The sequence below is a fragment of the Chryseobacterium sp. GW823-FHT05E08 genome (genome assembly GCF_058795655.1).
The window spans coordinates 634,386-749,728 of sequence record NZ_JBXAHY010000002.1 but is presented as its reverse complement, the minus strand read 5'-3'; the positions used below and the strand labels follow the sequence as shown (position 1 = coordinate 749,728).

General features: G+C 34.5%; 104 protein-coding genes (2 of these 104 cut by a window edge). 67 read left to right on the top strand and 37 right to left on the bottom strand.

The window, feature by feature from the left end; genetic code table 11:
- The 4 genes in view from asnB to AC1Q7L_RS09375 are tightly spaced (at most 10 nt apart) and all read left to right on the top strand, a layout consistent with a single transcriptional unit that may run on beyond the window.
- Positions 1–746 carry the 3' end of an asparagine synthase (glutamine-hydrolyzing) gene (gene asnB / locus AC1Q7L_RS09390; protein WP_492305199.1) on the top strand. The gene continues 1,051 nt to the left of window position 1, outside the view, so the window shows 746 of its 1,797 coding nt (coding positions 1,052–1,797); the start codon falls outside the window, past its left edge; the stop codon is at positions 744–746.
- On the top strand, positions 746–1,678 hold the full coding sequence (locus AC1Q7L_RS09385; protein ID WP_492305198.1) for a glycosyltransferase family 2 protein: 933 nt from the start codon (positions 746–748) through the stop codon (positions 1,676–1,678). The genes asnB and AC1Q7L_RS09385 overlap by 1 nt, the downstream gene beginning before the upstream one ends.
- Before the next feature lie 3 nt (positions 1,679–1,681).
- A complete protein-coding gene (locus AC1Q7L_RS09380; RefSeq protein ID WP_492305197.1) occupies positions 1,682–2,680 on the top strand; it encodes an acyltransferase family protein in 999 nt (332 codons plus the stop codon).
- Positions 2,681–2,690: 10 nt separating this feature from the next.
- The gene (locus AC1Q7L_RS09375) at positions 2,691–3,629 is read left to right on the top strand and encodes a glycosyltransferase family 2 protein (RefSeq protein ID WP_492305196.1); all 939 of its coding nucleotides are present in this window, start codon (positions 2,691–2,693) and stop codon (positions 3,627–3,629) included.
- Here AC1Q7L_RS09375 and AC1Q7L_RS09370 read toward each other — a convergent pair.
- The 9 genes from AC1Q7L_RS09370 to AC1Q7L_RS09330 all read right to left on the bottom strand — a co-directional run bounded on the left by AC1Q7L_RS09370 (position 3,626) and on the right by AC1Q7L_RS09330 (position 12,357).
- The gene (locus tag AC1Q7L_RS09370) at positions 3,626–4,555 is read right to left on the bottom strand and encodes a hypothetical protein (RefSeq protein ID WP_492305195.1); all 930 of its coding nucleotides are present in this window, start codon (positions 4,553–4,555) and stop codon (positions 3,626–3,628) included. The two genes, AC1Q7L_RS09375 and AC1Q7L_RS09370, sit on opposite strands and share 4 nt — an antisense overlap.
- A gap of 1 nt (position 4,556) precedes the next feature.
- Positions 4,557–5,975 carry an MBOAT family O-acyltransferase gene (locus AC1Q7L_RS09365; RefSeq protein WP_492305194.1) on the bottom strand — a complete coding sequence of 473 codons (1,419 nt, stop codon included), beginning with the start codon at positions 5,973–5,975 and terminating at the stop codon, positions 4,557–4,559.
- 25 nt (positions 5,976–6,000) lie between these two features.
- On the bottom strand, positions 6,001–6,714 hold the full coding sequence (locus AC1Q7L_RS09360) for an SDR family NAD(P)-dependent oxidoreductase (RefSeq protein ID WP_492305193.1): 714 nt from the start codon (positions 6,712–6,714) through the stop codon (positions 6,001–6,003).
- Entirely contained in the window at positions 6,711–7,109 is a 399-nt protein-coding gene (locus AC1Q7L_RS09355; protein WP_492305192.1) for a MaoC/PaaZ C-terminal domain-containing protein, read from the bottom strand. The genes AC1Q7L_RS09360 and AC1Q7L_RS09355 overlap by 4 nt, the downstream gene beginning before the upstream one ends.
- The gene (locus AC1Q7L_RS09350) at positions 7,109–7,345 is read right to left on the bottom strand and encodes an acyl carrier protein (protein ID WP_492305191.1); all 237 of its coding nucleotides are present in this window, start codon (positions 7,343–7,345) and stop codon (positions 7,109–7,111) included. Before AC1Q7L_RS09350 ends, AC1Q7L_RS09355 begins: the two co-directional genes overlap by 1 nt.
- A 5-nt stretch (positions 7,346–7,350) precedes the next feature.
- Entirely contained in the window at positions 7,351–9,072 is a 1,722-nt protein-coding gene (locus tag AC1Q7L_RS09345) for an HAD-IIIC family phosphatase (RefSeq protein WP_492329381.1), read from the bottom strand.
- Between the two features lie 87 nt (positions 9,073–9,159).
- Complete coding sequence (locus AC1Q7L_RS09340) at positions 9,160–10,125, bottom strand: hypothetical protein (RefSeq protein ID WP_492305189.1); 966 nt, start codon at positions 10,123–10,125, stop codon at positions 9,160–9,162.
- Between the two features lies 1 nt (position 10,126).
- Positions 10,127–11,560: an MBOAT family O-acyltransferase gene (locus AC1Q7L_RS09335; protein ID WP_492305188.1), complete on the bottom strand. Its 1,434-nt coding sequence runs from the start codon at positions 11,558–11,560 to the stop codon at positions 10,127–10,129.
- 26 nt (positions 11,561–11,586) lie between these two features.
- Positions 11,587–12,357 carry a class I SAM-dependent methyltransferase gene (locus AC1Q7L_RS09330; RefSeq protein ID WP_492305187.1) on the bottom strand — a complete coding sequence of 257 codons (771 nt, stop codon included), beginning with the start codon at positions 12,355–12,357 and terminating at the stop codon, positions 11,587–11,589.
- Between the two features lie 98 nt (positions 12,358–12,455).
- Here AC1Q7L_RS09330 and AC1Q7L_RS09325 point away from each other — a divergent pair, with 98 nt between their 5' ends.
- The 10 genes from AC1Q7L_RS09325 (at position 12,456) to AC1Q7L_RS09280 (ending at position 25,553) form a co-directional block, all read left to right on the top strand.
- Positions 12,456–13,295, top strand: coding sequence for a glycosyltransferase family 2 protein (locus AC1Q7L_RS09325; RefSeq protein ID WP_492305186.1), 840 nt, complete (start codon positions 12,456–12,458; stop codon positions 13,293–13,295).
- Positions 13,296–13,301: 6 nt separating this feature from the next.
- Entirely contained in the window at positions 13,302–14,453 is a 1,152-nt protein-coding gene (locus tag AC1Q7L_RS09320; RefSeq protein ID WP_492305185.1) for a glycosyltransferase, read from the top strand.
- Entirely contained in the window at positions 14,450–15,013 is a 564-nt protein-coding gene (locus AC1Q7L_RS09315; RefSeq protein ID WP_492305184.1) for a DapH/DapD/GlmU-related protein, read from the top strand. The genes AC1Q7L_RS09320 and AC1Q7L_RS09315 overlap by 4 nt, the downstream gene beginning before the upstream one ends.
- Complete coding sequence (locus AC1Q7L_RS09310) at positions 15,014–16,165, top strand: glycosyltransferase (RefSeq protein WP_492305183.1); 1,152 nt, start codon at positions 15,014–15,016, stop codon at positions 16,163–16,165.
- A gap of 10 nt (positions 16,166–16,175) precedes the next feature.
- The gene (locus AC1Q7L_RS09305) at positions 16,176–16,730 is read left to right on the top strand and encodes a serine O-acetyltransferase (protein ID WP_410691439.1); all 555 of its coding nucleotides are present in this window, start codon (positions 16,176–16,178) and stop codon (positions 16,728–16,730) included.
- A gap of 454 nt (positions 16,731–17,184) precedes the next feature.
- Positions 17,185–21,783, top strand: a complete 4,599-nt coding sequence (locus AC1Q7L_RS09300) for a T9SS type A sorting domain-containing protein (RefSeq protein ID WP_492305182.1) — start codon at positions 17,185–17,187, stop codon at positions 21,781–21,783.
- 353 nt (positions 21,784–22,136) lie between these two features.
- Positions 22,137–22,805, top strand: a complete 669-nt coding sequence (locus AC1Q7L_RS09295) for a carbonic anhydrase (protein WP_410691441.1) — start codon at positions 22,137–22,139, stop codon at positions 22,803–22,805.
- 19 nt (positions 22,806–22,824) lie between these two features.
- Positions 22,825–23,124, top strand: a complete 300-nt coding sequence (locus tag AC1Q7L_RS09290; protein ID WP_410691442.1) for a hypothetical protein — start codon at positions 22,825–22,827, stop codon at positions 23,122–23,124.
- Positions 23,125–23,265: 141 nt separating this feature from the next.
- Positions 23,266–24,858, top strand: a complete 1,593-nt coding sequence (locus AC1Q7L_RS09285) for a SulP family inorganic anion transporter (protein WP_492305181.1) — start codon at positions 23,266–23,268, stop codon at positions 24,856–24,858.
- 59 nt (positions 24,859–24,917) lie between these two features.
- Positions 24,918–25,553, top strand: coding sequence for a carbonic anhydrase (locus tag AC1Q7L_RS09280; protein ID WP_492305180.1), 636 nt, complete (start codon positions 24,918–24,920; stop codon positions 25,551–25,553).
- Positions 25,554–25,811: 258 nt separating this feature from the next.
- Here AC1Q7L_RS09280 and pth read toward each other — a convergent pair whose 3' ends face one another.
- The 7 genes from pth to mfd form a co-directional block, all read right to left on the bottom strand.
- Entirely contained in the window at positions 25,812–26,375 is a 564-nt protein-coding gene (gene pth, locus AC1Q7L_RS09275; RefSeq protein WP_492305179.1) for an aminoacyl-tRNA hydrolase, read from the bottom strand.
- Positions 26,376–26,465: 90 nt separating this feature from the next.
- Entirely contained in the window at positions 26,466–27,395 is a 930-nt protein-coding gene (locus AC1Q7L_RS09270) for a hypothetical protein (RefSeq protein ID WP_492305178.1), read from the bottom strand.
- A 102-nt stretch (positions 27,396–27,497) separates the two neighbouring features.
- Positions 27,498–28,379 carry a hypothetical protein gene (locus AC1Q7L_RS09265; protein WP_492305177.1) on the bottom strand — a complete coding sequence of 294 codons (882 nt, stop codon included), beginning with the start codon at positions 28,377–28,379 and terminating at the stop codon, positions 27,498–27,500.
- 149 nt (positions 28,380–28,528) lie between these two features.
- The gene (locus AC1Q7L_RS09260; RefSeq protein WP_492305176.1) at positions 28,529–29,287 is read right to left on the bottom strand and encodes a hypothetical protein; all 759 of its coding nucleotides are present in this window, start codon (positions 29,285–29,287) and stop codon (positions 28,529–28,531) included.
- Between the two features lie 3 nt (positions 29,288–29,290).
- Positions 29,291–30,109 carry a hypothetical protein gene (locus AC1Q7L_RS09255; protein WP_492305175.1) on the bottom strand — a complete coding sequence of 273 codons (819 nt, stop codon included), beginning with the start codon at positions 30,107–30,109 and terminating at the stop codon, positions 29,291–29,293.
- A 3-nt stretch (positions 30,110–30,112) separates the two neighbouring features.
- Positions 30,113–30,937, bottom strand: coding sequence for a hypothetical protein (locus AC1Q7L_RS09250; RefSeq protein ID WP_410691450.1), 825 nt, complete (start codon positions 30,935–30,937; stop codon positions 30,113–30,115).
- Between the two features lie 587 nt (positions 30,938–31,524).
- Complete coding sequence (mfd, locus tag AC1Q7L_RS09245; RefSeq protein WP_492305174.1) at positions 31,525–34,896, bottom strand: transcription-repair coupling factor; 3,372 nt, start codon at positions 34,894–34,896, stop codon at positions 31,525–31,527.
- A gap of 254 nt (positions 34,897–35,150) precedes the next feature.
- Here mfd and AC1Q7L_RS09240 point away from each other — a divergent pair, with 254 nt between their 5' ends.
- From AC1Q7L_RS09240 to AC1Q7L_RS09145, 20 genes are all read left to right on the top strand, one after another.
- Positions 35,151–35,546 carry a hypothetical protein gene (locus AC1Q7L_RS09240; RefSeq protein ID WP_410691452.1) on the top strand — a complete coding sequence of 132 codons (396 nt, stop codon included), beginning with the start codon at positions 35,151–35,153 and terminating at the stop codon, positions 35,544–35,546.
- A gap of 334 nt (positions 35,547–35,880) precedes the next feature.
- The gene (locus AC1Q7L_RS09235) at positions 35,881–36,273 is read left to right on the top strand and encodes a hypothetical protein (protein WP_410691453.1); all 393 of its coding nucleotides are present in this window, start codon (positions 35,881–35,883) and stop codon (positions 36,271–36,273) included.
- 195 nt (positions 36,274–36,468) lie between these two features.
- Positions 36,469–36,759 (top strand): hypothetical protein, encoded by a 291-nt coding sequence (locus AC1Q7L_RS09230; RefSeq protein ID WP_492305173.1) that lies wholly within the window; start codon positions 36,469–36,471, stop codon positions 36,757–36,759.
- A gap of 127 nt (positions 36,760–36,886) precedes the next feature.
- Complete coding sequence (locus AC1Q7L_RS09225; RefSeq protein ID WP_492305172.1) at positions 36,887–38,386, top strand: GH3 auxin-responsive promoter family protein; 1,500 nt, start codon at positions 36,887–36,889, stop codon at positions 38,384–38,386.
- A 69-nt stretch (positions 38,387–38,455) separates the two neighbouring features.
- Positions 38,456–38,818 carry a hypothetical protein gene (locus tag AC1Q7L_RS09220; protein WP_072407159.1) on the top strand — a complete coding sequence of 121 codons (363 nt, stop codon included), beginning with the start codon at positions 38,456–38,458 and terminating at the stop codon, positions 38,816–38,818.
- A gap of 93 nt (positions 38,819–38,911) precedes the next feature.
- On the top strand, positions 38,912–40,147 hold the full coding sequence (locus AC1Q7L_RS09215) for an MFS transporter (RefSeq protein WP_492305171.1): 1,236 nt from the start codon (positions 38,912–38,914) through the stop codon (positions 40,145–40,147).
- Between the two features lie 90 nt (positions 40,148–40,237).
- Positions 40,238–42,340, top strand: coding sequence for an FIDD domain-containing protein (locus AC1Q7L_RS09210; protein WP_492305170.1), 2,103 nt, complete (start codon positions 40,238–40,240; stop codon positions 42,338–42,340).
- Positions 42,341–42,456: 116 nt separating this feature from the next.
- Positions 42,457–44,517, top strand: a complete 2,061-nt coding sequence (locus tag AC1Q7L_RS09205; RefSeq protein ID WP_492305169.1) for an FIDD domain-containing protein — start codon at positions 42,457–42,459, stop codon at positions 44,515–44,517.
- A gap of 155 nt (positions 44,518–44,672) precedes the next feature.
- The gene (gene dnaB, locus AC1Q7L_RS09200) at positions 44,673–46,253 is read left to right on the top strand and encodes a replicative DNA helicase (RefSeq protein WP_410691460.1); all 1,581 of its coding nucleotides are present in this window, start codon (positions 44,673–44,675) and stop codon (positions 46,251–46,253) included.
- 200 nt (positions 46,254–46,453) lie between these two features.
- Positions 46,454–46,930, top strand: a complete 477-nt coding sequence (gene rnhA / locus AC1Q7L_RS09195) for a ribonuclease HI (RefSeq protein ID WP_492305168.1) — start codon at positions 46,454–46,456, stop codon at positions 46,928–46,930.
- A 167-nt stretch (positions 46,931–47,097) separates the two neighbouring features.
- Positions 47,098–49,356: an FIDD domain-containing protein gene (locus AC1Q7L_RS09190; RefSeq protein ID WP_492305167.1), complete on the top strand. Its 2,259-nt coding sequence runs from the start codon at positions 47,098–47,100 to the stop codon at positions 49,354–49,356.
- Between the two features lie 244 nt (positions 49,357–49,600).
- Positions 49,601–51,865 (top strand): FIDD domain-containing protein, encoded by a 2,265-nt coding sequence (locus AC1Q7L_RS09185; protein ID WP_492305166.1) that lies wholly within the window; start codon positions 49,601–49,603, stop codon positions 51,863–51,865.
- Between the two features lie 219 nt (positions 51,866–52,084).
- Positions 52,085–54,085, top strand: coding sequence for an FIDD domain-containing protein (locus AC1Q7L_RS09180; protein WP_492305165.1), 2,001 nt, complete (start codon positions 52,085–52,087; stop codon positions 54,083–54,085).
- Between the two features lie 129 nt (positions 54,086–54,214).
- A complete protein-coding gene (locus AC1Q7L_RS09175) occupies positions 54,215–54,841 on the top strand; it encodes an NAD(P)H-dependent oxidoreductase (protein WP_410691465.1) in 627 nt (208 codons plus the stop codon).
- 31 nt (positions 54,842–54,872) lie between these two features.
- The gene (nadB, locus tag AC1Q7L_RS09170) at positions 54,873–56,444 is read left to right on the top strand and encodes an L-aspartate oxidase (RefSeq protein ID WP_492305164.1); all 1,572 of its coding nucleotides are present in this window, start codon (positions 54,873–54,875) and stop codon (positions 56,442–56,444) included.
- 12 nt (positions 56,445–56,456) lie between these two features.
- Positions 56,457–57,317: a carboxylating nicotinate-nucleotide diphosphorylase gene (gene nadC, locus AC1Q7L_RS09165; protein WP_410691467.1), complete on the top strand. Its 861-nt coding sequence runs from the start codon at positions 56,457–56,459 to the stop codon at positions 57,315–57,317.
- 209 nt (positions 57,318–57,526) lie between these two features.
- Complete coding sequence (locus AC1Q7L_RS09160) at positions 57,527–60,121, top strand: TonB-dependent receptor (RefSeq protein WP_492305163.1); 2,595 nt, start codon at positions 57,527–57,529, stop codon at positions 60,119–60,121.
- Positions 60,122–60,216: 95 nt separating this feature from the next.
- The gene (locus tag AC1Q7L_RS09155; protein ID WP_492305162.1) at positions 60,217–60,648 is read left to right on the top strand and encodes a hypothetical protein; all 432 of its coding nucleotides are present in this window, start codon (positions 60,217–60,219) and stop codon (positions 60,646–60,648) included.
- Between the two features lie 32 nt (positions 60,649–60,680).
- On the top strand, positions 60,681–61,673 hold the full coding sequence (locus tag AC1Q7L_RS09150; protein WP_410691469.1) for an aspartate-semialdehyde dehydrogenase: 993 nt from the start codon (positions 60,681–60,683) through the stop codon (positions 61,671–61,673).
- 54 nt (positions 61,674–61,727) lie between these two features.
- Positions 61,728–62,726: a cation diffusion facilitator family transporter gene (locus tag AC1Q7L_RS09145; protein ID WP_492305161.1), complete on the top strand. Its 999-nt coding sequence runs from the start codon at positions 61,728–61,730 to the stop codon at positions 62,724–62,726.
- Between the two features lie 135 nt (positions 62,727–62,861).
- Here the strand turns inward: AC1Q7L_RS09145 and AC1Q7L_RS09140 are convergent, their stop codons facing one another.
- Together AC1Q7L_RS09140 and xrtF are read right to left on the bottom strand one after the other, a co-directional pair.
- Positions 62,862–63,299: an exosortase F system-associated membrane protein gene (locus AC1Q7L_RS09140; RefSeq protein ID WP_492305160.1), complete on the bottom strand. Its 438-nt coding sequence runs from the start codon at positions 63,297–63,299 to the stop codon at positions 62,862–62,864.
- Entirely contained in the window at positions 63,286–63,816 is a 531-nt protein-coding gene (gene xrtF / locus AC1Q7L_RS09135) for an exosortase family protein XrtF (protein ID WP_492305159.1), read from the bottom strand. The genes AC1Q7L_RS09140 and xrtF overlap by 14 nt, the downstream gene beginning before the upstream one ends.
- Positions 63,817–63,866: 50 nt before the next feature.
- Between xrtF and AC1Q7L_RS09130 the strand changes: the two genes are divergently transcribed.
- From AC1Q7L_RS09130 to AC1Q7L_RS09105, 6 genes are all read left to right on the top strand, one after another.
- Positions 63,867–64,886: an aminoglycoside phosphotransferase family protein gene (locus tag AC1Q7L_RS09130; protein WP_492305158.1), complete on the top strand. Its 1,020-nt coding sequence runs from the start codon at positions 63,867–63,869 to the stop codon at positions 64,884–64,886.
- 213 nt (positions 64,887–65,099) lie between these two features.
- A complete protein-coding gene (locus AC1Q7L_RS09125; RefSeq protein WP_492305157.1) occupies positions 65,100–65,510 on the top strand; it encodes a RapZ C-terminal domain-containing protein in 411 nt (136 codons plus the stop codon).
- 97 nt (positions 65,511–65,607) lie between these two features.
- Positions 65,608–66,321, top strand: coding sequence for a nucleotidyltransferase family protein (locus AC1Q7L_RS09120; protein ID WP_410691476.1), 714 nt, complete (start codon positions 65,608–65,610; stop codon positions 66,319–66,321).
- Between the two features lie 8 nt (positions 66,322–66,329).
- A complete protein-coding gene (locus AC1Q7L_RS09115) occupies positions 66,330–67,082 on the top strand; it encodes an LOG family protein (protein WP_157886111.1) in 753 nt (250 codons plus the stop codon).
- 58 nt (positions 67,083–67,140) lie between these two features.
- Complete coding sequence (locus tag AC1Q7L_RS09110) at positions 67,141–67,611, top strand: DUF6702 family protein (RefSeq protein ID WP_492305156.1); 471 nt, start codon at positions 67,141–67,143, stop codon at positions 67,609–67,611.
- Positions 67,612–67,679: 68 nt separating this feature from the next.
- Positions 67,680–68,084, top strand: coding sequence for a DUF6896 domain-containing protein (locus tag AC1Q7L_RS09105; RefSeq protein WP_410691478.1), 405 nt, complete (start codon positions 67,680–67,682; stop codon positions 68,082–68,084).
- A gap of 52 nt (positions 68,085–68,136) precedes the next feature.
- Here the strand turns inward: AC1Q7L_RS09105 and AC1Q7L_RS09100 are convergent, their stop codons facing one another.
- Positions 68,137–69,447, bottom strand: coding sequence for a M949_1556 family lipoprotein (locus AC1Q7L_RS09100; protein WP_492305155.1), 1,311 nt, complete (start codon positions 69,445–69,447; stop codon positions 68,137–68,139).
- Between the two features lie 35 nt (positions 69,448–69,482).
- On the bottom strand, positions 69,483–72,350 hold the full coding sequence (locus AC1Q7L_RS09095) for a carboxypeptidase regulatory-like domain-containing protein (RefSeq protein WP_492305154.1): 2,868 nt from the start codon (positions 72,348–72,350) through the stop codon (positions 69,483–69,485).
- A gap of 239 nt (positions 72,351–72,589) precedes the next feature.
- Between AC1Q7L_RS09095 and AC1Q7L_RS09090 the strand changes: the two genes are divergently transcribed.
- Entirely contained in the window at positions 72,590–73,780 is a 1,191-nt protein-coding gene (locus AC1Q7L_RS09090) for an endonuclease/exonuclease/phosphatase family protein (RefSeq protein ID WP_492305153.1), read from the top strand.
- A 189-nt stretch (positions 73,781–73,969) separates the two neighbouring features.
- Here the strand turns inward: AC1Q7L_RS09090 and AC1Q7L_RS09085 are convergent, their stop codons facing one another.
- Together AC1Q7L_RS09085 and rho are read right to left on the bottom strand one after the other, a co-directional pair.
- Positions 73,970–74,566: a superoxide dismutase gene (locus AC1Q7L_RS09085; RefSeq protein WP_492305152.1), complete on the bottom strand. Its 597-nt coding sequence runs from the start codon at positions 74,564–74,566 to the stop codon at positions 73,970–73,972.
- Positions 74,567–74,767: 201 nt separating this feature from the next.
- Positions 74,768–76,687: a transcription termination factor Rho gene (gene rho, locus AC1Q7L_RS09080; RefSeq protein WP_492305151.1), complete on the bottom strand. Its 1,920-nt coding sequence runs from the start codon at positions 76,685–76,687 to the stop codon at positions 74,768–74,770.
- Between the two features lie 144 nt (positions 76,688–76,831).
- On the opposite strand from rho, the gene AC1Q7L_RS09075 reads away from it, so the two are divergent.
- The 4 genes from AC1Q7L_RS09075 (at position 76,832) to AC1Q7L_RS09060 (ending at position 80,834) form a co-directional block, all read left to right on the top strand.
- Positions 76,832–77,221 (top strand): DUF4293 family protein, encoded by a 390-nt coding sequence (locus AC1Q7L_RS09075; protein ID WP_492305150.1) that lies wholly within the window; start codon positions 76,832–76,834, stop codon positions 77,219–77,221.
- 233 nt (positions 77,222–77,454) lie between these two features.
- Complete coding sequence (locus AC1Q7L_RS09070; protein ID WP_492305149.1) at positions 77,455–78,375, top strand: M28 family peptidase; 921 nt, start codon at positions 77,455–77,457, stop codon at positions 78,373–78,375.
- A 178-nt stretch (positions 78,376–78,553) separates the two neighbouring features.
- On the top strand, positions 78,554–80,392 hold the full coding sequence (locus tag AC1Q7L_RS09065; RefSeq protein WP_492305148.1) for an ABC transporter ATP-binding protein: 1,839 nt from the start codon (positions 78,554–78,556) through the stop codon (positions 80,390–80,392).
- A gap of 91 nt (positions 80,393–80,483) precedes the next feature.
- Positions 80,484–80,834 carry a DUF1801 domain-containing protein gene (locus AC1Q7L_RS09060; RefSeq protein WP_492305147.1) on the top strand — a complete coding sequence of 117 codons (351 nt, stop codon included), beginning with the start codon at positions 80,484–80,486 and terminating at the stop codon, positions 80,832–80,834.
- A gap of 234 nt (positions 80,835–81,068) precedes the next feature.
- Here AC1Q7L_RS09060 and AC1Q7L_RS09055 read toward each other — a convergent pair whose 3' ends face one another.
- The 5 genes from AC1Q7L_RS09055 to rsfS all read right to left on the bottom strand — a co-directional run bounded on the left by AC1Q7L_RS09055 (position 81,069) and on the right by rsfS (position 85,739).
- The gene (locus AC1Q7L_RS09055) at positions 81,069–81,722 is read right to left on the bottom strand and encodes a phosphatidylserine decarboxylase family protein (RefSeq protein ID WP_492305146.1); all 654 of its coding nucleotides are present in this window, start codon (positions 81,720–81,722) and stop codon (positions 81,069–81,071) included.
- Between the two features lie 4 nt (positions 81,723–81,726).
- The gene (locus AC1Q7L_RS09050; protein ID WP_492305145.1) at positions 81,727–82,599 is read right to left on the bottom strand and encodes a phosphatidate cytidylyltransferase; all 873 of its coding nucleotides are present in this window, start codon (positions 82,597–82,599) and stop codon (positions 81,727–81,729) included.
- A 23-nt stretch (positions 82,600–82,622) separates the two neighbouring features.
- Positions 82,623–83,204 carry an LUD domain-containing protein gene (locus AC1Q7L_RS09045; RefSeq protein ID WP_410691491.1) on the bottom strand — a complete coding sequence of 194 codons (582 nt, stop codon included), beginning with the start codon at positions 83,202–83,204 and terminating at the stop codon, positions 82,623–82,625.
- 134 nt (positions 83,205–83,338) lie between these two features.
- Positions 83,339–85,354: an ATP-dependent zinc metalloprotease FtsH gene (gene ftsH, locus AC1Q7L_RS09040; protein WP_492305144.1), complete on the bottom strand. Its 2,016-nt coding sequence runs from the start codon at positions 85,352–85,354 to the stop codon at positions 83,339–83,341.
- 16 nt (positions 85,355–85,370) lie between these two features.
- Complete coding sequence (gene rsfS, locus AC1Q7L_RS09035; RefSeq protein WP_066753570.1) at positions 85,371–85,739, bottom strand: ribosome silencing factor; 369 nt, start codon at positions 85,737–85,739, stop codon at positions 85,371–85,373.
- A gap of 84 nt (positions 85,740–85,823) precedes the next feature.
- Between rsfS and AC1Q7L_RS09030 the strand changes: the two genes are divergently transcribed.
- Entirely contained in the window at positions 85,824–86,540 is a 717-nt protein-coding gene (locus AC1Q7L_RS09030) for a biotin--[acetyl-CoA-carboxylase] ligase (RefSeq protein ID WP_492305143.1), read from the top strand.
- Here the strand turns inward: AC1Q7L_RS09030 and AC1Q7L_RS09025 are convergent.
- From AC1Q7L_RS09025 to AC1Q7L_RS09010, 4 genes are all read right to left on the bottom strand, one after another.
- The gene (locus tag AC1Q7L_RS09025) at positions 86,534–87,646 is read right to left on the bottom strand and encodes an LptF/LptG family permease (RefSeq protein WP_492305142.1); all 1,113 of its coding nucleotides are present in this window, start codon (positions 87,644–87,646) and stop codon (positions 86,534–86,536) included. The genes AC1Q7L_RS09030 and AC1Q7L_RS09025 overlap by 7 nt on opposite strands.
- A gap of 96 nt (positions 87,647–87,742) precedes the next feature.
- On the bottom strand, positions 87,743–88,873 hold the full coding sequence (gene tgt, locus AC1Q7L_RS09020; protein ID WP_492305141.1) for a tRNA guanosine(34) transglycosylase Tgt: 1,131 nt from the start codon (positions 88,871–88,873) through the stop codon (positions 87,743–87,745).
- A 66-nt stretch (positions 88,874–88,939) separates the two neighbouring features.
- Positions 88,940–89,308: a DUF4296 domain-containing protein gene (locus AC1Q7L_RS09015; RefSeq protein ID WP_492305140.1), complete on the bottom strand. Its 369-nt coding sequence runs from the start codon at positions 89,306–89,308 to the stop codon at positions 88,940–88,942.
- Complete coding sequence (locus AC1Q7L_RS09010; protein ID WP_066753575.1) at positions 89,305–90,021, bottom strand: polyprenol monophosphomannose synthase; 717 nt, start codon at positions 90,019–90,021, stop codon at positions 89,305–89,307. The genes AC1Q7L_RS09015 and AC1Q7L_RS09010 overlap by 4 nt, the downstream gene beginning before the upstream one ends.
- Here AC1Q7L_RS09010 and AC1Q7L_RS09005 point away from each other — a divergent pair.
- The 5 genes from AC1Q7L_RS09005 to AC1Q7L_RS08985 all read left to right on the top strand — a co-directional run bounded on the left by AC1Q7L_RS09005 (position 90,002) and on the right by AC1Q7L_RS08985 (position 94,406).
- Positions 90,002–90,766, top strand: coding sequence for a DUF4271 domain-containing protein (locus AC1Q7L_RS09005; protein WP_492305139.1), 765 nt, complete (start codon positions 90,002–90,004; stop codon positions 90,764–90,766). The genes AC1Q7L_RS09010 and AC1Q7L_RS09005 overlap by 20 nt on opposite strands.
- 12 nt (positions 90,767–90,778) lie before the next feature.
- The gene (locus tag AC1Q7L_RS09000; RefSeq protein ID WP_066759579.1) at positions 90,779–91,519 is read left to right on the top strand and encodes a uroporphyrinogen-III synthase; all 741 of its coding nucleotides are present in this window, start codon (positions 90,779–90,781) and stop codon (positions 91,517–91,519) included.
- An 89-nt stretch (positions 91,520–91,608) separates the two neighbouring features.
- Positions 91,609–93,654 (top strand): S9 family peptidase, encoded by a 2,046-nt coding sequence (locus AC1Q7L_RS08995; protein ID WP_492305138.1) that lies wholly within the window; start codon positions 91,609–91,611, stop codon positions 93,652–93,654.
- Between the two features lie 10 nt (positions 93,655–93,664).
- Positions 93,665–94,024 carry a four helix bundle protein gene (locus AC1Q7L_RS08990; protein WP_492305137.1) on the top strand — a complete coding sequence of 120 codons (360 nt, stop codon included), beginning with the start codon at positions 93,665–93,667 and terminating at the stop codon, positions 94,022–94,024.
- Positions 94,025–94,064: 40 nt separating this feature from the next.
- Entirely contained in the window at positions 94,065–94,406 is a 342-nt protein-coding gene (locus AC1Q7L_RS08985) for a hypothetical protein (protein ID WP_072407073.1), read from the top strand.
- Between the two features lie 64 nt (positions 94,407–94,470).
- Here the strand turns inward: AC1Q7L_RS08985 and AC1Q7L_RS08980 are convergent, their stop codons facing one another.
- On the bottom strand, positions 94,471–94,956 hold the full coding sequence (locus AC1Q7L_RS08980; RefSeq protein WP_492305136.1) for an SRPBCC family protein: 486 nt from the start codon (positions 94,954–94,956) through the stop codon (positions 94,471–94,473).
- Between the two features lie 200 nt (positions 94,957–95,156).
- Between AC1Q7L_RS08980 and AC1Q7L_RS08975 the strand changes: the two genes are divergently transcribed.
- The 11 genes from AC1Q7L_RS08975 to fabF all read left to right on the top strand — a co-directional run bounded on the left by AC1Q7L_RS08975 (position 95,157) and on the right by fabF (position 106,626).
- On the top strand, positions 95,157–96,704 hold the full coding sequence (locus AC1Q7L_RS08975; protein WP_492305135.1) for a sensor histidine kinase: 1,548 nt from the start codon (positions 95,157–95,159) through the stop codon (positions 96,702–96,704).
- A 92-nt stretch (positions 96,705–96,796) separates the two neighbouring features.
- Positions 96,797–97,483, top strand: coding sequence for a response regulator transcription factor (locus AC1Q7L_RS08970; protein WP_066753598.1), 687 nt, complete (start codon positions 96,797–96,799; stop codon positions 97,481–97,483).
- A gap of 80 nt (positions 97,484–97,563) precedes the next feature.
- Positions 97,564–98,172 carry a hypothetical protein gene (locus tag AC1Q7L_RS08965; RefSeq protein WP_492305134.1) on the top strand — a complete coding sequence of 203 codons (609 nt, stop codon included), beginning with the start codon at positions 97,564–97,566 and terminating at the stop codon, positions 98,170–98,172.
- A 19-nt stretch (positions 98,173–98,191) separates the two neighbouring features.
- Complete coding sequence (locus AC1Q7L_RS08960) at positions 98,192–98,560, top strand: hypothetical protein (protein WP_492305133.1); 369 nt, start codon at positions 98,192–98,194, stop codon at positions 98,558–98,560.
- Between the two features lie 66 nt (positions 98,561–98,626).
- On the top strand, positions 98,627–101,323 hold the full coding sequence (locus AC1Q7L_RS08955) for a TonB-dependent receptor domain-containing protein (protein ID WP_492305132.1): 2,697 nt from the start codon (positions 98,627–98,629) through the stop codon (positions 101,321–101,323).
- Positions 101,324–101,456: 133 nt separating this feature from the next.
- On the top strand, positions 101,457–102,329 hold the full coding sequence (locus AC1Q7L_RS08950; protein WP_492305131.1) for a helix-turn-helix domain-containing protein: 873 nt from the start codon (positions 101,457–101,459) through the stop codon (positions 102,327–102,329).
- Positions 102,330–102,413: 84 nt separating this feature from the next.
- Positions 102,414–102,830, top strand: a complete 417-nt coding sequence (locus AC1Q7L_RS08945; RefSeq protein WP_492305130.1) for an OsmC family protein — start codon at positions 102,414–102,416, stop codon at positions 102,828–102,830.
- Positions 102,831–103,059: 229 nt separating this feature from the next.
- Positions 103,060–103,665 (top strand): TetR/AcrR family transcriptional regulator, encoded by a 606-nt coding sequence (locus AC1Q7L_RS08940; protein WP_492305129.1) that lies wholly within the window; start codon positions 103,060–103,062, stop codon positions 103,663–103,665.
- Between the two features lie 10 nt (positions 103,666–103,675).
- Positions 103,676–104,944 (top strand): acetyl-CoA C-acetyltransferase, encoded by a 1,269-nt coding sequence (locus AC1Q7L_RS08935; RefSeq protein WP_492305128.1) that lies wholly within the window; start codon positions 103,676–103,678, stop codon positions 104,942–104,944.
- 10 nt (positions 104,945–104,954) lie between these two features.
- On the top strand, positions 104,955–105,380 hold the full coding sequence (locus AC1Q7L_RS08930) for a PaaI family thioesterase (RefSeq protein ID WP_492305127.1): 426 nt from the start codon (positions 104,955–104,957) through the stop codon (positions 105,378–105,380).
- 1 nt (position 105,381) lies between these two features.
- Positions 105,382–106,626 carry a beta-ketoacyl-ACP synthase II gene (gene fabF / locus AC1Q7L_RS08925; RefSeq protein WP_066753626.1) on the top strand — a complete coding sequence of 415 codons (1,245 nt, stop codon included), beginning with the start codon at positions 105,382–105,384 and terminating at the stop codon, positions 106,624–106,626.
- 175 nt (positions 106,627–106,801) lie between these two features.
- Here the strand turns inward: fabF and AC1Q7L_RS08920 are convergent, their stop codons facing one another.
- The 3 genes from AC1Q7L_RS08920 to msrB all read right to left on the bottom strand — a co-directional run bounded on the left by AC1Q7L_RS08920 (position 106,802) and on the right by msrB (position 108,513).
- A complete protein-coding gene (locus tag AC1Q7L_RS08920) occupies positions 106,802–107,182 on the bottom strand; it encodes a cupin domain-containing protein (RefSeq protein ID WP_492305126.1) in 381 nt (126 codons plus the stop codon).
- Position 107,183: 1 nt separating this feature from the next.
- The gene (locus tag AC1Q7L_RS08915; protein ID WP_492305125.1) at positions 107,184–107,939 is read right to left on the bottom strand and encodes a murein L,D-transpeptidase catalytic domain family protein; all 756 of its coding nucleotides are present in this window, start codon (positions 107,937–107,939) and stop codon (positions 107,184–107,186) included.
- Between the two features lie 127 nt (positions 107,940–108,066).
- On the bottom strand, positions 108,067–108,513 hold the full coding sequence (gene msrB, locus AC1Q7L_RS08910) for a peptide-methionine (R)-S-oxide reductase MsrB (protein ID WP_492305124.1): 447 nt from the start codon (positions 108,511–108,513) through the stop codon (positions 108,067–108,069).
- 277 nt (positions 108,514–108,790) lie between these two features.
- Between msrB and AC1Q7L_RS08905 the strand changes: the two genes are divergently transcribed.
- Both AC1Q7L_RS08905 and AC1Q7L_RS08900 read left to right on the top strand, forming a co-directional pair.
- Positions 108,791–110,035 carry a DUF445 domain-containing protein gene (locus AC1Q7L_RS08905; protein ID WP_492305123.1) on the top strand — a complete coding sequence of 415 codons (1,245 nt, stop codon included), beginning with the start codon at positions 108,791–108,793 and terminating at the stop codon, positions 110,033–110,035.
- 27 nt (positions 110,036–110,062) lie between these two features.
- On the top strand, positions 110,063–110,947 hold the full coding sequence (locus tag AC1Q7L_RS08900) for a hypothetical protein (RefSeq protein ID WP_492305122.1): 885 nt from the start codon (positions 110,063–110,065) through the stop codon (positions 110,945–110,947).
- A 30-nt stretch (positions 110,948–110,977) separates the two neighbouring features.
- Here the strand turns inward: AC1Q7L_RS08900 and AC1Q7L_RS08895 are convergent, their stop codons facing one another.
- On the bottom strand, positions 110,978–112,015 hold the full coding sequence (locus AC1Q7L_RS08895; protein ID WP_492305121.1) for a quinone-dependent dihydroorotate dehydrogenase: 1,038 nt from the start codon (positions 112,013–112,015) through the stop codon (positions 110,978–110,980).
- Positions 112,016–112,417: 402 nt separating this feature from the next.
- The gene (locus AC1Q7L_RS08890; protein WP_492305120.1) at positions 112,418–113,113 is read right to left on the bottom strand and encodes a pseudouridine synthase; all 696 of its coding nucleotides are present in this window, start codon (positions 113,111–113,113) and stop codon (positions 112,418–112,420) included.
- 223 nt (positions 113,114–113,336) lie between these two features.
- On the opposite strand from AC1Q7L_RS08890, the gene AC1Q7L_RS08885 reads away from it, so the two are divergent.
- From AC1Q7L_RS08885 to AC1Q7L_RS08875, 3 genes are all read left to right on the top strand, one after another.
- Entirely contained in the window at positions 113,337–113,537 is a 201-nt protein-coding gene (locus tag AC1Q7L_RS08885) for a hypothetical protein (protein ID WP_492305119.1), read from the top strand.
- Between the two features lie 50 nt (positions 113,538–113,587).
- Positions 113,588–115,129, top strand: coding sequence for a glycine--tRNA ligase (locus AC1Q7L_RS08880; RefSeq protein WP_492305118.1), 1,542 nt, complete (start codon positions 113,588–113,590; stop codon positions 115,127–115,129).
- 111 nt (positions 115,130–115,240) lie between these two features.
- Positions 115,241–115,343, top strand: the beginning of a protein-coding gene (locus tag AC1Q7L_RS08875; RefSeq protein ID WP_410691516.1) for a lipocalin/fatty acid-binding family protein. The gene runs 716 nt beyond the window's last position; the window shows 103 of its 819 coding nt (coding positions 1–103); its start codon is at positions 115,241–115,243; its stop codon lies beyond the right edge, outside the window.

Genomic DNA, 115,343 nt, shown 5'->3' with positions numbered 1-115,343 from the left:
TTACCGTAGTTCTTTCAGGTGATGTTGGTGATGAATTATTTGGAGGATATAATTTCTACAGAACTGAAAATCAACTGAGAAATCATTTCAGTTATACTAATATTGCCGCTAAATTTGGTTTAAAGCTATATCAGAATTTAAAGCAGATCTCTTTTATTTCACAAAAAAACCTTGAACATCCGAATATTCTGGATTTCCATCAAAATTCGGTGAGAAATTCATTCAATAAAGAAGAAAGAAAATTACTTGGAATATCTGAAAGCTTTCACCAACCTTACAGTTTTACTCCAAATCCTGATTCATTAAATGACATCATGAGAGTAGATTTAGAAAAATATGTTCCCGGAAATATGATGGTGAAATCTGATAGAATGGCAATGGCCAATTCGTTGGAAGTAAGAACGCCGTTTTTAGATATTGATTTTGCTGAATTCTGTATTCAGCTTCCTGAACAATTAAAATTAAATAACGAAAACGATAAGATCATTCTTCGTGAAGCAATGGGTTCTTATTGGACAGAAACTATCAGAAATCGGAATAAGCAAGGCTTCGGAATGAGTGTGGAAAATTGGTTTGAAGAAGATAATCTTATCAGTCTTTCAAACGATCTTCTTAAAGATTCTAACCAAAAAGTATTCAATTATATTGATTTTAAGGCTACTCAAAAGTTTCTGGATAAAGGTCAAAAACATTGGAATTTACTGCAATTAGCTCTTTGGGCGCATAATAATCAATCTTTCTTATAATGGAAATTTCTGTTATCATACCTGTTTACAATGCTTCAGAGTTTCTTGAAAAAGCGGTAGACTCTGCTTTGCAACACGACGAAGTAAAGGAAATCGTTTTAATTGAAGATAAATCGACTGATAATTCATTAGAAATTTGTGAAAGATTGGCTTTCGGAAATTCAAAAATTAAATTATATCAACATCCTGATAAAGAAAATCATGGAGCCGGAGCAACAAGAAATTTAGGCTTGGAAAAAGCGCAATCTGAATTTATTGCCTTTCTGGATTCCGATGATTATTATCTTCCCAATAGATTTGATGCCGAAAAAGAAATCTTCAAAGATCCTAAAATTGAAGGTGTTTTCGGAGCTATCGGAGTAGAATATTTGTCTGAAAAAGGTAAAGAAGAGTTTCAGAGTAAGTTTAAAAATATATCATTAACGACAGTCAATTTTCCAGCAGAAGGTAAAGAGGTTTTTAAAGGATTATTAGGCTTAACGGATAAAGTTTTTGGCACATTTTTCCATTTAAATGCTCTTACGATAAGAAAATCTACCATTATAAAAAATAATCTTCGTTTTAACGAAAATCTTCGTGTACATCAGGATTCAGATTTTATTATCAAATTGGCTTATCATTCTTATCTAAAATCAGGAATCATAGACAAAGCCGTTGCTGTAAGGGGAATTCATGATAATAACAGGATCACAAAAATTGTGAGGTATTCAAAAGAGTATAATCAGCGTCAGTTTTTACTTTGGAATTCATTATACGAATGGTCAAAATCTGCAGAATTAGATGCAGACGCCAACCAACATCTTTATTTACAAAAAAAAGCTTTTGAACTTTCTGAAAAGAAAGGGATTTCTAAGATTGTAAGCTTGATGATCACAATGATTGGACATCCAAATATACTTAAGATAAAATACAGATTTACCTATACACATTAATTGATGAAACTCAATAATTTACAGATATTAAGAGGAATTTCAGCTTTACTTGTCTGTTGTTTCCATTTTCGAGAATATATAAACTTTGAGAGTATTCATCTTGGTGATATTTTATTTAGAAAAGGGAGTATTGGAGTTCCTATTTTCTTTGTTATAAGTGGTTTTATAATGGCATTTACAACTCAGAAAATGAATTTTAGCAAAGGTATCTCAAAAGAAATCTCTGTATTTTATAAAAGAAGATTAATAAGAATTGTACCGTTATACTATTTGTTGACTTTTGCATGGATAATCATTGGCGGAAGTTTCTTTTTATACTTTCAGGGAGAGCTTTTTTCGAGATTCATACATTCCATTTTATTTCTTCCGCAAAAAGATAGTTTTCCTGTCCTTTACTTAGGCTGGTCGTTGAACTATGAGATGTTTTTCTATCTTATATTTGGTATTTCTCTGTTCTTTAAAAAGAATAGATATTACTTTATTATAGCCTTTTTTATCACCAGCTATATTACAGGTCTTATATTTAAATTTGAAAGCGCTTATTTGCAGATGGTTACCAGTTATTTAAATTTATTTTTTATAACGGGTATTTTATTTGCTCTTTTGCTTTATAAAGTTTCAATTCCAAAAAAATGGGCAATAGTAATTTCTATTGTGGGTATACTATCTTTTATTTTACATCTATTTAATATTATTACTATAACAAACAACTTATTACTATTATTGATTATTTCTCTATTTGTATTATCTTTTTTACTATTTGATTTTACATTTCATATAAAAGGAAACAGATTTTTGATCTTTTTAGGAGATATATCCTATTCCTTGTATCTTTCCCATCCTTTTGTAGAAATACTTTTTAGAAAATTCAAAGTAGATGGTTATCTTAATTTACCATATTTTATATTTAAAATTAGTATTGTAATTGCTGTAGCAGCGTTTTTCTATTATTTTATAGAACGAAAAATAACCGAATATTTAAAAATAAAGTTAAAAGCATAATTTGATAAAAATGAAAATATCAGTAATTACTCCAGTTTATAATGCCGAAAAATATATCACACAGGCTGTAGAATCAGCTCTTCAATTTGATGAGGTACACGAGGTCATTTTAATTGAAGATAAATCTCCCGACAATGCCTTGCAGATTTGTAAAGAATTGACTGAGAAATATGATAGAGTAAAGCTTTACCAGCATCCTGACAAAGGAAATCATGGAGCCGGAGCAACAAGAAATCTAGGTTTAGAAAAAGCGACAGGCGATATTATAGCATTTTTGGATGCAGATGATTATTTTCTTCCCAACAGATTTGATGCCGAAAAAGAACTTTTCAAAAATCCTGATGTAGAAGGAGTTTATGGTGCAATTGGAGTTCATTATTATTCCGAAAAAGCAAAAGAACAATATTATAATCTTTTTGAAAATCGATTAACTACAGTCTATAAAAAGCATCATCCGAAAGATGTATTTCCCGGGCAGATTCATATGAGAGGAGCTTTCGGGCTTTTTAGTTTGGACGCTCTTACCATCCGAAGAGAATCGTTAAATAAGATGAGTCCGTTTTTTAAAACGCATTTAAGGCTTCATCAGGACACGGAATTTTTATTTAGACTGTCTTTCTATCTTGATCTATATCCTGGCATTTTAGATAAAGCTGTGGCTGTAAGAGGCGTGCATGAAGACAACAGGATTACTAAAGTAGATTCAGGAAAGATAAATCCTGCAACGACTAGGGTTTTACTTTGGAGAGAGGTTAATAAATGGTCTGAAAGTGAGGAAACCATTCCTCAGGAGATCAAAACTCATATTAGAAGAATGCACCGTAGTTTTGAGATTGCCATTGCCCCAACCTTCAAAAAATGGGGAATGATTGTAAAATATCTAATAACAGATTATCCGAGTATCCGTTCAGGATTATTTAATATCAATTTTAGAAAAGATTTATTTTAATTTTTTATTATCGGTGTATTAAGAAGAATAGAATCCGCGATCTGGGCAGTAAAAACCTTGCCGGATTCTTTATACATATGATTTCCGTCTGTATAAATGTACTCGTTGTATTTTGATGAAAAATCAAAGAATTTCACATTATTCTTTTTAGCAATATCATCTATTTTTTTACTGAAATCCGATGAATAAGAGTTTTCTATATCCATAATTCTTTTAGAACCGGGAATTCTGACAACATAAACCGAGCCTTTATTTTTAAGATATTTAATAATATCTTCAAATGCTCCTAGTCTATATTGAGATATTTTTTGAGTTGCTGCAAAATCGCCATATTCTTTTACTTTTTTAACTTCTCTTTTTCCTATTGAATCAGGATGCACATTTACAGTTACTTCCATCCATCCATTTTTATGTAAAAAAGTATTTGATTTTGCGATCGCTTCTCTCTCTTTATAAATATTAAACCAGCTTCTGGAATAGTGTTTCAAAAGATATTCATAGTTGGGAGTCATATCATAAAAATGCATATCCGCCAATGCCGAATTATTCTCAGAATACTCTTTTTCACTTTTAATGTTTTTATTTAAAGATAAACTCCAGGGATCTACAGTTAGAATAAAGATTCCGTTTTTTGTATCAGGATCAATTTTCTTTTTAATAGCTTCAAAATATACTTTTCCATAAGGAGAATCTGCAATATTGAAGGCAAAATTATTGAATTTTGTATCCTTAAATTTCTGGTCAAGAATATCCGGAATAACAGCCTGTACGCCACGGGAATCTCCCAAAATCATATTGGATGGTTTTGGCCCTGTAAAATGCATATAATTATCATCGGTATTACCATCTGCATATGTTCCTAAATACAATAAGACAGCAATAATCCCAATAATATAAAATGATATTTTGAATAAAAACTTTCTCATATTAGAACTGTTCATAGATGAAACTACCATTACCAAAAACGCCAAAATACATGATCATGAAAATAAGGAAAACATATATCCCTCTTCTTATCAAAGGATTATATCTGCTGATTTCCAAACCATGTTCCTGATCTTTATTTAACCAATCTATTAAAATCAAAATTCCTATTAAAGCTAAAATTTTAATCTTAATAAATTGTGGGATTGAAAACAAAGACAGACTGAATATTCTCCCGTACATTCCAAAAGCCTCTGTAAGGTTAGGTGCCACAAAAAGTACGAAGGCGAAGCAAACCATTACCATTGTCAATAAAATATTTCCCAATTCCTTAATGGTCGGAATACTTTTAGAAAACTTTTTCTTCTTATTAAGTTTATTGGTAAGAATTAAAGGAATATAATAAAGACCGTGAAGCAGTCCAAATAAAACAAACGTAAATCTTGGACCGTGCCACGCTCCTATCAAAATAAAATTTAAAATAATTGCTATGATTAATCCTTTTTTGTCATAGTCTCTCAACTGTATTACCAAAGGTGTAAATACATATTCGGTGAGCCAGGAAGTCAATGAAATATGCCATCTTCTCCAAAATTCTGCAATGTTCTGAGCAAAAAGAGGAAAGGCGAAATTTTTGGTTACTTTAAATCCTAACAACCTTGCAAAACCAACCGCCATATCAGAATATCCTGAAAAATCTGCATAGATCTCGAAAAGGAAAAGAAATACTCCAAACGCAACTGTAGCTCCGGAAAGATGCTCATAGTTCTGAAATATATTCTGAGTAATCGGTGTGATACTGTTGGCCACAACCAATTTTTTAAATGCTCCTAAAAGTATTTGTCTGGCAGCATCAGAACCATTTTCAACAGTAAAGGCTCTTTCTTTTTTTAACTGAGGAAGTAATAATCCGCCTTTATCGATTGGTCCCGATGTCATACTTGGAAAGAATGCAATGTAATTGAAAAACACCAACGCATCCGTCTCAGCTTTTAATTTATTATTCTTAATATCAAGCAAATAGCTTATCATCCTGAATGTATAAAAGCTAATTCCGAGAGGCATTATTATTGATAAAGTAAGCGTATTCTTAATTCCGAACAGATCGGCAAAAGAATCAATAAAGAAATTGAAATATTTAAAATAAAATAAGGTTCCAATAGAAAAAATCAACCCTAAATTTACCCACAGCTTTTTCTTTTTAATATTATTGCTTTCAGAGATTTTCAACCCTAAAAAATAGGCAATCGAAGAACTGCCAATCAGCAATGTCAGAAATTTCCAGTCCCAAAAAGCATAGAAAACATAACTTGCCAAAAGCAACAAAATATTCTGGAATTTCAGATTTTTTTGGAACACAAGCCAATAAAGTCCGAAAACTGCTGCAAAGAAAAATATAAAAGCAAAAGAAGTAAACTGCATTAATCTTTATTTAGAATTTAATTGATTAATAATGTGAAGCATCCAGAAATATATGATTTCCGTTAAAATGCTTTCCTCCGTTGATGCAAAGGTCAATCACTCCTGAAATATCACTTCCTTCCAGTTTATCTTTCAGCGGATATCCGGAAAGTATCGTTTCCTTCACTCTTTCATCCATATTTTTATGAAAATCTGTTGGAATAAAAGATGGAGAAATAGAATTACAGGTAATTCCGAATTTCACATTTTCTATTGCCCAACTTTTATTCATTTGTAGCAAATAAGCTTTGTTAGAATTATAAACAGAAGTTCCCATCGCCGGTGAATTCATTGATGAGGAAAGGATATTAATAATTCTTCCCAACTTTTTTTTACGAAAAATATTAATGCATTTTTGAGTAACCTGCAAGGTAGGCATCACATTGTTCTTGAAATCATTAAGAATTTTCTCGGCTTCTGTTTTATGGAAATACGTATCGATAAAAGTTCCGTTGTAATAATTATTGATTAGAATATCCGGACTAAAAGCTTCAATCTCATCAAAAAAAGAATCCATCTGGTTGTTAGACGTAAAATCTATCTGAAAAGCTTTCGCATTGGCAAAATTCTTTTCAATTTCTTTTGCAGCATCTGCAGAATGACAGTAGGTAAATAATACTTCATAGCCTTTCTCCAGAAGAAAAAGGTTGATTTCTTTACCAATTCCGGATGAACCACCGGTTAAAACTACTTTATTCACGTCAATTCTTTTATTTGTATTTTTCCTGAAGCCACCGTTTTAAGATCCGTATTTACAAATTTAAACTTGAAAGTATTTACCAGCACCGCTTCCGACTGCTCGGAAACTACAGCTTCAAAATTTAAAATATCATTAAGATAAACCGGATTTTTAAAATTAATCGACTGAGAAAGGATCATCACATCTTCCGTTGGCAACAATTCGCCAATGAAATATGAGAGAAATCCGTTCAGAATATTCCCATGCATTACTTTTGATTTGAAGCCTTTGTTTTGGGCAAATTCATCATTGATGTGCAGAGAATTTTGGTCATCAAAAGTATTGATGAAACCATTATAAACGGAATCATCAACCTTAAACTGATGCTGAAATATTGTATCGAGCTGAAGTATCATTATTTTGCGATAATACAGTCGATCATTTCTCCAACGTTATTCCAGCTTTGGATTTCAGAAGAAGTAAAACGTACTTTAAAAGCCTTTTCCACAGCCACAATTAGTTGAATGTGAGAAAGAGAATCCCACTCTTCAATATCATCAGCCGTTGTTTCAAAACTTAAAACAATATCATCATTATCCAATTCTTCATGGAAAATAGTTGTAAGTTTTGCTAAAATTTCGTCTTTATTCATCTTTTTTAATTTTTATTAATAATGTATACTTGTTTAGATTGGTAATCATCAACATTCAGAACCCATTTCTCTTCCTGCTCTTCAAATCCTAATCTTTCGTAATGGTCTTTTACCATTTGGTTTTTAGCTGTTGGAAGATACTCTCCTACAACGTATTTAAATCCGTTCTTTTTTGCTGTTTCAACAATGGTGTTTAATGTAAACTCCTCCATTCCTCTCTTTAAAACTCTGCAGCTCATCAGCCAAGATTCAATGAAAAGAGTTTCCTGATCTTTCTTTTCCAAGACTATCACACAGATCAATCCGTTGTCACCGTATTTATCTATCAAAGTAAAAGAAATGGTGTGATGCTCATCGGAATTCATAAGATCTTCAACTTCCTGCTCCGTATATCTCACCGTTCTTAAATTGAACTGATTAGAACGCTGCGTTAATTGAGAAACCCTAGGTTTAGAAAAATTATTAAAAGCCTGAACATCAGAAACCATATTCATACTTTTAAGAAAATCCTCAACATTCGTAAAGCTGTCCAGTGCAATCGCTCTCTGTGCTTCAACCTGATATTGCTTGGTTCTATCTGCATCATTTTCGGAAAAACTTGCTGTTTCGAAAAGATTTAAACTGTATAAATACTCTAGATATTCTGCTGGATCTTCCGGTAATTCCGGAACGCAGACATCAGGAAGATTTTCTCTTACAATATTTCTCTCAAAAGGATTATCATCCAAGAAAACCATAGAATCAAACCCGATATTTAATATATTCTGAATTTTTCTGATATTATCTGCTTTATTATCCCAATTGGCTACAAAAACGGCAATATCATCCATTTTAAGAACCATATCGGGATGCTTTTCAAAAGGTTCTTTAGCCTTATCCTCGTCATTTTTACTGCAAACGGCTATAATAATTCCTCTTTTCTGTAAAGCTTTAACCCATTGCTGAAGCTCTGTAAATGCTTTTCCGATTCCTAAACTTCCGATCTGAATTTTTTCAAGACCGTCATCACCGATAATTCCGCCCCAGGTTGTATTATCAAGGTCAAGAATCAAGCATTTTTTGAATTTCCCTTCTACAGAAGATATAATACTCGCCATATGATGCGCTACAATAGGTAAAACATCTAAAGACAGCACCATTTCTGTATTCACGTAAATATTTGGAGAAAACATAAAATTTCGTCCCCATTTACTTTGAATAGAAAGCAAATCTGCAATAAAAAGATTGCTCTTTTTAACTGATAATTCTGATAATAAATAATTAAGTTTATTTTGTTGAAAAACAAAAGACGACTCTACTTTATTGGCAAAATTCCCGAAAACCTGATTATCAATTCCTGCAAAATTGCAATATATAAACTTGCTTTTTGTTCGGTTTTGAATGGTTTCGTATAGTTCTTCTATATAATTGATCTTACTCTGAGCAAAACTAAGTTGAGAATCATAGGACTTATAATATTGGCTCAGTAATTTATGTGAAGATTCAAAGATAATCGTATAATCTGCATTGAATTCATAATATTCTGAAGTAGGATCTAAGATCTGGCGCGAAATCTGACCAAAATCGGCCTCGAAAATATCCAAATCAAAACCTTCATCAATGGCAGTTCCCTTCAAAGCTATATTTAAAAACTGAGTTGCCGTATCTCCGAGCAATGCCACTTTTATTTTTTTCAGCCCTTCCGGTTTTTTACTTACATTTTTCTTTAATTGTGTAAACGTTTTCATCATAGGTTTCATTTGGAATTTGCAAAATACAATTAATATAATTTATTTACAAATCTCTGTTTATGCTTTAATTAAATGTAATATTTACTATTTTTTATCTAAAACTTTTTCCAAAAGCGGAGCTGTTTTTTCAGATAAAATTCTTGATCCTTTACTGTTAAGATGCCCAGTATCCCATCTGTTTTCATACTGATAAAACTCAGGATAGGCATCAGGATCTACAAGACTTACTACAGGAACTGCTAACACATTTTGATATACTTCAAGTTTTTTTGCATCAGGCTCTGCCGGTCCGGGAACCAACATAATTAACTGTATATTTTTCTTCTTACACCTTTCTGCAAGTTCATTTATTTTATTGACCAAAGCTTTATTTGGTTGATACTTATTATGATCCGCATGATAACGTTCAAGTCTGTCTTTAATAATCCCTTTAAGCTTATTTTCTTCCGTTCTCGGCACAACACTAAATTCTAAAGGAGAAAAGCCTTGATTTTTACTCACAAAATTGTTATCTGCTTTCTGAATATCTCTCTCATCAAAATATTTATTAAAATGAAAAACATTTAAAACAAAAGACGTTAACGATAATCCTATCTGCTTATAATCTTTATTCTCTCTATGATAATTCAATACAAAAGCCGTGTTTTCATAATTAAAAGCTCCGAAACTTCGCTCTGTTTTAATATTGGCTTTAGTTACTTTTATTTTATCCTGTAATTCAACGATGATATATTTAGGTTTGAAATTTTTATTACTTAAAATAAAATCCAAAGTTTGAAAATTTTCCAGATCAAATCCGGCATTGGCTCCTAAATTATAAGATTTTACTCCTTTTATATTCTGGTCGATAATTTTACAGTCTATCTGATCATTTATTTTAGAACTTCCGATGAAATACATATTGTATTCAGGATGTTTTTCGAGAAACTCCAGCTTTGCATTCAAAAACGCATATGAATAATTCGAATTCGGGCTCAGAGCAAGTTTTATCAAGCCGATAATAAACATTACGACTATAAATAAAACTAATCTTGAAAGAAATTTTTTCATTTTAAAACTGAAAATAAATAAATTCATTACTGCCGAAATTGGCGAAATTCAATATCAAGAATGCTACAATAATATAAATAACACTCTGTACCCAAGGCTTCCGATCCTGAATTTTTAGTCCGTAATCATGTGTTCTGTTCCACCACTCTATCACGAGCATAAATACTATAAGTCCGGACAAGACAAGCCTAAACTGTGTCGGGAAAACAAACAGGCTTTCACTGAATATCCCTTTAATATATCCAATGGCATCAGAAACGCTTGCTGAACGGAAGAAGATCCACGCAAAACAGGTAAGCGTAAACGTCATTAAAATACTGAAAACCTCCCTGAAAGATGGAATAATTTTCCCCATTGCCACGACTTCCAGATTGTGTCTGTTTTTTTCAGCTATTAATAAAGGAAGGAAAAATAAAGCATTCAACCCACCCCAAATAATAAACGTCCAATTGGCTCCATGCCAGAAACCACTGACCAGAAAAATAATAAATGTATTCCTGATCTTCATCCACAATCCGCCTTTACTTCCGCCTAAAGGAATATAAAGATAGTCCCTGAACCACGAAGAAAGCGAAATATGCCATCTTCTCCAGAACTCTGCAATATCTCTTGAGAAATAGGGAAATGAGAAGTTTTTAAGTAATTCCAACCCAAATAGTCTTGAAGTTCCTAAGGCAATATCAGAATATCCGGAAAAATCTCCGTAAATCTGGAAAGCGAAAAGTACAGCTCCTAAAACTAAGTTGCTTGCACTTTCTGTATGATAATGATTAAATATTTCGTTAACAATTGGCGCACAGTTATCTGCAATCACCATTTTCTTAAAAAATCCCCACAGAATTTGGGCCATTCCATCTTTTGCTTTCTCATAATCAAAAGACCTTTTCCTCTGAATTTGAGGAAGAAGGTGTGTTGCCCTTTCAATAGGTCCGGCCACCAATAACGGAAAATAACTTACAAATACGGCGTAATCTACATAATTTCGTTCTGCTGGAATTCGTTTTTTGTAAACATCTATCACATAAGACAAACCGTGGAAGGTATAAAAAGAAATACCAACCGGTAAGATAACTTTCAGCACCCACATGTTTACGCCAAATCCAAATGAACTTAGCAATTCAGCAAAATTTTCTATAAAGAAATTATAGTATTTAAAGAAGCCCAGAAAACCTAGATTAATAGCAATGCTTAATGTCAACCAGAAAGTTGCCATCTTTTTTGTTTTGCTGTTTTCGATTTGAATTCCAGAAAAATAATCCAGTCCGATAGAAAATATCAGAAGAAACAGAAATCGCCAATCCCAGCAGCCGTAAAAATAAAAACTGGCCGCCAGCAAAAGCATATTCTGGTATTTATAATTTTTATTGAATACACGCCAGTATAAAATAAAAACTATAGGTAGAAAAATTAAAAAGGCAATAGAGTTAAAAAGCATAGAATATTTTTAACGTAAAATGAAAATTACTTAATAAAAACTCCTACATATTTTCCTTCGAATTCTACAACTTTGGTATCTATGTTATTTTTTTCGCAGAAATCCTGATAAGCAGAATTGTCACCAATATCATCACTTAAAAATACACCTCCTTTTCTAAGACGCTTATACATTTCGTCATAAGCCCACATTCTCCCGTTATAACTTTTATCTGAGTCATAATGAAGAACATCAAAAGAAGCAGTTTCCGCAAAGATCTTCGGTAAAGATTCTTTATCTGCAAAACGGAATAATTTCCAGTTCTTTTTAAGGTTTTCGGGAACAACGTATCCAACGTATTGGTCACCATCCTGCGCCAGATAAGGCATGTCAGAACTGTATAAAGTTCCGTTTCTTTTTTCAAGTGATAACAAAGCTGCCAATGAAGACCAGCCATAAGCAACTCCTGTTTCGATAACATGTTGCGCTTTTGTAAATTCACATGCAAAATAGATTAATTCAAGCGCGCCTGCACCGCCCATTTTAATAGGACAATCTTTTTCTCTTTGCTCAGAATTTCTTAAAACCTCCTGAAAATCTGTTTTAAAAGAACTCATCTCGAACCCGAAAAGCTGGGAAATAACTTCCTGTTGAGAGATTGATTTAGACGCAGCCCATGAATTGGTTTTATCTTTACCTTTAAAGGCATTGCCCCTGTTTACGGTATTTTTAACGATTTTCCTTCCTAGTTCCGGATAAAGATCCGGTCTTTTAAGATAAGCTACAAATGTTTTGAGAACTCTTAGTATTTCACTCACTGTGTTAAAGTTTAGGCAACAAAAATAAAGATTTTTCTGTAATTTTTAATTTTTATCTTTGTGAAAAATTTATTAATTATAAAACACGTACCTCTCGAATGAAGTTTTCTGTATTAATTGCCAATTACAATAATGGAAAGTTCTTCAAGAAATGTTATGACTCAGTTATCGCACAAACGTATGATAATTGGGAAGTTGTTATTCTTGATGATGCTTCTACAGACGATTCTTTAGAAATTATAAAAAAAATAATCGGAGATGATGATCGTTTTAAAATACATCAGAATGAGCAAAACAGCGGCGTTGGTATCACAAAAAGCAAGCTAATTGAACTGGCCAACGGCGATATCTGTGGATTTGTAGATCCTGATGATGCTGTTACTCCAAATGCACTACTTTCTAGCATCGATATTTTCAAAAAAGATAAAGAGGTAGTTCTCACCTATTCAAAATATATGAAATGTGACGAGAACCTTGAAATGATAGAAGTTCCTACATTAGCAAAGCAAGTTCCGAACAATGATCCGTATTTTTTTAATTGCCCTGTGCGAATCGTACATTTTGTAAATTTCAGAAAGAATATTTATAATCAGACCGAGAAAATGAATACCGTAATGAAAATTGCCGAAGATCAGGATCTCTATTTAAAAATGTATGAAAAAGGGAAAGTTCAGTTTATTGATGAAGCGAATTATTTTTACAGAACACATTCCGGAGGAATTTCTCAGAACGATAACAGACCTGCATCCCGCGAATATTTTGCTAAGGTAATTTTCAATGCAATGAAACGCAGAAATCTGAAAACGATAAACGGTAAGCCAATTCCAAAAGAATATACAAGTCCTACCGAAATTTATAGTTTATTAGAATACCAGAATTCTATTACCTATAGAATAAAAGGAAAACTAAAAGTATTTTTACAACAAATCTTTGGTTAAATGATGATGAATAAAAAAATAAAAGTCCTTTTCAGGCACCGTTCCATGGAAATGGGAGGGGTAGAAAAGGTAATTCTGAGCATGCTTAACAATCTTGACAAAAACAAGTTTGACATGACGATATGCTTAAACATAAATCAGGGTGAATTAAGAAATGAGTTCCCAAAACATATCCGAAAAACCTTTATTACAGAAGGAAAAGAAGATTTTTCTAAAAATTCTGTGATTCAAAAGATTCAACTGGCAAAAAGAAAATTAAGACTAAAACAGGCTGAAAAGAATCCAAAAATAGCAGATGCTATTTTAAAAGAACAATATGATGTAGAAATTGCACCTACTTACGCTGCGTTTTCATCTGTTTTAAATTCAAGCAATAAAAATTCAAAGAAAATAGGTTGGTTTCATTCTGATGTTACCGTTCCGAAAATGGAACCTTTGTTACCGGATATTTTAAAGCAAATTCCCCAATTTGATTATTTTATTTTTGGTTCTCAGCAGACACGAGATATTTTTGTAGAAACTTATCCTGACATACCATTACCTGAAAACAAGGTTATTCTGAATGCGATTCCTATTGATGAACTAAAGCAAAAGGCTGAAGCATTCAAACCGGAATTACCCAATGTTCCTGTTTTTATATCTGTCGGCAGATTGCATACAAGGAAAGGGTTTCATAAATTAATGAACGCTCATTCAAAACTATTAAAAGACGGATTCAATCATCATATCATCGTAATAGGTGATGGTGAAGAAATGGACAACCTAAAAAAACAAGCTGAAGATCTGGGAGTAACCAATAGTTTTCAGTTATTAGGCTCTATGATGAATCCTTATCCATATGTAAAAAAAGCAGACTTCTTTATTCTACCCTCAGAATCGGAAGGCTGGCCATTAATCATTGCTGATTCTCTGATTCTTCAAAAACCCATCATTTCAACGAATGTAGGTGGAATTCCCGAAATGATAGATCATAAAAAAACAGGATACCTCATCAATTATGAAGAGGATGAAATGTATGATGCAATGAAAAAGTTTTTAACTGAACCTCAACTTGTTTCCAACATTAAAAATAATCTTGAAACTATTGAAGAGCAGTTTGATAATCAGAAAATATTTGATGCCGTAGAAAATATAATCTTAAAACTGACACAAAAATGATGTTATTGTACAGAATCATATTGAAATTCCGTTCCCTGTATGAAGATATGATTAAAAATATTGTTATAAAAGTAGCAATTAATAAGGGATTAAAAGTAGGTGATAATTTATACGTCCAAGGTATTCCTAATTTCGGTTCAGAGCCTTTTCTTATTGAAATGGGAGACAATGTAACCATCGCTGAAGGTGTATCTTTCATCAATCATGGTGGAGACGGACGCGTTACAAAAAGAATTGAAAAATATAAAGACGGAAGAACATTTGGTAGAATAAAAATCGGTAATAATACCTTTATTGGAAAAGGAGCCGTTCTTTTGCCCGGAGTTTCCATCGGCAGCAACTGTATCGTTGGTTCTCTCAGCGTTGTAAGCAGTTCTGTTCCAGACAACAGCATTTACGCTGGTGCACCTGCTAAATTTATTTGTACGATCGAGCAATATGGCGACAAGTTACTGGCAAACACTACAGTATACCCTCTAGAGCTAGAAGCAGACCGTCCAAAACTGGAAGAATACCTCATCAAAAACCTCCCTCACACCTACAAACCCGTAAGAAAATAAATGTTGAAAAAAAAGAAAATCCTCATTCGTATAGGCTCTCTCCGTCATGGCGGTGCAGAAAAAGTCTTGGTTACTTTTTTAAAAAATATTTCTCCGGATAAGTATGAAGTAGATTTATTAATTAATTTATATTCAGGAATTTACATTAAAGAAGTTCCATCTTGGGTTAATGTTTTTTACTTGCTGAAAGGAGAAATGATCACAACCAACAGGCCTCAGGATATACCCGTAAAAGCATATCGGGTTCTTTACCAAAAGATGTTTTTGTGGTTTCCTTCTCTGCTTTATAAATTTGTTTTAAAAAATAAACAGTATGATGTTGAGTTGGCTGCTATTCACGGGATGTACAGGGAAATCTTATCTAGTCCGCAGAAAGATTCAAAAAAAATAATTTGGGTTCAGAATGATATTTTCAATTTAAAAGAATATACTTCCGATGTTATAAGACAGTTCTTTAAATTTGACAAAATATTAGTCATTTCCAACAAACTGGAGGAAGAAATGCACAAATTGGCTCAAAATGAAACCGAAAAACAATCCGTAATAAAAATATTTAACCCAATCGATAAGGAAGATACGCTGAAAAAGGCAAATACTGCTATCGATGACTACCCTTTTGACAATAATATCCCTACTTTTGTAAGCGTCGGAACTGTTTACCCTCAAAAAGGCTACGACAGACTCTTGCAGGTTCATAAAAGATTGCTTGATGAAGGTTTTAACCATCAGCTTGTGATTATTGGCGATGGATATGATTTAAATAATATTCAAGCCTTACTTGAGCAATTAGGATTGCAGAAAACGGCGAAAATGTTAGGCTTTAAAAGCAATCCATATCCTTATTTGAAAAAGGCAGATTTTTATATCATGTCTTCCCGTCATGAAGGCTTTCCTACCATCATTGCAGAGGCACTTATTCTTAATAAACCAATTTCTGCAACAGATATTTCGGGAATTAAAGACTTATTGCAAGACGGAAAATTAGGAACAATTACTCCAAATTCTGAAGATGGAATTTATGACGGAATGAAAAAATTCCTTACCGATAAAGACCTTGCCGAAGAATACAAAAAACAAATAAATGATACAGATCTACCTTTCGTTTTGGAAAAATCTGTACAAAAACTTCAAGAAATAATTGATGAAGTATAAATATTAAACTATGCCGAATTATTCCATCATACAAAAAGATTTTTACCGCGAAAGTGGAAAATGGCTTTCAACTTTTGAGATTTTAACGAAATGCATCAACCCCAATCTGCACTTTATTTATATCTTAAGAAAAGCCCAAAAACATAAAGAAAATGCTGTCATGGGAATTTTCTGGAGAATAGTTTTAAGACATTATCAAATAAAATACGGTTATCAGATCTACCCTGAAACCGAAATTGGGGAAGGATTTTACATCGGACATTGGGGAAGTCTGGTGATTAATCCTAAAGCTAAAATCGGAAAGAACTGCAACATCGCACAAGGCGTAACCATCGGACAGCAAAACCGTGGAAGATTCGTAGGTTTCCCTACCATTGAAGATGAAGTCTGGATCGGCACAAACGCTGTAATTGTAGGCGGAGTAACGGTAGGAAGGAATGTTTTGATCGCTCCAAATGCGTATGTTAATTTTGATGTTCCTGCAGATTCCGTAGTTGTTGGAAACCCTGGGAAAATTTACTCAACTAGAAAGTCTACAGTAGGTTACATCAATAATAAAGTATAAATAATTCTATAGATTTATAAATCTATGTTACTTTTTCAATAAAAATTTACTTCTCTATTGCGAGGAGTTATTTTTTTGTTCATTTTTGTGAATATTAATTTTAATGTAAATCATTTGATTCGCATTTTAAATTACATACAATAAAAAAACACACGCAAAAAAAACTAAATAATCATTTTTATGGAAAAAAAATTACGTTCAGACTTGAGGCAATTTTCAATATTGCACAACTCTTCATTTTCTCTGAAATTTTAATTTCATCAGAAAACACTTTTAAAACTTTAGCTTATATCAACGAAAAAAGTAATTCTTTATTATAATTAAAGAAGTTCATCCATTAGCTCAACTTGGGAATGGAAAAATCTTGCGCAAATTATATTAAGAGCTTATTCTAAAGTTGCTTAAACGATCTGTTTTAAATATTTCGAAAAAAACACTTTTAAATTTTATACGTATGAAAAAAAAATCGACACTAAAGATTTTTGCTGCAGTACTTTGTATTGCATCTTCTCATGCTTATTCGAGGACGGCATCCGTCCCCAAGCCAAATGAGAAACCCATTGGCTCCAGATTTAAAACAGCTACTCCACCGAGTACTTTTGATCTGGATCCTCTGATCGTCATTTCACAAAATGTGAATGAAAAAGGACTGGTTGTAATGAGCGGAATGCTCAACAAACCATTCACAACCAGCAACATCCTACTCTCCATTAAGTATCAGAATGCTCAGGGAGAATGGATTACAGGCTGGTGTAAAACATTATACTCCTACAATCAGTATAATGAAACCCTGAAAGCTACTTTTGAATTACCCGCATCCGTAAACCCGACTTACAATTTAAAAGTTGAGTTAAGTTCCGATTCGGCGAGCAACTTTTCGTCTGTAGCCTGGAATAAAGCTGTAACGCATTACAAAGCCGCAGATTATGCCGCCGTAAATTGCGATCTGGATGAAAATGAGTACACCATGCTTTTAACACCTAAAAAAGATGGTACTCTGATCACAGATGCCAACGGAAAAGTGACAGGTTTAAAAGACAGGGTAACCTCTGCTTATTCTTGGAATAAACTCAGCAACGTCTTAATGAATAATAAAAAAGACGATGTAGTTTTCGCTCCGACCAATCCATCCGATGTTATAACGGAAGCAAGTGGTGCAAAAGCTGTAAAATTGGTAAATACAGGAGCAATTACTAATACGTTAGGAACAACTCCGGAATTTATTTATAATGAAGCTGCGGGACATCCGATTCCTTATCTGTACAGCTATGATGATCCTGTATACATGTTTGCAGGTAAATTTTCGGCTAATGGATTTTACATGAAATTCAGTCAGTGGCCGGGAGATGCTGACGGACCGGGATATCATAATTTTAAAAATCCGGCTTATTTAGAGAGCAGATATTTTAATTTGTATAATAGAATTTATAAAAATTTATCTGATTTTATTCCGGATCAGGAGCCTGTAGTTATTGTTTCAAGTATTGCAACAGGTTTAAGAGCTTATAAAAGTGACGGTACATTTATTGACCTAACACCAAACAGCACAAGTAATTACGGAGCTCCTTACTTTGGATACACAAACAACGTTGCAAGACGAGGTCCAGGTTCTGAAAACCTGTCAATATCTGACACTTCAGAATTAACATTGTATGGTGTAGGTGCATTGAGAAATGATGTTTCAACTTCTTATCAAACCAAAAGATCATTACAGGATATTGAAAGAGAAATTTCAAAATTCATCAAGTACACCGGAGTTTTCGGAAATACAGTTTCATATAATAACGATGCTTCCGAATGTTCTAAAGAGTGTTTTGCCATCAATGCGGGAGCACTTCCGGATAACAATGCACTAGATTGGGCAAAAGCACCAAACAGTTATATTTTCGAGCCTAATCAGGACAGTGACGGATTATATATTCCTGTGAAAAAAGCTTACAAAATGTGGAATTCCGATTCTCGCATGGGAGGAAGCCCTATTCCTACAGGTACCATAACTGCCGATGTTTATTGGGAAGATATTCAAGGTTTAATAAAATCCGGAACCAACTATAGCTTAGAAATTGTAGGTTCAGGAGAAGATGCTAAAATCAAAGTTCCTATCAACAAAACCAAAGAAGGAAATGCTGTTATTGCTTATAAAGTAAACGGGGAAGTTTTCTGGTCTTGGCACGTTTGGGTAACTGATAATCCTCGAAACGGATCAACTTACAAAAGTTTTGACGGCGTTAAAAGACAAAAAAGCGACGGAACCATAGAACCAATTCCAAGTTCAGATTGGGGATGGATGGACAGAAACTTAGGAGCCTTAAGCAACACGATTACCGGAACCGAATTTAATAAAAACGGAGGTCTACTGTATCAATGGGGAAGAAAAGACCCTATTCCACCATTAGTTTATAAAGGAAATGATTTCTATGAAGCTTCTGGATCTGTCGGAAGAGTGAGACATAAACAGTCTAGAAATATGGCTAATGGGGCGACAAAAATTGATAATTTAATCAAAACAGTATTATTGTCGAATGCAACTGTATCAAACAATATTCGTTTGTCTGTTAAAAATCCTTTAAGCTTAATTTATGTAAACAAGGATGATAATTCTGGTCAGGCACTGTACAATAACAATGCTAATTTACAGGTAAACTGGTTCGGAAACTCATCATCACTTACTACAGATAAATTATCAGAATTAAATTTATGGTCTGATAATTCAAGAGGAATACTTAATTCTGTAAGCAATTACAATGATGACAACAACGCAAATCCTTACAGAGACAAATCATCATTTGACCCGTGTCCGAATGGATGGAGAATCCCTTCAATGCTTGTTGCAAACTTAGGAAACTCCAGTTATATTGATGATTTGAGAGTAGATTTCAGTCCATTTGGAATCAAAAATAACATCAGCAAAAATGTTTTTGAAACCAACAAATATCACATCATTAAACCTAATGACAGCAACACTCCAATTTACATGAAAGGCTTTAAAATCTACAATAATGTTGGGGTAGATCTAAGCAATGTCGGAGGAAACAATATGGGAATCTTCCCGGGAACAGGAGTTCTTGTAAGAGGATATCATGAAGGCCAATATACAGATCAGCATGAAACGTATTTATGGACTGCAACAATGGCAAAATGGTTTGATGTAACTCCTTCCGTTTCGGCTAGAAGTTTCCGTATGATTCCGGACAGAGATCAACCGGACACTCCGGATTCTTCTTTACCGGCAATCACAGGAAGATATCAATATTATCCTGCAGGAGGTGGCGCAACATCGGGAGCGAATGGATGTAGATGTATCAAAGATCCTTTATATGTTGTAAATCAATATGATTTCCCTACAGAGTTCTTTAATGATGATGTTGAATATGCAGAAGGATTAAACAATCCAAACTCGTATTCTATCGTTAAAAATACAGTTGAATCTATTATTCAGATCCCAATCAGCAAAGCGTTCTCTGCACAGAGTAAATTGTTGAATAATCCGGACATTTTAAATGCTACAAATTTCAATAATCTGAAAGCTAATGTATTGTGGTCTACCAATACAGGTTTGATTAGTAATATTTCACTTTCAAATACGGCTCCAGGTTCATTATCAGCGATTTCAAATACAAATATTACTGTTAAGATCGCTCCGAACCAGTCTGGTAACGCTGTAGTTACTTTACATAACGGAAGTATCACGAATCCAGTTTATTGGAGCTGGCATATTTGGGTAACAAATACCCCGATTACATCTGTGGTTTATACAACAGAATTGCCTAATCAAGCGGCTGTTAATTACATCAATTACATTAAACCGGGTGAAGTAATAAAAACTGAAATAATGGATAGAGATTTGGGAGCAAATCAAGCCATTGCTGAAGCTAATAAAACTACTTCAACTGCAGGATTACATTTCCAATGGGGAAGAAAAGATCCGCTGCCGGTTTTTGTGAACGCAAATAGAAATTCGGCTCCTGTTTATCTAGGAACAGCGCAGGCGAATGGTACGGTGACTTACACTACCCTAGCTTCTGCAACGTATTATTCAGATGCATATCTTAAAAAATATCCTGATTATTCGGTTCAGTCTAATGTATTGGCTACGGATAAAACTTCAGATAAGATCAGCAAAGTTTTATCATATTCTGTGAAAAATCCGATGACTTTCATGGTTCCAACAATGACTACCAAAGCAACAGATCTTAATCATACGAATGGAGCTGACTGGCTAGCAAACGAGCCAAATTTAGCGCCGGAAAGATGGGGAAGAGGAGGGAAAAAATCACCTTTTGACCCTTGTCCGGAAGGATGGAGAATCCCAGACTTAACAGGTGTGGCCAATACAAGTGTAGGTTCATCTCCTTTTTATAAGCCAACAACGGGAATCAGTATTCCTAACAATTATGGAGGAACAAGAATCAACAGAACGCCATATAGCTCTGCTGCAATTGGTTACTTATTCGCGAACCCTGCATATAATATCGGAAGTTTTGTAAATTCTGGAGTTAGAGGTGGCAGAAATACAATCGAGGCCTCTCCTGCTGCGCCGGATTTCAATTTGATTGATTACACGTATGGTGGTTTTTGGTTAGGAGGTCTTAACTCAAATTACACAGGAAGAGCTTTAAGAGTAGAGATCCAGAATAATGGAGATTATCTTACCGCATTTAGCAGTAATTCTGATCCTTATTTTGCTCAAAGCTGTCGTTGTGTTAAGGTAAAATATGACGAAAACGGTAATGAGTTAGGTCCAATTCCAAGATTACAGGTAACAAATGCTACATCTGGAGAAGCTAAAACAGTTTTAGCAAAATCTATCATCGAGGAAAAAGTAGCTCAAAACAAACTTGAGTTCTTCCCGAATCCTGTGAAGAGCATTCTGTACATCAAAGGAAATGATAAAGCTAAAGATTACTATTATCAGATCTATAACATGTCCGGACAGCTTGTAAAATCAGGTAAGTTTGAGAATGAACAGACCGATCTTTCTTCTCTTACACAAGGAGCTTATCTCGTAAGAATCAATAACTCCGAAACTATTGTGAAAATTATTAAGGAATAATCATTGATATTCTGATTTTTTCAACCGCCTCAGTCTTGAGGCGGTTTTTTTTGTGAGAATTAAGAATATATTCATTTTGAAATTTCTTTTTAATCCTAATTGTTTGTATTTTTATATCTAAATTTCACCCGATTTAAATTATCAAAAACATAATATTTTAACATAAAAATCTGTGAAACCTACTCTTTCCGAAGTTTTCGTATGATTTTAAGCATATTTTAATATTAAACTTTGTTAAAACTAATTGCGATTAAAACAAAAATTATATTTTTGCATGATTATTGATTTAATCTATTGAATTTGAAAATAATTTAAACGAAATAAATAATTAAACCTTTTTTAAATTTTAATTTATGTCACAATCGTACGAAGTTATTTTCGAAAACAATAGAAAATGGGTAGAATCAAAAGTTGCCAATGATCCAACGTTCTTCGAAGAATTAGCCAAAACTCAGAATCCGGATTTCCTTTATATTGGATGTTCAGACAGCAGAGTAACGGCAGAAGAATTAATGGGAACGCAGCCGGGCGAAGTTTTCGTAACAAGAAACATTGCCAATGTGGTGAATACTTTAGACATGAGCTCAACAGCAGTAATTCAATACGCTGTAGAACATTTGAAAGTAAAACACATTATCGTTTGCGGACATTACAACTGTGGCGGTGTAAAAGCTGCGATGACTCCTCAGGATCTGGGATTATTGAATCCTTGGCTGCGAAATATTCGTGATGTTTACAGATTACACCAAGCCGAGCTTGATTCTATTGCAGATGAGGGTAAACGTTATGACCGACTGGTAGAACTTAATGTTCAGGAGCAGTGCATCAACGTGATTAAAATGGCCTGTGTGCAGGAAAGATACATCTTAGAAGAGTTTCCTGTGGTTCACGGCTGGGTTTTCGACCTTAGAACAGGTAAAATTATTGATTTGGAGATCGACTTTGAAAAAATCTTAAAGGACATCCAAAAAATCTACAACCTTACAAGTTCTGATTGGGTAATGAGTAAAAAGACCAAATAGTCTTTCTAAAAAAAGTAGAATGAAATTCTGGAGTATTATTGTTTTAACGTTTTTCCTGAACTTTACAGCGCTGCCAAGCATTGCTGCTGTTTTCGGTTGGGAATTACAGAGAACCAATATTATCATCAATGAAGAAGAACCGCATTCTCACCCCACCTCTTTTACTGTTTACGAAAAAACACTTCCAAAGACTTTAAATGTATTTGATTACGTAAAGTTTTTTGAGCCTGATCTTTCAGGAAGATCTTTTGTACTGGTAGATGACGATTTTCATCTGTCACCATTACTTACCATATTTTCTCCACCTCCGGAAGCTTAATTTTTAAGTTTAGCTAGTTTTTTTAATAGTATTCATATCAATTTTTGGTATCGAATCGACACGTGCTTTAAAAATTAAATTTCCAATCTTTATAACTGATCATTTCACAGCCGATCAGCTATATCACAGCATTTTCATATCATGAAAAACACATCATTAATAGGAGGAATTAAGGAGAATTTCCCTTCAGGACTCGTTGTATTTTTAGTTGCACTTCCGTTATGTTTAGGAATTGCATTAGCATCAGGAGCTCCACCCTTATCCGGCATCATCGCAGGAGTTGTAGGTGGTTTAGTAGTAGGAACGATGAGTAACTCGAATATTTCGGTTTCCGGTCCTGCTGCAGGTCTTACAGCCATTGTATTAACGGCAATTACCGATCTGGGTGCATTTGAACTTTTCCTTTGCGCAGGGATGATTGCAGGACTTATTCAGTTGGTTTTAGGATTCGTAAGAGCAGGAAGTATTTCAAATTACTTTCCGAATAATGTTATCGAAGGTATGCTTGCCGCAATCGGGATCATCATTATTTTAAAACAGATTCCGCATGCATTGGGATTTGATAAAGATTATGAAGGCCACGAATCAATCTTTGATAACGGACTCAACTTCGGTTACTTTACAGAACTTTTCGGAGCTATTCATCCGGGAGCTATTGTTGTAACATTAGTTTCTATCGGAATTCTTTTGGCTTGGGATAAAATTCCAACATTAAAAAGAATGAAAATGCTTCCCGGAGCTTTGGTTGCCGTAGTTGCAGGTATTTTATTGAACGAATTTTTCAAAATGACAGGAAGTTCACTGGCGATTGCGCCTCAACATTTGGTTGTGTTGCCTATTCCTCAGTCTCTTGATGATTTTAAAAATTTGATCATTACACCTGACCTCAACGGATTTACCAATCCAAAAGTATGGATCGTAGGTGCAACGATTGCTATTGTAGCTTCTATTGAAACCTTACTTTGTATCGAAGCATCCGACAGATTAGATCAACAAAGAAGAATTACAGACACCAACCTTGAATTAAAAGCTCAGGGAATTGGAAATCTGATAAGTTCATTCATTGGCGGACTTCCGATGACTTCGGTTGTGGTAAGAAGTTCTGCGAATGCAAATGCTGGTGCAACATCAAAACTTTCGGCGATCATTCATGGAGTTCTTTTATTAATTTGTGTACTTACAATTCCGATGATTTTAAATTTAATTCCATTGGCTACGTTGGCTGCTGTGTTGCTTTTAGTTGGTTATAAATTAGCAAAACCGGCGACATTTAAGCATTTCTGGCATTTAGGAAAGTTCCAGTTTATTCCTTTTGTTGCGACTGTTGTGGCTGTTGTTGCGACAGATTTATTAAAAGGTGTTGGAATTGGTTTAGCCATCTCAGTTTTCTATATTTTACAGGGAAATATGAAGAGAGCTTACTATTTGAGCAGAGAAAAACTGAACGATGCAGACGGAATTAACATCAAATTGGCTGAGGAAGTTTCATTTTTAAATAAAGCAGCTATTAAAAAGACTTTAAGAAATATTAAACCTAATTCTACCGTGATCATCGATGCCCGAGGAACTTCATACATTGCGACGGATGTATTGGAAATGATTCAGGATTTCGCGAATATCAGGGCGAAAGAAGAAGATATTAATGTAGAACTTTTAGGCTTTAAAACTTCTTACAAAGATTATGAGACCGATGAAGATTCTCATATCATAATTACACACAGAAGAGCAATGTAAGCTCATTTATAAACAAATATTTTTTTAACTTTAAAATAAAATTCAAATAAACATATCATATGAAAGCACATACATCCGAAACTCAGTCAACCATTACTCCTGAAAAAGCGTTAAATTTTCTAAAAGAAGGAAACCAAAGATTTGTAAACAATCTGAAGGCAAACAGAGATCTTTTGGAGCAGGTAAATGCTACCCGTGAAGGACAATGGCCTTTTGCAGTTGTTTTAAGCTGTATCGACAGCCGTACTTCTGCGGAACTTATCTTCGATCAAGGACTGGGAGATGTTTTCAGTATTAGAATTGCAGGTAATTTTGTGAATCAGGATATTTTAGGTTCAATGGAATTTGGCTGTAATGTAGCAGGATCTAAGCTTGTTGTGGTTTTAGGACACACGAAATGTGGCGCTTTGAAAGGCGGTCTGGATGCAGCACAAATTGAAGGATTGGGAATGGATAACTTGAATCATTTAATTAATCATTTCGATCCTATCATCAATGAAATTATCGAAGAAGGTGAAGAACGTTCATCAAAAAACAGCGCCCTTTTAGAAAGACTGAATCAGCAAAACGTAAAAAGTGCGATTGAAGATATCAGTAAGCAAAGTTCAACCCTTACAAGACTTGAAAAAGAAGGTAAAATCAAAATAGTTGGAGCCAACTATGATGTTGAAACCGGAGTTGTAACTTGGTTGTAGGACATTTAAGTCACAATTATATAGTTAGTTAATTTTTAGATTATATTTTGAAAAAGACCATCGATGTTTTTCGGTGGTCTTTTATTATTTTGAGTGAATATCTTAATTTTATTCCTGCAGATTGCACAGATTTACACAGATGATTGTGCTTATTGGGAATTTAATTTATGTTTTGGCTAAAGCCGATTTTGATACATGATATTTTAAACGGGCTAAAGCCCGTTCCTATTGATGAAACCTACGTTCTTAACAAAAAAATTATTTCCCGTTGAAAGCAGACATCGTATTATTAATTCCTGCAAAAACAAATGACAGGCAAGCTTTAGAGAATTTTTCTATTCTTTCGGGAAGCTTTTCGGCTTCTTCTTCATTCCATGTTCCGAGAACGTAGTCTACCTGTCTCCCTTCTGAAAACTCAGCAGAGATCCCAAAACGAAGTCTCGCGTAATTTTGCGTCTGTAGGACTTCATTAATATTTTTAAGTCCGTTATGACCTGCGTCTGAGCCTTTCATCTTCATTCTCAACGTTCCAAAAGGCAACACAAGATCATCGGTAACGATCATTACATTTTCTAAAGGAATATTTTCTTTCTGCATCCAGAATTTCACGGCATTTCCGGAAAGGTTCATATACGTATCAGGCTTTAGAACCAATACTTTTCTGCCTTTATATTTGCCTTCTGCCATCCATCCGAAGTTTGTAGTGTTAAATGAAGCTTCCAGTGTTTCAGCTATTTTTTCAGCTACTTTAAATCCTATATTGTGACGTGTATTTTCATATTCAGGGCCTTTATTTCCAAGACCGACGATTAAATATTTCATTGAGAAATTTTTTGCAAAATTAAGAGATAAAAAATAAAAAACTCAATCCGGTGAAGAATTGAGTTTAAATATTATTAAAAAAATTATTTCTTATAAAGGTTTATAAATAAAATTGATCCCAAATCCTTTCTTAACATAAGTCTGCGGATCGTAGTTGTAGTCTGTAGAGAATACCGTTGGAGCCGGAATTGGCAACGAAAGATCTGTTACCGAAATTCTTTTAGGACTGTTCGGAGAAAGCATTAAACTTCTGATATCCTTATAATCTGTTGATATAAGAGCAGACACTTTATATGCAAAAGGCAATAATGTATAAGCGCTTATCTGAGTATCATAGTTTGAATATGCATAACCCAATTTTTGGGCTGGCGTTCCATATGCTGTTCCAACCATTGGTCCATAATATTTTACAGCTTTAGAGATATTATCTCCTACATATTCGTACCCAACTTTTGTATATTTCGTGTAAGCAAAAGGAGTTCCTGAAACATCATCACCATTTCTCATAATGATAGAATCAAGCTTAGCTGTAGATCCGTTATATTTTAAATTAAAAATACTTTTCGTTTTTTTGAAAAGAGCTTTTACTCCTAAAGTCGCCGGAGGAATCGGTACTGCTCTTCTGTAAATAGAACGATTTTCTGAAATAGATTCTAATCTTCCCGTGTTACCATATGTAAACAACTGAGAAAAAGAGATACTGTCTTTCTCAAGCTTTCCGTTTCCATCCATATCAAGGAAACCACGGAAATTGATCGTGCTTACCTTATCACCACTGAACATTACATCTGTAATAGATGCGCTATCTGTAATTACTTTTGATAAAAGTAATCCGTTATAATGATATTCTGCAATCGTATCGGCATCTGTAATTTCTCGGTACAATGCTCTCGGGCCTATTAAGCCGCTATTATTATTTATATCTACTAATGGATCTCCATTTTCATCCAATAAGTCTTTACAAGAATGTATTGCAGAAAAACCTGCCAATAGTAAAACAAAATAGAAAAGTCGTTTCATTCCTTAAGGGGGATTATTTATTTTCCCAAAAATATAATTTTTTTTTGAATAAAAAGCATATATCTCCTTACATTATAATAAAACTAATAATTTAGACTGTTCTTATAACGCTTTATAAACATAACTGGCTGAGCCAGTCTGATCTGAAATAGGATAATTCTGAGTATCATACTGATACGTTAAATTAACAGAGATCGCTGGTGCTGGTGCCGGATATGCAAAATTCAGGTTCCCAACGTTGTTTGCAGATAAATTATAGAAATTAGCAGGATGTATTAAACTATACATCAAGAAAAATGTTTTAGGAAGTGTTGTATAAGGATTAATCTTCGAATCATAGTTCGTAAAATTAAACGTAGTTGCCAATGAAGAACCCGCCTGTGGATTTCCGCTACTGTCCATTACTCCCATCACAGAAACTACTTTTGTGATGTTATCACCAGAATACGTTAATGTATTTTCCGTAAAATGAGTATAAGTTGGAGTTACCGTTCCTATTTTCTTCTTCTCCATGATCTTTGTGATCTTTCCTGCTGAATCATAAGTGTAGAAATAATCACTATTTCCAATAATTGTAGATCCTGTTAACATATTAGATGTAGTTCCGGAAATTCTTCCATTTACGTCATAGGTAATATTAAATTCATAACCTGAACTATTACTTGCAGTACCTACAAACTTCACTTTAGAAATTTTTGTTCCTGTATAAGTTGGTGTACCTGTAAAGAAAGAATTTGGAGCACTTGAATCTGTAAATATACCTTTTTCAAGAACTCCGGCTGTTGTAATAAATTCCTGCTGAGTATTACCTCCGCTGATGATTTTACTTAAAATTCTTGGTCCGATAATCGTTGGCGTTCCACCGTTATTATTTGTGTTGGTTGTTTTGTTTTGATTGATGGGATCATCTGTTGTGTTGTCACAAGACACCAGAAATCCGAAAGTAAGCCCTAGAAGAGCTTTAAATAGAAAGTTTTTACTCATGGTTAATGATTTTAATGAGCCCAAATATAATTTATTTTCATAAAATAATGGCTGAAAAAATCACATATTCATAAAAGTTCCTATTTAAACCAAAAAAAAATCTAAAAACTTACGCCTTTAGATTTACAATTAATATTTATTATGAAAAATTAAAACGGTTGCAATACTGATGTAGTTAATACTGATTGCGACATATCTGAATTTAAAAATTCTGTGTTAACAGCTCTTCCGATTCCTATCGTTCCGCCATTTAAGTTTCTTTTTGTGCAGGCAACCTTTACGCTGTAACCATTTTTAATCTCCATATTGGTAAGCGTTGCATTAAGGTTAAAAATTTTGTTGGTACCATCTGCTCCCAAAAGTACATCTGTTCTTACTGCTTTCAGTTTATTATCAACAAAAATTCCGCAACCAAAACTCATTGATGCATTAGCATTGGTAGTATTCGCATTAACTGTTTTTTGAGCAGTAGTCTGGAATGCAAATGTTACTTTATTTGTTGTATTGGTAACTGAAAAAGTAGTCACAGTTCCTGTTAAGACCGTCCAGTTTGCTGTAATATCCATATTTTCCGGATAAGGACTTATTGCCCCGTTGTTTCCAGTAAATCCTGCTCCAACTTTATCAAAAACGCTACTCATAGAAAAAAGAGACATACTTCCCATTCCGTCGGCTACTTTTACATTTTTCCAGTCGTTTACGTTTAAGCTTGCATTATTGTGAAATATAGTTCCTTTTGCTCCTGAAGTTCCCTTTGTAGCAGATGAAGCTCCAATTCTTATTTCCTTTCTTATATTCAGGTCACCGTTTATATCCAAGGTATTAACAGGCGTAGCTGTATTTATGCCAACTTGAGCGTTAGAAAATATTGCGAGGAAAAATAAGTTTATTAATAATAGTTTTTTCATGATTTAGTTTGTTATCGCATTAAATACCTGTGGAACCTCATAGACATCTACTTTAAATGATGATTGAGAGATGAAAGAATCAATATTATCCGCAACATTGGTTCCTATACTTAATGTTATTCCTGAAGGTACATTATAGGATTTTAATCTTGAGCAAGCAACACTCACTGTGTGTGCCCCTTTTGTAAGGTTTTGAGCAAGACCAATCTGATTATGTGTAAGGAAAGGATTTGTTGAATTAACAGCTTTCAGATTTCCTTGTCTTAGATTTACTAATTTATCGTCCACAAAAATTCCGCATGCATAATCAATCGATGTATCCGTAGTTCCTGCATTTGCAAAGTTGGCTTGAACTACCGTTTCAAACTGGAAGTATGTTTTACTTTCTGTACTATATACATTGAATGTCTGAGAAGATAATCCCGGAATCTTTTTGAACTGACTGAAATTACTAAAGTTACTGTTTTTCGTAAAAGAAGCAGATCTTGATGCAATCGTAGGTTCTTCTGAAGAAGTGAAGGTTACCCCCACTCTATCTGAAAAAGAGTTATTATAAATTAAATAAAATTTATTCGTTTCATAATCAGGAATACGAAGAGACTTCCATGTAGGCGCAAGTCCCGCACCCTGTGAAACCAAAAGCTGATCATCTCCACCTTCTAGAAGCTTACCATCTGCAGCATTTCTAACGATTAATTTTCCTCTAAGGTTAATGTTTCCATTGACATCTAACATTGCTTTAGGCGTAGGCGTAGCGATTCCCACTTGAGCAGAAAGAGATAACCCTATTGTTGAGAATAGGATAAATAATATATTTTTCATTGATTAGTTTACTTTGTAGGTTATAAATTCGATAAGGTCTATCTTAAATGCAGACTCTAAAGTAAATGCATTAGAAAGATTACTGTTACTTGCCACAGTACGCCCAATAGCAAATTGAGCATTTGAGTTGGATACATTAATTTTTCTGCATGCAACCTCAACTTTGTGTACACCTACCGGAACATCTGGTTCCGTATAATTCAATGTGAAAATATAATCCTGGATCCCGTTTTTATCAGAATTATTGGTTGAAGCAATTTTGTCCGGACGTACAGCTACAAGCTTACTGTTTCTGAAAATCCCGCATGTAAAGCTTACATTCTGAGATGCATCTGATGCTGTAGATTTCATTTCAACCCCGGTTTGGAATTGATAAGTAAGTCTGTTGAGTCCGTTTTTAATTGTAAAGTTATTCTCAAGGCCGGCAATTTTCACCCATTTTCCTTTGCTTGAATCTCCTATATCATCACCAACACTGTTTTTGTAAACACTGTCGCCTAAGATTCCGTTAGAAAAACTATTAATACCAGCTTGATCCGATGACAAATACGAATTGGTTAATTTGTATTGCCCTTCCTCCATAAAGGAGACATTGTTCAATGATTTCCATTGAGGAGAAATCCCATCTCCTTGGGAAACCAAAACTTGGCCATTTACCCCGGCATTCCCGACCTGGGTTGAAGTACCGGCCATTCTAAGTTCTTTTCTTAAGGTGGTTTTCCCGTTGACATCGAGAGTAGCTTGGGGAGTACTAATCCCAACGCCCACCTGCGCATGAGTATAGACTGACACTAGTCCAACCACGCATAAATACAGAGTTTTTTTCATAATAAGGACTGCAAAGGTAAAGAAAAAAAATTCTTAAAAAGTCCACCTATCTTTCGTAAACCAATAGAAATAAGCGATTTACAAGATATTTTTAATCTATAAAAAGTGGAATTATTTCATTTTAAGTTGAATTAACTCCTTTTTTTCTGTGTCAATTTTATCCCGTAATTCACCTAAAAGATATTTATTGTCCTATATTTTATCAACACAAGGTGATTTTATTGCATGCAGATATTCACCATCAGATATACTTCTGTGGCATTTTTATATTAATCGAAAATAGTGGGATTGAACTAATTTTTAAAGTAAATTAATCTTAAAAATTTCTCTTTAAACAGTGAAAAATAGGGCTTTTATTTTTGTAAATTTTTAAAAATCAGGAACAAAAATATTTACGTTAATTTAATATTATTTTAATAAAAATTTTTGTTCATTTTGAGAACACCTGACGAATGTCATCTATAAAAAAAATATTTCAACAAATTCTACCGATTTTCACTATTGAAAATGTCGAATCTGTTGAAATATATGGCTTTGTCTTAAATTTGATCAATCTGAGACAATATAATTTTTCCCTTTAAATTGAATTAATTTTCATTTTTTAAAATCGATCTTAACAGATAATTCACCTCATCGACATTTATTACGTTATCTTTTCTCATCATAAGGTGATTTCCATCTTTGCTTACTTTCTCCTTCAGTTGGGCTTCTGCAGGATTTGAAGTCAGGTAGCTAATAATGTTTTTAAACTTGCTTGTCTGGTAGAATTTGTCTTGAGGGTTAGCCGGGAAGTACCCTAAAAACACCCCATTTTTCATTACAATCTTCTCAAAACCGATGTCTGAGGCAAGCCATTTTAGAGCAACACTCTTTAATAAATTAACTGCTTCATTAGGTAAATTTCCAAAACGGTCGATTAATTCTGTTTCAAATTTTTGTAAATCTGCCTCATTTCCAATTTCCGCAAGCTTCTGATAAAGTAGTAATCGTTCTTCAGTATTAGAGATATAAAAGTCTGGAAGCATTAATTCCAAATCGGTATCAATGTTGACATCTTTTACAGATTTAAAGAGTTTATTTCGATCTTCTTCATTATCAAATAAATCCTCAAAATCTTTATCATCCTTAAGTTCTTCCAGAGCTTCCTGCATTAATTTTTGGTAGGTTTCAAAGCCCATTTCATTGATAAATCCACTTTGTTCAGCTCCTAACAAATCTCCTGCACCACGAATTTCCAAATCCTTCATCGCAATCTGGAAACCACTTCCAAGGTCTGAAAACTGCTCAATCGCTTCCAGACGTTTTCTAGCGTCTGCCGTCATCATGTCGTAAGGCGGAGTAATTAAGTAACAAAAAGCCTTTCTGTTGCTTCGTCCTACCCTACCTCTCATCTGGTGAAGATCTGCCATCCCGAATCGCTGAGCATCATTAATAAAAATAGTATTTGCATTCGGAACGTCTACTCCACTTTCAACAATTGTTGTGGAAACCAAAACATCATACTTTCCTTCCATGAAATCAAGAACGTTCTTTTCAAGTTGTTTTCCTTCCATTTGACCATGACCGGTAATTACTCTTGCATCAGGAACCAATCTCTGGATTAATCCTGCAATATCTTTAAGGTTTTCAATTCTGTTATTAATAAAATAAACCTGTCCGTCTCTTTGCAACTCGTAAGAAACCGCATCACGAATTATTTCTTCATTAAAACCAACAAGCTGTGTATCTACAGGCTGTCTGTTTGGCGGTGGTGTTTTAATTACTGATAAATCTCGCGCTGCCATTAATGAAAACTGTAATGTTCTCGGAATTGGGGTTGCTGTTAATGTTAACGTATCAACATTGCTTTTTAAAGTCTTCAATTTATCTTTTACCGAAACTCCGAATTTATGTTCTTCATCAATAATTAATAAACCTAAATCTTTAAACTTAACACTTGCGCTTGCCAATTGGTGTGTTCCTATAATAATATCAACTTTTCCTTTCTTTAAAGCGTCCAATGTTTCCGATTTTTGTTTTGCCGTTCTGAAACGATTGACATAGTCTACATTTACCGGAAAATCTTTTAATCTTTCTTTAAAACTTCTATAATGTTGAAAGGCCAAAATCGTGGTCGGAACCAAAATAGCAACCTGCTTTCCATCTGTCGCCGCTTTGAAAGCAGCACGAACCGCAACTTCCGTTTTACCGAAACCTACATCTCCGCAGACTAATCTGTCCATTACAGTATCGGCTTCCATGTCTTTTTTTACATCAATGGTTGCTTTTTCCTGATCGGGAGTATCTTCATAAATAAAACTTGCTTCCAACTCATTTTGAAGGTAAGAATCTGGCGTAAAAGCGAAACCTTTTGCCGTTTTTCTTTCAGCATATAATCTGATAAGGTCAAAAGCGATCTGTTTTACTTTGGCTTTTGTTTTTTGTTTTAAAGATTTCCAGGCTGGCGATCCCAACTTACTTAGAACAACTTCTTTCCCGTCCGGTCCGTTGAATTTTGAAATCTTATGAAGTGAATGAATACTTACATATAATAAGTCTCCATTTTTATAAGTCAGTTTAAAACATTCTTGAATTTTACCATCATTATTCACTTTTACCAATCCCATGAATTTTCCGATTCCGTGGTCGATGTGAGCGATATAATCTCCAATTTTTAGAGACATTAGATCTTTTAAGGTAAGCTGTTCAGATTTTGCGAAGTTGTTTTTCGCTTTATATCTTTGGTAACGGTCGAATATCTGGTGATCTGTGTAGACCAAAAGTTTATGATCATTATCTACAAAACCTTCATGAAGTTCAGATTTAAAACTTTTAAAAGGAACTTCATGCTCCAGTTCTTCAAAAATAGATTCTAATCTTTCTTTTTGCTTTTCTGTGGAAAAAGAAATCCAGGTTTCAAAACCTTCTGATTGCTTTTCTTCTAAATCTTCAATTAATAATTCAAAGTTTTTATGAAAAGTTGGTTGTGAAGTCTGCTCAATTTTAACCTCAGAAATATCTTTTAATCCTTCAATAGAAACACTGCTGAAATCAATTGTTTTAAATTTTTTATAATCAAATAAAAATTCCTGATCAGAAATAAATAATTCCTGCGGCGATCTATGAGCAATATCTTTACTTAATGTTTCAAATTTCTCCAGAGACTTTTCGTAGAATGATTTAATTCTCTGAAGTCCTACAACCCCATTTTTAGAAACAACAAAACTCTCTTTCGGCAATAATTGAAGCAAAGAAACTCTGGTTCCTGACACCGAAAAGTTCATATTGGAAACCAATTGAAGCTCTTTTACCTTCTCAATGGAAAGCTGGGTTTCAATATCAAATGTTTTTATGCTTTCAACCTCATTTCCGAAGAAAGTTACACGATAAGGTTTTTCGTAGGAATAAGAAAAAACATCTACAATCCCTCCTCTCACAGAAAATTCTCCCGGTTCGGAAACAAAATCTGTTTGTTGGAAATTGTAATGCGTAAGCAATTCATCCACAAAATCGAAGTCAAGCTGGTCGCCCACTTTGATCTGATGAGAAATGGCTTTAAAATCTTCTTTCTTTAAAACCTTTTCCGATAAAGCTCCGGAATAAGCAACAATAACTTTCGAAGATCTGCCCGAATTTATTTTATTTAAAACTTCAGTTCTTAAAACCAAATTGGCATTCTGCGTTTTTTCAACCTGATAAGGCTCAAGGTGAGTTGCAGGAAAATACAAAACCTTCTCTTTTCCCAAAAGATCTTCCAATTCTGTATTGATGTACAGGGCATCTTCTTTATCATCAACTATATAAAGAATGGTATGTTTTTGTGTTAAGAAAAGCTCCGCAACAAAAATAGAGGTCGAAGATCCGGCACTTCCTCTTACAGAAATGTGTTGATTATTTTCCAGTTGACTAAAAATTTCTTTTCCAAATTCCTTTTTCAGTAAATCCGGAAGAAACTTTTCGTTGATTGTTTTTAACTGCATAAATAGTAATGGTGTAAAACGACAAAAGCGATTTCGGGAGTTTTCCGAAACCGTTTAAGACAACACAAATATAAGGATATTTTTTTTCTTTAAAATCAACATTATGAATTACATAAAATTTAAAAACAATCAATGAAAAACCCTTAAATCACAATAATTCCCAAAACATTTTAATTAAAAGTTAAACCACGAAAAAGCCCTACCCACGGCATAATGTTTGGAGCTTACCCCACCTAACATTTAAAAGAAATATGATGCAGAAAACAATTAAGACTTTAGGAATTTTTATGCTGGTTATTTTTACAGCAATCTCTTTTTCATCTTGTAGTAATGACGAGGAAGATCTAATAAAAGACGATGCTTTTGCCGGAATCTACAAAGGAAGTGTCTCATATAAAGATGCAGATAAAGACATTACTACAACCGAAGGAAGTATCTTTGTAACTAAAGTAGTAAGTGACAAAAAATACAACTTCGCCTTCTCTAATGACATTCCTGCCCTTAACGAAATTGATGTTGAAAAAACTGGAGATAAAACTCTTGTAATGGTAGGTTCAAATGCAACAGCTTACGTAAGAGTTGAAAATAACGAGATAAAAATTGCATATACAAAAGATGGCAAAACATGGACTGCCAATTGCAAAAGATAATTTAATTATTTAAACCTATAATAAAGCCTGCTTTCGGAAAATGAAAGCAGGCTTTTTTATTTATATATAATTTAAGTGATAGCCAATCTCTGAAAAAGATAAAAGCGATTTCGGAAGTTTTTCCGTAACCATTTATAAAAAAACAGATATAACGATATTTTTTCTATCATAAAAAATTTGCGGATTACTCAAAATTTAAAATAAATAAGCTAAAAATCATTAAATCTTAATTTTTTACTAAAAATTCTAATTAAAAGTTAAAACAATTCTATTATTTCTACACGGCACAGAATTTGGCTAATCTACCTTACAAAACTCTTAAAGAAATAATATTATGAAAAAAGCAATTAAAATTTTAGGTATCTTTATGTTGGTACTTGTCACGGCAATGTCATTCTCATCTTGTAGTGATGATGACGATCCAACTAACAATGACTTCTTCGCAGGAACTTATAAAGGAACTGTTTCTTACAAAGACGGAAGTACGGACATTAATACAGATAACGGTAGCGTATTTGTAACAAAAATCGCAAGTGGAACAAAGTATAACTTCGCGTTTTCGAACAGTATTCCTGATCTTAACGGGATCGAATTTAATCAGGAAGGTGATCATACATTAGTAATGATAGGATCAAATGGAACTTCTTACATAAGAATTGATAATAATGAATTGAAAATCCTATACATCAAGGATGGTAAAACCTGGACAGCCAACTGTACTCGTTAAACCAACTTTTCATACATATGTTAGGACCTGCTTTCGGAAAACGGAAGCAGGTTTTGTTTTTTAATTAATGTACAATCTCTGTTCTTTAATATTTTTTTAAGCTGTAATAAACTTTAGTTAAGTTTCTAAAAGTGAGTTTCTCAGTCCGATTTTTGCATAACTTTGATTCAAGAAAAACAAACAATACAAATTCTTATGAAAAAATTAATCACAGCAATGTCAATAGTATTAGGACTAGGATTTGCTACTGCTCAACAAACTGCTCCCGCAACAGCTACCAAAGCTACTCATCAGGTAACAAAAACGGCTAAAACGGTAGATACTAAAGCTGCAAAAGTAGCAGATACTAAAACAGCAAAGCCTGCAGCCACCTCAACAACAGCTGTTAAAATGAAAAAAGACGGAACTCCTGACAAGAGATATAAAGACAATCAACATCTGAAAAAAGATGGTACCCCAGACAAAAGGTATAAAGCAAACAAATAAACTCAACTTATAGTTGTTATTTTCATAATCAAATTTCGAAGAACCGATGATACTCATTCATCGGTTTTTTTATTTCATATTTCATTAAAATAGCATCAAATTATTTAGTTATTTATAAATTTGAACCATGTTAAACTTCCTAAAGAAAAATATAGCACTGTCTTGGGCAAAAAAGCACGTCCGAAAGGCTGGAGAATTCAAGAAAAATGCAGAAAAGAACCAAGAAGATTTGCTTTTATCTTTAATAGAAACAGCCAAAAAGACGCTGTTTGGAAGAGAGCATGATTTTGAAAACATCCATTCTACTCAAGAATTTCAGGAAAGAGTTTCCGTTGCAGATTATGAAGATCTTAAACCTTACATCGAAAGAGTAAAAAAAGGTCAGGCCAATATTTTATGGACAGAAACTCCGGAATATTTTGCAAAAACTTCGGGAACAACTTCTGGCTCGAAATATATTCCGATTTCTAAAGAAGGAATGCCTTTTCAGATTGCAGGAGCTCAAAGCGCGTTATTCCATTATATTGCTCAGAAAAACAGTGCCGATTTTGTAAAAGGAAAAATGATCTTTCTACAGGGAAGCCCTGAATTGGAAGAAGTTTTCGGAATAAAAACAGGACGACTTTCAGGAATTGTGGCTCATCACATTCCAAATTATCTTCAAAAAAACCGCTTACCGAGTTTAGAAACCAATATGATTGAAGATTGGGAAACCAAAGTCGATAAAATTGTTGAGGAAACAGAAAAAGAAAACATGACTTTGATTTCAGGAATTCCACCTTGGTTGATCATGTATTTTGAAAAATTAACTGAAAGAAACGGCAAAAAGATCAAACAACTTTTCCCAAACCTTCAACTTATCGTTACAGGCGGAGTTAATTATGAGCCTTACCGAGATAAAATGGAAGAATTATTGGGTGGAAAAGTTGATATTATTCAAACATTTCCGGCTTCGGAGGGATTTTTTGCATTTCAGGACGATTATACAAAAGAAGGATTGTTACTTTTAACCAATCATGGAATTTTCTATGAATTTATTCCTTTGGAAGAATACGGAAAACCTAACGCGAAAAGATTAACCTTAAAAGAAGTTGAGCTTAATAAAGATTACGCTTTAATTTTAACGACAAATTCAGGTTTGTGGGCGTATTCGATTGGTGATGTTGTGAGATTTATCGATAAAAATCCGCACCGAATTTTGGTGAGCGGAAGAACGAAACATTTCACCTCAGCTTTCGGAGAACATGTGATTGCTTTTGAAGTTGAAGAAGCTATGAAGGCAACTGTAGAAAAATATCCTGCTCAGATTACAGAATTCCATCTTGCTCCACAGGTGAATCCTGCAGAAGGACTTCCTTATCACGAATGGTTTATAGAATTTGAAAAAGAGCCGGAAAATTTAGATTTATTTAAAAATGAACTTGATGAGCAGCTCAGAAAACGCAATACTTATTATGATGATTTGATTTCAGGAAATATTCTCCAAAAACTACATATTAGCAGATTAAAAAAGAATGCTTTTCATGAATATGCTAAATCTCAGGGAAAATTGGGTGGTCAAAACAAAACTCCAAGACTGGCAAATGACAGAAAAATCGCAGATTTATTAGAAATCTATAAATTTTAAACACATTTTTTTGATTCCGGAAACATATATTCGAAAAAAATTATAAATTTGGAAAACTAAAAAATTAGAATGAAAGCATCTGTACTTTTAAAATCATCTTTGTTAACGTCTTTATTTGTAATTTCTTCTTGTGCAACTACAAAGTACTCAGAAGACATTTCTAAGAATAATTATTCTAACCTTGAAGCAGGAAAAATGTATGTGGTTAAAATGAAAGACGGTTCTAAAAATCAAAAAATGTTGTTCCGTAATGTAGATGGTGACAACCTTATTGGTACAGCTGGAAAAAAAGACAGCGCAGAAGTTATCATTCCAAAATCTAATGTAGCTTCAGTAAGAGACAGCAGAAAAGCAAGAATTACTGCAGGAGCTGTAGTGATTGGTGCAGCAGGTGTTGCGGCATTAGTTTTAAGTTCTTCAAGAGCTGACTAAAATAGATTTTATCTTTCAGCTTCTATTTGATTTATCATTTAAAAAATCATAATATCACTAGCCTTAAATGAATATTTAGGGCTATTTTTGTGAATGATTTCGTTTACCCCGCTGAAAACATTGCAAAATGTTGAATTCAGAAATCTTCTTACCGGAAGATTTTTTATCGTTTTAGCCTTTAGAATGCTCGCTACTTTATTGGGATGGTGGGTGTATCAATTAACAAAAGATCCTTTTTCGATTGGTTTGATCGGTCTTTCGGAAGTAATTCCGGCCGTAAGCTGTGCTTTGTACGCCGGTCATGTTATTGATATGAATGAAAAAAAGAGGCTTTTACTCATTTGTAATTATGCTTATGTTTTTCTGATCGGATTATTGCTGATTCCGGCTTTCCTTAATGTGCAAATGCATTTCACAGGACATCAGATCACCTATTTTATTTACGTTGTTATTTTCTTTACGGGGATCGCAAGAGCTTTTATCGGACCAATTGTTCCTTCTATGATTCCGACTATTGTTAAAAAAGAGAATCTTCCCAATGCTGTTACTTTAAATCAGGCAACCTTCCTGATCTCATCGGTTTGCGGGCATGCAGTCGGAGGATTTCTTATTGGTTATTTTGATGTAAAATGGACATTGGTTGTTATTATTTCATTAATAATTTTCGCTTCAGTATTTTTCTGGCAATTAAAAAAACAATATTCTGAACATAAAAAAGAAGATGTAAATGTTGTTGAAAGTATGCGTGAAGGAATTTCTTATATATTTAAAACTAAAGAAATATTAGGCGCTTTATGCCTTGATATGTTTGCCGTTCTTTTCGGAGGTGCAGTCGCTATGATTCCTGTATTTGCAACTGATATTCTGAAAGTTGGTGCCGAAGGTTTCGGATTATTAAATGCCGCTTCCGATATTGGTTCGATGTGTATTATAACAATTCTATCAATTATTCCGTTAAGGAAGAATCAAGGAAAGGTTTTACTTGCTGTTGTAACAGGTTTTGGATTGTGTATCATCGGTTTCGGATTATCACATATTTACTGGCTTTCGTTTATGTTTTTGGTATTAAGCGGAATGCTTGACGGAATTTCAGTCGTGATTAGAGGAACAATTGTTCAGCTGAAAACGCCAGACCACATTAGAGGACGAGTTTTAAGCGTGAATTCTATTTTCATCATGTCGAGCAACGAAATGGGACAGTTTGAAAGTGGAGTTATGGCAAAATTACTAGGAGTAGTGCGCTCCGTAGTCTTTGGAGGAACAATGACCGTACTTGTAGCTCTTTTAGTAGCAAGTACGAATCCTAAGTTAAGAAAAATGCAATATTAAAGCCTTTTGCTTCAATTTATTAAATAAATGATAAAAACTTCAATTCAACGTTAATAATTTTTTATATTTGCCTTATAAAATTTCCCCTTTATGAAAAAATTTCTACTCATTTTTCTGATACCTTTATGTCAGATATTTTATGCACAAGAAGATTGTGCTACAGCTTTAGCTGTTTGTGGAAACTCAGGGTTTTCCTACACACCTTCCGGATTCGGAACACAGGAGCTTCCAGACGGGAACTGTGGTATTTATGTAGAAAAATACTCTGTTTGGTATAAATTTACAATTGCCACAGCAGGAACTTTAACTTTTGTAATTACCCCTTTAACAACAGCAGCAACAGATTATGACTTTTACGTTTGGGGACCAAATGTAAATTGTGCTACTAAAGGAAACACTATTAGATGCTCGACACCCTACACAAGCGGGGCTACAGGTCTTAATATGACTTCAACAGATTTATATGATGGCGCCGGAACATCCGGTAACGGAGACGAATGGGTAAAATACATGGATGTTTTACCGGGTCAGACATATTATCTTTTAGTAAATAACTATTCGGCAAATACTAACGGATTTTCTTTAACTTGGGGTGGAACAGCTACTTTGGCTTCTCCATTTAATGATCCTGCGCTTACTCCAAACCCATTTATAGCGCCTGGAACGCCTAACGCAAACCCAGCAAATCCAAATGAGGTAATTGTTTGTACAAGTCCTGCAGTTTTTGATTTCAGTACTTTATCAGCGGGTATTGTTAATAACAATCCAAACTTTACAGTAACTTATCATACATCTCAAAATGATGCATTGTCTGGAGCTAGCCCAATTGTAACGCCAATTACGGTTAATACAACCACGACGTACTATTACAGCATCCATTATACGGATCCTACAAACCCGGCTAACCCGATTAACTCCTGTAGGCAAATAGGTACTTTTAAATTTAAACTCGGAAATATTACCGCTAATGATGTTACAATGAATGCTTGTAACAACAATAATTCAGGTATTGCAACATATGATCTTACTTCTACAGCGTTAGCTGTATTGAATGATCCTACTGCAATTCAGAAGTATTATCCTACAATGGCTGATCTTAATGCAGGAACTAATGAAATCACAAACCCTGCGAACTATGCATCTTCAACAGGTGTAGTTTATGTAAAAGTAACAACTCCTCAGGGTTGTGCCGATACTGCTATAATCACATTGAACTTCTTCCCGGTTGTCGTTGTAAATGATGCAACATTAAGAGCTTGTTTTATTGAAGGTAATCCTTCAACAGGTTTATTTAATCTTACAAACGCTTCGGTTACAACACAGGGAGGTATAACTAAAAAATACTATCCATCTTTAACAGATGCAATAAACGGTACCAATGAAATTAACCCTACTGCGGCAGCGGCATATACTGCTCCAAATGGTGTAATTTACATTAAGGTAACCAACGGAAACAACTGTTATGCTGTAGCTAAAGTGACTCTAATTGTAATTCCTCCAGTTTATTCTACGGTGTTAAAAGATAAGATCATTTGCATGGAAGACAAGACTACGCTAGATGCAGGTCCTGGATTCAATGCATACGAATGGAGCACGGGAGCAACTACTCAATCTATCAGCAATGTAGGGGTTGGAACTTATTGGGTGAAATTGAAAACAGGAGACTGTACAGCAATTCAAACGGTTAAAATTTATCCTTCTGAGCAACCTGTAATCTCTACAATTGATATTTCAACTACTACTGTTACAGTGTATGTTGTAGCTGGAACTGCTCCATATAAATATTCAATGGACAATATCAACTGGCAGGATTCTAACGTTTTCACCAATGTACCAAGAGGTAACAATACGGTATATGTAAAAGATTCTTACGATTGTGAGCCTATTCATGTTGAAATTGTTGTTCCAAATCTTATCAACGTGATCACTCCAAACGGAGATGGTGTAAATGATGTGATTGATTATTCTGCATTGGCAAATAAGCAAAATCTTATATTCAACATTTTTGACAGATATGGAACTAAAATCTTCCAGGCTGACAAAACTAATGGCTATAAATGGGACGGTACTACCAATGGTGGTAAAAAAGTTCCTACAGGAAATTACTGGTACTCTGTGACGTGGAATGAGAATGATAAAAAAAGTACTCCTTTCAAATACACAGGATGGGTAATGGTTAAAAACAGAGAATAATTAATAATATATTAAGAAAAACCGCTTTTTCAAGCGGTTTTTTTTACTTCACGAATACTATATTCATATTTTGTTAATATTTTCGTTATTTTTGTTTCATAAAAAGTCAGTTAAAAATGAAAAAATACCTACTTCTTTTAATCTTATTTTTTTCGCAGCTATATTTCTCACAATCGGATTGTATTTCAGCGATCCCGGTATGTGGAAATTCTGATCTATCCTATACTTCTTTAGGTCATGGTGACGTTACGGAAGATCTTATGGGATGTCTTGCATCGGATGAGAACCACTCAGTTTGGTACACATTCACAATTGCAACTTCCGGAACTCTAACTTTCATGATCACGCCAAACGTTTATGCAACGGATTATGATTTTGGTGTATATGGCCCGAATCAGACTTGTGGCGCATTAAGTCCTCCGATCAGATGTAACTACGATGGTACAGATGGTCCTACAGGATTAAGCTTAACAATTACACACCCTACTGTAACAGGTAGATTGAGCGGTTTTATGAACGTAGTTGCAGGCGAAACTTATTATCTTGTAGTAGATAACTGGGATGGTAGCACAAATGGATTCTCTTTAACATGGGGAGGAACTGCTACTCTAACTTCTGCATTTACAGACCCTGCATTAACGCCAAATCCTTTTGTACCGCCAGGTGTAGCTGGTCCAACTCCAGATGCTCCACGTGAAATCTTGAGATGTGCGCTACCTACTACATTTGATTTTAGTACTTTAACTAATGCTATTCTAAACGGTAATCAAAACTTTACAATCACTTATCATACTACAGGTAATGATGCTGTAACAGGTGATAATCCGATCACAGCTCCAATTACGGTAAACGCAGGAATAATATATTATTACAGAATAAAATATACGGATCCCGCGAACCCCACGAACCCTATTAACGGATGTTTCCAAACAGGAACCTTCAAGTTTGTCCAGGGAAATATTACCGCCCGGGATGCCACAATATATGCCTGTAACAATAATAATGTAGGTACGGGATTATTTAATCTAACAACAGCAGATGTTTATTCAGGTAACGTTACAAAAAAATATTACCCTACGATGGCGGATCTGAATGCTGGAACTAATGAAATTACAAACCCTGCAAACTATACTTCAGCAGAGAAAAAAGTATTTGTAAAAGTAACAACAACAGACGGATGTTCTGATACTGCTGAGATCACATTAAAATTCTATCCTTTAGTAATAGTAACTGAAGCAAGCCTTGAGTCTTGTTATATTGAAACAGCTATCACGACAGCGGTATTTAATTTAACAACGGCAACCGTTTCTACGCTTACAAATCCTCCTAAAAAATTCTACCCGACGTTAGCTAACGCAACAAGTGGAACGAATGAAATAGGAAATCCAACAATTTATATTGCTACAACAGGTTCAGTATATGTAAGAGTTTACAGTGCGGATGGATGTTATTCAATTGCTAAAATCAACCTTAAAGTTTTACCTCCTGTAAAATCAACTGTTCTAAAAGACAAAACAATCTGTCTTGAAGATAAAACAACACTAGATGCAGGCGGAGGATTCGACGGATACGAATGGAGCACAGGAGCAACTACACAATCAATTTCAAATGTAGGAGTTGGTGAATACTGGGTAAAACTGAAAACAGGAAAATGTTATACATTACAAGTAGTACATGTATATGCAACTCAACAGCCTGTTATCTCAAGCATTGATATCACAAACAATACAATTACAGTAAACACAAACGGTGGAACTGCACCTTTCAAATACTCTTTAGACGGTATCACTTGGCAGGATTCTAACGTATTTTCAGATCTTCCGAGAGGAGAAGTAAAAGTATATGTAAAAGATTTCTACGACTGTAACCCTATCGATGTACAGATAACTGTTCCTAATCTTCTTAACGCGATTACGCCAAACGGAGATAACAAAAATGATTTTATAGATTATTCTGCATTATCTTATAAGAAAAATCTACAGTTTATCGTTTACGACAGATACGGAAACAAGCTTTACACAGCCGATAAAACCAGAGATTACAGATGGGATGGTACAGCAAGCGGTAAGAAAATCCTTACAGGAACTTACTGGTACAGTATCTCTTGGAACGAAAATGACAAAAACAATACTCAGACAAAATACAGCGGATGGGTACTTGTAAAAAACAGAGAATAATTTAATTCTTATACATTTAAAAATCACCTCAATTTTGGGGTGATTTTTTTATTAACACAACCCGCCTTTTATTGATGGTATTTTCAAACAAATCAGACGGAAAATGTTAGTTACTATTTTTAAATTATTTTTTAAATAAACTATATCTTTGCAAAATGGCGCAGAAAGAAACATTATCATCTCTTACCCACGGAAACTTCGCGAAAGAGTTGTCAATTGCTGATGGAAAAATGCCTCCTAATGCAGTAGATTTTGAAAGATTGGTTATCGGTACTTTTTTAATTGATAAAAAAGGGCTAGACCATTCCATTGACCTTCTTACTCCTGACGTATTTTACGATCCTAGACATCAGGTTATTTTTACGGCCGTTCTAAAATTATATGAAGGAAACCACCCTGTTGACTTAATGACAGTTATTCAGGAACTTAAAAAGGAAGAAAAACTTCTTTTGGCGGGTGGTGATCATTATATTGTTGATCTTACAATGGGAGTCAGCTCCTCTGCGCATATTGAGTATCATGTTCGTGTTATTCTTGAAAAATATATTTTAAGAAGTTTAATTAATGTTTCTGCCAACGTAATTGATTCGTCATACAAAGAATCTACCGACGTTTTTGAACTTTTAGATAAAGCCGAACAGTCATTCTTTGAAATCACCAATGGAACCATCAAAAAAGGTTTCGACACAGCAAACTCATTAGTAAAACAAGCTATTGAAACCATTAAATCCCTAAAAGACAAAGAAGGAATCTCCGGAGTACCTTCAGGATTTAGAGACATAGATAAAGAAACTGGGGGTTGGCAAAATTCTGACCTTATCATTATTGCTGCCCGTCCCGCGATGGGAAAAACAGCATTCCTACTTTCTATGGCGAGAAATATTGCTGTTGGACATAAAATCCCGATGGTACTTTTCTCTCTGGAGATGGCATCTGTACAGTTGATCACCAGGATGATCGCTTCAGAAACAAGAATTTCATCTGAAAAATTAAGAAAAGGAACGCTGGACGACGAAGAATGGCAAAGACTTTTCTCCAACGTTTCCGAGTTGGAAAATGCTCCTCTTTTTATTGATGAAACTCCTTCCCTTTCGATATTCGATTTCCGTGCAAAATGCCGAAGATTGGTAATGCAGCATGATGTAAAGCTAATCATGGTCGATTATCTCCAGCTGATGACAGCCGGTGGTGGCGGAAAAGGAGGCGGAAACCGTGAACAGGAAATCTCAATGATCTCACGTTCACTAAAAGCGATTGCAAAAGAATTGAATGTACCCGTAATTGCACTTTCACAGCTTTCAAGAAGTGTGGAAACACGCCCCGGAAAAAGACCTCAACTTTCAGATCTAAGGGAATCCGGAGCGATTGAGCAGGATGCGGATATTGTGTCATTTATTTTCAGACCGGAATATTACAAAATTACCGTTTGGGATAACGACGAGGAAGGACAGGAAACGACAACAGAAAATCAGGCCGAGCTTATTATTGCAAAACACAGAAATGGTGCTACAGCAGACGTAAGATTATCTTTCTTAAAGCATTTTGCGAAATTTGGAGATATTGAACACGCAACCGGTGGAGGTTTCCCTTCTGATTTCGGTACACCTGAACCAAGTGGTTTTGATAAAATTAAAACGACCATTCAACCGGGTGCAGCATTTGATTTACCGGATAGTTCTAAACTTTCAGGTTCTTCAATGAATGACTTTGATGATGAAGATGATTTTCCTTTTTAATATTTAAGGTTAATTTTAAATAATAAAATTTAAATATAAACAGATCCTTCGACTCCGCTCAGGATGACAACGCTACAAAATGACAGTTAGTATTAGAGATGTCATTCTGAGCGAAGTCGAAGGATCTCAATTATATAAAGTTTAATAAATCTTTTATCACTTCTTAGTTTAATATTAAGTTTAAACAATTCAATAAAATTTTGAGAATCGAAATATACACAGACGGCGCCTGCAGCGGAAATCCCGGAAAAGGAGGATACGGAATCGTCATGCGCGTACCTGAAAAAAATTATCAGAAAACTTTCTCAAAAGGCTTTCGTAAAACAACCAACAACAGAATGGAACTTCTTGCTGTAATCACAGCATTGGAAAAATTAAAATCTCCTGATAACGACATCCACGTTTTTACAGACAGCAAATATGTATCTGATGCCATCAATCAAAACTGGATCGCAGGCTGGATAAAAAGAGGCTGGAAAAATGTGAAAAATCCGGATCTCTGGAAAAAATTCATTGAACTTTACAATACCCACAAACCTAAAATGCACTGGATTAAAGGGCATGCAGGACATTTTGAAAACGAATTATGTGATAAATTAGCTGTTGCAGCCGCAGCTTCAGGTAATCTTGAGGTTGACACCTACTTCGAATCACTTGAAAACAATTCTCTTTTTTAATTTAATTTTAATGAATCTAAATTTAAGTTAACAACATTAATTATTTCACCATTCAAATTAGTTTTTATTACAAAATAATCATTATTTTCTGTAAGATTAACATTGAATACATATTTATTGATTAGGATTTAATATCTTTACGCGTCTAATTTAAAGTGCGTTACTAAATGATAAGAAAACTACTCGCTTATTCCACTATTGTTTTTTCCAGCTTTTTCGGAAAAGCTTCCGCTCAAACGTATCAGCTCACAGGAAATCCTGTTACCACAACGGGATGGACAATGGTTTCTCCCACACAGGTAAATACTGATTTTATTCAGCTTACCCCGGATACAAATAACCAATCAGGATCTATAAGACTGAACGATCCAATCAACTTGAAATACTGTGATAAATGGAGGGTTGAATTTGATTTCAGAATGGATTCCAACCAAACAGCCAATGGAGATGGTATTGCATTTTGGTACCTGGCAAATCCGCCTGTAGCAAGTGTATTAGGTTCCGGTCTTGGAGTTTCACAAAACGCAGTTGGATTAATTGTAGGATTTGATACCTACAACAATACAACTACAGCCGTAATGAGTAAAGTTCACGTTGCATACGGACAGGTTGCCAATACAACCGACAATAATAACGTAGAATTCTTCAATGTTGCAGGAAGTTCTTTCCACTCCCCGGATCTGAATACTACTTTGCCATTTCAGGGAACAACTTACAAACATGTTGAAGTTACCGCTGAAGTAAATTCCTCCTCTCCTACCGGTTGGACGATCAAGATTACAATTGATGGAACTATCATTTGTAATCAACCTTTTGTTCCTTCAGGCGCAGCAGCTGCAATGACGATCGGATATTTCGGATTTTCCGCTTCAACAGGAGGAAACAGATCAAGACATTCTATTAAAAATGTAAAAATTTATACTGATAAAGTTCCAATTCTACAGCCAACTGTTACTCAATCTTTCTGTCCTAACCCAGCAACAGGATCAGCAACTGTGAATTTGACTTCATATAACAATCAGTTTGTTGCTACTCCAGCTAGCTATACTTTTACTTATTATGTACTAGGAAGTTCAACTCCAATTGCTAACCCGGCAGCATATCAATATAATGCCAATACAACAATAACAGTTGTTGTAAAAGATAACGCAGGAATACTGTGCGATAATGCCGACGGTAAGATACAGTTGTCACTTTCGCCATTCAGTGCAAATAATGTCACACTTACAGAGTGTAACAATAACAATATTGGGTCTGCAACATTCAACCTTACCACAGCGAATGTAACCGGTGTTCTAGGAGTTACCAAAAAGTACTACAAAACAATGGCAGATCTCAACGCTGGAATCAATGAGATCACCAATCCTTCAGCGTATACTTCCGGAGCAGGAGTTGTTTTTGTAAAAGTAACAACCCCACAAGGATGTACTGGCTCAGCACAAATCACACTAGCCTTCCACCCGCTTGTTGTTGTAACTGATGCTACTTTACGCTCTTGTTTTATTGAAACTGCGCCAACAACAGCAGTGTTTAATTTAACAACAGCAAATGTTACAGCTCTTGGCGGTACTACAAAAAAATACTACCTGACATTAGCAGATGCAACAGCAGGAACCAACGAAATTGTAAATCCTACAACATATATTTCGGCTAACGCAACGATATATGTAAAAGTAACAACTACAGCAAACGGCTGTTTCAGTTTTGCTAAAATAAATCTTGTTGTTTTAACTCCAGTTACATCATCAGTTTTAAAAGACAAGATCATATGTATTGATGCTAAAACTACTCTTGATGCAGGAGCCGGTTTTGACGGATACGAATGGAGCACTGGAGCAACAACTCAGACCATCACCAATGTTCCTGTAGGAATTTATTGGGTAAAATTAAAAACTGGAAGCTGTATCACAACTCAAATTGTAAAAGTAAACCCTTCTGCACAGCCTGTAATTTCAAGCATTGATATTAATAACAATACAATCACGGTAAATGTAAACGGAGGAACTCCACCTTACAAATACTCTCTGGACGGAATCACTTGGCAGAACTCAAATTATTTCGAAAACCTTGCAAGAGGAGAAGTAAAAGTTTACGTTAAAGATTTCTACAATTGTGAGCCTATCCAAGTACAGATCACGGTTCCTAATTTGATTAATGCCATTACTCCAAACGGAGATAACATTAATGATTTTATTGATTACTCTGCGCTTGCATACAAAAAAAACCTAGTGTTTACAGTATTCGACAGATATGGAAACAAACTTTTCCAAGCTGATAAAATCAAAAATTACAGATGGGACGGCACAGCTTTCGGCAAGAAAATAGTTACAGCCACTTACTGGTACACTATCTCTTGGAATGAAAACGATAAAAACAATACTCAAACAAAATATTCTGGCTGGGTACTTGTAAAAAATAGAGAATAATATATTTAAAACTCACTCCATAATCGGAGTGAGTTTTTTATGAACTATACGTATACCTATCAAGCCAATCTCAATTTGAGAATTTCATTGTTTGTATTTTTAATCATAATTATGTTTTTGATTATATAAATCAACATTCATTACAATTTCATTAAATTAAATTACATAATTAACATTTTTAGAATATTAAATAATAGAAATTCAATATATTTACAACATTAATAACCTAACCAACTTGCTTCAAATGAAAAAAACTTTACTCACTTATTTTTACATCATTTTACTCTGCTTGTCTGGAAAAATGTTTTCTCAGACTTATCAGCTTACAGGAAACCCTATAGTAACCACAGGATGGGACTTGGTCTCAAGTGCGAACATCGCTGGTGGTGATTTTGTACAGCTCACCGCAGATACGGGAGGCCTTTATGGCGCAATAAAACTGGCCTCTCCTATAAATTTGAAATATTGCGATAAATGGAAAGTGGAATTCGATTTCAGGATCGATGGAAACGGAACTACTGCATTCGGAAGAGGAGACGGATTTACATTCTGGTATCTTGCCAATCCTCCGGCAGGATTTGTATCAGGAGGAGGACTTGGAATTCCTGCAAATGCCAATGGACTTATGGTAGGTTTCGATATTTTTAACAACACTACTGAAGGACAAATGAGTAAAGTTCACGTTTTATACGGAACAAACAATGGCCTTAATAATAATATTGAATATAATAATACTCCTGGAAGTACTTTCCATTCTCCAGATCTTATCACAACTCAACCGTTTGTAGGACCTACTTACAAACATGTTGAAGTAAATGGAGAAACTGATCCTGCTAACCCTGCAAACTGGCTTATCAAGATCAGAATTGATGGCGTATTAATCACTGATCAATCGTTTGCACCATCAGGAGGAGCAATAGGGATGACAACCGGATATTTCGGATTTTCAGCAGCAACAGGAGGCGCCAGTGCAAGACACTCAATTAAAAATGCAAAAATTTTCATTGATAAAGTTCCTATTTTAACAAATACGATCACTCCTTTTGTATGCGTAAACCCTGCAACAGGAACAGGAACTGTAGATTTAACATCATACAACACTCAATTTGTAGCAAATCCTGCCAATTACATCATCACCTATTTTGGACCTGGCGGAGTACCTATTACCAACCCAACCAACTTTCCATATTCAGGAAGCACAACAATAACGGTAGTTGTTAAAGATCCATCATCTACATTATGCGATAACGGAGATGGAGTTATTAAATTAAATCCAACCCCTTTCGCTGCAACTGACGTAACATTAACCGGATGTAACAACAACAATGCCGGTGTAGCAATATTTGACCTTACAACAGCCGCCGTAACAACAGTAACAGGAGTAACAAAAAAATTCTACCCAACATTGGCAGACCTCAACGCAGGAACCAACGAGATTCTAAATCCAACTACCTATTCTTCTGCTCCAGGTTTTATTTATGTAAAAGTAACAACTCCTCAAGGCTGCGTTTCTAATGCAAAAATTACATTGAACCATTTCGCCGTTGTAACAGTGAATGATGCAACATTGAGAGCTTGTTTCATTGAAACAAATCCTTCAACAGGATTATTTAACCTTACGAATGCCTCTGTAACAACATTGGGAGGAATTACTAAAAAATATTATCCGTCTTTAGCCGATGCTCAAAACGGTACAAATGAAATTCCGGCCACAGCGGCAGCGGCATACACAGCTCCAAATGGTGTAGTTTACATTAAAGTTACAAACGGAAACGGATGTTATGCGATTGCAAAAGTAACCTTAATCGTAATTGCCCCTGTTTATTCAACTGTTTTGAAGGATAAAACAATTTGTATGGAAGACAAAACTACCCTAGACGCAGGACCTGGATTTAGTTCTTACCAATGGAGTACGGGTGCTACAACTCAATCTATCAGCAATGTAGGAGTTGGAACTTATTGGGTGAAAATTAAAACAGGAGATTGTATAGCAACTCAAAAAGTAACAATTTTCCCTGCAGAACAGCCTGTTATCACAAATGTTGATATTTCAACTACAACAATCACCATTAATGTGATGGGAGGAACTCCGGCTTATCAATATTCAATGGATAATATTAACTGGCAGGATTCTAACATATTTAAAAATGTACCGAGAGGTGACAATAAAGTATATGTAAAAGATGCTTACGATTGCGAACCGATTGATATCACGATTGTTGTTCCAAATATTATCAATGTAATCACTCCAAACGGAGACGGAATAAATGATGCCATTGATTATTCTGCATTAGCTAATAAGAAAAACCTTGTATTTAATGTATTCGACAGATACGGAGCCAAGATTCACCAAGGTGACAAGTCTACAAGATACAGATGGGACGGAACTATAGCTGGAAGAAAAGTTCCTACAGGAAGCTACTGGTATTCTGTAACATGGAATGAAAATGACAAGAAAAACACTCCTTTTAAATACTCAGGATGGGTATTGGTTAAGAATAGAGATTAATATAATAACATTTCTGATAGTAAAAGAATCACTTCACTTTTTTTGGAGTGATTCTTTTATAACATAATTAAAGTTGATAATTTAAACCAAACCATCCTTTTTAATAATTATTTTAACGCTTCACTATTAACCTGATTAAAACATATAAAAAAGACTAAAAATCAAAATTATAAACATTAAAAATTAATTATATTTACAAAACAAATAATCTAATGTAAAATGAAAAAACCTATACTTTTTTATTTATTTATTATTCTACTTTCCCTCCCAATAAAAATTCTTTCACAAACTTATCAACTTGCAGGAAATCCTGTAAATACAACGGGATGGACAATGGTAGCGCCTACAGTTGTGAATACTGACTTTATTCAGCTTACTCCGGACACCAACGACAAATCCGGCTCTATACGCCTAAACGACCCAATTAACTTAAAATATTGTGACAAATGGCGAGTAGAATTCGACTTTAGAATGGATTCAAACCAAACCTACAACGGTGACGGAATAGCATTTTGGTATTTAGCCAACCCACCCATTGCAAGTGTATTGGGATCAGGAATCGGAGTTTCTCAAAACGCAATAGGTTTCATTACGGCTTTTGACACTTACAACAATGCTACAGGAAGTTCAGGAATGAGTAAAGTGCATGTCGCTTATGGACAGGTTGCCAACACTTTAGACACCAACAATTCTGAATTCTTCAATGTTCCGGGAAGCTCTTTCCATTCGCCAGACCTTAACGCAACACTGCCATTTCAGGGAACAACTTATAAACATGTTGAAGTGAGCGGAGAAGTAGACCCAGCCGCTCCGGCCAGCTGGATTGTAAAAATAAGTATTAATGGTACATTGATCGTCAATCAATCCTTTGCTCCTTCAGGTGCAGCAGCAGCAATGACTGTAGGATATTTTGGATTTTCAGCTTCTACAGGAGGTGCAAGATCAAGACATTCTATTAAAAATGTAAAAGTTTATGTAGATAAAATTCCTCTTTTACAAACCGCAATTACTAAGACTCTCTGCCCAGACTTAGCAGGAATGTCAAGCATTGATTTAACATCATTGAACCCGCAGTTTACAGCAAACCCTAATAACTACAACTTTACATATTATATTACAGGAAGCGGAACTCCAATTCCCAATCCTACCAATTTTCAATATAATTCAACCACCAATATTTCTGTTGTCATAAAAGATCCAACATCAGTATTGTGTGATAATAATGATGCAACGGTAGTCTTAAAAGTTGCTCCAACCGTCACAGTTAACGATGCAACGTTGAGAGCCTGTTTCATTGAAACAAATCCTGCAACAGGTTTATTTAACCTTACTAATGCTTCTGTAACATCAACACCAGGAACTACTAAAAAGTATTATCCATCTTTAACGGATGCACAAAACGGAACAAATGAAATTAGCTCTACAGCAGCAGCGGCTTATATTGCTCCAACTGGTGTTGTCTACATAAGAGTAACCAATTCAGATGGCTGTTTTTCAATTGCCAAAGTAAATTTAATTGTACTCGCTCCGGTTTATTCTACCGTTTTAAAAGATAAAACAATCTGTATTGAAGACAAAACGACACTAGACGCAGGCCCTGGATTCGGTGCTTACGAATGGAGCACAGGAGCAATAACACCATCCATTAATAATGTTAGTGTTGGAACGTATTGGGTAAAACTAAAAACAGGAGATTGTACTGCAATTCAGACTGTGAAAGTTTATCCTTCAGAGCAACCGGTAATTACAAGTGTTGATATTTCAAGCAATGATGTTACAGTACATGCAATGGGCGGAAGTGCTCCTTACAAATATTCAATGGATAATATCAACTGGCAAGATTCAAATGAATTTAAGGATGTTCCGAGAGGAGATAATAAAATTTATATAAAAGATGCTTATGATTGCGAACCTATCGACATTACGATTGTTGTTCCCAATATCATCAACGTAATCACTCCAAACGGAGACGGAATAAATGATGCCATTGATTATTCATCTCTTGCAAGTAAGCAAAATCTTGTATTTAATGTATTCGACAGATACGGAGCCAAAATTCACCAAGGTGACAAATCTACAAGATACAGATGGGACGGAACCATCGCAGGAAGAAAAGTTTCTACAGGAAGCTACTGGTATTCTGTAACATGGAACGAAAACGACAAGAAAAACACTCCAATTAAATATTCCGGTTGGGTATTGGTTAAGAACAGAGATTAACACAATAACCATTTCAAATAATAAAAGAATCACTTCAATTTTTTTGGAGTGATTCTTTTTTGCATAATTTAGTACGAGATATTTCGTTTTAAGCTTATTTTATTCACATCCAATTCCTAAATTTGTCATATGAATTATTTGGAAGCTTTAAGCAGAAGATATTCTGTAAAGAAATTCAACCACGAAATTATTCCTCAGGAAACTCTTCACAACATTCTTGAGTCAGGAAAGCTATCTGCAAGTTCGCTAGGCCTTCAACCCTATAAAATTACAGTGGTGGAAAGTGAAGAAATGAAGCAAAAATTAATTCCGGCATTTTATAATCCATCACAAATATCTACATGCTCTCATCTTATTGTCATTATTTCAAAAAAGACAATTGGTGAAAGCTATATTCAAGGTTATTTTAATCATATTTCTGAAGTAAGAGATGTTCCGTTAGCAAACCTCGACCTCTTCAAAAACAGTATCAATCAACATATTACTCAAAAAAACAACGATGAAATTTTCAATTGGGCAGAAAAACAGTCTTATATAGTTTTGGCCAACTTAATGTACGCTGCAGCTATAGAAAATGTTGACACCTGTCCTATGGAAGGCTACCGTCAGGATCTGATTGAAGAAATTCTAAATATCGATCCCGAAACAGAAAAAGTGACCGTCACTCTGGCATTAGGTTACCGTTCTGAGGAAGATCATTTCCAACACATGAAAAAAGTAAGAAAACCAAACGAAAAATTGTTTAAATTTATTTAATTATTTAGACGATTGTACTTAAAGCAAGCATATGATAAAAGCGGATGTATTAGTAATTGGTTCCGGCATTTCGGGACTTTCTTATGCCATAAAAGTTTCTGAGCAACTTCCCGATGCCAAAATAATCATAGTTACGAAATCTGATGAAGACGAAAGCAATACCAAATACGCACAAGGCGGTTTAGCGGTAGTCACAGATTCTAAAAATGATAATTTCGAAAAACACATCGAGGACACCATGCGTGCCGGAGACGGTGAAAACAAACGCGATGTTGTAGAAATGGTCGTAAGGGAAGCCCCGGCAAGATTCAACGAAATCGTAGAATGGGGCGCTAATTTTGATAAGAAAAATGGAGAATTTGCTTTAGGAAGAGAAGGCGGCCATACAGAAAACAGAATTGTTCACCATAAAGACATCACCGGTTTCGAGATCGAAAGAGCTCTTTTAGAAACAGCTAATAAAAGCCCAAATATTGAGATCTTAGATCATCATTATGTAATCGATATCATTACCCAACACCATGTTCCGGGTAAAGAATTAAACCAAGGAGACATCCATTGTTATGGAGCTTACATTTTAGATGAAAAGTCTAAAAGCATAAAAAAAATCACTTCCAAAATTACTTTGGTTGCGACTGGAGGAGCGGGACATGTTTATAAAAATACCACCAATCCAAAAATCGCAACAGGAGACGGAATTGCTTTTGTAGCTCGTGCAAAAGGACAGGTTTCCAATATGCAATATTATCAGTTTCATCCAACAGCTTTGTATAGCAAAATTGATGGAATGTTATTTTTAATTTCTGAAGCTGTACGTGGAGACGGAGCAAAATTAAGGACTAAAAGAGGCGAAAAATTCATGCAGAAATATGATGAGCGTGAAGAATTAGCTTCAAGAGATATTGTTGCAAGAGCAATTGATAATGAAATGAAAGTTTCAGGTGACGAATATGTTGGCTTAGATTGTCGCGATATGGATCAAGAAAAGTTTTTAGAACACTTCCCGAATATTTATAAAAAATGTAGAGAAGAAGCAATTGATCCTTTCACTCAATTAATCCCTGTAGTTCCAGCTTGTCATTACTTAATGGGCGGAATTGAAGTTGATAAAGACGGACAATCATCCATCAAAAACCTTTTTGCTGTTGGAGAATGTACAAATTCAGGATTACACGGAGCAAATAGACTTGCTTCCAATTCTTTGCTTGAAGGTTTAGTTTTCGGGCATAATGCTGCGATGAAAACGATGGCTTTACTTAATGAAAATAATTTCAACTTCGACGATTTAAAAGCCGTTCCGGAATGGAACGAAGAAGGCATGAAAATCATGGATGAAATGGTGATCGTATCCTATCTAAGAAAACAACTTCAGGAAATGATGAGCGACCTCGTTGGAATTGTAAGAAGTAATAAACGATTGGCGATGGCCTTACAAAAGCATCAGGAAATCGCTGCCGCAGTTGACGAAATCTACCACTACTCTATTCTTTCGCCACAATTGTCTGAACTGAGAAATTTAACTACCGTTGCTCATCTCATCATTACCCAATCTATGGAAATGACTGAGAATAAAGGAGCATTTTACAATAAAGATTTAGCTTAAAAAGCATACAAAATGAAAAGACCAAACTACGTTACAGATAAAGTTTTAAAACAATTCATAAAAAACGCTTTAGAAGAAGATATTCAGGATGGAGATCATTCTACACTTTCTACAATTCCGAAAGATCTTGAGCAGAGTGCGAAACTTTTAGTAAAGCAAAACTGTATTTTGGCAGGTGTAGAATTGGCTGAAATCATTTTTAAAACTTTTGATAAAAACTTAAAAGTTGAGAATTTCATCAAAGACGGAGCTCCTGCAAAAGTTGGAGATGTAGCTTTTATCGTCACTGGAAGTGCAAGATCTATACTTTCCACAGAAAGACTTGTTTTAAACTGTATGCAAAGGATGAGCGGAATTGCAACCCTTACCAATGACTGGGATTCTCGATTAGTAGGCACTAAAACTAAACTTTTAGATACAAGAAAAACAACTCCTAATTTCAGAGTTTGCGAAAAATGGGCAGTTGCAATCGGCGGTGGAACCAATCACAGATACGGTCTTTACGATATGATTATGTTGAAAGACAACCATATTGATTATAACGGGAGCATCACCAATGCTGTAAAAATGGCCAAAGATTACATCAAAAAGAACAAGAAAAAACTAAAAATAGAGGTCGAAACCAGAAACCTTGAAGAAGTTGAGGAAGCCATCAAAGCAAAAGCCGACAGAATCATGCTTGATAATATGAATGTAAAGATGATGAAGCAGGCTGTAAAAATGATTAATGGCTCTTGTGAATCCGAAGCATCAGGAGGAATTACCCGCGATATGTTAAAAGAAATCGCCTCCACCGGGGTAACTTATATCTCTGCAGGAGCCTTAACTCATTCCGCAGAGAATATGGATTTGAGTCTCAAAGCGGTGAAATAGCGTTGTATTTTTAATAAAAACAACCCCCATTTGTTAAAAATTCAATAATATGATTTTTTTCATGCGAAAATTCAATTTTAGTTTAAATTTCTAACAATCAATAGATTACAACTTATTAAGATTGAGTAAAAATTAACATACAGTTAATATTAGTTAAAATTTATTTCCCGAATTTTGCAGAAAATTAAATCTAACTATTACTCACGATTATGAAATTAATCAACAAATCGATACTGACTGTAGCTATTACGTTATCTACAGCTAGTGTTTATTACGCTCAAGAAACTAAAGACACTATTAACTCAACTAGGTCTAAAGATATTGAGGAGGTAATCCTAAGAGGAGTTACTGATATCGCTAAAGATAGAAAAACTCCAGTAGCAGTTTCTACAATTAAAGCTGCACAAATTCTTGAAAGACAAGGAAACCAAGAGCTTGTAGAATTGCTAAACACAACGCCATCTGTATATGCTACAAAAGGTGGTGGTGGTTTTGGAGACTCTCAGATTGTTATGCGTGGTTTCGAATCTAGAAACATTGCAGTAATGGTGAACGGTATGCCTGTAAATGACATGGAGGGTGGTACTGTTTATTTCTCAAACTGGACTGGATTATCAGATGTTACAAGTTTCATGCAGGTACAGAGAGGACTTGGTTCTTCTAAATTAGCTATTGCTTCTGTTGGAGGTACTATGAACTTCATCACGAAGTCAGCAGATATGAAAAGAGGTGGTATCGTAAGATTAGGAGTTGGTAACAATGACTATTTAAAAACATCATTTGCTTACAATACAGGAAAATCTGACAAAGGATGGTCTTCTTCATTTTTAATGAGCAGACAATCTGGAGCAACCTATGTTCAAAACACAGACTATGAATCTTACGCTTACTATTTTGCGCTAGGCTGGGAAGCAAATAAAAAACATAATTTCCAATTTACAATCACTGGTGCTCCACAATGGCATGATCAAAGATCTTATGCTCCTGCTATCGCTGATTATATCAGATATAATCCTGATAACGATGGAACTCCTGACAGAACTTATAATTCAGATTGGGGATATTATACAAATGCTGAAGGAAAAAGACAAGCTCTTTCTAACAGATCAAACTATTACAACAAGCCAGTTATAATGCTAAACTGGGATTTTAATATTAATGAAAAATCTAAGTTAAGCACAGTTGCATACATGTCTAATGGTAGAGGTGGTGGAACTGCAGATCTTGGAAGAGTAAATAATAGAGGACTTACAACTTTAGTTAATGGACAACCATACTTTAGAGATGCACAGGGACTTTATAATTTTGACAAAGTTTTTGCTGAGAATGCTGCAGTAAATCCAAATACAGCAAATGCTGGATCAACATTAATCCGTAGAGCTAGTATTAATTCTCATAACTGGTATGGTATTTTAGCGAATTTCCAACATAAAATCAATGACAACTGGAACTTCTCTGTAGGTACTGATGACAGATATTACTACGGATACCACTATCAAGTTATTTCTGATTTATATGGTGCGCAAGGATACAAAGATTCTAATAATAAAAATATAGCTCCAAACGTTGTTTCACAAACATCTGACTATAAAAAATTATCATGGAATCCTTTTGGCGGAAGTCAAACCCCTCTAAACCAACAAGTTGGATTCAGTAATGATGGTGAAGTAATATGGTACAGTGGATTTGGACAAGTTGAATATACAAAAGATAATTTATCAGCATTCTTACAAGGATCAGTTTCAAACCAAGGTTATCAAAGAATTGACAACTTCGTTATTGATGGAAGTACAGTAAAAGGACAAACTGTAAATACAAAAACTGGTTTTAAAAACATTTTTGGATATAATATCAAAGGGGGTGCTAACTATAACATTAATGAAAATCATAATGTTTTTGCAAATATTGGTTATTACAGCAAGCAGCCATTCATGAATACTGTGTATCCAAGCAACTTAAACATTGTTAACCCTCAGTTAACTAATGAGAAAATTTTCTCTGCTGAAGTTGGCTACGGGTTTAGATCAGCAAATTTCAGTGCGAATGTTAACGTTTACAGAACGCAATGGAAAGACAGAGCTTTAAGAAGAACGATCCAGGTTGCTGACGTAACTGATGCTTACGCAGAAATGAACGGAATTACAGAAATCCACCAAGGAGTTGAATTTGATGCAACTTACAAAGTAAATAAGTTCCTAGAACTTAACGGTATGTTCTCTTGGGGAGACTATTATTATAAAGGAAATGCTACAGGAACAACATTTGATGGAAATAACAATCCTTTAACTGTAGCTGGTGATTCAAATACAACAACTTTATATATTGACAAAGTAAAAGTAGGAGGAACAAGCAGCAACAGTATTCCACAAATGACTGCGTCATTAGGAGCCACTGTTAAACCGGTAAAAGATTTAAGTATCTATGCAGGTTGGAGATTTGTAGGTAAACTTTATTCTTCTATCGACATCGCTACTTTCTCAAATATAGCTAATCAAGACAGAGGAGTACTAAAATTACCAGATTATAATTTAACAGACATTGGTGTATCATATAAAATCAGACTGAGAGACGCTAATCAATATTTCACTATTGGAGCTAACGTTTACAACTTGTTCGATACTACTTACATCCAAGATGGTGCAACAAATATTTTTGGAGGTGATAAAATCACAACAGCAGGAGATCCTGATTTAGGTAAAACATATCAAGATGCCGGAAGAATGTATAACGGTATTGCTAATGGCAACAGAGTATTCTTCGGATTTGGAAGAACATGGGCTGCTAACCTATCATTCAACTTCTAATAATATAAAAACATTAGATTTTATAAATATCAATCCCGGCTTATCGCCGGGATTTTTGCTATATTTGTGACTAGAAAAAAAGAAAAAATAGGATTATGGATTTTTACAAGATTTTATTGAGTGCCCACAAGGGATTTGGGTATTTAGAGCTTCTATTAGTAACATTATTTATTATTGCACTTTTAGCTACCATGTTTGGTTTCAGCGGGAAAGTAAATAAATTTTTAAAGAAGACTACCCTTTTCACAATGATTTTCTTTCACGTTCAATTTTTATTGGGAATTATTATGCTTATTACATTTTTCTCAGCAGGAGCAAACATGGGAGAAATAATGAAAAACTCAGCACAGAGATTTCAATATGTAGAACATCCTTTTTCTATGCTAATTGCAGCAGTATTAATGACAATTATCAACAAAAAAGTAAAATCTAGCGATACTATTTCTTTGAAAATTGTAATTATGGGATTAATTGCAGTTGGTTTATTTGCATTCGCATTTCCATGGACAAGAGTCTTTGGAGCTTAATTATATATTAATTTAAATTTTTTAATCAAACAATGAAAGTAGCTGTAGTAGGTTCAACAGGAATGGTTGGACAAGTGATGCTTAAAGTTCTCGAAGAGAGAAATTTCCCTGTAACAGAATTAATTCCGGTAGCTTCGGAAAGATCTATTGGTAAACAGGTGAAGTATAAACAGGTAGATTACACTATCGTAAGCATCGACGACGCTATAGCTGCCAAACCTGATATCGCAATTTTCTCGGCTGGAGGTTCAACATCTCTTGAATATGCACCGAAATTTGCAGAAGCAGGCATTACAGTGATCGATAATTCTTCAGCTTGGAGAATGGATCCTGATAAAAAATTAGTGGTTCCCGAGATCAATGCAAATGTATTGACAAAGGAAGATAAAATCATTGCAAATCCAAACTGTTCTACAATTCAGTTGGTGATGGTTTTAGGTCCATTAAACAAAAAGTATGATTTAAAAAGAGTAATTGTTTCTACCTACCAATCTGTAACAGGAACTGGAAAAGCTGCTGTAGATCAATTAAACGGAGAAATAAACGGAGACGACTCTGTTGCAAAAGTATATCCTTATCAGATTTTTAAAAACGCGCTTCCTCATTGTGATGTTTTTTCTGATGATGATTATACGAAGGAAGAAATTAAATTAATGAAAGAGCCTAAGAAAATTTTAGGTGATGATACCTTTAATTTAACAGCAACGGCAGTAAGAGTTCCGGTTCAGGGAGGACATTCTGAAAGTGTAAACATCGAGTTTGAAAACGAATTCGAACTTGATGAAGTAAGAAAGATTTTAGCTGAAACTCCGGGAGTAATTGTAATGGATAATGTTAAAAACAACGAATATCCAATGCCATTATATTCAGAAGGGAAAGACGAAGTTTTTGTCGGAAGAATCAGACGAGACCTCTCCCAGCCCAAAACGCTGAATCTCTGGATTGTAGCAGACAATCTGCGAAAAGGAGCTGCAACCAACGCAGTACAGATCGCAGAATACCTGGTAGCAAACAACTTAGTATAAACTAACAAAATAAAAAAGAGTCTCAAAATTGAGATTCTTTTTTTTATCAAACTTATGAACGTTCAGAAGAATATCAATAAAGATAAAATAGGCTTTCAAAAATGGATCGCTGCTTTTGGAGTTATTTTATTCATTGGAAAACTCGTTGCATGGAAACTTACAAATTCCGATGCCGTATTTTCTGATGCGATGGAAAGTATCGTGAATGTCATCAGCGCATTTATGGGGCTTTACTCTTTACATCTTGCCGCAAAACCGAAAGACGAAGACCACCCTTACGGCCACGGAAAAGTAGAATTCGTAACATCGGGAATCGAAGGTGCTTTAATTGCCATTGCGGGCATCATGATCATCTATGAAGGGGCAAATAGTTTGATTACAGGTAAAATATTAAATAAACTTGATTGGGGAATCTGGATTATTGCCGCAACAGCAATCGTTAACTATTTTCTCGGCTATATTTCCATTAAAAAAGGAGAAAGTGAAAACTCATTAGTTCTTATTTCTTCCGGAAAACATCTTCAATCTGATACGATTACAACATTGGGGGTTGTCATAAGTTTAGTGATTGTTTATTTCACTAAAATTTATTGGATAGATTCTGCCGTGGCTTTAATTTTTGGACTTTACATCATTTTTGTAGGATACAAAATCGTCCGTAAATCTTTAAGCGGAATTATGGATGAACAAGATCCCGACCTTTTAAACCAAATCGTTAAAGTTCTTGAAAATAATAGAAAAATTGAATGGATTGATGTTCACAATATGAAAATCCAGCAATTCGGAGCTTCCCTACATATTGATGCTCATATTACGCTTCCTTGGTATTACACCCTTCGTGATGCGCACAAGGAAATGGAAAACGTGATTATTCTTTTAGCTAAAAATACGAAACGTACCGTAGAGTTTAATTTTCACATGGATGATTGTAGAACGATTTCATGTCCAGTTTGTCAGATCGCAGACTGTCCTGTTCGTGAAAGAGAATTTGTAAAAAGAGTGGAATGGACGGCCGAGAATGTCACTAGAGAGGTTAAACATACCGTACAATAATTTAGTTTTACATAAATATTTTTAGGTTTTGGCTAAAGCCAATTGATAAGATTATTTTGTTTAAACGGGCTAAAGCCCGTTCCTATTGATGAAAAAACTGTGTCATTCGTAAAGAATATCAGTGGAAATTTGTGTTTAATAACTCGCTTTCCCCATTTGCTTCCGATAATAAAACAACGGAATAATCAACAACAAAATCAAAGGCTGAATCACAAATCTTCTCATATAAAAAGAAAACAGATAACCGATTTCAAACCTGTCAGAAATACAATACAAATAAATCGGGAAAGTAATTGCGAAAATTATCGTTATTAATAAAGCTCCCTGCATCGTCCATTCTTTATTTTTAAATATAAAATGAATGATTACACAAGAAAAAAATAAGTTTAAAATAAATCTGAAAAGATGCCCGATAATTAATTTCCCCCACTCAAAATCAGGAAAGGGAATGTTTTTATTCGCTTCATGAAAATAGTTGAGAAAAGGATCATAGAAGATCTTATCCTCAAGCGCTCTCACACCTATAAGTCCGCACACTCCTATTATGACAAGAAACCAACTAAGAATTTTCATTTTTTAAAGCAAAGAATTTAATCCAAACAAGCCAAAGCAGAACCACAGTTCCGTAAATCACAGCCGGAAAAAAATAGTCATGTGCCATTTTTCCGTATTCTTTATAATCTGTAAATACAATATTCAGACCTGCAATCCTCAGGACATTCATAACATGAAGCAATAAAAGACCGATTAACGCAAAAACAAATGTCATGAAACCTTTATAAAAAGCAAAGATAAAAGACACAAACAAGATCATCACAGAAACGGCATTGCACCCCTCCACCATCTTTGTCGCATAACCCGTTTTTACATGAAACCAAACAGATTCGCCTGCAATATCATCATATAATTTTGTGGGATAACCCATGGAATTCTGAACATACATCACCTGATCAGCGATCATTTTTGAAAAAGAATCGAGACCCTTTCCTTGAAAACCATTCAGATAAAACTGATACCCAAAAAGCAACACCAGATAGATGATGATGAAACGCAATAAAATGCTTAAAACTGGTTTAAAATCCTTTAGCATATCGCAAAGATAAAAAATCAACTGATATTTAGTATATTTGTTTCCATATTATGACTTCCGAAAACGCAAAACGATTTTTTGAAAACTATATCGGTAAAAAATCTTCTGAGTTCATCACTTTGGCTCAAAGCGGTTCTGCGAGGGTAAATTTCGTGGCAGCATCCGATACCAAAAAGTACATTATTACTTACAATGAAAATCTTCCGGAGAATGAAAGTTTTTTTTATTTTTCAGAGATATTTTCTCAATTAAACCTTAATACTCCAACTATTTTCGCCATTTCTGATGACCGGAAAATATATATTCAGGAGTTTTTGGGCGGAAATACACTTTCTGAAATTATTTCAAAAGAAGGTTTATCCGAGAATGTAAAATCTTTGGTGAAACAGACGTTGGAAAAACTTTTTCAGCTTCAAATTCAGACTCAGGGGAAAATAGATTTCAACCAAACTTTTGAATATGAAAGTTATGATGAACTTCCCGTAATCCACGATTTATATTATTTTAAAAACTTCGTGGCCGATGTTCTTGAGTTGGAATATCACAAGTCTACTCTACTGAAAGAATTTAAAAAGATTGTCAACCTCATCGAAAATCTTGAACCAAAAGGATTGATGATCCGTGATTTTCAGGCTAGAAATATTATGGTGAATGAAAATAATGATGTTTCATTTATCGATTATCAGTCTGCAATGAAAGGTCCGCTGATGTATGATGTTATTTCTTTTCTGTTTCAGGCTAAAGCTAATTTTCCTGAAGAGTTTAAAAATGAAATGCTTGAATTCTACATTCAACAATTTGAAAATAAAGAAATTCAACTTCAACTAAAAAACTCGGTTAAACCAATTCAGTTGATGAGATTCTTGCAGGTTTTGGGAGCTTACGGTTTTAGAGGATTGATTCAGAGGAAACAACATTTCATTGCAAGCATTGAAAAAGGAATTGAAAACATCACAGAATTTACCCAAACCTGGGAAAATATGAAAGATTATCCTGAGCTTGAAAAAGTAATACAACAGTTGAGTTTGGAGAAAACTAAGTTGAAAATTGAGGAGATTTTGAAAACTTAAAGTCTTTGACTTCGCCCAGACTGACACTGTTAAAATTATGCTCATTTAAACAATTAGTATTAGCGATGTCATCCTGAGCGAAGTCGAAGGATCCCTTTAAACAAAAAAATAAGTTTAGATTCCTACGGAATGACAAAAGTGACTGAAGAAATGAAAATAAACAATGAGCTGAATGGTTCAAATTAAAAGCCACAATAATTAAATATAAAAGAAATGCTACACATAGACATCCACAGTTTTTCATACAAAAAAGGAGGAATTCCTAAAGACGAATCAGGAAACGGAGGTGGTTTTACTTTCGACTGCAGAGGAATCTTGAATCCTGGAAGAGTTGAAGAATATAAAATCCAGACAGGAAACGACATCGGTGTTCAGGAATATCTTGAAACAAAAACGGAAATGCCTCAATTTTTAGAGTTAATAAAAAGCATTGTATCCATCAACATAGATAACTATCTGTCAAGAGGTTTTGAAAACCTGCAGATCAATTTCGGATGCACTGGCGGACAGCACAGATCGGTATATTCAGCGATAAAAATTGCTCATTTTATTGAAGAAAAATATGGTGAAAAAGTTGAGATCAGCCTTCATCATGACGAACAACACCAACTGAATCATAAGTAATAAGTAATGTGCAATAGGTAATATTTTAAATTTGTTAATTTATTATTTATATATTCATCATCATTACTCATTACCAATTACTCATTACCCATAAAATATGAAGGCTTTAATTTTTGCAGCAGGAAAAGGTACCCGTCTGAAACCTTTTACAGATCATCATCCAAAGGCTTTGGCTAAGGTGAATGGCATTCCGCTTTTAGAGAGAAATATTAACTATTTAAAAAGTTTCGGGATCAATGATTTTGTCATTAATGTCCATCATTTTGGAGATCAGATTGTTGAGTTTTTAAAGAAAAACAATAATTTCAACTGTAACATTGAAGTTTCGGATGAAGCTAATGAATTGCTGGAAACCGGCGGTGGTTTGATTTTTGCTAGAAGATTCCTTGATCATGGGGAAGATTTTTTAATCATGAATGCTGATATTTTAACCAACATCAATATCACGGATATGGTTAAATACCACAAAAAGATAAAAGATTTTGCTACTTTAGCTGTTTCGGATAGGGAAAGTTCAAGAAAACTGCTTTTCAATGATGAATTGGTTTTAAGAGGCTGGCTCAATGTACAAACCGGCGAACAAAGGCTTGCGGAATTTAATAAAGGATTCAAGGCTTTGGCTTTTAGCGGTGTACATTGCATCAACCCGATCATTTTTAATAAAATAATAAGAACAGGCAAATTTTCTGTTATGGAAGAGTATCTGGATCTGATGCAGACCGAAAAAATACACGGTTTTGTACACGACAGCATCCTGATAGATGTAGGAAGACCAGAATCTGTAATAGAAGCCGAAAAACATTTTAAATAATCTTCATGATGGAACTTGATGGCACGAGGGATGAAAGTTTAGTAAATCCGGAACTTGATATTAACGAAACAAAACTTCACAATAGTTTAAAGCAAAAAGCTTGGGATGAGATCATTACCAAGGATAGCTGGATGGTTTTCAAAGTCATGGCAGAATTTGTGGACGGTTATGAAAAACTGGCTAAAATCGGTCCATGCGTTTCTATTTTTGGTTCTGCAAGACTAAAGCCTGAAAGTAAATATTACGAAATGGCCGTAGAAATTGCCGAGAAAATTACAAAAATAGGTTTCGGAATCATCACCGGAGGCGGTCCCGGAATTATGGAAGCCGGAAATAAGGGAGCTTTTAATGCTAAAGGAAAATCGATCGGTTTAAATATTGATCTGCCTTTTGAGCAGCATTTCAATCCTTACATCAACAAATCCTATTCTATGAATTTTGATTACTTCTTCGTAAGAAAAGTAATGTTTGTAAAATATTCTCAAGGTTTTGTCGTAATGCCGGGAGGATTCGGTACCTTGGACGAGCTTACGGAAGCAATGACGTTAATTCAAACCAACAAAATAGGGAAATTCCCAATCGTTTTGGTTGGATCTGAATTTTGGGGCGGATTACTGGATTGGTTTAAAGCAACTTTGTTAAAAGAAAAAATGATTGCAGAAGATGATCTTGATCTTTACAGAGTGGTAGACACGGCTGACGAAGCTGTTGCACATATCAAAGCGTTTTACGATAAGTATTCTGTGAACGTAAATTTTTAATTGGCATATTATTTGTGAACTATAAACTACAAGCATGATTGTAAATCTATTAATTAGAATGAAAAAACTTTTATATATATCAGGAATATTAACATTTTTTGTGTTAATGAGTTTCATGAATGTAGACTTTTTCTCTTCAATGACTAAAGTTGATTATATTGATGGAAGCAAGACGTTGAAGTTTACCACAAAGATGAATACGAACCATATTTCGGATGCCATAAAGATAAATCCTAACACAGCTGGGTTTGAAGCAGAAGTAAAGAAATATGTAAATAATAACTTTGACGTGTACGTTAATGGTTCTCCAAAGACGATTACCTTCACCGGTAGCCAGGTAAGCGGAGAAACAGTTTGGGTATATTTTGAAACCAGCGGAGTTTCAGACATAAGTACCATGAAAATTAAAAATACAATACTTTTAAGCGCTTTTCCAAAGCAGATTAACCTGGTTAATATTGCTTATAAAGGAAGTCAGAAAACAATGAACTTCCAACGAGGAAAAGAAGTGAATGAAGTTTCTTTTTAAAAGAAAAAATTTAATTTAAATAATAGACCACTGTTTTTTGCAGTGGTTTTTTGTTGTATTTTTATTTTATGATAGAAAATATACTTTTAGATTATATAAAATTTATCAAAACTTTTGAGGATTTAATTCGATCAGAATATCAATTATCTTATGACCAAAGAATTATGCCTGGAATGGATCATCCTTACGGAAAACGAGGTAAAATAAAAGACTATACTTATTGGTTTCATGGAAGTGGATGCAGTTTAGAAAAAGACAATGTAGAATGTCATTATGATTATTCGCCCAGCAATAATATAATTTTCACATTATGGGATTTTAAACAATTTATAACATCGCATCCACAATATAAAAGTGAAGAATTAACCGATAAGCATTTGGAGTTAGAATTATATAAACTTATTGAAAAGAACTTTATCTCATGGGAAATAAGTGACCGAGTTGTATTACAGGTTTATAGATATATTTCTTGAAACAAAAAACCGCCTTTCGGCGGTTTTTTTATATTTGGTATTTATGTTTTTATTAGTTACCGACTACTCTTACGTTATCAAGCTCCCAAGTTGCAGCAGCTGTTGTTGTAGAAGTATATTTAAATGCTATACGAACATTTTTGTTTGCAAAAGCATTTAAGCTGATATCACCTGAATACGTCCAAGTATTGAATGCCGTATTATTAGGATCTAAAATCGCTGATAAAGGTGTCCAAGTAGTTGTAGTAGGGTTACCACTGTAATTATCTGTTACAAAAACTTCAATAGGGTTTCCTGCATATCTTACATCCGTTTCAAAAGATAATGAAGCAGAAGTAAATCCTAGTAATGAAATTGGCTTAGAAATCAACCAGTCTTCATTAGCGTTATTAACGGTAGCAAAACCATTCATTACAACACAAGGTTTAGGATTTCCAAACTGTTGGATATTCCAAATCTGAGCTCCTGTAACACTCACTGCATCCCAGTTATCTGAAAGAACACCATCAAAACCTTCAAAGAAGAACCTTTTCCCTCCAAAGTTTACATCTTTAGTACTTCTTATAAGCATTTGCCAAGAAGTATTGTAACGGCTTACAACGAAAGTAAGATCACCTTTTCCTTCAGGTACTAAAGAAGAACCGAAACTAGCAAAACCAGAGTTTCTGATTATTGTAGCATTTCCAGCTTGATCCACGATATTTCTATCTGTATCAACTCCTGCTCCTGCAACATAGTTTAGATATTTCTTACCTATTTCTCCTGCAGCAAACTGCACATTCGGAACTTTTACCAACATGTTGATGTATTTTTCGTCCTGAGCAATTTTAAGAGTTGCCAATTCCAAAGGCTTCATTGGAGCAATATCAAGACCATTTCCTGTACAAACTCCTGAAACGTATCTACTAACTAAAGATCCCGGAATTCTTCCGATATCAAAACTTGGATCTACTGAACCAATTTTCACCGCTCCTCTGTCTGTACCTAGTCTAAGACCTTTAGCGTTGATTCTGATGTGCGCTCCTACAGGAAAATCTGCATAGTTACTCGCTCTGTCAACCTCAATCTGAAGACCTACCGTAGGGTTTTCAGGCTTATCCTGGAATGAAATTGTTTTGTAGAAATTTCCGTTTTCGTCAGAAGAAACTACATAACCGTCGAAGATTTGATCTGTATTAATTAAAATATATCCTGTAGCTGGTGCCTGTGCTTTAAAAGCTGCCATTGTCATAGTGGTCGCAGCAAATTTATTCTCACATTTTATTGGTGGTGTATCCCACTCATCTTTTTGCACACAAGATGTAATAGAAATTGCGGCAAATGCAACTCCTGTTACTAAATTAAAATATTTCTTTATGTTCATTTTAATAATTTTTAAAGTAGTTATTCGTATTTTTCTTAAAATCTAAACTGTAAATTCACAAAATATGATCTTCCCTGAGTGTACCAGTATTTCGGAGCAAACAATGAGAATTCTCTGTCAAGATCCTGAGAGAAAGTAGGATACTTAGCATTTCTTGTTTGTTCGAAACCTCCTGTAATATATCTTTTGTTATCTAAAATATTATTAACAGATGCAGAAATCAAAACATAATATTTACCGATCACCCAAGATTTCCCTGCGTTAGCATTGAAAAAGAATGAAGATGGTAATTTATTCGGTTCTAAAACTCTTCTAAGATCAGATTCTGATAAACCGTAAAACGGTGTAGAAGACGTACTGTTTTGAGTAAACGATTCTGTTCTCACCAATGAAGATGGATCAAGATAATTATCATCAAAATAATTCCAGTTAGCACCAACCCACCAATATTTAGGGTTGTTATAACGGAAACCTAGTGAGAATGCCTGCTGAGGAGTTCCTCCCTGACGATAGTTTTTAATATAAGATTTACCTACACTTGTGTAAGAAAGTCCATTCGCGAAAACTCCTGCTGCATCAGATGCAAAGTAAGTCATCGGATCATTTTTGTAAGTATACTGCCCGTAACTAGCTAATCCCTGTAAAGATAAAGTAGGAATAACTTTAACATCAAATCCTAATTCTACTCCCATATTTCTTTTCTTAACATCAGTCATCACCTGAGTTACAAAAGCACTCTGCACATTGGTTTGGTTACCATCTGCATCTACGCTTTCCAAAGGAATACCATCAGCAAAGAATCTCTGTACCGTAGTTTCGTTGTTTGTGTCTACTAAGAAACCTGTTAATCTCATTTTTAAGAAAGGTGTAGAGATCACATAACTAAGGTCATTAGCATTCACAACCATATTCTTAACATTTGGGGCAGTAGATCCGTTTACCCTAGGGTTAATGAATAAATCTTCCAAGAAAGGCGCCTGAGAATAATATGCTCCGTTGTATACAATGAAGTTTCTACCATTCACTTTATAGACAGCCTGCCCTTTCATTCCATACGTCCAGAAGTTGTAATCTGCTCCTTTTCCTTTAGAATCTTTGTATAAATAATGATTGAATAATCCTTCCCTGTTTGAAGTAGAATATCCTGCCATCGCAGAAATAAATACATCAAACTTGCCTGTAGAAAATTTCAATCCCGGATTTACTTTTACTTCCTGTCTTCTGAAAATGTAATCGTAAGTCATTCTATCACCTACTTTTTTCGTTACATTTTCTTCTCCTTCGTTATACAGACCAGATTTCCCTGGTTGGTTTGTTGCTGCAAACGGATCTTTGTTCAGTACAAAATCAGCACCTAAAAGATCATTTACTTCTCTGTATTGTTCAGAACGATAGTTTTGATAAGATACGTTTAATAAGAATTTAGTAGTATCATTAAAATTGTGAATAAAATGCGTTGCAGCATTCCAAATTTTATCATCACTTACATCATTTACAAGATAATACAACGCTCTTTTTCCTGTTTGACCATAATAATTGTCAATAGGCTGCTGCATATTTCTTCTGTAAAGTCTGTCCCAGTTTAATTGAGTAACATTTGGATCTCCCGATTGCCAACCTGCCAATGAAGTCTGGTAAGCATCCTGAGACGTCGTTGTAACACCATTTGGGCCTAAAACAGAAGCATTAGGATCCAAAGAATCATAATAACTTGGTAAGTTTCTATAATAAGTTGGCGATGGATTTTGTACATTCTGCCAATCTAAACGAGAACCTTTGTCTTTTCCGAACTGATAAGAAACAGACGTCCAAAGACTTGATTTTTTATTGATTTTCCAGAAATCCTGAAGTTGGAATAAAGGCTGAAAACCTTTTCTTACTCTCTCACTTCTCTGTTCGCCATTCTGATATCCCCAATAAGAATTATAATGTACACCTCTGTAATCATAAACCTCCTGAGTACTAGGACTCGCTGTAGATCTTCTATAAGGTGCACCAATAGCATTAAATGTTATCGTATGTTTATCACTGAATTTTTTCTCAATACCAACGTACGCGCCGTAAGCATCATAGAATGTTCCTTCCTGAATTCCTTCTTCTGCCCATCTTCTGGCTCCCATTACTGTAAACGCCCATCCTTTTTTGCTCATTCCTGAGGTATATCTAAGAGATGTTCTGTTTCTGTAATTTCTGTTCGTTAAAGATTGAGTGAACTGGAATCCTTTTCTATACTCACTAGCCTTCGTATTTTTATAAATAACCGAGCTGTTTCCACCGAATGCATATTCTGATGGTGAATGATTTGCTGAAATTTCAGGGTATCTTGTGATCTCGTTAAGACCGCCCCAGTTTCCAAAATCAACATTACCGTTATCAGATTTAACCATAGAAACACCATTCAACATAGATTCTCCCGATCTTCCGTCAATTCCTCTCGGACGGAACCAGTAAAATCCTAAATCAAATGCCGCGATTCTGCTGAAAACATCCTGAGAAGACTGTAGCAAACCTACTGTAGAAGCCTGGCTGTTGCTGCTATCGTCATCATCATCGCTGTCTATAATTGCCAATCCCTGATCCGCGTTTGTAAGGGTCGGATAAAGAGTAATTGCTCCTAAATCCTTTCTTTTCTCGTCACTGGTTACGTCAAACTCCATTACTTTTGTTTCGTAATTCGGTTTCGCAATCATAATTTGGTAATGCCCCGGCTGCAAATCAACAAACTGGAAATATCCAATTTTATCGGCCGTTACATCATTGTCGTTCCCTTTAAGATCTACTTCTGCCCTTTCAATGGGCTTCCCATCAGCATCTTTAAGATACGCAAATACAGTAGTCTGCGCAAAATAGAATGAAGCGGGAAGTAAAGTAAATAAAGAGACTAATGATAGTTTTTTAATCATGAGTATATTATTTTTTTTAAATACTTTTTACCTTAATTATCAATAGGTTAAAACTTGGGGGCACAAATTTAGTCAAAATTTATAATTAACAATTTTTTTAACATTATTTTTTCTTAACATTGCAAGCTTTTAAGATAAAAACGAGTAGCTCTTCATTAAATTATTATAAATTTACAAATAATTAAAACTGAAAGAGTTAAAAAAAAGTAAATTTGTCGATTAATTAATTTTAATATTAAATGAGAAAATTTTTAAGTTTTATTGCCGTGATTTGTACGGTAATGACTTTTGCACAACAGCAAGGTAAATTAAGAAAAGTAGCCGCAATAGGCTTTTTAAATGTAGAAAACCTTTGGGACACGATCCGTTCCGCAGATTATATAGATGGCACAAAAGACATAAAAAATCCGGCTTTTCACAGAAGTATTCCTTTAGATTCTATTAAATTTTTAGAAGCTGAAAAATATGACGGAAATTGGAGCGACAGTTCTCTAAAAGGAAAAAAAGCAGTAAGATACCAAAGTGGATCTGAAGAATTTACACCAAGCAGTGGTAAAAATTACAATACTAAAATTTACAAAGCGAAATTGGCTAATGAAGCTAAAGTAATTTCAGAACTTGGTTCACAATATACGAAAACAGCTCCGGCAGTTGTTGGCTTGATTGAAGTTGAAAACAGACAGGTTATTCAGGACTTAATTAAAGAACCGGCTTTGGCAAAATTCGATTACGGAATTATTCATTACAACTCTTATGACTACAGAGGAATTGATGTTGCCTTGATCTATCAAAAAAGAAGATTTACGGTGACAAATTCTCTTAAAAAAGAATTGAAAGTGTACGGAGACGACGGAAAAAGAGAATATACAAGAGATATTTTGGTAGTAACAGGCTTCCTTGACAATGAAAAAGTAGCATTCTTTATGAATCACTGGCCTTCAAGAAGAGGTGGTGAAGCGATTTCTTTACCAAAAAGAAATGCAGCTGCAGCCTTACTGAAACAACAGATGGACAGTATAAGAACCACAGATCCTACGACAAAACTTTTCGCAATGGGAGATTTTAATGATGATCCTGTGAGTTCAAGTTTAAAAACTCATTTAAAAGCTCAGGCAAGTCCGAAAGATTTAAGTGATGCAAATCCTTATCTTAACTTAATGTATCCTTTATACAAAAAAGGAGTTGCTTCTTTGGCTTATCAGGATGCACCAAACTTGTTTGATCAGATTATTGTTTCTAAGAACTTGATTTCTGATCAGGTAACTAAAGATTATTCTGTTTTCAAGGCTGAAATTTATGCTCCGGCATATTTAGTTAATAAAGAAGGAAATTATAAAGGTTATCCTTTCAGATCCTGGAATGGGGATCAGTTTACAGGAGGCTATAGTGACCACTTTCCGGCATTTGTCATTCTTCAAAAAGAACCATAAAATATAAAGCACTCGAGTCGGGTGCTTTTTTTGTGTAACTTTATGTGTATGAAAAATTTAATTCTAATAGTATTCATACTACTTTTAATTTTTTATCATAAACCGATCCTAAAAGTGATCAGGAAAGTTACAAGACAATAAAAAAGGTTCAGAAAATTCTGAACCTTTAATTTTTATATCGTCTGAAGATTATTTGTTGAATAATTCCTCAACTTTATCCCAATTTACAACAGAGAAAAACGCTGAAACATAATCAGGTCTTCTGTTTTGGTAGTTTAAATAATAAGCGTGCTCCCAAACGTCAAGTCCTAAAACTGGAGTTCCTTTAACGTCTGCAACTGGCATTAATGGATTATCTTGGTTTGGAGTTGAAGAAACTGAAACAGAACCGTCAGCATTTTTAACTAACCAAGCCCATCCAGAACCGAATCTTGTTTTAGCAGCTTCAGAAAAATCAGTTTTGAATTTTTCAAGACCACCGTAAGTTTCGATAGCAGCTTTTACGTTTCCTACAGGCTCATTGCTTCCTCCTGGAGTTAAAATTTCCCAGAATAAAGAGTGGTTGAAGTGACCTCCACCATTGTTTCTTACTGCAGGCTTATCAGTTCCAGTCTGGCAGATCTCTTCGATCGTTTTTCTAGCTAATTCTGTACCTTCAATTGCTTTATTTAAATTGTCGATATATGCTTGGTGATGTTTTGTATGGTGAATCTCCATAGTTTTTGCATCAATAGTTGGCTCTAATGCATCGTAAGCATATCCTAATTTTGGTAATTCAAATGACATAATTTTATTTTTAATGTTATAATTCAAAGTTAGCCAATAAATGACCGATTATCAAAAATTGGGGATTATTTTAATAAATCTTTAACATTGATACAGTAGATTCTATAATACTTTTAATTAAAAAAATTAAGTTTAGAAAAAATCAAAACAAAAAGCACAGATATAAAACCTGTGCTTCTCATTTAACAATATTAAATTAAATTATTTATTCATGGACATCAAGAACTCTTCGTTATTCAAAGTTCCTCTGATGTTTTTATTTACAAATTCCATTGCTTCAATAGGATTCATTTCAGAAAGATATTTTCTGAAGATCCACATTCTCTGGGAAGTAACCTCATCTAACAATAGATCATCTCTTCTTGTACTGGAAGAAATTAAATCAATAGCAGGATAAATCCTTCTGTTTGCAATTTTTCTGTCTAATTGAAGTTCCATGTTTCCGGTACCTTTGAATTCTTCAAAAATAACTTCATCCATTTTAGAACCTGTATCAATAAGAGCTGTTGCGATGATCGTTAAAGATCCACCACCTTCAATTTTTCTTGCCGCTCCGAAGAATCTTTTCGGCTTGTGAAGAGCATTCGCATCAACACCTCCAGAAAGAACTTTACCCGAAGCAGGCGTTACGGTATTGTAAGCTCTCGCTAATCTTGTAATTGAGTCTAATAAAATCACAACATCGTGTCCGCATTCAACCATTCTCTGAGCTTTCGCTAAAACAAGGTTGGCCACTTTTACGTGCTTATCTGCCGCTTCATCAAATGTAGATGCGATAACTTCCGCATTTACACTTCTTTCCATATCGGTAACTTCTTCAGGACGTTCGTCGATCAAAAGAACCATCATATATACTTCAGGGTGATTGGATGCGATAGAATTTGCAATATCTTTCAACAACATTGTTTTACCGGTTTTCGGCTGTGCAACGATCATTGCTCTCTGTCCTTTCCCGATTGGCGCGAATAAGTCAACAATTCTTGTAGACATTGTAGAGTTATCTCCTGCCAGGTTAAATTTTTCTTCAGGGAAAAGTGGAGTTAAATATTCAAAAGCAACACGATCTTTGATAAATGCAAGATCACGTCCGTTAACTTCTACCGGTTTTAATAAAGAAAAGTATTTTTCACCTTCTTTTGGAAGCCTTACAATACCTCTTACTGTATCCCCAGTTTTCAATCCGAAATTTCTGATCTGTGCAGTAGAAACATATACGTCATCCGGAGAAGAAATATAGCTAAAATCTGAAGAACGTAAAAATCCGTAGTTATCCGGTAATATTTCTAAAACCCCTTCAATACTAACCATTCCATCAAAGTTGAACTCCTTTCTATGATGTTCCTGATGATCTTCGTTTCTGTCAGAATTCCTGTTTTGATTTTGATTAGGGTTCTGATTCGAATGCTGGTTTTGGTTTTGATTCTGGTTTTGCCCTTGGTTAGGATTTTGAGCCTGTCCCTGATTAGGATTTTGATTTGAGCTCTGACCTTGATTCGGGTTTTGGTTTTTATGTTGATTTCCACTGTTTTGTGGATGGTTTTGTCCTTTTTGAGGTCTTGCCTGCGGTTGTTGTTGAGGGTTGCTAGGCTTTTCTTCTGCTGGTGGAGCAGATTCCTGAGGTTCTGTGTTTTTAGGAGCTTGAGGTTTTTCCTGAACAGGACTTTCTACATTGCTTGTATTTGTAGGAAGCCTTTTTCTTTTTTTCCTTGCTGCTTCTGCCTTTGCTGCTGCATCATCATTTGCAGTTTCAGCTTTTGGAGCTTGAGGTTTTACTTCTTCGGAAACAATTTCTTTTTCAACTTCAACAGCTTTTTCTTCTTCTTTTGGTTTTGTTTCTACCGGAGCTTTTGCCTCAGGCTTAGGTTTTGGCGTCCTTTTCGGAGCAGCCTTTTTTACAGGAGCTTTCGCTTCTTTCTCTGGCGGATTTTCTTCAGTATTCATACTGCTTTCTGTGGCGTTGAAATAATCTTTTGCAACTTTAGGGTTAGAAGCCTGAAAATCAAGAACTGCAAAGATTTTATCATTCTCATTGCTGTTTCTTGCAACTTTAACGCCCAAATCCTTTAAGATTTTAGTCAGTTCCGTTACGGATTTTGACCTTAACGTTTCTATGTTAAACATATTTAATGTAAAAATGTAATTAATTGTGAGTAAGAAAAGTAAGTCCGGTGACTATTGTTTTCAAGTACATTGTATAATGCAAATCTACACTTATTTTTGAATTGTGCAAAATTTATGCTACTTTTGCCTAGAATTAAATATTCAATGCTACAAAGAATACAGACTATATGGGTTTTTCTGGCAGTTTTAGCTGCTGTGTTTCTGTTCGTTACAGGACAAGATGTTGCCGTTTTCGGTACTATTCCTGTGATAAATATTGGTAGTGTGGTACTTGTTTTGGTTGGATTACTAAGTGTATTCAGCTTTAAAAACAGAAAAAGACAAATTTTGCTGAATCATATCAGCATCATTATAAACGTTTTGTTGATTGGTGTATTGGCGTACTGGATACTAAACTTACCCGGAGGACTTCAACTTCCTGAGAAGGGTATTGAGCCGATTTTTCCTTTGATAGCGATTATCTGTCTGCTTATTGCAAACATTTATATCCGCAAAGATGAGAGGCTCGTGAAATCTGTAGACAGACTTCGATAACCGAAACAACGATTTTTTGAGTATAACAGCTTCTTTTTAGGAGCTGTTTTTTGTTTTTTCTCCCACGGATTTCACAGATTTACACAGATGATTGCGTATAATTTTTAAGTTTAATAAATAAAAATATGCATAAACATCTGTGTAAATCTGTGAAATCTGTGGGAATCAAAATTTATACAACTTATTGCAACATTTTATTTTAAATTGCGACAGATTATTAAAATTTATCATTCATGAAAAAACTAGCTTATCTTACTCTATCCCTTTTCTCAGCATTTACTTTCGCGCAGGAAGTTTCTAAGGAAAGAATAAATACCATAATTTCAACGTTGGCATCAGACGAAATGAAAGGCCGTGAAATCGGAACTCCTGAAAATGAAAACGCAGCAAATTATATCGCAAAGCTTTTCAAAGAAAATAATTTAGAATACTGTACAGGAAATTCTTATCTGGTTCCATTTACTTATAAAGGAAAAACTGTTTATAATGTTTGCGGTGTTCAAAAAGGAAAAACAGATAAATATTTAGGTTTCTCAGGACATTTCGATCATATTGGAATGAACAATAAAAGTGGAGATAACATCTATAACGGAGCAGATGACGATGCAAGCGGAATCACAACTTTAGTTGGAATTTCAGATTATTTCAAAAATAAAAAGCCTGAATTCTCTATGGTTTTCATGACATTTAATGGTGAAGAAAAAGGAATGTTAGGTTCTACAGCAATCGCTGATGATAAAAATTTAGATAAAATTTACAATAATTTATACGCTCTTTTCAATTTTGAAATGGTAGCTACAGAATCTCAATTCGGGAAAAATGCAGTTTTCATGACGGGTGATGAATTTTCGGATCTTGATGAACTTTTCAATAAAAATGCAGTAAACGGATTAAAAATTAACGCTGATCCTTACGCTTCAGAGCAACTATTTTACAGATCAGATAATGTGAACTTTGTTAAGAAGAAAATTATCGCTCATTCAATCTCAACAGCTGATATGACGAAAATTAAACATTATCACCAAGTGAATGATGATGTAAACATAGTTGATTTTGATAATATGGGTCAAATAATCAATAATTTCGGGAAGACTTTGGAAAAATTGAGTCCTAAGAATTTCGCACCAAAATACAACGATAAAGTAAAGTTTTAATAAAAAATAAAAGAGTGTTACCTTATAAAAGTAGCACTCTTTCTTTTAAATATAGATTTTAACAAAATCGCGCTGTAACAAAAAAGATTCTATTGGGACATATTACTTAAAGTAAAATAGGATTTAGAACGTCTTATCATTATATTTTAATTAATTTTGCTATCCAATTTTTCATTGAATGAACGAATATAAAAAAATACTAAAGTTCGCGAGGCCGCACCAAAAATATATCTACGGAAGTTTATTTTTCAACATATTATATTCTGTATTTCAAATAGCTTCTTTAGGAACTATTTTACCGGTTTTGGGAATGCTTTTTGGCACGATAAAGCCTGAGAAATACGAATCTGCTCCAGTCTATTCAGGAGACATCTTAGATCTTTTCACTTATTTAAAAGAATATTCTAATTATTATGTACAAAGCTTAGTTACGGATCATGGTGCGCTGACAGTACTTGCATGGTTGTGTGTCATTACGGCTTTTACCTTTTTATTGAGAAACGTATTTCGATATTTGGGATCGTTTTTATTAATTAATTATCGTGTCGGTGTTACCAAAGATCTTCGTGGTGCCATGTACCGCAAAATACTTTCTTTACCCGTTTCATTTTTTACAGAAAGCAGAAAAGGAGACCTTATGTCGCGTATGTCTAATGATGTAGGTGAAGTTGAAGGTAATATTTTAGGAAGTTTAGTTGAGCTTATTAATGCTCCATTTATGCTAATCAGTACGCTGGTTACTTTATTTTTCTTAAGTACAGAAATGACTCTTTTCTCCTTATTGGTTTTACCTGTAATGGGAACAATGATCGCTTTGGTTGGAAAAAGCCTTAAAAAAGACTCACACGAAGCCCAAAACGAGATGGGAAACATATTTTCCATTGTAGATGAAACCTTAAAATCATCAAAAGTCATTAAGATTTTTAATGCTGAAAAAATAATGGATAATCGTTTTATGCAGTCAATGCAAAAATGGATATCCAGCTCGATAAGATTAGGCAGAAAAAAAGAATTGGCATCGCCAATGAGCGAATTTTTAGGATCAATTACGTTCTTAATCATTGCTTGGTACGGAGGAAAACAAATTATTGTAGAGCAAAGTATTTCACCAGCTGATTTCCTTGTGTTTTTAGGGATTTTCTTCCAGATTTTACCTCCTGTGAAAAGTTTATCAACGTCTATTTCTAACGTTCAGAAAGGAGAAGCTTCTCTTAAAAGAGTATTGGAAATTCTGGATGCAGATGTGAAGATCGAAGAAGTAGCAGAGCCTGTTTCAATTACTACGCTTCAACAAAATATCGAGTTTAAAGACATCGGATTCTATTATGATAAAGATAATTTAATTCTTAAAAATTTCAATTTAACGATTCCGAAAGGAAAAACGGTTGCTTTGGTTGGACAAAGTGGAAGTGGAAAAACGACCATTGCCAATCTTTTAGCAAGATTCTATGATGTTTCTGAAGGTGAAATCTTAATTGATGGTGTCAGCATTAAACATTTAAAATTACAGGAATACAGAAAATTGTTGGGAATGGTAACTCAGGAATCAGTATTATTCAATGATTCTGTTTTCAATAATATTTTAATGGGTAAGCCGGATGCAACGAAAGAAGAAGTAATTAATGCAGCTAAGATTGCCAACGCAGACGCTTTCATCACGCAGCTTCCAAATGGTTACGATACCAATATTGGAGACGATGGAGGAAAGCTTTCCGGAGGTCAAAAACAAAGAGTTTCTATCGCCAGAGCGGTTCTTAAAAACCCTCCAATTATGATCCTGGATGAAGCAACTTCAGCTTTGGATACTGAATCTGAAAAATTTGTTCAAGATGCTTTAGAAAAAATGATGGAAAACAGAACTTCTTTAGTTATTGCACACAGACTCTCAACCATTCAAAAAGCTGACTGGATTGTAGTGATGGAAAAAGGCGACATCGTAGAACAAGGAAGTCACCACGAGCTTATCGCACAAAGAGGTGTTTATCACAAACTTGTTGAGCTTCAGAATTTTGATTAAAATACAAAGGCTGGAAGCTGGAAGTGAGAAGCTCGGAGTTTGGTAACGTGATACGATTAATCTTCCAACCAAGTAAAAATAAAATTTTTAAATGAACCCAATACAAGAGTACTTCTACAGAATTAAAGAGCCTGAAAGAAGTACTCTTCTTTTTTTAAGACAAAAGATATTAGAATCTGACACGGAAAATATTACTGAAACATTGAGTTTCGGGCTTCCATTTTTTAAGTTTAAAAAGAAAATGCTGTGCTATTTGTATTACAGCAAAAAGCATAAGAAACATTATGTAAGTTTTTATCATGGTGACAGACTTGAGCATTCGGAATTGATTCAGGAAGGCAGAAAAAAGTTTAAAATCCTTTTGATTGATATAGAAGAGGATTTACCTGTGGAGTTGATTTTAAGCTTGATTGATGAAGTTAAACAGTATATTAGGGCTTAGGATTCAGGGTTTAGGGCTTAATCTACTTTGTGTTATTAAGTTTTGGCTAAAGCCAATTGATTTTTGATTTAATTTTTAAACGGGCTAAAGCCCGTTCCTATTGATGAAAATATTGCGGTTAAAATTTATTTTAATATTCGTGTTCATTTGTGAAAAGCATTCGTGTCATTTGTGTTTAAACAAAAAAAAGACCGCTCCTTTCGAAACAGTCTTACATATATTTTTGATTAAATCTTAATCTTTCATTCTTGCGATCACATCCAATCCACCTTTTGTGATGTCTCCGATCTTGCAGATGATTTCTGTATCTAACGGCAAGAAAACATCCATTCTTGAACCGAATTTGATGAAACCGAACTCATGTCCAGCTTTCGCCTGATCTCCTTCATTACAATAGAAAACAATTCTTCTGGCAACATATCCTGCGATCTGTCTGAAAACCACTTTATGATTTGTCATACTTTCAACAGCAACGGTTGTTCTTTCATTTTCTGTAGAAGATTTTTCGTGCCATGCAACAAGATATTTTCCCGGGTGATATTTTTTGTAGATCACTTTTCCTGAAACCGGATATCTACAGATATGCACATTCAAAGGTGACATAAAGATAGAAACCTGAATAGCCTTTCCTTTGATAAACTCGTCTTCGTCTACTTCTTTGATCATTACTACTTTCCCGTCAACAGGAGCAATAATGTTCTCTCTGTGTTCCAAAATGTCACGTTCCGGAACTCTGAAGAACCAAAATACCAGACTGTAAACAATCAATAATGGCATAATGATCAGCAGCGACCACATTTTAAGAAAATAAATAGCCAACACACTAATAATAATAAATAGTATCGTTGCTACTGTGATCGTTCCTTTTGACTCCTTATGTAATTTCATGAGATTAAATAAATTTTTCTAAAATAAAGTACAAATATACGACAGGCGCGCAAATTAAAAAACTATCCAGCCTATCTAATACGCCACCATGCCCCGGAAGGATGTTTCCGCTGTCTTTTACACCGAAATTTCTTTTCAATTGGCTTTCTACCAAATCTCCTAATGGTGCAAATGCAGCCACCAAGAACCCAACAATCATCCAGTTTCCGCGAAGTTCTGGTTGGTAATGTTCTATGAAGTATGATAAAACTAAAGTTAATACTACTCCACCAATATATCCTTCCCAAGTCTTTTTAGGAGAGATTTTGGGAGCCATTTTATGTTTTCCGAAGAACTTCCCTGTTAAGTACGCAAAAGTATCGCTGCTCCATATCAGAACAAATAAGAAAAGAACTTCTAAAGAGAACGTATTATCATAAGTCGAGAACTTTGGTAAGCCTAGTGCAAAACTAAACGGAAGAGCTACGTAAATGACTGTAAAAATCAGTTTTCCGCTATCGAAATACAATTCGTTGGCATATTTGAATAAAGTAATAACAGCTATTAAAATCAATGAAAGAGCCAATATTTCGCTCAGTCTGAAATTAAAATAGAAGTCGTGATAGAAATATCTTTTAGAAAACATGTAAAAAATAACCAAAATGACAGGAAATACCACCCATTTTTCATATCCTTTTCCAAATTTCATAAGCTTTACACATTCCCATGATCCTACAACCATTAGAAAAGTGATCAAACCGTAATATAAATATTGTTGTTTAACGAGGTCCGGAGAAATACTGTTGATCAGTTGCGCTCCCAACGGAGTCGTACAAAGAATAATAACTGCAACATAAACAATTCCCGAGAGCGTTCTTTGAATAAGATTTTTGTCCAAGATTTAAATTTTAGAAGTTGATGCTAATCTTCAAGCAGCAATAAAAACAGTTTTGTATTGGCATTAGAAGAAGTATCTAATTTTGACTGATTTCCGCTGATGGAAGTAAGGTTTTTAATATTTCCGTTCCTTTTGATTTTCCCCATCGCATCATTAAGATTATTTACGATCTGAGATACATTCGCCATAATAATAATTTTATTTGGCAGTCTTGAAGAATGGTAATGCAGGATATTATTGTGAGATAGCATGATTCTGCCGTCGTAAGCAATAAGATACTCACAAGTGATGAAAGCCGCATCATTGGAATGTTCAAAATCTGAAGTATAAGGAGCTTTTACAACATTTAGAAAACTCTGAAGTTCCTTGTCCCAACAAAACATATTGTTGATGCCTTCTATTTTTATGATTTGATTTAAAGTCTGTAGAGCTTCCGCTTCATCTGCACAATAATTGAAAAATCCTCCGGAATGCGTAAACAATTGCGCAAACTTATAGTCGAGATCCGCATTTTTAAGCGAGTCCCCTAGTTTCTCCAAACTCTGTTTGTCTTCTTCCTCAGGTTGGTTGGTAAGTTTGCTTACAATTCTCTTGAATAAACTCAACTTAATTTATTTTTAGTCAACTTTATACAAAAATAGAAAATTAATTACAATAGATTCTAAAAATGTACCCTTAAATATGAAAAAACCTGACAATTTTGTGTTGTCAGGTTTTTGTAATATGTTTTTGAGGTATTTTAAAGTTGAGTCGGGCTTTCTGGAGCCTGAATTTCACTTCCCTCTTCTTTGTCTTTGATAATGATTTCCTCATTCGGTTCTTTCGCTACTGCGATCGTGCTTGTAACAGGTCTTTCTGTTAACTCAGGATCCCATGCTCTTTTTCCGAAGATGTCCTCAAGGTCTTCCCGGAATATTACTTCTTTTTCTAAAAGTTTATTCGCCAAAGCATCAAGCTTATCTTTATTTTCAGTAAGAATCTGAACTGCTCTCTGATATTGATTTTCAATAATTGATTTTATCTCAACATCAATTTTATTAGCTGTTTCCTCAGAATATGGTTTACCGAAGTTGTATTCAGACTGCCCTGAACTATCGTAGTAAGAAATATTACCAATATTTGGACTCAATCCGTATACAGTAACCATTGCCTGAGCTCTTTTCGTTACACTTTCCAAATCAGACAATGCACCTGTTGAAATATTGTTGAAAATAACCTGCTCTGCTGCTCTACCTCCTAACGTTGCACATAACTCGTCCAACATCTGTTCAGTCGTTGTCAATTGTCTTTCTTCCGGAAGATACCAAGCTGCTCCTAAAGAACGTCCTCTTGGTACAATCGTTACTTTTAACAATGGAGCTGCATGTTCTACCAACCAAGAGATTGTAGCGTGACCAGCTTCATGATAAGCAACTCTCTTCTTTTCTGAAGGTTTGATCGCCATATTTTTCTTCTCAAGACCTCCGATGATTCTGTCTACAGCATCAAGGAAATCCTGTTTAGTAACTGAAGTATGACTATTTCTAGCTGCAATCAATGCCGCTTCGTTACAAACGTTAGCAATATCCGCCCCACTGAATCCAGGAGTTTGTTTTGCTAAAAACTCTCTGTCAACCGTATCATCAAGCTTAATTTTAAGCAAGTGAACATCAAAAATCTCTTTTCTTTCGTGTAATTCAGGAAGATCTACATAAATAGAACGGTCAAAACGTCCTGCTCTCATTAAGGCTTTATCTAAGATATCAGCTCTGTTGGTTGCAGCCATAACGATTACGTTCACGTCTGTTCCAAATCCGTCCATTTCTGTAAGAAGTTGGTTCAATGTATTTTCTCTTTCGTCGTTTCCGCCTGAGAAATTGTTTTTACCTCTTGCACGTCCGATAGCATCAATCTCATCAATAAAGATAATTGCTGGAGATTTTGCTTTTGCCTGAGCAAAAAGATCTCTCACTCTTGAAGCACCTACACCCACAAACATTTCAACAAAATCTGAACCTGAAAGTGAGAAGAACGGAACCTTAGCTTCACCTGCAACAGCTTTAGCCAATAATGTTTTACCTGTTCCCGGAGGACCTACTAATAGAACTCCTTTCGGAATTTTACCTCCTAGTTTTGTATATTTTTCAGAATTTTTCAAGAAATCTACAACTTCCTGTACTTCTTCTTTTGCACCTTCCAAACCTGCAACATCTTTAAATGTTACCTGAATTCTTTCTTTTTCGTCGAAAAGTTTAGCTTTAGACTTACCGATAGAGAAAATTTGTCCGCCAGGACCTCCGCCACCTCCCATCTTTCTGAAAAGAAGGAAATAGAATAATCCTAAAATCGCGATCCAGATCAAAGCTGAAAACAAGATATCCATGAACGGGTTTTTACCCGCACCGTAATCTTTAGTCGTTTTAATCGCCGGATTTGTTGCTTTTACCTGATCAAATTTTTGAAGGAAAAGCTGAAGGTCTCCGTATTTCACAGAATAATCTGCTTTTGGAGCCATATCAAAACCTGATAACGGATTGTTGTCTTTGGCTTCTTTACTTACCATTGCTGTTTTGGCAGCTTTAGTTAAGAAAATATCAGCCTTTTCGGTGTCTTTGTATATAATAATGTTCTGAACTTTCCCCGTCTGCAATTCTCTGAAGAAACCATCTTCATCAATAGATTTTGCACTATCGCCTCCTAAAAAATTGGAACCGAAGAATAACAAAAGAGCTATGATCGCAATCGGAAAAAACCAGTTAAATCCTTTATTGTTCATTTATACTTTTTAAAATTTAATATTCATATTCAATTTTTGTGATTGCTGCATCTCCCCAAAGTTCCTCGATGTCATAATATTCACGAGTTTCTTTCTGGAAAATGTGCACCACTACGGTAACATAATCTACCAAAACCCACATAGAGTTTTCGGTACCTTCTACATGCCAAGGTCTATCCTGAAGATCGTTTCTCACCTTTTTCTCAACACTTCCTGCTAATGCAGATACCTGAGTGTTTGAGTTTCCGCTACAAATTATAAAAGTTTCCGCTACAGAGTTCTCAATCTTAGAAAGATCGAAGATCATGATATCTTCACCCTTTACGTCTTGGATGGCTTCAACAATTTTATCTATTAGTGCCTGCTTTTCTGCTGTTTTATTCATTAAAATATCTATAATCTGCAAATTTATTGTTTTTCTTTTACTTTAGCCTTACTTTTAGCCTTTTAAAGTCTTAAAGTTTTCTTAATGGGTCAACTATTCTATCAAAAAGAGTCTTCTTCTACTAATGACGAAATATCTCAGGTTTTACTTTACGATACTTCGGATTTTATTGGTCTTCATACTTTCAACCAGACAAAAGGTCGCGGACAGTATGGAAATACATGGATTTCAACAGCTGAAAAAAATTTAGCTTACACTTTAGCCGTTAAAGCTGACAATTTCACGCTTACTGATTTCTTGTTCAATTATTATACCGCAATCATCATAAGGGATTTCCTTGCCAATTTGACTGAAAATATAGTGAAAATAAAATGGCCGAACGACATCATTCTTAAAAATAAAAAAATCGTCGGAATCTTAATTGAGAAGAAAAAAATTAATCAAAGCAATTATTATATTATCGGTTCGGGTATTAATATTTTACAGGAAGAATTTGATGATATTTCTAAGGCTGGATCACTTCTAACCCAGACCGGGATACGATTTGACTTAAAAGAATTAACTCTAAAATACCATAACTTTTTAATTGAAAAACTAAAAAACATTCCGTCTGAACAGAAAATAATGGATCAATTTAATGAAAATCTATTCCGAAAAGATGAGATTTCCGTTTTTGAGATTAATGAAGAGCGACAAAATGGCATCATAAAATACGCCGATGAAAAAGGTGAATTATGGATCGATCTTGAAAATGACGGACTAAAATCTTTTTATCACAAAGAAATAAAATTGCTTTACTGATTCGCTCTTTTCAGATATAAATACAATGCAATCGGGAAAAAGATGATATTCGGGAACCACATTGCCAAAGCTGGTGACATACTTTTATTTTCCGAAACTACTTTTAAAGCTTCGAATGAAAATACAAATAAGAAGGCCAAGGAAATCCCTATCGCCAAGTTAATTCCCAATCCTCCCCTTTTCTTTTGAGAAGATAGAGACAGCGCCAAAAACGTCAGAATAACAATAGAAATAGGCATGGAAGTCCTCTGATGAAGCTCATTAAGATGGCTATTCAGGTTACTATTGCCTTTTTCTTTTTCTCTTTGAATAAACTTCAGAAGTTCGGGCGTTGTTTTATTTTGACCCAACAATTCATTCGGGAAAAGTTCGTCAGGATTGTGCCCGAAGTTTTTTCTTAATTCAGGGCCATTTCCTAGTTTTTCGGTATCGTCTTTATTGATTGTTTTTTCGAAATAATTACTTAAAACAAATTGTTTTTTAGCCTTGTCCCAAAGTACATCAGAAGCTTTAAGTTCGTAAGTCATCTTTCTATTCTTATCGAATTTTTGGAAGACAAAACCAGAACCTCTTTTTTCTCCTTTGTTCCAAGAATTAACAAAAATATATTCCGTTCTGCTTAATTGCGCAGAAACAGGGGCTGTACCCAAAACTTTCTCTTTATTCCTCGCATTATAAGTGTACGCCTCAAGCTGATTTTTCTGAATATTTGCCCAAGGAAGCACAAAGTGATTGATTACCAGTGACAAACAAGCAATAAACAGAGAAGTAATTAAGTACGGTTTTGCAAATCTGTGAAAACTTGCTCCACTACTGATAATGGCAACAATCTCCGTATTATTTGCCATTCTGGATGTGAAATAAATCACAGAAATAAACACCAAAATGGACAGGAAAGTCATGACCAAGTTGATAATCCAGAAAGGATAAAAATGAATAAGAAAATAAGTTAAATCTAATTTTGGATCTAAAAGTTTAGCATTTTCAATTCTCGGAATCTTTTGCTGAACATCGATTACCAAAACTACTACAGACAGCAATATCAACATGAAACTGAAAGTCCCAAGGTATTTTTTAATGATATATCGGTCTATAATTTTAAGCATTATTTTCTTTTTTTTAATGCGTTTTTACAATTTAATTTAAATTTAATAGGATTACATCCTATTCTTTGGTAAGTCGTCCCTTTGGGACTCCTTTTCTTACAGTCTTTGTCTAAGAATCGGAACCACAGAGTTTTTCCATTGATAGAAATCTCCTGCAACAATATGTTCTCTCGCCACTTTTACCAAATCTAAATAAAATGCCAAGTTATGAATTGATGCAATTTGTTTTCCTAAATATTCTTTAGAAACAAACAAATGGCGCACATACGCTTTTGAATATTCTTTATCTACAAAACTCGTCCCAAATTCATCCAAAGGCGAAAAATCGTTCTTCCATTTTTCATTTTTCATGTTCATAACACCTTGCCAAGTGAACAACATTGCGTTTCTGGCGTTTCTTGTAGGCATTACACAATCCATCATATCAATTCCTAAACCAATGGATTCCAGAATATTCCACGGAGTACCAACTCCCATTAAATATCTTGGTTTGTCTTTTGGTAAAATATCGGTAACCTCATCGGTAATTCTGTACAATTCATCTTCAGGCTCACCAACGGAAAGTCCGCCAATTGCATTTCCTTCTGCACCAGCTTCCGAAATTACTTCCGCTGAAATTTTTCTTAAATCTGAATAGGTAGAACCCTGAACGATCGGGAAAAATCTTTGTTTATGCCCATATAATTCTGGATTTTTTTCATTCCAATCGATACATCTTTTTAACCAACGATGCGTCATTTCCATGGAAGCTTTTACCTGATTGTACCCACTTGGATAAGCAACACATTCGTCAAAAGCCATAAAAATATCTGCCCCGATCTGTCTTTGGATTTCCATAGACTTTTCCGGAGTAAATAAATGATAGCTTCCATCTATGTGAGACTTAAATTTCACTCCTTCCTCAGACATTTTTCTGCTTCCTGAAAGTGAAAAAACCTGAAAACCTCCTGAATCCGTAAGAATTGGAAGATCCCAGTTCATGAATTTATGTAAACCTCCCGCATTCTGCATCGTTTCCATGCCGGGACGAAGGTACAAATGATAGGTATTGCCCAGAATAATTTGAGCTTTAATGTCTTCTTTTAATTCTCTTTGGTGGACTGTCTTTACACTTGCAACAGTTCCCACAGGCATAAAAATAGGCGTTTGCACCTTACCGTGATCGGTCATAAGTTCTCCTGCTCTTGCCTTACCTTCAGAGGTTTTTTCTATATTAAAAAATTTCATTCGTATACTTTTAAATCATTGCCATTAGCCGTTTTATTTTGCCTAATGGATCACGTTTCTGCATTGTTATCTTGCAAAAGACGGTACATTACCATCCTTTTTTAATTTGTCTTTTATATATTGATCCGCTTTTGGATCTTTTTCCAACAGTTTTTTCTGAGCTTCGTCTGCGATACCTTTCATTTGATCTTTTACAACGTAATATTTAAAACTTTCAACAAAATCGGTAGATTTTATTTTGTGAGCTTTAAGGACATACCTTGTTCCTGCTTCCAGATTTTTATTTTGATACATGAAAGTTGCCTGATCGTTGATCGACAGATCAGCAAGAATCTCGGCCATCGTATCTTTATCCACCAAGTTCTTTGGTTTATCTACATAATCACTGCACGAAAATATGCATGATAAAACGAAAATGAAGATCAGCTTTTTCATAATCTGTTGATTAATGATTTCCACTTTAAATTTAAAACACCAAAAACCGCTTCATGAATGATTCCTCCATTCATTTTGCTTTCTCCCAATATTCTGTTTGTAAAAATAATAGGTACTTCTACAATTTTATAGCCTTTTTTAAAAGCTCTGAATTTCATTTCGATCTGAAATCCGTACCCTTTTAATCTTACGTTATCCAAACCAATCTCTTCTAAAACTTTTCTTGAAAAACAGACAAAACCTGCTGTTGTATCATGAATCGGAAGTCCTAAAACAAATCTCACATATTTTGAAGCGAAATAAGAAAGTAAAACTCTTCCCATTGGCCAGTTTACCACATTTACTCCTTTTGAGTAGCGTGAACCGATCGCCATATCTGCATTTAAACAAGCTTCAAACAATTTAGGGAGATCACTTGGATTGTGAGAAAAATCGGCATCCATTTCAAAAATATAATCATAATTGTTTTGAATTGCCCATTTAAACCCATGAATATAAGCCTTTCCCAAACCGTCTTTCACATGTCTTATCGACAAATGTAAAGTATGGGGAAACTTCTTTTGAAGATCTTTTACAATGTTGGAAGTTCCGTCCGGAGACGAGTCGTCCACCACCAAAATATGAAAGTCATCTTCCAACGCAAAAACCGCGGAAATTATACTTTCTATATTTTCCTTTTCATTATAAGTTGGGATGATGACGAGTTTTTTCATTTCAATTTGCAAAGATAGTTTATTTAACCTTTTTATTTTATACAAAATAATCTATAATTTTGCAAAAAACATTCCTTTGCCGTTATCACAAAATTTTATTAATAATGTAAGAATACCTGAGAACAACGATTGGGTAATCTTTATATTGTTGGGCTGCATATTTTTATACCTATTTATGATGAATATCATAGAAAGAGGCGCCAACCTGAAAGACTTTTTGCTTCAAAAATATTTTGACGCAAGCAATAACCTTCCGAGTTGGATCATTACTTCCTGTGTGATGGCTCTTACTTTGGCAGTTTTAATCTCTCAATATATTCCGATTGTGCCTAAATACATAGCCGATCTGAGTGTTTTGGGGTATCAATTGAATAAATTTGGGTATAGTTTAACAATAGTTATTCTATTTTATTTCATAAAAACGACTTTAGGGTTTGTTTTTTATCAAAGTATAGGTGATGGTAAAAAATGGCTGGTTTTTTATTTTACCTCCACCAAATTTTATTTCGTTTTGTCATTTTTATTAATAATTTTATGTGTAACCCACTACTATTTCCCTATTGACAGAAATAAAATGTTTTTATACTATTTGTTCTTCTTTTCTTTTGTATTCATTTTCAAAGTTTTTTTCTATTTATTTCACAAGAACAATGTTTTACCTGAAAAATGGTATTATAAATTTTTGTATATTTGCACCCTCCAAATCGCACCTTTATTGTTGCTTTGGAAACTATTATTTTTTTAATAAATGTCAATGATGAGAATAAAGTCTATATTGGTTTCTCAACCAGCGCCTAGTGAGTCTTCTCCATATTTGGAAATAGCGAAGAAGGAAAAAATAAAGATTGACTTCCGCCCTTTTATCCACGTCGAAGGAGTTGACAACAAAGAACTTAGAACACAGAAAATAGATCTAACGCAGTACACTGGAATTATTTTTACCAGCAAAAACGCGATTGACCACTATTTCAGACTTGCAGAAGAATTGCGTTTCAGCGTACCGGATACGATGAGATACATTTGCCAGTCCGAAGCAGTTGCCAACTATCTTCAAAAGCATATTGTGTACAGAAAAAGAAAGATCAGTTTTGGGGAGAAAAACTTCTCAGACTTGGCTCCTCTTTTCAAAAAATTCCCTACTGAGAAGTATCTGTTACCTTCTTCAGATGTTTTAAGCCCGGATATCATTAAAACTTTAGATACCTCAAACGTAGATTGGACAAGAGCGATCATGTACAGAACAGTTTGCAGTGATTTAACAGATATTACGATTAAAGATTATGATATGTTGATATTCTTTAGTCCACAAGGAATTAAATCTTTACAACAAAATTTCCCTGAATTCAAACAGGACGAAACTAATATTGGTGTTTTCGGTAACACAACATTAGCAGCAGCCGAAGAAGCAGGATTAAGAGTAGATTTAATGGCTCCTACAAAAGAGACGCCGTCTATGACAATGGCTCTTGAAAAATACATTAAAGCGCTTCATAAATAGCTTTTACTATAAAATATAAATCAGCCGTCTTTTCAATTAAAGGAAAGATGGCTTTTTTTTAACTAAATTTGAACAAGAATTAATATTGAATGGAAGCTCCACAGGCAAAAAAAATAGAAAAAATACTAGAAATACACGGAGATAAAAGAACGGACAATTATTTCTGGCTCAATGAAAGAGAAAATCCCGAAGTCATAAAATATCTTGAAGAAGAAAACGCTTACGAAGAATTTATGATGAAGGACACCGAAGAGCTTCAGGAAGAGCTTTACGAAGAAATGAAGGCCCGTTACAAAAAAGACGATGAGTCTCTACCCTATTTCTTTAACGAATATTGGTACATTGTACGTTATGAAGAAGGAAAAGAATATCCTATTTTTTGCAGAAAACATAAAAGTTTAGACAATACAGAAGAAATTATTCTTGATGTAAATGTACTTGCAGAAGGCGAAACATTTTTCGAAGTCGGAAGCGTTGCCGTAAGTCCTAATAATAAATTAATGTCTTTTTCGTCCGATAATGTTGGAAGAAGAATTTATGACATTAATTTTAAAAATCTAGAAACAGAAGAAATTCTTACTGATAAAATAGAAAACACAACAGGTAAAGCTGTTTGGGCGAATGATAACGAACATGTTTTTTACATCAGAAAAGATGACAGCTTACGCGCATTTCAGGTTTACCGACATAAATTAGGAACAGAACCTTCGGAAGATGTTTTAATTTTCCATGAAGAGGATGATACTTTTGATGTGAATGTTTTCAAGACAAAATCATTAGAATATATTTTCCTTGCTAGTTCAAGCACTATTTCGGACGAACATCGTTTTATTCCTGCTGATGATGTTTTTGCAGAATGGAAGATGATTCAGTCAAGAATCGATGACCTAGAATATTCTGTCGAACATTACGAAGATGAGTTTTACATTATCACCAATGCCGATGATGCCTTCAATTTTAAAATTGTAAAAGCTAAAATCGACAATTGTGGAATGGAAAACTGGGTAGATGTAATTCCGCACCGCGCAGAAGTTTTATTGGAAGGTTTTGAAATATTTAAAGATTATCTTATTCTCGAAGAAAGAGAAAAAGGTCTTCTACAAATCAAAATCATTGAAGAGAAAACAAACGAATCTTATTATCTTCCTTTCTCGGATCCGACTTACACCGCTTACATCGGAACCAATTTGGAATTTGACACCGAAGTTTTACGTTACGGTTACACCTCGCTTATACAACCCAATGCAACCTACGAATACAACCTTAAAGACAAAACAACGAAACTGTTGAAACAACAGGAAGTTTTGGGAGGGAAATTCATTGCTGAAAATTATATTTCTGAAAGAATTTGGGCAGACTCAAGAGACGGAGAAACGAAGGTTCCAATTTCTTTAGTTTACCATAAAGACACTAAAAAATCCGCTGATACTCCCGTACTTTTATATGGTTATGGAAGTTACGGACACACAGTTGATGCAAGTTTCTCGAATGTAAGATTATCAATTTTAGACAGAGGTTTCATTTACGCAATCGCTCATATCCGAGGTGGTGAATATTTAGGAAGAGAATGGTACGAAGACGGAAAAATGCTGTTTAAGAAAAATACATTCTTCGATTTTATTGATGCAGGGAAATATTTAATTAAAGAAAACTACACTTCTTCAAAGCATTTATATGCAATGGGCGGAAGTGCAGGAGGATTATTGGTTGGAGCAGTTATCAATTACGAGCCGAAACTATTTAACGGAATTGTTTCTCAAGTTCCTTTTGTAGATGTTGTGACAACGATGTTGGATGAAACGATTCCATTAACAACCGGAGAATATGACGAATGGGGAAATCCAAACGACAAGGAATATTATCAATACATGAAAGATTATTCGCCTTACGATAATGTAGAAGCGAAAGAATATCCTCACATGTTGATTACAACAGGTCTGCATGATTCTCAGGTTCAATATTGGGAACCTGCAAAATGGACTGCGAAATTAAGAGAATTAAAAACTGATAATAATCTTTTGCTATTTAAAACCGACATGAGTTCAGGCCACGGAGGAGCAAGCGGAAGATTTGAATCATTAAAAGAAGACGCATTGGAATACGCGTTTCTGCTCAAAATAAATGATAATTCATAAATGATAAATGATGGATAGTGTCGATTATAACAAACTTTTCGCTTCAAAAACAAAGCAATTAGCAGTTACAATTATTCAGGAATTATCTAAACTTCCTTATCAAGAAGCTTTTGCCGTAATTAGAAAACAAATATATCGTTCGTCTACATCAATGGCAGCCAATTATAGAGCGATGTGCAGAGCTAGATCAAAGGCAGAGAGATTTTCTAAAATATCCATCGTTATAGAAGAAACAGACGAAACATTATTTTGGCTTGAAATGCTAGAAGAACTTAATTATGTTCAAAACGAAATTTTATTAGATTTAAAAATTAAAACTGAAGAAATCCTAAAAGTGACTTCTTCATACCGAAAGATGTTAAAAGCCTAGCTTTTATCATTTATCAAATATCACTTATCATTTATAAATTATGATCAACGAAGCTGAATACTGGAAAAAAGTAGAACAATTTTTCGAGGATAACTTTGAGACTGAAAAAAATCCGCCAATCGAGACGATATTATTTCTGATTGGTCTTCAGGAACTTGGAAGTGGTCAACAAAAATATACGAAAGACGACAAATTAAACATTCTTCATATTGCCGTTTGCAGATTATTAGAACCTTTTGGTTATTATAAATTCACGCATTACGAAGATGGATGGCCTCATTTTGAAAAACTGGAAGGACTGCCGGAATTAAAACCCAATGAGCAATCATTGCTTATGAAAAAAGCGGTTATTCAATATTTTCAGGATGAAGAATTGATATAAAAATAAAGCTTGGAAAAAATTTCCAAGCTTTTTTAATTTTTAAACCATTAAGATTTGGTTTAAATTATTTTAAAATTTCCTCAAGCTGATTCAATCCCATTTTGAAACCTTCTTCAAACCCCATCTCCAACTGCTGTTTTATACCTTCCGGAGACGCAAAATGAATATTGACCGTCACTTTTGTACCTTCTTCTACGCCTGTAAATCCAAACAGCCACTTTGATTGCCCAAAATCTTGATTAATATTGCCATTTTCATCGCAGAAAGCATCTGTTCCGTCAAAACTACGATGCTCCATGATTTCGCCATATTTTACCTGTGCATAATGTCTCTCTCCTTCCGGACCAACCATTGAGTACAGCCAAATTCCACCTTCCTTAAAATCCTGTTCTTTTGTTTCACATTTCCATGGTTTTGGAGCCCACCATTGATTCAATAATTCTGATTTTGTAAAATAATCCCATACTTTTGACACATCTGCATTAAAAATTTTCATTACATAAACCGTATTAGAATCAAAATCTTTGTTAAAAACGATATTAGATTTCATAAGTAATTATTTTTAACAAACTTAATATATTATTCTCTGACAAGGCTTTTCCTATGACAAGTATTTAAAAATTTATAATAAAATGTTAAAAAACGCGGTTTTAAGAAAAATTACACAATTTTTTGGCTCGTTTTTTGTTTATGAAGTCTTAAAATAATTAATTTTAACATTCATAATTCCAAAATTTTTAAAATAAAATAATGAATAATAAATTCATCCCAATAATTTCAGTGTTTATGACGATCTCACTGATTGTCTTCGTTACGCTCCAATTTTATTGGTTGAAAAGATATTATAATGTCCTAGAGCAAGATTTTTCGAGCAAAGTATATACTGCCTTAGAAAGTACCGCCAAAAGCGTTACCGAAATTGAGATAGAAAAATATATGAACGAGAATAATAAAAACTTCCGAAATAATATTCTTGCCAACAATAAACAACCTTCTTTAACCACTATTCAGCAGGTTGAGGATTCTGGGACTCAAAGACAAATTATTTATTCTAAAAATATTATTGAAAGAAGTAAGCTTCCGATTTCTCAAAGTGGAGATTCTATAAAATGGACGACACTTTACAGCGATGAAGCTGCCTATAAAATAAAAAGGGATACCACAAAACCCCAACAGCTTACCTCAGAACTTAACAATGAAATTGAAAATGGAGATTATACCATAAAAGAATTTGCAAAAATCTATGGGAATAATTTACCCATCACCAAAAGAGTTGATGATAAAGTACTTGATTCTATTATTTCAAAAGAGCTAAAAATAAGGGGAATTTCCGCAAAATTCGGGTATGGGATTACGGATAAAAACAACAATCTTACAAGCATAGTCAACAAAGATTATAAAGATAAAAAAGACAATACGCCTTACAGCTACCCTCTTTTTACAGACAATAAAGAACGTACCTTATATTCTTTGGCTTTAGTTTTTCCTAAGAAAGAATATTCTTTGGCGATGAACAACTGGCCGATGCTTTTAGGCACTTTCCTTTCATTATTGACGATTTTGGGAATTTATATCATTTCCATTAATTATATGATGAGACAGAAAAAATTGGCGGAAGTAAAAACAGACTTCATCAACAATATGTCGCATGAATTCAAGACTCCTCTGGCAACAATTTCGGTAGCAACAGACTCGTTGGCAAATGATAAAATTGCCACCAATCCTGATAAGGTTAAATATTATTCAGAGTTGATAAAACAGGAGAATCTGAGGATGAAAAAACAGGTGGAAAACGTTCTCAACATGTCTAAATTAGAGAGAAACGAAGTCAACCTATTCCTAAAAGAAGCCAACGTAAGAGAATTAATCAAAAGAACGACTGAGTCATTTAACCTGATTGTGAAACAAAGAAACGGTTCATTAACGCAAGAGTTCAACGCAGAGAAATATATCTTTAAAATTGATGAATTTCATATTTCAAATATGTTGGTGAATTTATTGGATAACGCCAATAAATATTCTCCGGAAACCCCTGAAATTCATGTAAAAACAAGAAACGAAGGCAATTTCTATGTTATTGAAATTTCCGACAAAGGAATGGGAATGGAAACCCAGAATAAAACGAAAATTTTCGACAAATTCTTTAGAGAAGAAACCGGAAATATTCACAACGTGAAAGGACAAGGCTTAGGACTTTCTTACGTTAAGAAAATTGTAGAACTGCATAAAGGACAGGTTATTGTAGATTCTCAAAAAGAATTAGGAAGTACGTTTACGATCAAGCTTCCAATGAGTTAAAATAAAAATTAAATCACAAAACAAAATATTACAAAAACAAGAAGGAATAGCTAGTTCATTCTTAATTTATTAATTATTAATTACTTGAAATTATGAGCAACAGAATATTATTAGTAGAGGACGATCAGAGTTTCGGCGCAGTGTTGAAGGATTATTTAACGATCAATAACTTTGAAGTTACGCTGGCTGTAGATGGAGAACAGGGATTAAAAGAATTTACAGAAAACGAATTCGACATCTGTATTTTCGATGTCATGATGCCTAAAAAAGACGGGTTTTCATTGGCAGAAGATGTTAAAAAAATCGATAAAAATACACCTATCATTTTCTTGACAGCAAGAAACATGAGAGAAGATATATTAAAAGGATATCAATTGGGAGCTGATGATTATATCACGAAACCATTTGATACTGAATTACTTTTATATAAAATCAAAGCAATTCTTCAAAGAAGTTCTACATTGGAAAATGAGGAGCAGGAGCAATTCAAGATCAGCAATATTTTCTTTGACTCTATGTTGAGACAATTGAGAGTTGGTGATAAAGAATACAAACTTTCTCCAAAAGAAAATGAATTGTTGAAACTTCTTTGTATTCACAGAAACGACTTCATGCCGAGAGACTTAGCATTAAGAAAGATCTGGAAAAAAGAAAACTACTTCACCGCAAGAAGTATGGACGTTTACATCGCAAAACTTCGTAAATTATTAAAAGATGACGAAGGGTTGGAAATTATCAACGTTCACGGAGAAGGATTCAGACTTTTAGTTAAGAATTAATTCCAGATTAAGATTATAAATATAAAATTAGCAAAACAATTAAAAATGTTTTGCTAATTTTGTTTCATACCATTTTGGATATGAAGAATATATTTTTAGGTTTAATTGCCGTTTCCATAGTAACCGTTTCTTGTAAAAAGGACGAAAGAGCAACATACATTGAAGAGGAAGCCAGCGTTCAGTCGAATGCAGTTGCTAATGCACCTCAAACATCCCTTTTAGATCAGGCCGGAATTTCCAGCCAAAACGCAACTGCTGTAGCATCCGGAATTAATCCTGCCCACGGACAGCCGGGACACAGATGCGACATCCCTGTTGGACAACCTTTGAATAGCAAACCTGCACCGACAGCCCAAAACACACCTGTTAATAACGTTCCAAATGCGGTTCAGATCGATCCGAATACTTTACCTGCAGGACAATTCGTTGTTCCGGATAAAAAACAGGTAAAAACAGCGCCGGGAATGAATCCTCCACACGGAGAACCAGGACACAGATGTGATATTCCTGTTGGACAGCCTTTAAACAGCAAACCTGCGCCGCAAACAACTCCAGCCAATGTAGTTCAACCAACTCCGGCTCCGGCACCTCAACAGGCTCTTGCAGTTGGTGAAAAACCAAAATTGAATCCTCCTCATGGAGAGCCTTTTCATAGTTGTTCATTAAAAGTGGGAGATCCTTTGCCATAATTTTTGTAAATTTGCACTCGTGAAGCTAGTTCAGATTTTGACGATCATTTTCTGCCTTGGGATTTTTTTGATTCCTAAGGATAATTTCTATGCTCAGGCTTCACAGGAAACTTGCTGCAAAAAAGAGTCAAAATCAGACGATTGCTGTAAAAACCATCACACTTCATCCAAAGAAAATCACTCTAAAGAAAGTAAATCATCTTGTAATGATGACTGCTGTACTTTTTGCGTGTCTTGCGCACCATTTTTAGAAATTACATCTTCTAAAAACTTGTTGTCTTTAGACTTTTCAAATTTTAATCTTACTGAAAATTTACAATTTCAATATTCTGATCCTTATGTTTCAGATGGTTTAAAAGATATCTGGCAACCGCCTAAACTGGGTTAATTATCTATCAAATAGTTCATTATTTTATGATGAACTGATTTTTTAATTAATCTAAATTTTAAACAAATGAAATTATATATTTCCAAGGTCATTCTTGGTGCATTCTTACTATTTACCCAAATTATTTTTGCTCAAAATCTTTCTAAAAGTCAGTTTAAAGTTAAAGGAAACTGCGAAATGTGTAAGGAAAGAATTGAAACAACGGCTAAAAAGGCAGGCGCAAAAGAAGCCCGATATTCTATTGATTCTCAAACCTTAACCTTAGAAACTAACAGTAACATTTCAACTGAAGAGATTTTAAATAAAGTTGCAGAAGCCGGACATGACAATGAAAAATTCAAAGCATCAAATGAGACTTATGAAAGTCTTCCCGGATGTTGTCATTACGAAAGAGATTTACAACCTAAAATTGCAGAAAATCACGAACATCATTCCAAAAAAGAGAATGAATTTTATGTAAAAGGAAACTGCGCATCTTGTAAAGCAAGAATTGAAAAAGCAGCCAAAGATGCAGGTGCAAATTCCGTAGACTGGAACGCAGAAAAGCAAACCGTTACATTAGATTTTGATTCATCAAAAACCTCAGCCGATAAAATTTTAAAGAAAATTGCAGACGTTGGTCATGATAATGAAAAGTACAAATCCAGCGACAGCACTTATAAAAATCTGCCATCATGTTGTTTGTACGACAGAGAAATCGCGTTAGGAGAAAAGAATCCTAATGTACATTATGAGGAGAGTACAACATCTGAACATTCAGAACACACTGACCAAAACGCTTCAAACGAAAACCATGAAAGTCACGACAATCATGAAAAACACATTGAAGGCGTAGTTGTAACAGGTGGAAAAGCCGCAACTTCTTTAAGCAAAAAAGAAGCAGGTTTGGTTTTTAATATCGATAAAAAAGAATTATTAAAAGCAGCTTGTTGTAATTTATCCGAAAGTTTTGAGACCAATGCGACGGTTGATGTTTCTTTCAGCAATGCAGTTACAGGAACCAAACAATTGAAAATGTTAGGCTTAGATCAAAAATACACAAGCTTAACTAAAGAATTACTTCCTGAGATCAGAGGTTTGGCTTCTGCGTATGGATTAAGTTTCATTCCCGGAAGATGGATCGAAAGCATCCAGTTAACCAAAGGAGGAAGCACCGTTACCAACGGATACGAAAGTATCACAGGACAGATCAATACAGAGCTTTTAAAAAACGCTAAAGAACCTGAAACTTCATTAAATCTTTTTTCTGACTTTAATGGAAGAGCCGAAGCTAATGTTACCAACGTTTCTAAGATCAATGAAAAATGGTCTCAAACATTTTTACTTCACGGAAACGGAACTTTCGGTAATACCGATATGAATGATGATGGTTTTCTTGACCGTCCAAAAGGAACTCAGATTAATGCAGCTTATTTATTGAATTATAATGATTTAGAGAAGTCAGGTTTCGGTTCGCATTTTGGAATTAATTTCATCAAAGACGAGAGAACGGCAGGACAAACTGATTTCAACAAACAATTGGCTCAGGACAAACAAACTGCTTACGGCGTTGGAATTGACATCTCAAGATTCCAGGTTTGGAATAAAACAGGATACGTTTTTAAAGGAAAACCTTACCAAAGTTTAGGCTGGATGAACCAATATGTTTATCATCAGCAGGATAGTTTTTTCGGTCTTAGAAATTATTCGGGGAAGCAGCAGACGTACTACTCTAATTTAATTTTTGAAAGTATTTTAGGAAATACCAATCACAAATATAAAGCAGGTGCAAGTTTTATGTACGATGGTTATGATGAAACGTATTTGACAGATAATTTCAAAAGAAAAGAAATCGTTCCAGGAATTTTTGCAGAATATACTTTAATAGGCTTAAAATATACTTTAGTTGCCGGAGCAAGAGCAGATTTTCACAATTTGGCAGGAACTCAGTTTACCCCGAGATTGAATTTTAAATATGATTTCACTCCACAAACTATTGTAAGACTTTCTGCGGGAAGAGGCTTTAGAACGGCGAATGTTTTTGCTGAAAATCAACAGTATTTTGCATCTAACAGAAATATTCAAATCTTGCAAAATAATGGAGATATTTATGATTTAAAGCCGGAAATCGCTTGGAATTACGGGATAAGTTTGCAACAGGAATTCAAATTATTTGGAAGAAAATCTTCGATTATTGCTGATTTTTTCAGAACAGATTTCCAGAACCAGGTTTTGGTAGATCTAGACCGTTCACCTCAGCAGTTAACTTTCTATAACTTAGACGGTAAATCTTTCGCGAACTCTTTTCAAACGCAATGGGATTTTACCCCTTTCAAGAATTTTGATGTAAGATTGGCGTATAAATATTATGATGTACAAGCTGATTATTTGGATGGAAGAAGAGAAATTCCTTTCATGGCAAAACACAGAGGTTTTGTGAATTTGGCTTATGCAACCAACAAAAATAATAATGGCGCATTTTGGAGTTTTGACACCACTTTAAACTGGGTAGGAAAGCAAAGACTTCCCAATACATCAAGCAATCCCGAAGAATTTCAATTGCCAACCTATTCAGAATCTTATGCGGTGTTGAATGCTCAAGTTTCAAGAAATTTCAACAAAAAGATCAGAGCTTATGTTGGGGGAGAGAATCTAACTTCTTATTACCAGAAAAATGCGATTGTAGATTTCAAGAATCCTTTCGGAAATTACTTTGATGGTGGAATGGTTTATGCTCCGATTATGAAGGCTAATTTCTATGTTGGACTGGATGTAACTTTCTAGGTTTGAGAGTTTGAGAATTATAGAGTTTGAGTGAAGTAACAAAACTCATTCAAATTAAAATATATAAGCATGATTTCAATAATTTAATATCTTGAAATCATGCTTTTTTGTATCTTTAAACTAAAGTAAAAGTATGGGATTACAGGATCTTGTTTTTGAAGACAATTATAAAAAATTCGGGCTCAGTGTATTTTCTAATGAAAACCTTGAAACCATCAACAAAATAAAGTCTCAACCTTATATCAAAATACTTTTAGTTCCTGCAGGTTATGAACTGACCATAGATTTCAATCATTATAAAACAGAAGCTCCTACTCTATTTTTTCTTACCTATCAATATTTAGACATTAAAAATGGAGATTCTGAAGCCGCCTCACTTCTCTATTACAACCGAGATTTTTATTGTATTCAAATTCATGATAAAGAGGTAGCTTGTGACGGCCTGCTTTTTCATAATATTTTTGAAATTCCAAAAGTTGATCTTGATGATTCTGAAACAATTATTATTAAAAACTTATTTCAAAATATCAACGAAGAACTCGAATGGAAAGAATCTTCCAGCGAAGAAATGATAAGAACATATTTAAAACAGATCATCATCCGCGCTACCAGAAAATGGAAAAAGCAAAATCTGGACAACGATACGGTAAAAATTCCAAGCAATGAATTGGATGTTTTCAGAGATTTCAGCAGACATCTGGAAATCCATTTCAGAGAAAAGCACAATGTGGCTGATTATGCAGACTTGCTACACTTAGCACCGAAAACTTTAACCCATAAATTTAAAAACTTAAACCTAGATTCGCCCAATCAGTTTATCATCAATCGAATTTTATTGGAGGCCAAAAGATTGTTATTTTACACTGATAAACCTGTTAAAGAAATTGCATATGATTTAGGCTATGAAGATCCGGCCTATTTCAACCGACTTTTCACCAATAAAATTGGAAATACCCCTGTAAATTTCAAGAAAAATTACACTTCGGGAAAAAAGTACAATATTTAGTTCTTTTTATCTATTTATTTGGACAAACATCTGACATATCTTTGTATCATCAAAAACAAACAACATTAAATAAAACAAAACATTATGAAACGTAACGCAACAGCCGTTTGGAACGGTAACATTAAAGAAGGTAACGGACACATCACTACTCAAAGCACAACTTTGAACGAAACTCAATATTCTTTCAACAGCCGTTTTGCTGACGGAGTAGGAACAAATCCAGAAGAATTATTGGCAGCAGCTCACGCAGGATGCTTTACAATGAAATTAAGTGCAGAACTTTCTCAAGCTGGTTTTACTCCAGAAGAATTAGTTACAAAATCTGTAATTACTTTAGATCCAAACATCGGAAAAATTACAAAATCAGAATTGACTTTAACTGCAAAAGTTCCGGGACTTTCAGAAGAAGATTTTCAAAAATATGCTAAAATTGCAGAAGAAGGATGTCCTGTAAGTGCAGCTTTCAATTTTGAGATTACTTTGAATGCTACTTTAGCTTAACTAAAAAATTGAACCATTAAGATTTTCTTTAAGGAGTTAAGTGAAATTAAGGAAAGAGATAAACTTTAAATTCGCTTGCAAATTCTTAATAATCTTAACTCCTTAAAGAAAATCTTAATGGTTTAAAAAACTAAATCTGAGCTTTTAAATAAACTCAGATTTAATTTTAAAATAAAATATACCGATTGGTATATTTTTGTATCTTTGTACTATATTTTCATTGAAAGAAATGTCAAAAGCAGAAAAGACAAAACAATTTATTATTGAAAAAACGGCCTCTTTGTTTAATACCAAAGGCTATACTTCTACGTCGCTTTCAGATATTACGGAAGCAACGGGCTTAACAAAAGGAAGCATTTATGGCAATTTCGAGAATAAGGATGAAGTTGCGCTTGCGGTCTACAAATACAACTCAGGTTTATTGGGTAAAAGTATGTCGCGATCGCTTGGTGATGAATTTCCGACAACTATTGATAAACTAAATGCTTTTGTTAATTTTTACCGTAAAAGCTGGAAAATGGTTTTCGAAACCGGAGGTTGTCCATTGATGAATGCTGCAACCGAAGCCGACGACAAATTTCCTACGTTGAAAAAACAGGTCACAAAATCTTTCGAAGGCTGGATAAAAAATATATCAGAAGTCATTATTCAAGGTCAGAAAAATGGTGAAATTCATGAAAATATCAATGCTGATGAATTCGGATCGTTATTTATTATGCTCGTTGAGGGCGGAATTTTGCTTTCCAAAACAACAGGTGACGAAAAATATCTCAACCTCGCTTTAGACAGAATATTATTAATTATTGATAAAGAATTAAAACACCTTCCATCATAAACTTCACAATATGGAAACAAAAAAAGTAGCAATCGTAGGATACAACAGAATCCCTTTTGCCAGAATGAATACCGCCTACGCAGACAAAGGAAATCAGGATTTACTGCTTTCCGCTCTGGATGGTTTGATCAATCGTTACAACCTTAAAGGAAAACTTCTTGGCGAAGTTGCCGGAGGTGCGACGATCAAGCATATTTCTGAAAGCAACCTCATCAGAGAAACAGTAATGAATACTTCTCTTGATCCTGCAACTCCAGCGTGCGACCTTCAACAAGCGTGTGACACAGGAATTGAATCAGCAGTATATATCGGAAATAAGATTGCTTTAGGCCAAATCGAAAGCGGAATTGCCTGCGGTGTTGAAGCCATGAGCAACATCCCGTTTGAATCTTCACCAAAATTAAGAAAAGCTTTATTAAAAGCCAACAAAGAAAAATCTGCTTTTGGAAAATTAAAACAATTGTTAAGTCCAAAACTGAAAGACTGGATGCCAATTCCTTACAAAGGTCAGGAACCGAAAACAGGTTTGGTAATGGGCGGTCACACAGAAATTACTGCAAAATATTATCAGATTTCTCGTGAAGATCAAGATGAATTAGCTTTCAAAAGTCATCAAAATATGGCGAAAGCGTATGATGAAGGATTTTTTGATGATATGATTACTCCAGCTTTTGGTTTAGATAAAGACAATAATCTTCGTCGTGATACAAGCTTAGAAAAATTAGCTTCATTAAAACCCGCTTTCGATAAACAAAACGGAACCTTGACAGCCGGAAACTCAACTCCATTCACAGATGGAGCTTCTGCCATTTTATTGGCTAGTGAAGAATGGGCGAAAGCCAATAATTTACCAATTTTAGCTTACATCACATTTTCAGAAATTGCCGGAATTGAATATGTTGAAAATAAACAGAACTTATTACTCGCTCCCGTTTTTGCAGCAGACAGAATGCTGAAAAAAGCAGGAATGAGCTTGGAAGATTTTGATTATTATGAAATCCACGAAGCTTTTGCAGCACAGGTTTTAGCAACATTAAAAATTTGGGAAAATGATGATTTGGCTAAAAAATTCGGATTGGAAAAAGCACTAGGAAAAATCGATCGAAATAAATTAAATGTAAAAGGAGGAAGTCTCGCAGTAGCACATCCTTTTGCCGCAACCGGCGGAAGAATTATCGGAACTTTAGCTAAAATTTTACACGAAAAAGGAAGCGGAAAAGGATTTATTTCCATCTGCGCCGCCCGTGGACAAGGCGTAACGATGATTTTAGAAAAATAAAAATTGAAAAATGGACAGATTAGAACAATTAAAACAATTCATCGGAAAAGAATTTACTCAATCTCCTTCTCCTTTTATGAAATGGCTCAATCCCATTGTACTTTCTGTAGAAGAAGGACATTTGGAGTTTCAATATAAAGTAAGAGCAGAATGGCTCAATCCAATAGGAAATCTCCATGGCGGAGTGACCGCAGCCATTGTTGATGACATCATCGGAGCGACAATGTTCTCCCTAAATGAAAATTCTTTCATAACAACCATCAATAATGTCATAGATTATTTCTCCACAGCAAAAGAAAATGATAATATTGTAGCCGAAACGAAAATCATTAAAAGAGGTAAGCAATTTGTGAACGCTCAATGCGAAATATGGAACGCAGACAAAACGCGTTTAATTGCAAGGGGAACCTCTAATCTATTTAAAATCAATAACTAATATGAAAAGAGTTGTCATTACAGGACTAGGTGCAGTTACACCTTTGGGGAATAATGTCGAAGATTTTTGGCAAAACAGTATTAATGGTGTCAGTGGGGCCAACTTAATTACCCATTTCGATACCGAAAAATTTAAAGTACATGTTGCTTGTGAGGTTAAAAATTTTGATCCAAAAGCACATTTAACTCATCAGGAAATTAAAAGAAGTGATTTATTTTCACAATATGCAATGTATTCCAGTGCAGAAGCGCTTAAAGATTCAGGGCTTGAACTGGAAAATATGGACCCATTCGATACCGGCGTAATCTGGGGAACCGGACAAGGCGGAATGTGGACTTTCGAAAGTGAAGTAATGGAATTCACCAAAGGAGACGGAACACCAAGGTTTAATCCGTTCTTCGTTCCGAAATTTATTGCTAACATGGCGTCAGGAATGATCTCTATGAAATTTGGCCTTCAAGGAATTAATTATACCACTATTTCAGCTTGTGCTACAGGGAATACAGCAATAATGGATGCTTTCAATTATATCAGATTAGGAAAGGCGAAAGTAATCGTTAGTGGAGGTTCTGAAGCAGCTATTACTCCCGCTTCTGTAGGTGGTTTTTCTATCATGAAAGCAATGTCTACCAGAAATGATGATTTTGCAACAGCAAGTCGTCCTTATGACGCCAACAGAGATGGTTTCGTAATGGGTGAAGGTGCCGGAGCTTTGATTCTTGAAGAATATGAGCACGCCAAAGCAAGAGGTGCAAAAATCTATGCAGAATTAGTTGGTGCAGCCATGACAGCCGACGCTTATCACATGACAGCACCTCATCCAGATGGTGTTGGAGCCATTAAAGCAATGCAGTTAGCACTAAATGAAGCAGGAGCGAATATAGAAGACATTGACTATTTAAATCCTCACGCAACTTCTACTCCAATGGGAGATTTGGTTGAATTAAAAGGAATTAATAAATTATTCAAAGGAAGCAAAAACCTTGACATTAGTGCTACCAAATCAATGACCGGTCACTTGTTGGGTGCAGCCGGAGCAGCGGAAGCTATTCTCTCCATAAAAGCGATCCAACATGGAATTATTCCACCAACGATCAATCTTCATAATATTGATGAGAATATTCCGAAAGACGTGAATATTATTTTTGGTGAAGCTAAAGAAAAGGATATTACTTTTGCTTTAAGCAATGCTTTCGGTTTCGGAGGACATAATGCGACTTTGGTTTTTAAGAAGTTTACTTCGTAAAATTCTTTCGCAGATTAAATATAATGGTTTAGATTCTTCCTTCGTCAGAATGACAAACGTATTGGAAAATTTTAATGAACAATCTTATTTTAGTTAAAATAAAAAAGCAGTCAAATTTTGACTGCTTTTTGCATAATACTATTAATTCAGATAAAATTAAATCTGGAATAATCCTCTACTTCGGATCTGGAATAAAAAAACTTTCAGCATTTTCAGCAATTGGAATATATAGTCTTTCCCATTTCTCTCCTTCTTCTATTTCCCAACTATGTCCTTCTCCTTCAACATCTTCCGCTAAAAGAATAAATCCAGGCTCAATAAGAAATGTTGAACCATCGCTTACCTTAAACCTGACCTTTCCTTTCAAAGTCACTACATATTGCCTTCTTGGAGCAGGATGATCTGCCTTTTCCCATTCTTCAGTTTTATTGCTGATCCAAAAAGCAGTGGTATTCATCGGTTTTAAAACAGGAATTTTCCCATTTTCAAACGTACTTGTCCCATCAGGATTATTCATTAATCTTACTGCAAAAATAAATTCTGAGGCGTCAATCATCTTAAACTGATGTTTTTAACCATTCCGATTTTGAAAGATAATTCTGATCGGGATAATAAATGAAAAGGCAATTTCTTCCTTTTATTGTATTAATGATTGGTTGTGTAAGATCTCTTGGAACAGCGGGACATCCCCAGCTTCTTCCGATCCTCTTATGCACTGCGGCAAAATCGTCACTCACATAATCAGCTCCGTGCATTACAATGGCTCTTTTGTAAGCTGCATCATTAAAACCTTTATCCATTCCCAACAATCTTAAAGAATACCCGTTGTCGCCGTTATAAGTAGCATCTGTGATATAAAATCCTAAGCTGCTTTGAAGCGAACTGTTGGTATTCGAAAAGTTAGTGGCAAATTCTTCACCCGTATTCTTTCCGTGCGCTACCAATGAGTTGAATAATACTTTCTTTTCTTCTGTGTCTATCACCCAAAGTCTTTTCGTGTTAGAAGACATTGAAAAATCGCATACCGTTAATAAGTGAGCATCCTGATTAAGCAAACCAGCTTTCTTTAAATTCTCAAAACCTGTTAAAGCTTTAAAGAAAACTTCTTCGTTAAGTTCGTGCCCTGCTTCAAATGTAATTGATTTGTACAATGCTTCTGATGAAGATACTGTAGTGATTTTTTCAGTTTTAGTGTCGTTTAATCTTTCAATTTTTGTACTGATTTCATTCTTTACTACCGCTTCTTTTGGAGACAGATAAAATGAAGTCGTAACCATGTAAACAATACCTAATACGCTATAAAATCCTTTCATTCAATATTATGTTAAATCCAAATTAGTAGGCAAATTTATAAAAACATAATTACCAAGCAGTTAAAAATGAAAGAAGTTTAACTCAATTTAAGAAACTTTAACTTCCTGATTCTGTGAATTAAAAGGCTTATTTTTGCGAATCCGGAACAAATTCCAAGCTTACGGAATTCATGCAATAGCGCAGTCCTGTAGGCTTCGGACCGTCATCAAAGACGTGCCCCAAATGCGAGTCACATCTCTTGCAAAGCACCTCTACTCTTTCCATCCCGTAGGCATTGTCTTTTTTATAATATACACCTTCTTTATCTGCTTCAAAGAAACTTGGCCATCCGCAACTGCTCGAAAATTTTGAAGTAGAACGGAATAAATGATTTCCACAAACCGCACAATAATAATCCCCGATTTCGTCAAATTCATTATATTTTCCAGTGAAAGCTCTTTCTGTTGCTGCTTCTCTTGCGATGGCATATAAGTCGGGTGCTAAGATTTTTTTCCATTCGTCATTGGAAATATCAAGTTTAGTAGTGTCTGTTCTTGAGTAATATGGATTGTTTTTTGCTTCTGTATTTTCCATAGAGTTGTTTTAAATATTTATTTGAAATTAAGCTTAAAAATTAAACCACAAAAGACACAAAATCTTTTTTTAACACTTTAGAACACTTTAGTTTAAAGCTTGCTACTTGAAAATAAAAAGTTCACATAAGAAGAAAATCAAAGATTTTCAAAAACTAATGTGTTCTTCTTTGTAATAAAATTTTAACTTCAAATAACTTAAGTGCTTAATTCTTTTGTGACTTTTGTGGTTAGATTAAATACTAAAATTCACAACCAAATTTAGTAAATTTGAGAATATGAATGATGAAGCGAAAAGAAAACAGTTAAGAAAATATAAAGCATTTGCCACGGGACTCTTTGTGTTGATGGCCATTGTCTTTATTATTACCACGATTCTCCAAAAATCAAATGATTCACATTGGATTGGCTATGTTCGTGCTTTTTCTGAGGCGGCAATGGTCGGGGCGTTGGCAGACTGGTTTGCGGTTACCGCCTTATTCCGCCATCCTCTTGGTTTGCCGATTCCACACACCAATTTAATTGAAAATAGCAAAGAAAGGCTTGGAGATAACTTGGGAAGCTTTGTCGTATCTAATTTTCTTTCCCCTCAAAATATCCGGCCTTATATTCAGAAACTTAAGGTTTCAAATTTTGTTGGAGAATGGCTTACTAAAGAGAAAAATCAGGAAGTTTTAATTAAAAACCTTTCCGATATTGTGTTGGATATTCTGAATAAGCTGGATGATTCTACGGTAAGCAGTTTCATTAGTAAAAAGGTTTCGGAAATGACGGATGATATTAAATTGAACAAGATCATCGGAAACGGAATTAATTATCTTTTAGACAAAAACGATCATCAGAGAATTATCACCAATCTCTCTAAACAGATCAAAGACTATATCATAGAAAATGATGAAATGATACAAAAACGCGTAAAAGAGGGAAGTTATTCTTTTATTCCGTCTTTTGTTGACAATAAAATTGCAGATAAGATTGCCAGCGGGCTTGCTGATTTTTTCAAAGAAGTAGAAGAAGATCCTGAACATGATATCAGAACTTTGATCACAAAAAAAATCTACGAATTTTCAACTGATTTAAAAGAAGATCCAAAATGGGAAGATGAATTTAAAGACATTAAAAATAATTTTCTTAAAAATGATAAACTGGACGAATATTCTAACGACATATGGTTCTCCATTAAAAAAACGTTGATGAAAGAACTTCAGGATGATGAATCTTCATTAAAAAATTATCTTTCTAAAAACCTGAATGAATTTTCGCAAAATCTTAAAACTGACGAAAAACTTCAAAATAAAATTGATCATTGGGTTCGTGTCACTGCTTACAAATACATCCTTAAAAACACCCACCAGTTCGGAAACCTCATCAGTTCAACCGTTGGCAATTGGAAAGGCAAAGAATTAAGCGAAAAACTAGAATTAGAAGTCGGAAAAGATCTCCAATTTATTCGTGTCAACGGAACTTTAGTGGGCGGATTGGTTGGTTTAATTATCTATACAATCTCTCATTTCTTCCTCTGAAAAAATTAAACTAACTATAACCAAACCATGAAAAAACTTTTAATGCTATTATTTTCTTTAAGCTTAACCTTTTTCCTTTGTCAGAAAGTTGAATTAAAGAAAGTAACGGATTCATCTCAGATTTTCAAAGGAGAAATTGCAGGAGTTCCTGTCACTATGCAACTTTATTATGCAGGAATTGCCGATTGTAGTCTCTATCAATATTTTGTGGACGGATGGTATTATTACGATAAATATCAGAAGAAAATTCCGTTAACAGGCATTTACGATTATGGAAAATTGTCTTTGTATAATTTTGGAGCCAAGCAAAAGCAGAATTCTAAAAGTTTCAGAGATCAAATTACTTCACCCCAAAAAGTTGAGAAAACTGCAGAAATCGCAGAAACTTTGCATCCTAAAGAATCTATTATTTTTGAGCAAAACGACAAAGAAAATCCTATTTTAGGTAATTTTTATTTGAATGAAAAAACTCAGCCCGCGAAATTATTCACCGGCAATGATATGATTTACCGTTATAATAATTACCTGATTTTGCCCAACAATAAAAGGATCAACACCTTTGATTTTATTAATAAACATGGCGGAAATCAATTAATTTCTTACGCTTCGGGAGAAAATGGAAATCGTGTTTTATTATATTTTGAAGAATCATCAAATTTCAATGCATGTGGAAGATGCGGGGCAAGTGAGGGCGAAAAAGGTTACCGAGTTTTATACTTCACAAAAGACTGGAATTACAAGAACTATGAAGAATTTCTCACAGAAAGCTGTCTTGAAAATATTTACGATACGAAAGAAACAAAATCCAAAGACAGAAAAATGTTAACTTTTAAAGTAAACAAAACAGAATCTACACCAGCTTATACTTTTACGGTTGATGTAAAAAATTCGTCTGTTAGAAAGTCAAAATAAAAAAGAGAGCTTTAAAAACTCTCTTTTAATTTATCTTGGCAATCTGCTTGCTCTTTTTAAAATTTCTTTGTTGATTTCGTTGATCAATTCCGGACCTTCATAAATAAATCCGGTGTATAACTGAATTAAAGTCGCTCCTGCATTTAATTTTTCAATCGCATCTTTTGCAGAGTGAATTCCACCAACTCCGATGATTGGGAAAGCTCTGTTGCTTTTATCCGAAAGATATTTGATCATTTTTGTGCTTCTCTCACGAATAGGTTTTCCGCTTAAACCGCCATTTCCTATTTGTTCCAAAACCTCAGACGAAGTTTTCAATCCTTCTCTGTTTACTGATGTGTTGGAGACTACAATTCCGTCGATTTTTGTTTCTGCAATCAATTCTATAATTTCATCAAGTTGCTGATTGTTCAAATCCGGAGCAATTTTAAGTAATACTGGCTTCTGTACAGATTTTGATTGGTTGATTTTTTTAACTTCTGTAATCAGTTCTCGTAAATATTCTACATCTTCTAATTTTGCGTGGCTTCCTACATTTGGACAGCTTACATTCAGTACAAAATAATCTACGTGAGGATGAAGACCTTCAAAACAATCCAGATAATCCTGCGTGTAATTTTCCGGGCTTGTATCTGTATTTTTTCCGATGTTTCCACCGATGATGATTTTTCCTTTGTTGCCTTTCAATTTTTCGATCGCTGCTTCCAAACCGTCGTTGTTGAAACCCATTCTGTTGATGATTCCGCCATCTTCTATCAGACGAAATAATCTTTTCTTAGGATTTCCGGCTTGTGCTCTTGGAGTTACCGTTCCGATTTCTACAAATCCGAAACCTAAATCTCCCAGTTCGTTAAACAACACTGCATTTTTATCGAAACCAGCTGCCAATCCAACAGGATTTTTAAATTTCAATCCGAAAACTTCTCTTTCCAGACGTTTGTCTTCAATAGGTTTTGGGAAAAATAATTTGGTAAGAAATCCAAAACTCTTCAGCATCGAAAAAGTAAAGTGATGAACTTCTTCAGGATCAAATTTGAAAAGGATCGGACGAATAAGCGATTTGTACATTGAAAAAAAGTTTTACAAAAATACTCATTTTAAAATTAATGGTTGATTAACGTATGATATTTTATGTAATAATGTTTTATAAATACAATCTATGAGACTTAAATATCTGCAAAATCAGCGAGATAATTTTTTGACGCAAAGATTTAATTATTCAAACGTATTATTTAAGTGAGCAAAGTATTGATCAACAAGTTGATTTGATGAAGCTATATGTTTAGGCTTCGCGTAGCAAATTTATTTGCCTTTGCTTTTTTAAAATCGAAAATTCGAATAATTAAATCTTTGCGTTTAAATAACCGCAAAGTTTGTCATTTCGTAGAAATCTAGACCCGAATTTCTCATCTGATTTTCTAATACTATCTTTTAGGATGACAAAATGTATGGTAATAAAAATGTGAAAATTTAAGAATATGCACTCAAATCAAAATTCAAAATATCTCCTACTCTTTTGAACTCATCATCTATAGTGGCATTTACCGTAATTCTTTCGTTAGAAATAGGATGATTGAAAATCAATTGATGGGCGTGAAGTGTCATTTTGTTGATTTCGAATGTTTGAAGCCACAATTTATTCTGTTTATTGCAACCGTGTTTTCGACAGCCTAAAATAGGATGTAAAATATGCTTAAAATGTTTTCTCAACTGATGAAATCTTCCCGTTTTAGGAATGGCTTCAACTAAACAATATCTTGAAGTCTGATGTTTTAAAAAAGGTAAATCTATTTCCGAAGTCTGTAAACGATGATAATAGGTAATTGCGTTTTGCTTGACTTCATTTTCATTAATTAAATCATAATCGATGGTTTCTTCTTCTTTCGCCCAACCCCGAAGAATTGCGATGTATTTCTTTTCGACTTCTCGTGATGCAAACTGATTGCTCATCGTTCTCAAGGTTTCTTTATCTAAAGTGAACAACAAAACACCCGAAGTTTTTCGGTCAAGACGATGCACAGGATAAACTTTTTGTCCAATCTGGTTTCTTAATTCCTGAATAGCGTAGGTATCGGCTTCTCCTGCATAAAAAGATTTATGAACCAATAATCCGCTTGGCTTATTGATGGCAATAAGATGTTCGTCTCGATAAAGAATTTCTAACATGAGGCAAAAGTAGAAATTTTCGGCTGATTTAGCCCTGATTGAACGGCATGTTTGAGCTCATTTTTTGAGTTTCAGCGCGGCGGCGGAGCCGCCGCGCTGAAACTCAAAAAAAAGCGAGTAGAGAAAGCAGGTTCCCGGCTCCTAAAAATTTTAATTCTTGTATTTCCGATAAAATCTCAGTTAAATTTCTTTAAATTCGTAGAAACAGAAAAGTCTAAAAATTATGGTAGACTATTTTAATTTTTTCAAATCACTGATAATCATCTCTATTATTACAGGTGCTCTTACCTTGGCTGCTACAGATCCTAAAAAACATCGAACAATAAGAATATTATTGTTGATTATTGCAGGTATTTTATTGGTTGTCGGTTTAGGTGGATCCATTTTAATGTCTGTCTCCAATGTAGGTTCTTACCGATATTAATATTTTCCCAATAAAAAACATTATTTTTGTGCTTCAGACGTAAAAAAATTATGGCAAAGCAAGAAGATGTTTTCAAGAAAGTGATTTCTCACGCTAAAGAATATGGTTTTATTTTCCCTTCAAGTGAGATCTATGACGGTTTATCCGCTGTTTATGATTATGGACAGAACGGAGCCGAATTAAAAAATAACATCAAACAATATTGGTGGAAAGCGATGGTACAGCTTAACGAAAATATTGTGGGTATTGATTCTGCAATCCTTATGCACCCAACAACTTGGAAGGCATCGGGCCACGTAGACGCTTTCAACGATCCATTGATTGACAATAAAGATTCTAAAAAACGTTTCAGAGCAGACGTTTTGGTAGAAGATTACTGTTTGAAAATTGAAGATAAAGAGAACAAAGAAATTGAAAAAGCAGCGAAAAGATTCGGTGATTCTTTCGATAAAGCTCAATTTGAAGCGACAAATCCTAAAATTTTAGAATACAGAGCAAAAAGAGAGGCTATTCTTTCAAGATTAGCAAAATCTCTTGAAAATGAAGATCTGGCTGATGTAAAATCTTTAATTGAAGAATTAGAAATTGCTGATCCTGACACTGGTTCTAAAAACTGGACGGAAGTAAGACAATTCAACCTGATGTTTGGAACTAAATTGGGTGCTTCTGCAGACTCTGCAATGGATCTTTATTTAAGACCGGAAACAGCTCAAGGTATTTTCGTTAATTTCTTGAATGTACAGAAAACTTCACGTCACAGACTTCCTTTTGGTATCGCACAAATCGGAAAAGCATTTAGAAATGAGATCGTTGCAAGACAGTTCATTTTCAGAATGCGTGAATTCGAACAAATGGAAATGCAATTTTTTGTAGCTCCGGGAACTGAGCTTGAATTCTATGAACAATGGAAGCAAAAACGTCTTAACTGGCACTTAGCTTTAGGTTTAGGAAACGATAATTACAGATTCCATGATCATGAGAAATTAGCGCATTATGCGAATGCTGCAGCTGATATTGAATTTAATTTCCCGTTCGGATTTAAAGAATTGGAAGGTATTCACTCTAGAACGGATTTTGACTTAAAAGCTCACGAAGAATTCTCAGGAAGAAAACTTCAGTTCTTCGATCCAGAAAGAAATGAAAACTATGTTCCTTATGTTGTAGAAACTTCTGTAGGTTTAGATAGATTATTCCTTTCAATTTTCTCTCATTGTCTAAGAGACGAAGTATTGGAAGACGGTTCAGAAAGAACAGTTTTATCTTTACCTCCGGCTTTAGCACCAATTAAAGCAGCTATTCTTCCATTAATGAAGAAGGACGGTTTAGCAGAATACGCAGAAAATATCTTTAACGATCTAAAATACGATTTCAACTTATTCTACGAAGAAAAAGATGCGATCGGAAAACGTTACAGAAGACAAGATGCGGTTGGAACACCTTATTGTATCACCATCGATCACGATTCTTTGACAGACCACACGGTAACGATAAGAGACAGAGACACCATGCAGCAGGAAAGAGTTCCAGTTTCAGAATTGAGACGAATTATCGACGAAAAAACGAATTTCAGAAATTTACTTTCTAAACTATAGACAATGAAAGCCTTGAGAAATCAGGGCTTTTTTTTATTTTATACCACATTCATTAATTATCTCGTAGAATTTATTATTTTAGCGAACTTTTTAACACTCTAAATAATAACTATGAAAAAATTAATTATTTCGTCTTTGGCATTATTTGCCCTGGCTAGCTGTACCTCATCGGATGATACGGTAGAAGAAATCCAGCCAGTTGATCCAACAACCA

Bases quoted from the DNA above. Each gene is read 5' to 3' on its own strand.
- AC1Q7L_RS09220 (WP_072407159.1), top strand. From the start codon at position 38,456: ATGAAAGCATCTGTACTTTTAAAATCATCTTTGTTAACGTCTTTATTT.
- AC1Q7L_RS09095 (WP_492305154.1), bottom strand. From the start codon at position 72,350: ATGATTAAAAAACTATCATTAGTCTCTTTATTTACTTTACTTCCCGCT.
- AC1Q7L_RS09260 (WP_492305176.1), bottom strand. From the start codon at position 29,287: ATGAAAAAACTATTATTAATAAACTTATTTTTCCTCGCAATATTTTCT.
- AC1Q7L_RS09160 (WP_492305163.1), top strand. From the start codon at position 57,527: ATGAAATTAATCAACAAATCGATACTGACTGTAGCTATTACGTTATCT.
- AC1Q7L_RS09280 (WP_492305180.1), top strand. From the start codon at position 24,918: ATGAAAGCACATACATCCGAAACTCAGTCAACCATTACTCCTGAAAAA.
- AC1Q7L_RS08940 (WP_492305129.1), top strand. From the start codon at position 103,060: ATGTCAAAAGCAGAAAAGACAAAACAATTTATTATTGAAAAAACGGCC.
- AC1Q7L_RS08885 (WP_492305119.1), top strand. From the start codon at position 113,337: ATGGTAGACTATTTTAATTTTTTCAAATCACTGATAATCATCTCTATT.
- AC1Q7L_RS08880 (WP_492305118.1), top strand. From the start codon at position 113,588: ATGGCAAAGCAAGAAGATGTTTTCAAGAAAGTGATTTCTCACGCTAAA.
- AC1Q7L_RS09075 (WP_492305150.1), top strand. From the start codon at position 76,832: ATGCTACAAAGAATACAGACTATATGGGTTTTTCTGGCAGTTTTAGCT.
- AC1Q7L_RS09285 (WP_492305181.1), top strand. From the start codon at position 23,266: ATGAAAAACACATCATTAATAGGAGGAATTAAGGAGAATTTCCCTTCA.
- AC1Q7L_RS08990 (WP_492305137.1), top strand. From the start codon at position 93,665: ATGGATAGTGTCGATTATAACAAACTTTTCGCTTCAAAAACAAAGCAA.
- fabF (WP_066753626.1), top strand. From the start codon at position 105,382: ATGAAAAGAGTTGTCATTACAGGACTAGGTGCAGTTACACCTTTGGGG.
- AC1Q7L_RS09190 (WP_492305167.1), top strand. From the start codon at position 47,098: ATGATAAGAAAACTACTCGCTTATTCCACTATTGTTTTTTCCAGCTTT.
- AC1Q7L_RS09015 (WP_492305140.1), bottom strand. From the start codon at position 89,308: ATGAAAAAGCTGATCTTCATTTTCGTTTTATCATGCATATTTTCGTGC.
- AC1Q7L_RS09345 (WP_492329381.1), bottom strand. From the start codon at position 9,072: ATGAAAACGTTTACACAATTAAAGAAAAATGTAAGTAAAAAACCGGAA.
- AC1Q7L_RS08920 (WP_492305126.1), bottom strand. From the start codon at position 107,182: ATGATTGACGCCTCAGAATTTATTTTTGCAGTAAGATTAATGAATAAT.
- AC1Q7L_RS09365 (WP_492305194.1), bottom strand. From the start codon at position 5,975: ATGCAGTTTACTTCTTTTGCTTTTATATTTTTCTTTGCAGCAGTTTTC.
- AC1Q7L_RS09305 (WP_410691439.1), top strand. From the start codon at position 16,176: ATGCCGAATTATTCCATCATACAAAAAGATTTTTACCGCGAAAGTGGA.
- dnaB (WP_410691460.1), top strand. From the start codon at position 44,673: ATGGCGCAGAAAGAAACATTATCATCTCTTACCCACGGAAACTTCGCG.
- AC1Q7L_RS09320 (WP_492305185.1), top strand. From the start codon at position 13,302: ATGAATAAAAAAATAAAAGTCCTTTTCAGGCACCGTTCCATGGAAATG.
- AC1Q7L_RS08945 (WP_492305130.1), top strand. From the start codon at position 102,414: ATGAAACGTAACGCAACAGCCGTTTGGAACGGTAACATTAAAGAAGGT.
- ftsH (WP_492305144.1), bottom strand. From the start codon at position 85,354: ATGAACAATAAAGGATTTAACTGGTTTTTTCCGATTGCGATCATAGCT.
- AC1Q7L_RS09155 (WP_492305162.1), top strand. From the start codon at position 60,217: ATGGATTTTTACAAGATTTTATTGAGTGCCCACAAGGGATTTGGGTAT.
- AC1Q7L_RS09125 (WP_492305157.1), top strand. From the start codon at position 65,100: ATGCTACACATAGACATCCACAGTTTTTCATACAAAAAAGGAGGAATT.
- AC1Q7L_RS08985 (WP_072407073.1), top strand. From the start codon at position 94,065: ATGATCAACGAAGCTGAATACTGGAAAAAAGTAGAACAATTTTTCGAG.
- AC1Q7L_RS09180 (WP_492305165.1), top strand. From the start codon at position 52,085: ATGAAAAAACCTATACTTTTTTATTTATTTATTATTCTACTTTCCCTC.
- AC1Q7L_RS08975 (WP_492305135.1), top strand. From the start codon at position 95,157: ATGAATAATAAATTCATCCCAATAATTTCAGTGTTTATGACGATCTCA.
- AC1Q7L_RS09225 (WP_492305172.1), top strand. From the start codon at position 36,887: ATGTTAAACTTCCTAAAGAAAAATATAGCACTGTCTTGGGCAAAAAAG.
- AC1Q7L_RS09300 (WP_492305182.1), top strand. From the start codon at position 17,185: ATGAAAAAAAAATCGACACTAAAGATTTTTGCTGCAGTACTTTGTATT.
- AC1Q7L_RS09375 (WP_492305196.1), top strand. From the start codon at position 2,691: ATGAAAATATCAGTAATTACTCCAGTTTATAATGCCGAAAAATATATC.
- AC1Q7L_RS09150 (WP_410691469.1), top strand. From the start codon at position 60,681: ATGAAAGTAGCTGTAGTAGGTTCAACAGGAATGGTTGGACAAGTGATG.
- AC1Q7L_RS09230 (WP_492305173.1), top strand. From the start codon at position 36,469: ATGAAAAAATTAATCACAGCAATGTCAATAGTATTAGGACTAGGATTT.
- AC1Q7L_RS08935 (WP_492305128.1), top strand. From the start codon at position 103,676: ATGGAAACAAAAAAAGTAGCAATCGTAGGATACAACAGAATCCCTTTT.
- AC1Q7L_RS08995 (WP_492305138.1), top strand. From the start codon at position 91,609: ATGGAAGCTCCACAGGCAAAAAAAATAGAAAAAATACTAGAAATACAC.
- AC1Q7L_RS09105 (WP_410691478.1), top strand. From the start codon at position 67,680: ATGATAGAAAATATACTTTTAGATTATATAAAATTTATCAAAACTTTT.
- AC1Q7L_RS09370 (WP_492305195.1), bottom strand. From the start codon at position 4,555: ATGAGAAAGTTTTTATTCAAAATATCATTTTATATTATTGGGATTATT.
- AC1Q7L_RS09310 (WP_492305183.1), top strand. From the start codon at position 15,014: ATGTTGAAAAAAAAGAAAATCCTCATTCGTATAGGCTCTCTCCGTCAT.
- AC1Q7L_RS09270 (WP_492305178.1), bottom strand. From the start codon at position 27,395: ATGAAACGACTTTTCTATTTTGTTTTACTATTGGCAGGTTTTTCTGCA.
- AC1Q7L_RS09120 (WP_410691476.1), top strand. From the start codon at position 65,608: ATGAAGGCTTTAATTTTTGCAGCAGGAAAAGGTACCCGTCTGAAACCT.
- AC1Q7L_RS09090 (WP_492305153.1), top strand. From the start codon at position 72,590: ATGAGAAAATTTTTAAGTTTTATTGCCGTGATTTGTACGGTAATGACT.
- AC1Q7L_RS09130 (WP_492305158.1), top strand. From the start codon at position 63,867: ATGACTTCCGAAAACGCAAAACGATTTTTTGAAAACTATATCGGTAAA.
- msrB (WP_492305124.1), bottom strand. From the start codon at position 108,513: ATGGAAAATACAGAAGCAAAAAACAATCCATATTACTCAAGAACAGAC.
- AC1Q7L_RS09030 (WP_492305143.1), top strand. From the start codon at position 85,824: ATGGGTCAACTATTCTATCAAAAAGAGTCTTCTTCTACTAATGACGAA.
- AC1Q7L_RS09140 (WP_492305160.1), bottom strand. From the start codon at position 63,299: ATGAAAATTCTTAGTTGGTTTCTTGTCATAATAGGAGTGTGCGGACTT.
- AC1Q7L_RS08890 (WP_492305120.1), bottom strand. From the start codon at position 113,113: ATGTTAGAAATTCTTTATCGAGACGAACATCTTATTGCCATCAATAAG.
- AC1Q7L_RS08965 (WP_492305134.1), top strand. From the start codon at position 97,564: ATGAAGAATATATTTTTAGGTTTAATTGCCGTTTCCATAGTAACCGTT.
- AC1Q7L_RS08970 (WP_066753598.1), top strand. From the start codon at position 96,797: ATGAGCAACAGAATATTATTAGTAGAGGACGATCAGAGTTTCGGCGCA.
- AC1Q7L_RS09265 (WP_492305177.1), bottom strand. From the start codon at position 28,379: ATGAGTAAAAACTTTCTATTTAAAGCTCTTCTAGGGCTTACTTTCGGA.
- AC1Q7L_RS09325 (WP_492305186.1), top strand. From the start codon at position 12,456: ATGAAGTTTTCTGTATTAATTGCCAATTACAATAATGGAAAGTTCTTC.
- AC1Q7L_RS09380 (WP_492305197.1), top strand. From the start codon at position 1,682: ATGAAACTCAATAATTTACAGATATTAAGAGGAATTTCAGCTTTACTT.
- pth (WP_492305179.1), bottom strand. From the start codon at position 26,375: ATGAAATATTTAATCGTCGGTCTTGGAAATAAAGGCCCTGAATATGAA.
- AC1Q7L_RS09000 (WP_066759579.1), top strand. From the start codon at position 90,779: ATGAGAATAAAGTCTATATTGGTTTCTCAACCAGCGCCTAGTGAGTCT.
- AC1Q7L_RS09255 (WP_492305175.1), bottom strand. From the start codon at position 30,109: ATGAAAAATATATTATTTATCCTATTCTCAACAATAGGGTTATCTCTT.
- AC1Q7L_RS09355 (WP_492305192.1), bottom strand. From the start codon at position 7,109: ATGATACTTCAGCTCGATACAATATTTCAGCATCAGTTTAAGGTTGAT.
- AC1Q7L_RS08980 (WP_492305136.1), bottom strand. From the start codon at position 94,956: ATGAAATCTAATATCGTTTTTAACAAAGATTTTGATTCTAATACGGTT.
- AC1Q7L_RS09250 (WP_410691450.1), bottom strand. From the start codon at position 30,937: ATGAAAAAAACTCTGTATTTATGCGTGGTTGGACTAGTGTCAGTCTAT.
- AC1Q7L_RS09025 (WP_492305142.1), bottom strand. From the start codon at position 87,646: ATGCTTAAAATTATAGACCGATATATCATTAAAAAATACCTTGGGACT.
- AC1Q7L_RS09010 (WP_066753575.1), bottom strand. From the start codon at position 90,021: ATGAAAAAACTCGTCATCATCCCAACTTATAATGAAAAGGAAAATATA.
- AC1Q7L_RS09205 (WP_492305169.1), top strand. From the start codon at position 42,457: ATGAAAAAATACCTACTTCTTTTAATCTTATTTTTTTCGCAGCTATAT.
- AC1Q7L_RS09005 (WP_492305139.1), top strand. From the start codon at position 90,002: ATGATGACGAGTTTTTTCATTTCAATTTGCAAAGATAGTTTATTTAAC.
- AC1Q7L_RS09295 (WP_410691441.1), top strand. From the start codon at position 22,137: ATGTCACAATCGTACGAAGTTATTTTCGAAAACAATAGAAAATGGGTA.
- AC1Q7L_RS09100 (WP_492305155.1), bottom strand. From the start codon at position 69,447: ATGAACATAAAGAAATATTTTAATTTAGTAACAGGAGTTGCATTTGCC.
- AC1Q7L_RS09055 (WP_492305146.1), bottom strand. From the start codon at position 81,722: ATGAAATTACATAAGGAGTCAAAAGGAACGATCACAGTAGCAACGATA.
- AC1Q7L_RS09185 (WP_492305166.1), top strand. From the start codon at position 49,601: ATGAAAAAAACTTTACTCACTTATTTTTACATCATTTTACTCTGCTTG.
- AC1Q7L_RS08915 (WP_492305125.1), bottom strand. From the start codon at position 107,939: ATGAAAGGATTTTATAGCGTATTAGGTATTGTTTACATGGTTACGACT.
- AC1Q7L_RS08895 (WP_492305121.1), bottom strand. From the start codon at position 112,015: ATGTACAAATCGCTTATTCGTCCGATCCTTTTCAAATTTGATCCTGAA.
- AC1Q7L_RS08930 (WP_492305127.1), top strand. From the start codon at position 104,955: ATGGACAGATTAGAACAATTAAAACAATTCATCGGAAAAGAATTTACT.
- AC1Q7L_RS09340 (WP_492305189.1), bottom strand. From the start codon at position 10,125: ATGAAAAAATTTCTTTCAAGATTAGTTTTATTTATAGTCGTAATGTTT.
- AC1Q7L_RS08905 (WP_492305123.1), top strand. From the start codon at position 108,791: ATGAATGATGAAGCGAAAAGAAAACAGTTAAGAAAATATAAAGCATTT.
- AC1Q7L_RS09215 (WP_492305171.1), top strand. From the start codon at position 38,912: ATGATTTCGTTTACCCCGCTGAAAACATTGCAAAATGTTGAATTCAGA.
- AC1Q7L_RS09240 (WP_410691452.1), top strand. From the start codon at position 35,151: ATGCAGAAAACAATTAAGACTTTAGGAATTTTTATGCTGGTTATTTTT.
- AC1Q7L_RS09210 (WP_492305170.1), top strand. From the start codon at position 40,238: ATGAAAAAATTTCTACTCATTTTTCTGATACCTTTATGTCAGATATTT.
- AC1Q7L_RS09060 (WP_492305147.1), top strand. From the start codon at position 80,484: ATGAACCCAATACAAGAGTACTTCTACAGAATTAAAGAGCCTGAAAGA.
- AC1Q7L_RS09335 (WP_492305188.1), bottom strand. From the start codon at position 11,560: ATGCTTTTTAACTCTATTGCCTTTTTAATTTTTCTACCTATAGTTTTT.
- AC1Q7L_RS08955 (WP_492305132.1), top strand. From the start codon at position 98,627: ATGAAATTATATATTTCCAAGGTCATTCTTGGTGCATTCTTACTATTT.
- AC1Q7L_RS08950 (WP_492305131.1), top strand. From the start codon at position 101,457: ATGGGATTACAGGATCTTGTTTTTGAAGACAATTATAAAAAATTCGGG.
- AC1Q7L_RS09315 (WP_492305184.1), top strand. From the start codon at position 14,450: ATGATGTTATTGTACAGAATCATATTGAAATTCCGTTCCCTGTATGAA.
- tgt (WP_492305141.1), bottom strand. From the start codon at position 88,873: ATGAAATTTTTTAATATAGAAAAAACCTCTGAAGGTAAGGCAAGAGCA.
- rsfS (WP_066753570.1), bottom strand. From the start codon at position 85,739: ATGAATAAAACAGCAGAAAAGCAGGCACTAATAGATAAAATTGTTGAA.
- nadB (WP_492305164.1), top strand. From the start codon at position 54,873: ATGATAAAAGCGGATGTATTAGTAATTGGTTCCGGCATTTCGGGACTT.
- rho (WP_492305151.1), bottom strand. From the start codon at position 76,687: ATGTTTAACATAGAAACGTTAAGGTCAAAATCCGTAACGGAACTGACT.
- AC1Q7L_RS09350 (WP_492305191.1), bottom strand. From the start codon at position 7,345: ATGAATAAAGACGAAATTTTAGCAAAACTTACAACTATTTTCCATGAA.
- AC1Q7L_RS09290 (WP_410691442.1), top strand. From the start codon at position 22,825: ATGAAATTCTGGAGTATTATTGTTTTAACGTTTTTCCTGAACTTTACA.
- AC1Q7L_RS09385 (WP_492305198.1), top strand. From the start codon at position 746: ATGGAAATTTCTGTTATCATACCTGTTTACAATGCTTCAGAGTTTCTT.
- AC1Q7L_RS08900 (WP_492305122.1), top strand. From the start codon at position 110,063: ATGAAAAAACTTTTAATGCTATTATTTTCTTTAAGCTTAACCTTTTTC.
- mfd (WP_492305174.1), bottom strand. From the start codon at position 34,896: ATGCAGTTAAAAACAATCAACGAAAAGTTTCTTCCGGATTTACTGAAA.
- nadC (WP_410691467.1), top strand. From the start codon at position 56,457: ATGAAAAGACCAAACTACGTTACAGATAAAGTTTTAAAACAATTCATA.
- AC1Q7L_RS09065 (WP_492305148.1), top strand. From the start codon at position 78,554: ATGAACGAATATAAAAAAATACTAAAGTTCGCGAGGCCGCACCAAAAA.
- AC1Q7L_RS09110 (WP_492305156.1), top strand. From the start codon at position 67,141: ATGAAAAAACTTTTATATATATCAGGAATATTAACATTTTTTGTGTTA.
- AC1Q7L_RS09115 (WP_157886111.1), top strand. From the start codon at position 66,330: ATGGAACTTGATGGCACGAGGGATGAAAGTTTAGTAAATCCGGAACTT.
- AC1Q7L_RS09235 (WP_410691453.1), top strand. From the start codon at position 35,881: ATGAAAAAAGCAATTAAAATTTTAGGTATCTTTATGTTGGTACTTGTC.
- AC1Q7L_RS09085 (WP_492305152.1), bottom strand. From the start codon at position 74,566: ATGTCATTTGAATTACCAAAATTAGGATATGCTTACGATGCATTAGAG.
- xrtF (WP_492305159.1), bottom strand. From the start codon at position 63,816: ATGCTAAAGGATTTTAAACCAGTTTTAAGCATTTTATTGCGTTTCATC.
- AC1Q7L_RS09070 (WP_492305149.1), top strand. From the start codon at position 77,455: ATGAAAAAACTAGCTTATCTTACTCTATCCCTTTTCTCAGCATTTACT.
- AC1Q7L_RS09145 (WP_492305161.1), top strand. From the start codon at position 61,728: ATGAACGTTCAGAAGAATATCAATAAAGATAAAATAGGCTTTCAAAAA.
- AC1Q7L_RS09175 (WP_410691465.1), top strand. From the start codon at position 54,215: ATGAATTATTTGGAAGCTTTAAGCAGAAGATATTCTGTAAAGAAATTC.